We start from the raw sequence: 115,343 nt of genomic DNA on the forward strand, positions 1-115,343 counted from the left end.
GTCCGAAATCCCGGAACCTGCGCTTAAACGCCGCCGAGTTCGCACTTCGCGGCAGTGTTTCCGGGAAACATTGCTGTGAAGTGCGGACTCGGCGGCGTTTAAGCGCAGGTTCCGGGATTTCGGACAGCCCGACGGCGGCGCTGCTGGTTTTCCGGCCCCGGCTGGGGTGAGCTAGGACCATGGTTTCTCCTGCACCCTCCGTTGATGTCCCGCCGCAGCCCTGGACCGGGCGGTTCGACGGCGACGGCCCCGAGCACCGGCGCTGGTGGCAGGCCGTCGCCCCGTACACGCCGCCCCGTGGCCCGTCAGGATCCGCTGCCCGCCCGGCAGGCGCCCGCCCGGCCGTGATTCTCGGCTTCGGCAGCGACGCCGGGGTGCGCCGCAACAAGGGCCGCATCGGCGCCGCCGCAGCCCCCGCCGCGATCCGCGCCGCGATGGGCCCGCTCGCGTTCCATCTGGACCGGGACGTCCGCGACGCCGGTGACGTCACCGTGGCCGGCGACGCCCTGGAGGCAGGGCAGGCGCGGGCCGGGCTCGCCATTACCGGCCTGCTCGACGCCGGCCAGCTGCCCGTGGTGTTGGGCGGCGGCCACGAGACCGCGTTCGCGAGCTACCTGGGCGTGGCCGGTTCGGCCGCCGTCCGCGAGGGCCTGCGCGTGGGGGTGCTGAACCTGGACGCCCACTTCGACCTCCGGGACGAGGCGGTGCCAAGTTCCGGCACGCCGTTCCTGCAGATGGCCCGCGCGGAAGCCGCCGCGGGCAGGGAACTGCAGTACGCCGTCGTCGGCATCTCCGAGCCGAACAACACCCGGGCGCTGTTCCGGACCGCCGACGAGCTGGGGGTGGACTACCTGCTGGACGAGGACAGCTCGGCGGAAGCCGCGCGCGTGTTCGTGGCCGCGTTCCTGGCGCAGGTTGACGCGCTGTACCTGACCATCGACCTGGACGTCCTGCCGGCGTCCGTGGCGCCCGGCGTCAGCGCCCCGGCCGCGTACGGCGTGCCGCTGCCGGTCATCAGCGCCGTGTGCCGCCAGGTGGCTGAGAGCGGGAAGCTCCTGCACCTGGACATCGCCGAGCTGAACCCGGAGTTCGATATCGACGGCCGGACGGCCAGGGTCGCGGCCCGGCTGATCACCACGCTGCTGGGGTAGCCGGGGGCACCGAGGCCAGGTCAGATGGGTGTTTTCGGCGCCTTGCCCTCGTCGCCGTGCTGTTGCACGGCCTTGCGTTCGCGGAGCCGGTCCAGCCGGTTCATGACGGGAGCAGTGGTGGCCCCGTGCAGCACGATGGAGGTCGCGACCACCAGGCCGATGAACGCCCACAGTTCCTCGGCCTGGGCACCGAAGTCGCCCTTGCTGAGGGCGTACGCGAGGTAGTAGAGCGACCCAATGCCGCGGATGCCGAAGAAGGCAATGGCGATCCGTTCCCGCGGACCGGTTTTCCCTCTGGCCAGGCCGATCCAGCCGGCCAGCGGACGGACGAGCAGCAGGAACATGAGGGCGACCAGGACCTCCGCCCAGCCGATGCCGGCAAGCAGGCCCCGGGCAATCGCACCGCCCAGCAGCACCAGGATGACCACCGTCATGAGCCGTTCCAGCTGCTCGACATAGGAGTGCATCACGCGGTGGAACCCGTGCGTTCGTTCCGCCGCGCGGATGGTGACGGCGCAGACAAAGACGGCGATAAACCCATAGCCTTCCAGCATTTCCGTCACCCCGTAGGCCAGGAATGTCGCCGCCAGCGCTACGAAGCCCTCGGAGTGGCTGGACAGCCGGATGCTGTCACGGGCCGAAAAGAACAGCCGGCTCAGTGCCTTCCCCGCCAGCCAGCCGAGCAGTACGCCCATGCCGATCCGCCACAGGACATCGGTGAAGAACCAGGAAACGAACCACTCGGAGGGATCGGTGCCCACCAAGCTGATGGCGATGGCCAGATAGACGAACGGGAAGGCCAGCCCGTCGTTCAGGCCTGCTTCGGAGGTGAGGCCGAAACGGATTTCGTCTTCGCCGCGCTCGGTTTCTTCCTCATCGTCGGCGGGCTCGCCCACCTGGACTTCAGAGGCCAGCACGGGGTCGGTCGGCGCGAGCGCCGCCGCGACCAGCAGTGCGGCTCCGAGCCCGAGCCCCAGGATCCCGAGGCCCAGCAGGGTAAGGGCGACAATGCAGATCGGCATGGCCACACCCAGCATCCGCCAGGTGGTTGACCAAGCGCGCCTGCCCACGGGTCGGTCGAGCGCGAGGCCGGCGCCCATCAAAGAGATGATGACGCAGACTTCAGTCAGGTGGGTGGTGAACTCCCCGTACTGCAGCGGGTCCGGGTCCGGCAGTTCCGGGATAAACGTGAACGCCAGCATGCCGGCCGCCAGGAAGACCATCGGCATGGACAGCGGGGCCCTGCGAAGCAGCCTGGGCAAAAGGGCGGCAGCGAAGACCGCCAGGCCTGCCGCCGCGAAAATGATGCTGGGAGCCTCAAACACTGCGCATTCCTTCTGCCGGGGCCCGGAAGCCCGGGAAGGGGAAACTAAGGGGGCGCCGTTCCATTGGAACGGCGCCCCCTCTCCAAAGATACGCGCAGACGGCTCGAAACGCGGTGTGGGCTAGCTGCGGCGCACTTCCACGCCGTCGGATTTCAGGAAGAGCTCCGTCTCCGACGGCGCTGCCGGCACCAGCCAGAGCACGTTGCCGCTCAGTGAGACTTCCTCGACCTCGCCGGCAGCCAAAACCTGTGCATGCTTGAGGATCTCCACCCGGTCGCCGGCCTTGAGGCTGCGCCAGTCGGAAACCGCCGTGGCCGAGGCCAGGCGCCTGGACATAACTGTCCCGCGTGCTTTCATGAACTTCTACCCCTTTGTATATGTTCTGTATCACAACGTCTTTGGTGCGACGTTCCATTTGTACTACACTTCCGGCGCCCCCGAAGGCCGTGTTGCCCACTATTTCGGGGGCGCCGGAAATTGTTTATCCGAACTGCATTTTGTTTTCCCTCAGGCGAGATTTCCGACGGCGGATTCGGCCGCCGCCCGGACGGCACCTGATGCGACGAGCCGGTCCGCTGCCTCCAGCTCCGGGGACAGGAACCGGTCTGTGCCGGGACCCTCCACCACGTCGCGCAGCGCCGAGATCACGGCCGTGCCTGCGGGGCCCGGGGTGAGTTCCCCGCCGGAGAGCTGCGTGCGGATGTCGAGTGCCCGCGCGGAGGTCACCAGCTCCACCGCGAGGACGCGGCGCAGGTTCTCCACGGCGCGGCGGAGCTTGCGGGCCGCGTGCCAGCCCATGGAGACGTGGTCCTCCTGCATCGCGGAACTCGGAATCGAGTCCACCGACGCCGGGACGGCCAGCCGCTTGTTGTCCGAGACCAGCCCGGCCTGGGTGTACTGGGCGATCATCAGGCCGGAGTCGACGCCGGGGTCCGCGGCGAGGAAGGCCGGCAGCCCGTGCGAGCGGGCGGGGTCCAGCATCCGGTCGGTCCGCCGTTCCGCGATGGAGCTCAGGTCGGCGACGGCGATGGCCAGGAAGTCCAGCACGTAGGCCACGGGGGCGCCGTGGAAGTTGCCGTTCGAGCTGACCCGGCCGTCGGGCAGGACCACGGGGTTGTCGATCGCGGCGGCCAGTTCGCGGGACGCCACCAGGGCGGCGTGGTCCACGGTGTCGCGGACAGCGCCGGACACCTGCGGGGCGCAGCGCAGCGAGTAGGCGTCCTGGACCTTGGTGTCGTTGATCCGGTGCGAGGCCACGATCGGGGAATCGGACAGGACCCGGAGCATGTTGTCGGCGGAAGCGGCCTGGCCCGGGTGCGGGCGGAGTGCCGCGTGCAGCTCGGGCAGGAACACCTGGTCGGTGCCCAGCAGCGCCTCGACGCTGAGCGCGGCGGTGATGTCCGCCGTCGTGAGCAGCTGGCGGATGTCCGCGATGGCCATCAGCAGCATGCCCAGCATGCCCTCGGTGCCGTTGACCAGCGCCAGGCCCTCCTTTTCGGCGAGGGTGACGGGTTCGATTCCGTGGGCGGCGAGGAGCTCCGCGACGGGGCGTGTTCCGGCGGCGCCGTACAGTTCGCCGTCGGGGCCGGTAGCTTCGCCTTCGCCCATGAGGACAACGGCGCAGTGCGACAGCGGGGCGAGGTCGCCGGAGCAGCCGAGGGAGCCGAATTCGCGGACCACCGGGGTGATGCCGGCGTTGAGGACGTCCACCATGGTCTGCAGGACCACAGGGCGGACGCCGGTGCGGCCGGAGGCGAGGGTCTTGGCGCGCAGGAACATGATGCCGCGGACCACCTCGCGTTCCACGGCCGGGCCCATGCCGGCGGCGTGGCTGCGGATCAGGGACTTCTGCAGCTGGGTGCGCAGCTCCGTGGGGATGTGCCGGTTGGCCAGGGCGCCGAACCCGGTGGAGATGCCGTACGCGGGGGTCTCGCTGTGGGCCAGTCCGTCAATGTGGGCGCGGACCTTGGCGACGGTGTCGAGGGCGTCCTGGGCGATGGTCACCCGGGCGTCGTGGCGGGCGACGGCGACGACGTCCTCGGGGGTGACGCCGCTGGAGCCGAGGGTGACGGTGAGCGGTTCATGGGTTGGGGCCACGCGGCCGGGGTTCCCTGGCCGAGCTTGCGAGGTTAGGGAGGTTGTGGGGATGGTCATTGCGATCTTCCTAAATCTGAGGTTTGAGCCGGGCTCCCCCGTCGATTGCTCCGTAGCGGCCCTTTTCAAGGCTCAAAACGGCGGTTGCGGAGCAATCGACGGGGGTGGGGGCTGGGTTAGCGGGATTCCGTCATGGGGATGCGGACGCCGCGTTCCTTGGCGACCTCGAGGGCGCGGTCGTAGCCGGCGTCGGCGTGGCGGATGACGCCCATGCCGGGGTCGTTGGTGAGGAGGCGCTCGAGTTTCTGCGCCGCGAGGTCGGTGCCGTCCGCGACCGAGACCTGGCCGGCGTGGAGGGAGCGGCCGATCCCGACGCCGCCGCCGTGGTGGAGGGAGACCCACGTGGCGCCTGAGGCGGTGTTGAGCAGGGCGTTGAGCAGCGGCCAGTCGGCGATTGCGTCCGAGCCGTCGGCCATGGCCTCGGTTTCCCGGTAGGGGGACGCGACGGAGCCGGAGTCGAGGTGGTCGCGGCCGATCACGATGGGCGCTTTGACCTTGCCCTCCTTGACGAGCCGGTTGAACAGCAGCCCGGCCTTGGCTCGTTCGCCGTAGCCCAGCCAGCAGATGCGGGCGGGCAGGCCTTCGAACTCGACCCGTTCCTGCGCGGCATCGATCCAGCGGTGCAGGTGCTTGTTCTCCGGGAAGAGCTCCTTGATGGCCTCGTCGGTGACGCGGATGTCCTCGGGGTCGCCGGAGAGGGCAACCCAGCGGAACGGGCCGAGGCCCTCGCAGAAGAGCGGGCGGATGTAGGCCGGGACGAAACCGGGGAACTCGAAGGCCCGGGCATAGCCGCCCTTGCGGGCCTCGTCGCGGATGGAGTTGCCGTAGTCGAAGACCTCGGCGCCGGCGTCCTGGAACTCGACCATGGCCTGGACGTGCCGGGCCATCGAGGCCTGGGCCTTTTTGGTGAAACCGTCCGGGTCGGCGGCGGCCTCGCGGTGCCATTCCTCGACCGTGATGCCCTCGGGCAGGTAGCTCAGCGGATCGTGCGCGGACGTCTGGTCGGTGACGATGTCCACGGTGAGCTCGCCGGCGTTGTGGCGGCGCAGGATCTCGGGGAAGACCTCCGCGGCGTTGCCGACGTAGCCCACGGACCAGCCGCGGCGCTCTGCCTTGGCCGCCAGGACCTTGGCGATCGCGGCGTCGAGGTCCGTCTCAACCTCGTCGAGGTAGCGCTTGCCGGCGCGGCGGCGCAGGCGGGTCTCGTCGACGTCGACAATCAGGCAGGCGCCGTCGTTCAGGGTGACGGCGAGCGGCTGCGCGCCGCCCATGCCGCCGCAGCCGCCGGTGAGGGTCAGGGTGCCGGCGAGGGTGCCGTTCTCGTCGCCGGTGAGCTTCCGGGCGATCGCGGCGAAGGTCTCGAACGTGCCCTGCAGGATGCCCTGGGTGCCGATGTAGATCCACGACCCGGCGGTCATCTGGCCGTACATCATCAGGCCCTCGGCCTCCAGCCGGCGGAACTCGGGCCAGGTGGCCCAGTCGCCTACGAGGTTGGAGTTGGCCAGCAGCACCCGCGGGGCCCATTCGTTGGTGCGGAACACGCCCACCGGCTTGCCGGACTGGACCAGGAGGGTCTCGTCCTTGTCCATGGTTTCCAGGGTGCGGGTGATCGCATCGAACGCGGCCCAGGACCGGACGGCGCGCCCGGTGCCGCCGTAGACCACCAGGTCATCCGGGCGCTCGGCGACCTCCGGGTCCAGGTTGTTCATGAGCATGCGCAGCGGGGCTTCCGTCTGCCAGCTCTTGGCGGTGAGCTTGGTGCCGCGGGCTGCTTTGACCGGGCGGGCACCGGTGGTGAAATCGGCGGGTGCCATGGGGGCTCCTTTGTGTCGTGGTGGTTCGGAACGGCGGATCGGCGGGGATGGGGTTCTGTATCAACTAAAGCCTGTCCGGGGCGGCGGAAACAGGGCCCGCAGCCGGGTGCTGTCCGGTATTCCAGACAAGCCCGGCAGGCACGTCCGCCCGGCGTTGCCCTATCACTTTTGGGCCCCAAAACGCCCGGATGGCCCCTGTTGAGTCTCATGACTTAATGGACATTTCTGTCTCAAGACATCGTGGACAGTGTGTCTCAGGACATCGTGGACACTCTGGCCGGTTTTGCTCGGATCATGAGCAAAATGCACCCCGATATCAAGATCCGGCACTTGGTGGCGACATGGCCTGACCACGCCGAGAGGGGTGCGGTTACACAGTTCTGTCGCCGCCATAAGGTGTCCCGGGACACCTTATGGCGGCGACAGAACTGTGTAACCGCACCCCTCTCGGCGTGGTCAGGCCATGTCGCCACCAAGTGCCGGATCTTGATATCGGGGTGCATTTTGCTCATGATCCGAGCAAAACCGGCAAGAGTGTCCACGATGTCCTGAGACACACTGTCCACGATGTCTTGAGACAGAAATGTCCATTAAGTCATGAGACTCAACACCTGCTCCCAAGTGCTCAGAGGGACGTTATCTGATAGGTCAACCGCTGGTCAGCGGTGCCGGGCCCGCCGGAAGATCCAGTGCCGCAGCAGGGTGAAGCGCACGGCCGTGGCAGCGAAGCCGGAGAGTGTGGTGGTCCACAGCTCGTCGGCCACGGTGGCGGCGGGGTTGATCCAGTGCAGCACGCCCAGGCTGCCGCCGGTAATCAGGAGCGCCACCAGGATCACGATCAGCCCGTTGAGGTGGTCGCGCTTCATCCGGTGGCGTTCAGTGATTTTGAAGGTCAACCGCCGGTTCAGCGCGGTATTCATCAGCGAGGTCAGCACCAGGGCGGTCGCGTTGGCTGGCTGCGAGCCGACATACGGGCGGAGGAACGCGTACAGCGCCAGCGACGTGGCCGTGCAGACGGCGCCGACGGCGGTGAACCTCAGCAGCTGCCGGACCAGCGGGTAGCGCAGGACGCCGCGGTGCCGGCGGCGGGCCGGAACCCGCGCAGGCGCAGCGGAGGTCTGCTCGAGCTGGGCATCCATCCGTTCAGTACAGCTCGCCGGCAGGGATCTCCACGGCAAGGCGGTTGGACGGGCCCGCGAGGGGGCATGCCCACGCTTCGTTGTAGGCGCAGGACGGGTTGTAGGCGAAGTTGAAGTCCACCACGAACTCCTCCCGGGTGCCGGTGACGCCGTGATAGGCGCCCTTGATAGTGTCCAGCAGGTAGCGGCCCGCGCCGTAGCTGCCGCCCGGCTGCCCGGCCGTGGCATCCCGGAACGGCACAAAGATCCCGCCGCCGTAGCCGTGGAGCTTCCACACGGCAAGCTGACCCATCTCGGGCAGGTCGAAGGTGCCCAGCCGGACGAACCGCACCAGCCCGTCGGTCCCGGTCTCGACGTTCATCTCACGCCCCGCGCCTTCGCCCGTCAGGGGGATGTGGAAGCGGTAGATGGGATCGTAGTCCGCGGTCTTCAGCCCGCCGAAGCCGGACTTGGCCTCCGCCGTTAGCGGCGATGCGGGGTGCGTGCCGAACATGCGGTCGCGCTCCTGGCGCCAGTAGGCGTGCGCCTCGGCCGGATCGTCCGCCGCAATCTTCCGCACGTTGGCGTAGAGCGCAAAGGTCCGGAGCCGCCAGTCCGCGATGTCGACGGCGGAGATGTCCGCCACGCTGTCCTGGGCCCGGAAATCCGTGGAGCCAAAATCCTGATCCGCCATGTCCCCAGCGTATCCCGCTTTCCCCGCGGCGAATTTCGCTACGCTGGCACCATGACAGGGACGGACTCCTTCCGGCCGGCTTCGGCCCGCGGCCTCCGCGCCGCCGCTGCCCTGGCGCTCGCCGCCGCACTGGCCGGCGCGCTGGCCGGCTGCAGCAGCGGCGGCACCGGCACCCCGGCCTGGACGGCGGGCGGCAGCCCCGGGGCAACGGAATCATCGGCAGGAACAACCGCGCCGGCACCCACCGGCACCGCGGGTTCCGCCGCACCCGGTCCCACTGCCGGCACCGCGGACCCCGGCCCGACGGCGTCGGGCTGGAAGGTCTATTCGGACCCGGCCAAGACGGTCAGCTTCGAACTCCCGCAGGAATGGATTGCACAGTCGGTGGCACCGGGGGAGGGGACCCTGCCCGGCGCGCTCAAGATCGAGGTCAAGGACGCCGACGGCGGCTACCTCGCCACCCTGCAGACGGGGCTGCAGCCCCGGCCTGCCGCGGCCTGCGCCGAGGACGCCGCGAAACCCTACGTGGTGGTCAGCAGTGTCCCGGTGGAACTGCCGCACCGCGGCGGCGAGGGCACCATCGAGCCCAGGGTGGTCTTCCGGGTCATCCAGGGGTACAAGTTCTTCGGCTCCTATGGCATCACCAACGTGGTGGGCGGCACGGACGGAATGTCCTGCGCGCTGCAGAACCTGGTGCGGGGACCCGACGGCACAGGGGACTACGCTTTCGGCGACCTGACCGAGCTGAGGGCGTTCGCCACGGACCAGAAAGTCGCGCCGGCCAAGGCCTTTGACACCCTCGCGGAGGCGGCCGCCTACGTCAACGAGAGCCCGGAATTTGCCAACGTCCAGCGGATGCTAATGTCTCTGGAGATCAAAGGCCAGTAACGCCCCGCCCCACCATCCCGGGGCGGCGATGCCGGCACCACCCGCCGTACACCCACACCCCCGGAGATACATGCACCGCTCTGTAGCCGCCCGCCTGGCCTTCAAAACAGTGGCCGACACCAAGGTCGCCCTGGCGGTGTCCGTGGCACGCAATCCCGGCTACAGCAGCTTCGTGGAGTCCCTGTCGGTAACGTCAGGCGGCGAGGACGTGCCGCTGACCGAGCTCTCCGACCACCACGGCGGGCGCTTCCACTACATGGAATTCGCCGATCCCACCGAAGTGCTGGTGGAGTATTCGGCCGAGGTCTCCGGGTTCGCGGCGCCCGAGGAACCCGGGCTGATGGAACTCATCCGCTATGTCCGGCCCAGCCGCTACGCCGAGTCGGACCGGCTGCTGCCCACCGCCTACGCGGAGTTCGGCGGCCTGCAGGGCGGAGAGCTGGTGAACGCCGTGCGCAGCTGGGTCTTCAGCGAACTGCGCTACATCAGCGGATCCTCACGCGGGACCGACGGCGCCGTCGAGACGCTGCTGCACCGGCGCGGGGTCTGCCGCGACTTTGCCCATCTGGCCATCTCCCTGCTGCGCGCCAAGAACGTCCCGGCACGGCTGGCCGCTGTGTACGCCCCTGGCCTGAGCCCGATGGACTTCCACGCCGTGGCGGAGGCGCACCTCAACGGCGCTTGGCACGTCATCGATCCCACCGGCCTGGCGCCGCGGGAGGCCATGCTGCGCATCACGGCGGGCCGGGACTCCTCGGACACGGCCTTCCTGTCGACGGTGGGCGGCAGCCTGTCGCTGACCCAGCTGCAGGTCTCCGCCGTCGTCGACGGCGACCTGCCGGACGAGGACCCGGCGAAGCTCGTCACCATCCGTTAGGGAACTCCCGCCGCGCGGCGTCCGGCCCCCCTGAGGGCGACCGCGACGGCGGCTGCGCGCCTTAGACGGCGGCTGCGCGCCTCAGCGGGACGCCACGGAGGCGCGCAGCTTTTCCGTCAGGCGCAACAGCTCCTGCTGCTCGGCGGCCGTCAGTGCCGGTCCCACCAAGGCCGCAATGTCGCGGACATGCTCCCGGCCGATGTCCTTCTGCAGCTCCCGGCCGGCTTCGGTGAGCCGGACCAGGACGCCGCGGCCGTCGTCGGGCGCCGGCATCCGCTCCACGAGGCCGCGCTTTTCAAGCCGTTCCACAAGCCGGCTCAGGCTGGACTGGCTGAGCAGCACGTTGTCGTTGAGTTCGTTCTGGCGGAGCCAGCCGGACGGGCAGCGGGAGAGAGTAAACAGCACGTCGTATTCGTTGACGGCGAGGTTTTTGAACGCCGGGCCCGCGCCCAGGCGGCGCATCACCGCCACCTGGGCACGGAACAGGGACTCCCAGGCCTCCGCGGCCAGGCGCACCGGCGATTCGGTCCGGGCGGACATCACGCCCCCTTAAGGCCGGTGGGGCTGGCGGGCTGGCCGGCAGACTGCCCTGCTGCGGCGACCGACGCCGCGACGCGGCCGGCGTGGGTGGGCGGCTCGGGGATGTGGGCCGGAGTCTTCTCGGCGTATTCCTTGCGCAGGACGGGCAGCACCTCTTCGCCGAACAGGTCCAGCTGCTCCAGCACGGTCTTCAGCGGAAGTCCCGCGTGGTCGATCAGGAACAGCTGGCGCTGGTAGTCGCCGAAGTACTCCCGGAACGTCAGGGTCTTTTCGATGACTTCCTGCGGGCTGCCCACCGTGAGCGGGGTCTGCGCGGTGAAATCCTCCAGCGACGGGCCGTGGCCATAGACGGGGGCGTTGTCGAAGTACGGGCGGAACTCCTTCACGGCGTCCTGCGAGTTCTTCCGCATGAAGAACTGGCCGCCGAGGCCCACGATGGCCTGGTCCGCCGCGCCGTGGCCATAGTGCTCGTAGCGTTCGCGGTAGAGGCCGATCAGCTGCTGGTAGTGCTCCTTGGGCCAGAAGATGTTGTTCGCGAAGAACCCGTCACCGTAGTAGGCGGCCACTTCCGCGATCTGCGGGGTGCGGATGGAACCGTGCCACACAAAGGGGGCGACGCCGTCGAGCGGGCGCGGGGTGGACGTGAAGTTCTGCAGCGGCGTGCGGTGCTTGCCGGACCAGTTGACGGTGTCCTCGTCCCAGAGGCGGCGCAGCAGGGAGTAGTTCTCGATCGCGAGCTCGATCCCGTCCTGGATGTTCTTGCCGAACCAGGGGTACACGGGGGCGGTGTTGCCGCGGCCCAGCACCAGGTCCACGCGGCCGTCGGCCAGGTGCTGGAGCATCGCGAAGTCCTCGGCGATCTTCACCGGATCGTTGGTGGTGATCAGCGTGGTGGCCGTGGACAGGATGATGCGCTCGGTCTGGGCCGCGATGTACGCCAGGGTGGTGGTGGGGGAGGAGGAGAAGAACGGGCGGTTGTGGTGCTCGCCGAGGGCGTAGACGTCCATGCCGATCTCTTCGACTTTTTTGGCGATCGCCACGGACGCCTTGATCCGCTCGTGTTCGGTGGGGGTGCGGCCCGTGGTGGGGTCCGTGGTGATGTCGCTGACGCTGAATACGCCGATCTGCATGGTGTGCCTTTCCGTGGCCGGAGACTTCCGGGTGCCGTTTCTACTATAGCCGATTTACATGCATTTGCATCTATCGCCCTGTATAACGTGCGCCGTGTCCGGTTATTCCCGCCCCGAATGCGCCTCCCGCGAAGCATCTGCCGGTTGCCGTCGGTCGGGTCCACGCCCTTTCCCTTCCCCGGCGCGGACGTTATCTTCGAACCCTGGAGGGATACCCACATGATGAAAAGGCACGGACGGATCGCCGCCGCACTCTTGCTGGTCCTGTGTTTCCTGGTGTCCGGATGCACCGCCTCCCGCCTCGAACCGGCCTCCGGCGTGGACGCCCGGGCGGTGCTGGAATCCTTCAAGACCCGGAACCTGGTGGGCCATCTTGAGGCGCTGCAGCAGATCGCCGACGACAATGACGGCACCCGCGCCTCCGGGACTTCCGGGTATGAGGAGTCCGGCCGTTACGTTGAGGAGCAGCTGCGCGCGGCCGGGTACACGCCGGTCCGGCAGGCGTTTACGTTCCGGGCCGAAGGCAAGAACGGGAAAAGGGTGGAGAGCTTCAACATCCTCGCCGAGACCGGCGGCACCGCCGCCCGCACGGTGGTGGTGGGCGGCCACCTGGATTCGGTCCGTAAGGGCCCGGGCATCAACGACAACGCCAGCGGCGTCGCGGCCATCCTCGAGACGGCCAAATGGATGAAGGAAAACGGGATCACCCCGGCCAACCGGGTGGTGTTTGCGTTCTGGGGCGGCGAGGAGGACGGGCTCTACGGCTCCCAGCACTACGTCGACGAGCTCAGCAAAGCCGAGAAGAACCGCACCGCGGCGAACCTGAATGTCGACATGCTCGCCTCACCGAACGGTGTGCGGTCCATCCACGACGGCGACGGCTCGGACTTCGGCGATGCCGGCCCGTCGGGTTCGAAGGCCATCGAGCAACTGTTCTTCCGGTTCTTCGAGGAGAACTCGCTGGCCGCGGAGGCCACGGTCTTTGACGGCGGATCCGACTACGAGCCGTTCCTGCAGGCCGGCATTCCCGTCGGGGGGCTGTTCAGCGGCGACGTCGAAAAGAAGACCAAGGCCCAGGTGCAGTCCTTCGGCGGGACCAGCGGCAAGGTCCTGGATCCCTGCTACCACAAGGCCTGCGACACCATCGGCAACATCGACTCCGGGCTGTTGGTGGAAATGTCCGCCGCCCTGGCCTACGCCACCGCCTCGTACGCACTGGCTCCCGGAAACTGACCGGCGCTGCCGGGCCGGACAGCGCCCGCAGTTCCCGGTTCATGGACTACTTGACCCTGACAAGCACTTTTGTAAGTACAGCTAAGTAGAGCCTGCCGGATACGCGCCGAGATTTCGAGTACGGCCTACGGATCCGTTGGATACCGGCCTTCCATAGTTTGGAGTTATCACCGGTCACTCTTTTGAGGCGCTTTACAACGAGGTAATTCGCATGCAGTGGCCGTTTTCCGGATGTCTGAGCCGTTACTGGGCCGGGGAATAGAACGAAGGAAAGCTACTGATGGATATTTTTGAAACCCTGGAGTCAGAGGTCCGCACCTACTGCCGCAGCTGGGATACCGTTTTTGACCGCGCGGCCGGCAGCACGCTTTACAGCGAGGACGGCAAAGACTATCTGGATTTCTTCTCCGGGGCCGGGGCGCTGAACTACGGACACAACAATCCGGATCTTCTGCGGCCGCTCGTGGAATACCTTCTCTCCGGTGCGATCGTCCATTCCCTGGATATGAAAACAACCGCCAAACGGCGTTTCCTGGAAACATTCTCCGAGCTGATCCTGAAGCCCCGCAGGCTTGACTATAAAGTCATGTTCCCGGGTCCGACGGGGACCAACTCGGTGGAAGCCGCCCTGAAGCTGGCACGGAAAGTCACCGGCAGGACCCACGTCCTCGGCTTTACGAATGCATTCCACGGCATGACCCTCGGCTCACTCGCCGTGACGGGCAATTCCATGAAACGGCAGGGCGCCGGAGTTCCGCTGACCAACACCTCCAGCATTCCCTACGACGGCTTCTTCGACGGACAGACGCCGGATTTCCTCTGGCTCCGCCACGCCTTGGAGGACAGCGGTTCGGGAGTGGACCGGCCCGCCGCGGTCATTGTGGAAACGGTCCAGGGCGAGGGCGGGCTCAGGGCCGCCCGCGCATCCTGGCTCCAGGGCCTCGCCGACCTCTGCCGCCAGCACGGGATCCTGCTGATCGTGGATGACGTCCAGGCAGGCTGCGGACGCACCGGCACGTTCTTCAGTTTCGAGGAAGCCGGGATCACCCCCGATATCGTCTGCCTGTCCAAGTCCATTTCCGGATTCGGCCTGCCGTTGTCCCTGACGCTCTTCAAACCCGAACTGGATATCTGGAAGCCCGGTGAGCACAACGGGACCTTCCGCGGCCACAATCCCGCCTTCGTGACCGGTACTGCCGCCCTGGAGCACTACTGGCAGGACCGCAGCTTTGAATCGCAGGTCGCGGGGCTTGCGTCCCAGCTGCACGACGGCCTGGCCCAGATCGCAGCGCGGACCGAGGGTGCCCGCGTCCGCGGCCGGGGCCTGCTGACGGGTATCTACTACCCCGACCACGAGATGGCCGGCAGGATCGCCGCTGAATCGTTCGAGCGCGGCCTGCTGGTCGAGACCTCCGGGCCCGACGGCGAGGTCGTCAAGACCATGCCACCGCTGACCATCGAGGCGGGGGAACTGCAGAGGGGCCTCGACATATTGGCTGACGCCGCCGAGTCCGTCACCGGCGGGAAGATCGCGGAGAAGTCCATCGCCTAGGGGCCGGCGCAAAGGGAGACATCCGGCGACACGTGACCGATCAGGTATTGAGGTACGGCAAATGAGCACCCAACAGGCAACAGTGGCCCATCAGGATGGATCCGGTACAGCGTCAGCCGCAGCTTTGCGGGCTCTCGCCCGGCCCGGGACGGCGCCTGGATCTCCGGGCAGACCGCCGGAACCGCCGGCCGCGCAGCGGGGGAGCCCGTCGTGCTAGACGAGTGGGGCAGGGTGATGGCCCAGGGGAGCGTCATCGTGCAGAAGTTCGGAGGATCGTCCCTCGCGGACCCCTCCGGCATCCTGCGTGCAGCCGAACGTATCGCCACCACCCGCGAAAACGGGTTCCAGGTGGTGGCGGTGGTATCTGCCATGGGAGACACCACCGACGAGCTCTGCGACCTGGCCGCGGCCGTTTCGACCCGGCCGCGACCCAGCGACCTCGATGCCCTCCTGAGCACAGGCGAGCTGGTGTCCTCGGCGCTCCTGGCCATCGCCCTGTCGGACCGGAACCAGGCACCGGTCACCTTCACAGGCAGCATGGCGGGCCTCATTACCGACGACGTGCACGGCAAGGCGCAGATCACCGACGTCCGGCCGGACCGCATCCGCGCCGCGCTGGCCCGCGGCGAAGTCCCCATTGTCGCGGGGTTCCAGGGGAGGACGAAAAAGGGCAAGAAGGTCACCACCCTCGGGCGGGGCGGCTCCGACCTCACCGCCGTGGCGCTCGCGGCGGCACTCGGGGCGGGCATCTGCGAGATCTATACCGACGTCGACGGTGTCTATACCGCGGACCCGCGCATTGTCCCCAAGGCACGCAAAGTGGGTGTGCTCTCCAGCGAGGTCATGCTGGAGTTCGCGGCGTCCGGATGCAAGGTCCTGCACCTGCGCTGCGTGGAATATGCCCGGCGGTTCGGCATCCCGATCCATGTCCGGTCCTCGTTCGTGCCGGACCTGGGGACGCTGATCCTGCCCGGCCTTGACCGCCACCCCTTCCGCAAGCCTGTCCGGGAGCAGCCCGTGGTCACGGGCGTGGCAGGCGTCAACTCGGCCGCGAAAGTCACTGTGATCGGTGTTCCCGACCGGCCCGACAGCATCGCCCGCATGTTCCAGGTGCTCTCCCATTCGGGGGTGAGCGTCCAGACCATCGTCCAGAACGCTGCCGGCAAAGGATCGTCCCGGTACGACGTCGCCCTCATTGTCCCGGCCACGCAGGCGCCCCCGGCGCTCGCCGTGCTGGGCGACGCACAGCAAACCATCGGCTTCCAGAGCCTGCGGCACGGCGGCCAGGTGGGCAAGGTGTCCGTCACCGGCGTCGGCATGCGGTCCTCGCCGGAAGTTTTCTGCACGTTCCTGAAGACGCTGTACGAGGCCGGGATCGGCCTGGACCTGGTGGAAATTTCAGAGACCTGCGTCGCAGCCATCACCAGCGACGAGCGGCTGGCCGATGCCGAACGGGCGGTCAGGCAGGCGTTCGGCATGGCACCTGCAGCCGTCGATGAAGCACAGCAGCGCCCGGCCCCGCACCACGAGCGGGACCTGGACGGCGGCCCCCGCTGGGGGCACAAGCTCCCCGGTCTGGCCACGAGCCACGCCTCCCGCGGCGGCTGACAGCCGTGACCGCCCCAATTCCCGTGCAACAGCCGCAACGCCTGGTCCGCCACAAAAATGAGCAGCCTGGCTGCGGCGCCCCGCGTCACCCGAAGGAGACAGTATGAGCAAGAAGGTGAGGGTGCGCACCGGCGCCACCGCCCCGGCCGAACTGCGCGGCAGGATGACCTCGGACGGCGGCGCTGCCGAGGGGACAATCCTGACGTCGGAGGCTCCGGACCAGGCCGCACGCTGGCAGGAGGGCGAACGGCTGGACCAGCTCTTTGAGGACCGGTGCGACCTGCTGCGGGAACAAGGCCTGGGCGGGCAGCTTGCCGTGGACGCGGGGGACATAGCCCTGAGCTACCTGGAGCTGGATGCCCGGGCCAACCAGCTGGCGCGCCGCCTCCTGGAACGCGGCGCCCGGCCCGGGGACCGCATAGCCCTCCTGTTCGACGAGCCGTGGCGCGCGTACGTGGCGATGCTCGCGGTGCTGAAGATCCACGCCGCCTATGTGCCGCTGGACCCGGCGTTCCCCCCGGACCGCCTGAAGTACATCGTCGAGGACGCTGACGTCGCGATGGTGCTGTCACTGTCGCGGCTGACGGAACTCCTGCCCGAGGTGGCCGCCCAGACGGTCTGCCTTGACGTGGAGCAGCCGCACGTGGACGCCCAGGACCCCGGACGCGTGGACGGTGCGGACATCGGCGGGACCGTTGATGAGCTGGCCTACATCATCTATACCTCCGGTTCCACCGGCCGGCCCAAGGGTGTGGCAGTGGAGCACGCCAGCATCTGCAACTTCGTCCGGGTGGCGTCCGATATCTACGGCATCGAACAGACGGACAGGGTCTACCAGGGCATGACCATCGCCTTCGACTTCTCCGTCGAGGAAATCTGGGTCTCCTGGATGGCCGGCGCCACCCTGGTGCCCAAGCCCGGCGGCCCCAGCCTGCTCGGGGCCGACCTTGCGGAGTACCTGCAGGAAAAGAACATCTCCGCCCTGTGCTGCGTTCCGACGCTGCTGGCGACGATCGACGAGGACCTGCCGGGCCTGCGCTTCCTGCTGGTGTCCGGCGAAGCCTGCCCCCGGGACCTCGTGATGCGCTGGCACCGCCCCGGCCGGCGCTTCCTGAACGTCTACGGGCCCACGGAGGCCACAGTCACCGCGACGTGGGCACTCCTGGATCCGGACAGGCCGGTCTCGCTCGGCGTGCCCCTGCCCACCTACACGGCCGTCATCCTGGACCCCGACGGTAGCCGTGCCCTTCCCCCCGGGGAATCGGGGGAGATCGGACTGGCCGGCGTGGGGCTGGCACGCGGCTACGTGAACCGCCCCGATCTGACGGAGAAGGCCTTCATCCCGGATTTTCTCGGCATCGGCAACAACCCGTCCGGCCGGATCTACCGCACCGGCGACCTGGGCAGGTTCAACGCCGACGGTGAGATCGAGTACTTCGGCCGCATCGACACCCAGGTCAAAATCCGCGGCTACCGCATCGAACTGACCGAAATCGAATCCTTCCTTTTGCAGCTTCCCGGCATCGCCCAGGGCGTGGTGGAGAAGTTCTCGCAGGAGAACGGATCCGTGGAGCTGGCCGCGTACTACACCCTCCGCCAGGACGCGGAGAACGTGGACGCCCGCGACATCCGGGAAATGCTCCGCACCAGGCTCCCCGGGTACATGGTTCCGGCCTACTTCGAGCAGCTGGAGTCCATGCCCATGATGGCCAGCGGCAAGGTGGACCGTAAGCGGCTACCGCGGCCCACCCACCGGTTGGGCATAGCCGGCAACGGAGCCTTCACCGCCCCGGCCACTGCCACCGAGACGGCACTGGCCGAACAGCTCGGCACGGTGCTGGGCCTCGACAAGATCTCCACGGACGCGCACTTCTTCAACGACCTGGGCGCGGATTCCCTGCTGATGGCGCACTACTGCGCCCGGATCCGGAAGCAAACCGACCTGCCGCCGGCGGCCATGCAGGACATCTACAAGCACCCCACGGTCCGGCAGCTGGCCGAGTACCTCGACGCCGTCCGGCGGGACACCGTCCTGGAACCGGCAGTTCCGGCGGCAGGCCTGGCGCCCCCCGCCGAGCCGTACCGCGTCAGCTCCCTCCGGTACGCCCTCTGCGGCGCGGTCCAGCTGCTGTTTTTCCTGGGCTACACCATGTACGCCGCCTGGCTGCTGGTGTTCGGCTACGAATGGGCGGCCGGCGGGTCCAACTTCTTTGAGATGTGGCTGCGGTCGGTCGGGTTCGGCGCGGCCATGTTCCTGATCCTGTCCGTGACCCCGATCCTCTTCAAGTGGGCCGTCGCTGGACGCTGGAAGCCCGGCGACATCCGGATCTGGAGCTTTGACTACCTCCGGTTCTGGGCGGTCAAGACGCTCACACGGGCCAACCCCCTGGTGCTGTTCGCCGGCTCCCCGCTGTTCGTCCTGTACCTGAAGATGCTTGGCGCGAATATCGGCAAGGGAGTGGTGGTCTTCTCCCGGAAGGTCCCGGGATGCCCGGACCTGCTGACCATTGGGGACAACACCGTCGTCCACAAAAACGCCTCGATCCTGTGCTACCGGGCCCATTCCGGCATGATCCAGAAAGGCCCCGTGACGCTGGGCAGCAACGTGCTGGTCTCGGAGCGGACCACGCTCGACATCGGAGCATCCATGGGGGACAACAGCCAGCTCGGGCACGCCTCATCGCTCCAGTCCTGGCAGGCCGTGCCCGCCGGTGAAGTCTGGCACGGCTCCCCGGCGGTACGGGCCGCCACAAACTACCTCCGGGTGCCGGCGGCTGACTGCAGCACACGCCGTCGCGTCATCTTCAGCCTGCTCCAGCTCTTCAGCCGCCTGGTCCTGGTTCTCCCGGTCGGCATCCTCGGGCTCGCGGCGCTGCTGCCGTCCTACCTGGACACCGGACACCTGCAGCTGGACGCCGTTGCGTTCTTCCTCGACCTGATGGCCGTGACCTTTGTGCTGTTCGTCGCCGGGCTGTTCACCGGCCTCTTCTTCACCCTGTGCGTTCCGCGGGTGCTGAACCGCTTCCTCAAGCCCGATGTGGTGTATCCGCTGTACGGCTGGCACTACTCCGTGCACCGGACCATCATGCGGTTCTCGAGCCTCGGGGTGTACAAGAACCTCTTCGGCGACAGCTCGTACATCGTGCACTACCTTAAGGCCCTCGGATGGGACCTTGGCAAGGTGCAGCAGACCGGCTCGAACTTCGGCCCCACCCTGTCCCATGAGTCGCCGTTCCTCAGCGCCGTGGGAACCGGGACCATGGTGTCGGACGGCCTGAACATGATGAACGCCGACTACACCAACACCTCGTTCCGGCTCTCCAAGGTCCAGATCGCCGGGCACAACTTCCTGGGGAACAACATCACGTTCCCGATCGGGGCGCAGGCCGGAGAGAACTGCCTGCTGGCCACCAAGGTCATGATTCCCATCGATGGGCCGGTCCGCCGGGACGTGGGACTGCTGGGCTCACCGGCCTTCGAGATTCCACGGTCGGTCCAGCGCGACGCCCAGTTCGACGAGCTCAAGCAGGCCGAAGCCATGCAGCGGCTCCTCCCGTCCAAGAACCGGCACAACATTGTGAGCATGGCGCTTTACCTGGCCGTGCGCTGGTTCCTGCTGTTCGTCGCAGCGCTGGCGGGCGCGGTCGCCGTCACCGGCCACGATTTCGTTGGCGTCCTGGCCATCTCCGGCGCCATGCTGGGCTTGATGGTGTTCCGCATCCTGTTCATGGCGCTGGTGGAGCGCTCGGTCATGGGATTCCGGCGCCTGAAGCCCCAGTTCTGCTCCATCTACGATCCGTATTTCTGGCAGCACGAACGCCTCTGGAAGCTCCTGGGCGGTCCTGCCTTCAACGGCACCCCGTTTAAGCCCGTGCTCTGGCGGATCTTCGGCGTCCGGATGGGCAAGCGGGTCTACGACGGCGGGTTGAACATGCCGGAGAAAACCCTCGTGACCATCGGCGATGACTGCACGTTCAACGAGGGAGTGCACGTGCAGGGCCACTCCATGGAGGACGGCGCCTTCAAGTCGGACTACGTAGTGATCGGCAACGGCTGCACCCTTGCCGTGGATTCCTGGGTCAACTACGGGGTGGTGCTGCACGACGGCTCGTCCGTCGGAGCCGACGCCATGCTGATGAAGGGCGAGGACGTCCCCGAGGGGGCAACGTTCACCGGCAACCCGGCCCGGGAGATGACCGTCCCGGCAAACCGGGAGCAGGGTGTCCCCGCCATTGCAGGCGGTCCCCGCCACCGCAGCATCGAGGCCTCAGCCGCCGACCGGAAGCCGGCTGACGGCGGGCACCGGAAGCAGCGGGCCGTCCACCGCCAGCGCAAGTCGGCCCTGTCCGGGCGCTAGGCGGAGAGGGCTCCGCCGGCTAGCGGGATCCGGTCGGGACGCCGGCGTCCTCGGGGAGGTCGTCCGGGAAGTCGTCGGGGACGGCTCCCGGCGCCGCCCGGCGGCCGCGGGACCGCGCAGGGGCGGTGACCTGCCCGGCACCGGAGCCCTGATCGGCCTCCGCGCGTGCCAGCGCCTTCCGCTCGCGACGTCCCTCCACCAGCCGGTACAGGACCGGGACCAGCACCAGGGTCAGGGCCGTGGAGGAGATCAGGCCGCCGATCACCACGATGGCGAGCGGCTGGGAGATGAACCCGCCGCCGCCGGTCAGGCCCAGGGCCATCGGCGTCAGGGCGAACACGGTGGCCAGTGCGGTCATGAGGATTGGCCGGAGGCGCTGGCGGGCGCCGTGGGTGATGGCATCGGCCACATTCATGCCGGGCTCGCCGTTGCGCGGCTGGCGGTACTGGTTGATGAGGTCGATCAGCACAATGGCGTTGGTCACCACGATGCCCACCAGCATCAGCATGCCGATCAGGGCCGGCAGGCCCAGCGGCACACCGGTGATCAGCAGCAGCCCGATCGCGCCGGTGGCCGCGAACGGCACCGAGACCAGCAGGATCAGCGGCTGGATAAGGGATTTGAAGGTGGCCACCATGATCACGTAGACGATCGCGATGGCGGCCAGCAGGGCAAGGCCCAGCTGCCCGAAGGACTCTGCCTGCTGGGTGGTGGCGCCGCCGATCTCGGCCGTGACTCCCGCCGGCAGCTGGACGGTCTTGAGCCGGGCCTGCACCTCGGTGCTCACCGCGCCCAGGTTGGAGCCCGACGGCGTCACTGACACGCGTGCGGTCCGCTGGCCGTTGCTGGCGGTAATCGAGACCGGGACGTCCACCTGTTCGACGGCGGCGATGCTCACCAGCGGCACGGGCCCGGCCGCCGTCGGCAGCGGTGTCTGCCGGACGGCGTCGATGCTGCTGAAACGGGTTCCTTCGCCGATCCGCACGGGGTAGTCGTTGGTGTCGATGCGCACCGTCCCGGCCGGAACCGGGCTGATGGTGGAGGCAAGTACACCGGCCACCTGTTCCTCGCTCAGGCCGGCCGCGACGGCTTTCGCGCGGTCCACCTTGACCTGGACCACGGCCTGGCTGGCGGCGAGGTTGGTGGCCACCTCGGATGCGCCGGGGACGCCCTCCATGGCCTTGACCATGGTGTCGCTGGCCGTCCGGAGGTCAGCGGTGGTGGCTGCCTTCAGGGTGATGTCCACGGTGGACGAGGTGCCGAAGCCGCCCTGCTGGGAGCCCACGGTGATCTTTCCGGAACCGGGGATCCTGGCCAGTTCGTTGCGGACGGTGTCCTTGAGCTGGCCCTGGTCGGCCTTCTCCTCGGTCACCACGGTGAAGCTGGAGCTTGAGGCCCCGGACGACAGCAGCGCGGAGAACCCGGACTGGGCGTTGCCGGTGGTGACCTGGACGTCCTTGACGCCGTCGATCTCCCGCAGGACTTCCTCGACCTTGACCGCAGCGGCGCTGGTGTCGGCCAGGCTGGTGCCGGACGGGAGGGTCTGCCGCACGGTCATGCTGTTCTCACCGGAGTTGCCCAGCAGGTCGGTGGCCAGCAGCGGCGTCATGGCGGCGGTGCCGCCGAGGACCAGCAGGGCGGCGATGAGGGTCACGACCGGATGCTTCTGGGTCTTGGTCAGGACCGGCAGGTAGCCGCGCTGCAGGACGGTGCGCTGCTCGGCCTCATGGGCCTGCGCAGCAATCTCCCGGGCCGTGGCTGCCCGGCCTGCGGCATCGGTGTCTTCTCGGGCTGCCCCCGTCTCGGCGCCCGGGTTCCGCAGGAACCAGTACGCCAGGACCGGCACGATGGTGAGCGAGACAAGCAGGGACGACAGCAGGGCGATGGTGACCGTCAGGGCGAACGGCCGGAAGAGTTCGCCGGCCAGGCCGGCCACGAATGCGATCGGCAGGAAGACGGCCACGGTGGTCAGGGTGGAGGCCGTGATGGCGCCGGCGACTTCCCGGATGGACGTCTGGATGGCGGTGATCTTCGGCTCGCCGTAGCTGAGGTGGCGTTTGATGTTCTCGATCACCACGATCGAGTCGTCCACCACGCGTCCGATCGCGATGGTGAGCGCGCCGAGGGTCAGGATGTTCAGCGAGTAGCCCGTGGCCGACAGGCCGATGAAGGTGATCAGCAGGGACAGAGGGATGGAGACTGCCGTGACCAGGGTGGCCCGGACGGACATCAGGAACACCAGGATCACGCCGACGGCGAAGCCCAGGCCCAGCAGGCCCTCGGTGGTGAGGTCCTTGATGGACTTTTCAATGAACGGCGCCTGGTCGAAGATCGGGGTGAACTTCGCGTTGGAGCCGAGCTCGGCCTCAAGTTCCGGCAGGATGTCCTTCACGGCGTGGGAGATGCCCACGGTGTCGCCCTCGGGCTTTTTGGTAACGGACAGGGCCAGGGTTTCCTTGCCGTTGGTCCGTGTGATGGAGGTGCGGGCATCCTCGGCGATGCTGACGTCCGCGACGCTGCCGATGGTTGCGGCGTTCCGGGTGCCGCCCAGCGGAAGAGCCCGGATGGCGTCGAGGGAGTCCACAGGGCTGCCGATCTGCAGCGAGAGTGTTTTGCCCTGCTCTTCGATGGTGCCGGCGGGAACCAGGGCCCCGTTGTTCCGCAGGGCCTCGCTGATGGACTGGATGCCCGCGCCGGAGGCCGCCATGGCCTCGGGGCGGGGGAGGATCTTGATGTGCTGGGTGGCCCCGCCGGTCACTTCGGCGCCGCGGACGCCGTCGAGCTTCTGCAGCCGCGGAACGGTGAGCCGGGCCAGGTCGGCGTTCAGTTCGCTCAGGGGCTTGTCGGACGAGACCGCCAGGAACACGATGGGGAAATCGCTGATGCTGCCGGCGATGGCCTGGGGCTGGACGTCGTCCGGCAGCGACCGCTTGGCGTTGGAGATAGCGCGGTCGATCTGGTTCCGGGCACGGTCCAGGTTGGAGCCATAGGTGAAGACCATGCTGATCTGGGAGACGCCGTTGCGCGACGTGGAGGACGTCGATTCCAAACCCTCCACGCCGTTGAGCGCAGTCTCCAGCGGCCCGCTGACCTGCTTGTCCACCACTTCGGGGGAGGCCCCCGGCATGGACGTGATGACCGTGATCTGCGGGAACTCGATGGACGGGATGAGTTCCTGCTTGAGCGAGGACATCGTGATCACGCCGAAGACCGACGCGAAAACGGTGACCAGGGCGATCAGGGCCCGGTTGGCCAGCGACAGCTTTGCAAGCCGGAACATCTTATGGTCTCCTGACGGGTCGGCGGACGTAATTCAACGGGATCTAACCAGCGCAGGGACCAGGGTTCCGCGACCCGGGACCGGTGTCAGGGGCGGTTGGCGTTGACCGGTTCCAGCTGCAGCGCCTTGGCGGTGTCGGCCTCAAGCTGTGCGGCCAGGTCCGGGTTCTCGTTGAGCTTGACGCCATAACCGGGCATCATCTCCTTGAACTTGGACTGCCAGCCCTTGAACTGCTTCGGGAAGGACTTCTGCAGCAGTTCGATCATGATCGGCACCGCTGTGGACGCGCCCGGGGACGCCCCCAGCAGGGCGCCGATCGAGCCGTCGCGGCCGGCGATGACTTCGGTGCCGAACTGCAGCACGCCGCCCTTCCTGGGGTCCTTCTTGATGATCTGTACACGCTGGCCGGCGGTGATGAGTTCCCAGTCGCCGTCCTGCGCGGCGGGGTAGTACTCGCGCAGGGCCTCAACCTTGGCGCCGTGCCGCTTGGCGACTTCCTTGACCAGGTAGGCGGTGAGATCCATGTTGTCCTTGGCCACGGCCAGCATCGGAATGATGTTGGAGGGCCGGATGGACAGCGGCAGGTCCAGGTAGGAGCCGTTCTTCAGGAAGTTGGTGGAGAAGCCGGCGTACGGGCCGAACAGCAGGGACCGCTTGCCGTTGACATAGCGGGTGTCCAGGTGCGGAACCGACATGGGCGGGGCGCCGACGGAGGCCTGGCCGTAGACTTTGGCGCTGTGCTGGGCCGCGAGCGTCTCGTCCGTGCAGCGGAAGAACTGGCCGGAGACCGGGAAACCGCCGTAGCCCTTGCTTTCCGGGATGCCGGAGGCCTGCAGGAGGTGCAGTGCGCCGCCGCCGGCGCCGACAAAGACGAACTTGGCACGGATGGAGCCGTGCTCGCCGGACCGGGGGTGCTTGATGGCCAGATCCCAGCCGCCGCCGGGGGCGCGCTTGATGCCGGTGACGTCGTGGCCATAGTTGACCTCCACGCCGTTGTTCCCGAGGTAGGTGGTGAGCTCCCGGGTCAGGGCGCCGAAGTCGACGTCGGTCCCTTCCGCGGCGCGGGTGGCGGCGACGCGCTGCTTCGGGTCACGTCCCTTGACGATCAGCGGCGCCCACTTTGCGATCTGTGCGTGGTCCTCGGAGTATTCCATCGAGCGGAACAGCGGGTTCGGCTTGAGCGCCTCGTAGCGGGTGCGCAGGAACTTGGTGTTTTCCTCGCCGATCACAAAGCTCATGTGTGGCACGGTGTTGATGAAGCCCTTGGGGGAGCCGATCATGCCGTTCGTGACCAGGTGGGACCAGAACTGGCGGGACAGCTGGAACTGCTCGTTGATCAGGAGCGCCTTGGAGGGGTCCACGGAGCCGTCTTTGGCTGCGGGGGAGTAGTTGAGTTCGCACAGCGCGGCATGTCCGGTGCCGGCGTTGTTCCAGGGCCCGGAGCTTTCCAGGCCGGGCTCGTCCAGCTTCTCGAACAGGGAGATGGTCCAGTTCGGCTCGAGCTGCTTCAGGAAGGCTCCGAGAGTGGCGCTCATGATGCCGCCGCCAATCAGGACGACGTCGGCATGTTGGGTCTTGGAAATGAAAGTCACAATCAGTCTCCGATAGCAGCGGGTCTGGCTGTCACAGAATATCCTTCACGGGCCTCTTACTGAAATTGGCCCCGCCCGTCAAGGCTTTAGCTCCACCTTTGTGAAAACTTCGTTCAGGACGGGAGACGCCGGATACTTCAACACCCGGTCCGAGAGAGCCAGCGCCGAGATCGGGAAAGCGATGGGCACGGCCGGGACCGTGGCGGCGATCTGGGCGTTGATGGTCTGGTACTCCTCGGTCCGCTCCTTGCCGTCCGGCAGGCCGCGGGCGCGGGCGATTTTGGAAAAGACCTGCGGGTCCTGGTAGCCGAACTCGCCGGTGTTCTCGCCGAAGAGCGGGCCCACGAAGTTGTCCGGGTCGGCGTAGGAGCCGTTCCAGCCCAGCAGGTGGAGGGCGTGGTCGCCGGGGGATGTGACCTTCTGCAGGTAGCCCTCGGACCATTCGACGGGCACGGGCTTGATGTTGAGGCCGACAGCGGTCAGCTGCTTGCTGATTTCCGCGTAGACCTTTTCCGGTGTCGGCAGGTAGGGCCTGGTGACGTTCAGCGGGTAGTAGAACTTCAGCTCCTCGCCCTGGTAGCCGGCCTCGGCAAGGAGCTCCTTGGCCTTGTCCGGGTTGTGGCCAAGGGCGGGGGCGTTGTTGTTGAAGCCGCTGAGTTTGGCCGGGACGAACTGCGTGGCCTGCGCCGTGTTGTCAATGAAGAACCGGCGGATCAGGGTGTCCTTGTCCAGGGCCATTTCGATCGCCTGGCGGACCTTGAGGTCCTTCAGGATGGGCACTTCCTGGTTCATCCCCAGGTACATGACGGAGAACGGGTCGCGCTGGACAATCTGCTGCCCGCGCTTCACGAGCTGGTCGAAGTTGCCGACAGTGACGGCGTCGTAGGCGTCGATCTTGCCGTCCAGCAGGGCCTGCATCCGGGTCTGGGTGTGGTCGTACGTGACGAAGTTGATGGTGCCGATCTGGCCCTTGTCCCCCCAGTAGTCCTTGTTGCTGGAAAGGGTGATGGTGCCCGGGTCCCAGGAACTGAAGGTGTAGGGCCCGGTTCCCACCGGATGGAGCCCGTAGGCGGAGACGGCCTGGCCGTCGCGGGTCTGGTTGAGCTCGTCGGCGTTGCGGGCTGCGAGGGCCTGCGGCGAGGAAATGGCGAACGCGGGCAGCGTGAGGGCCTGCAGGAAGCCGGTGAAGGGCTGGGTCAGCTCGATGGTGACGTTGTCCGGCGCCGCGGCGGCGCATCCTTTGTAGATGGACAGGGAGGCCTGGTCGGCATGGGCCTTGAAAACGCCCTTGAAGGTGGTTCCGGGAGCCTGCTGCCGCAGCGCTTCGGAGAAGTTGAACCAGCGGTCAAAGTTGGTGCAGACCGCTGCGGCGTCGAACGCCGTCCCGTCTTGGAACGTCACGCCGTTCCGGAGTTTGAACGTGTAGGTGCGGCCGTCCTCGCTGGTGGTCCATTCGGTTGCCAGCAGCGGCGTGGGCTGTCCCGTGGTCTGGTCGACGCCGACCAGGCCCTCCAGGACCTGGCGCGTGATCCGGTAGGACTCGATGTCGGACACCACGGCCGGATCCAGCCCCAGCGGCTGGGAGGCGGTGCCGAAGTTAAAGACGGCGCTGGGGGCGGCGGAGGTGGGGCTGGCCGAGGCGGTTGCGGAGGCCGGGCCGGGTCCGGGGGTGCCGGTGCAGGCGGCGAGCGGAATCGTCAGGAGCGCGGCCAGGCCGGCCGCAATGCGGCGCACTGCGCCGGCCCGCTGGGGGCGGGGGCTCACGGCGCGGTGGGGCACTGTACTTCTGGGCACTCGGTAATCACCTCGGGGGAATGGATGGACCGCCGGCTGCGGAACAGCCCCATTCTAGATGACCGTCCCGGACGCAGGCTGTGAGCCGTGCGCGGCCTCCGGGCCGGGGTCCCCGGGGTCCCCGGGGCAAAACGAAGGCCCCCACCTGTGGTGGGGGCCTTCGCTTCTCCCTAATGGTCCAGTGAGTCAGGCTGGAGCCGGAACAGGAGGGCCGGTGGTGCCTACTTCGGCATCAGGACGGAATCGACCATGTAGACAGTGGCGTTGGCGGTCATAACGCCGCCGCAGACGACGTTGGCGTCGTCGACCTTGAGCGCATCCTTGGTGCCGGTGACCGTTACGGAACCGCCCTGGACGGTGGCGTGGGTGCCCACGATCTCGTCCGGGCTGATCTTGCCGGGGACTACGTGGTAGGTGAGGATCTTGCTGAGCAGGGCATCATCCGTCTTCAGCGTTTCGATCGTGGCGGGGTCGATCTTGGCGAACGCGTCATCCGTCGGTGCGAACACCGTGAACTCGCTGCCGTTGAGGGTGTCCACGAGGTCCACCTTCGGGTTGAGCTTGCCCGAGACCGCTGCGGTCAGGGTGGTGAGGATCGGGTTGTTGGAGGCAGCGACCGCTACCGGGTCGAGGGCCATGCCGGCGACGGAGCCGGCGCCGCTCGGGACCTGGGCGGCGTAGGCGGCGCAGCCTTCACCGACGAGGTTCGCGGCCGGATCCATGGCTGCTGCGGAGCTAGTGGACGGCGACGGTGCCATGCTCGATTCCATCGGCGTGGCGGCCGGAGCCGAGGAGGCGGGTGCCGTGGTGGTGGATCCTCCGCAGGCGGTGAGGCTGAGCATGGCTGCAGCAGCGATTCCTGCAACGGAAAGAGTCGTGCGCTTGATGGTCTGCATTTCGGTTTCTCCTTTGTTGTGCCGATCATTGCCAGCGGCGGACTATTTCCGCAGTGGCTCGTTTCCGACTTGTTGGCCACCAACCTCGGTTGGTGTCTCACTGGGTATTCGGGGGCTCAGGGGAAACGGATGGGTGGGAGATGAAAATTCTTTTTCGGCCCGTGATTTGAGCCTGCCTGTCGGCCTGCGCAGGCAGGGCACCCGCGGGTTAAACCCAAGAGTCCCGGTCCGAGGACCGGGACTCTTGGATGTGTGCGCAAGGGGGGACTTGAACCCCCACGCCCGAAGGCACAGGAACCTAAATCCTGCGTGTCTGCCAATTTCACCACTCGCGCGCGGCGCCCCGCCCAACAGTCCGTGGGACCGTAACGGGAGCATGCCAGGGTCCATTGTACAGTTCGCGGCACACGCCCTGGCGGAGGGGGATGCCGGCCACGGCGGGGCCAGAGACCGGCCGAGCGCAGTTCAAGCATGCCGCCCCCACCTGGCGCTCAACACGCGCAGGGGATGAACACGGACTGCGGGCCCCGCTGCCGGGGTTTATTGCCGGGCGTTTTTGTTGTCAGGCGTCGATTTTCAGGTCCCGGCGGAGTTTGGCGACATGCCCGGTGGCCCGGACGTTGTACTGGGCAAGGGCCACCTTCCCCTCGGGGTCGACCACTACGGTGGACCGGATCAGGCCTTCGTAAGTTTTGCCGTAGTTCTTCTTCTCGCCCCAGGCTGCGTAGGCCTCGGCGACAGTGTGGTCCGGGTCGGACAGCAGGGGGAACGTCAGTCCTTCCGCAGCTGCGAAATTGGCGAGCTTTTCCACGGGGTCGGGGGAGATACCCACCACCGCGTAGCCTGCACCCTCCAGCGATTCCAGGGAATCCCGGAAATCGCAGGCCTCCTTCGTGCAGCCCGGGGTTGAGGCCGCCGGGTAGAAGTAGACAACGGTGCTGCGACCCCGGAAGTCCGAGAGGGAGACCTCCCGCCCGTCAGAATTCTGCAGGGTGAAGGCTGGTGCCGCGTCGCCGGGGGTGAGTCGTTCGGGCATGGTGTGCTCCTTCTCAAGGCTGGTTCAGGGGGCGGAATTCCAGCCTAGTAAGGGTTGGGCCGCCCGCCGAATCGGACCATCGCTATACTCGTTGGTATGCCTGATATGGAACGTTGGCCCACTGGGCGCCTGTTGTCTACAGCAGCGCGCCTCGTCGAACACTCCTGGAACGAAAAACTGGGAGCTATTGGCCTCACGCATGCCGGGGTCATTGCGATGGAAGTGCTCTCCGCCAACGGCCCTATGACGCAGGCCCAGCTGGCCCAGCTGGTGCGTGTCCAGGCACAGACCATGGGTAAGACGCTGAGCCGGCTGGAAGCCCACGGACACATTTCCCGGCAGCGCAGTGCCTCTGACCGGCGCAGCCATGTGGTGTCGCTGACGGACCAGGGCCGCCGTGCCGTCGCCGAGGCCGCGGACATGGAACGGTCCGTGCTGGCCGCTGCCTCGATTGACCCCGATGTGCTCCGGCAGGAGCTGCAGGCGGTGGTCCTCGAACTGGCCAACAAGATCGCCTCCCCGGAGGCGAAGGCAATCGTCACCGCCAACGAACCGGGCGTGTCCGTCGAGGCCAACTAGGGCCCGAAAACCACCGGTGAGTGCGCCCTGTCGGGCTGTCCGGCGCCGCGCGGCCGCCTCGTGATCCTTGCCGTTCCGTGTCTTTCACCGGCCGGGGCACCGGCTGCGCATAGGCTCAGGGGATGGACACGGACCTGACTGCGGAGCTGGAAGGGCAGACCTCGATCAACGAGCTGCTTGACGAGCCCGTCGGCGCGTCCCCGGTCCAGCTGGCACTGCCCATCCACTTCCAGCTGGCGGTTGCCGTCCGGCGCGAAGCCTAGTCGCAGCCTCCACCTCCGCCGTCCCGGCCACCGCAGTCCCCGGAGCTGTCTCCGCCGGCGCTGTAGCCGCCGTCGCCGCCGTGACCGTGGCCGCGCTGCCCTGGATTCCTCCTGCGGGGCGTCAGGACGCCAAAGAGCAGTACGCCCGCGGCGTGCGGGTCACCTCCGGCCGCGGCAAAGGCTGCCCGCCGGTGACGCCCCAGCAGCCAGGTCACGGCCAGGAATAACGTGATGGAGAAAGCCAGGCCGTAGAGCAGGGCTGCCTCGGTGGCGGCATCCGCCGACTCCAGGCCGGAGGCTGTCGCCACCATGCCGCCCAGGAACAGCCCGGCCGGAACAGCCACCAGCAGCCGGCGCACCAGCGCCCAGCGCAGGCTCGCAACCGAGACGGGAAGCTTCCTCGGTGGCCGCCGCTTGCTGCCCTTGGTGCGGCGCACCACGATCTTCGATTTGGTCATGGCCGGCCGTCCGCCGCCAGGGACACGCGAGTGGTGTGTGAAGCCGTCAATGTTTCCCCCTCAGGCCGCTTGCTCGGTCATTGTCCAGCATCCTACGCGAGTCCGCCGGCCAGGTGGGGTTTCGGGTGAGGCACTGGAACCCTGGAAGGGGCGGGCCGCGGCTGTGTCGCTGCTGCCTGGTTTTTGGGCAAACCAAAAACCCCGCCCTGCCGGCTTGTGGCCGGTAGGACGGGGTTTTCGTTGGTGGTGCACCCCCCGGGACTCGAACCCGGAACCCATTGATTAAGAGTCAATTGCTCTGCCAGTTGAGCTAGAGGTGCATCTGTTGTTTTCGTTCTCCGCGGGGTTTTTGTTCCCGCGTTGTTCTCCGCAACGACATGAAACTCTACACGAGTTTTGACGGAGTGTGAAATCGGGTGCCCGGGCGGGGGCCGGGGCTACCCGGGCAGCTCCAAAACCAGCACAGAATCAGGGTTTTTGTTGTTGTTGAGCATCCACAACCGGCCGTCCGGAGCCAGCGCAACGTCCCGGATCCGCCCGTACTGGCGTGTGAAATAGCCCACAGGATCACCGGCGAATTCTCCGCTGAGGGGGACAACCCACAGGCGCTGCCCGCGGAGGGCGCCCAGGTAGGCCGTGTCCCCGGCGATCTCGAGACCGCTGGGGGAGGAGTCCGCCGTCGACGGCCACGTCAGCTTGGCGTCCAGGAACCCTGCCCGACGCGGCGCCCCCGTCACCTCCGGCCAGCCGTAATTTCCGCCCGGCACAATCAGGTTGAGCTCGTCGTTGACGTCGGGACCGAATTCGCTCGCCCACAGCCGGCCCGCGCTGTCCCAGGCAAGTCCCTGCACGTTGCGGTGGCCCAGGCTGTACACAGGATTCCCGCCAAAGGGATTGCCCGGTGCGGGGCTGCCGTCCGCGGTGATGCGCAGGATCTTGCCGCCCAGGGCCTCGCGGTCCTGGGACTGCTCCTGGCGCTGGGCGTCACCGGTGCCGACATAGAGATAGCCGTCGGGCCCGAACCGGATCCGGCCGCCGTTGTGCGTGCGGGCCTTGGGGATCCCCGTGAAGATGACCTCGGCGGGTCCGAGCTGGAGCTCCCCGCCCCGCTCCTCGAGGCGCAGCCGCGCGATCCGGTTGTCGCGGGCGGCGGTGAAATAGGCGTAGAGGTACCGGTCGGAGGCGAAGTCCGGCGAGAGCGCCAGTCCCAGCAGCCCGCCTTCGCCGCCGTGGACGACGTCGGGAACCGTCCCCAAGGTGCCGGTCCGCCCACCCGACCCCGGCGCGATGGTGCGGAGCCGGCCCCGGTCGCGTTCGGAGACCACGGCCGTGCCGTCCGGCAGGAAGACCGTGGCCCACGGCACCTGCAGCTCAGCGTCGATGGTCCCGGCCACCGCGGGTTCTGCCGGGGCCGGCCTGCCCGCGGCGCTTGACGCTCCGGGACCGGATGGCCCCGGACTGGATGCCCCGGACCCGGATTCCCCCGGGCCGGGCACTGCGGGGCTGGTGCCGGCCGGGGGAGCGGTGCCGCCGGACGCGTCAGGTCCGGCGGGCGTGCAGCCGCCCAACAGGATTCCGACGGCGGCTGCCCACGCCAAGCTGCGCCGCTTGCTCACAGCGCGGCCGGCCGGGCAGCGGACGACGGCGGCAGGGGTGCCCGGAGGGGCGGGCCGCACCACGGGTTACTGCCGCGTCCGCCGCGGCGGCCGGAAGCCGGCTGCTTCGGCGTGGGCTTCGGAGAGGAACCAGACCTCGGCACGGGTCTCCTCGTAGGCGGGGCTGGATTCGTCGTGGTAGATCATCGAGGACGCGTTGCCCTTGACCGTAAAGCCCTCCGGGCCGCTGCCGTCCGGGTTGGGCGCCGCGGACCCTTCGCCGTACGGCTGGTCGGCGGCCAGGTGCCCGGCGGGTTCAGCCTCGTGGCCCACGGCGGTTTCGGACGCTGCCGAGGACATTGCCGCCTGCCGGGTCTCGGCGCCGGCAAGGGGCGTTGCTGCGGTGCCGGCCGCCGGCGGAACGGCCGGGGCAGCGGTTGGCGCTTCCACTGCCTCTGCGTCGGGGCTGGTCTCCGCCGCTGCAGATTCGGCGCCCGGGAGGGTGGGCGCGTGCGGCTCCGTGTATTCGGGGTGGTGGACCGGGGCGCCGCCCGCTGCCGCGGTGGCTTCCGTGGCGCCGGCCGCGGCGGCGGCAGGTGCCCCCGGGGCGTGGCTGCCCGGGCCGGGTTCGTGGTGGGCGGCGCCGTGGGCTTCCGCCGGCGGGGTCTCGGACCACTGGGTCTCCCACTCGGGGCTCTCTCCAGCGGCCTGGGTTCCGGGGGCGTGGGTTCCAGGGGCTTGGGGCTCTTCAGGGGCTTGGGCCGTGGGGGCCGCAGTGGCTTCCGCGGCGGGGGCGGGCTGGGCCCCTGCCGCAGCGGCAGCCCGCGCTTTCGCGTGCGCGTCGGCCGCTGCTGCATCCTCGGCTGCCGCGGCCGCATCGGGCTCGGGCTCCGGTTCGGTTTCCGGTTCGGCCTGGTTGAAGCCGGCGGAGGTGGGCATCCAAGCCAGGCCTGCCGCCGACGCGGAGGCGGCGGAACCGCCGCCGGACAGGGCTCCGCGGTGGCTGGGGTCGTGGTCGGCGTCGTGGTGGTGCGGAGCCGTTTTCTCGGGGGCGGCAGCCGTCCCGGCGCCGGCTGAGCCGCGAGAGCTGTTCCGTTTCAGCAGCCACCAGACGATGGCGACAATCGCCACGATGACGACGAGCCAAATGATCCAATCCATAGCAGAGCCTTTCTGGTCCATGAGGCAAGGTTGCCGTTGCTTGACGGTACGTCCGCCCCGCGGGGGCTGTCCACCCTCCGGGCCGCCCGCCCTGTAGCCTCTGTTCATGGATTTCAAGCGACTGCGGATACTCCGGGAGCTGGCCGACCGGGGGACCGTTGGCGCCACGGCCGAGGCCATGCGGGTGACGCCCTCCGCCGTCTCGCAGCAGCTCAAGACCCTGCAGGAGGAACTGGGGGTCGCCCTGGTCGAGAAGTCCGGCAGGGGAGTGCGGCTCACCGAGGCCGGCCTCGCCATGGCGGGGGCGGCGGCCGAGGTGTCCACGGCGATGGCGCGTGCGGAGGCAACCATCGACACCTACCGCCGCGGATGGCAGACGCACGTCAAGGCGGCGTTCTTCCCGAGCGCAGCCGAGATGTTCCTGCCCGGCCTCCTGCACCGGGTCAAAGCCATCGACGGGCTCCGCTTCCAGGCGTATTTCGAGGATCCCAACGTGGCAGGCTTCGCGGGCCTGACGGCCGACTACGACATTGTGCTGGCGCACAGCGTCGACGGCCCCGATGTTTTTGCCCGCCTGGGCCTGACGGTTGTGCCGCTCCTGGACGAGCCGCTGGACGTCGCCATCCCCGAGGGGCATGCGCTCGCCGGCAAGGAGACGCTGCGGGCCGAGGACGTGACCGGCTTCCCGTGGATGGGCGTGCCCGAGGGATTCCCGTTCGACACAGTGCTCCGGCAGATTGAGGTGCAGGCCGATTCGCCCGCAGTCCGCGCCCAGATGTTCCCCGACCTGCGGGTCCTGGAGGCCCTCGTCAGCGCCGGGCACGGGCTGAGCCTGCTGCCGCGCTACACCGCCCTGAAAAACCAGGGTCGCGGCTTTGTGCTGCGTCCCCTGGCGGGAGTCAAGGCAAGCCGGAGCATCGTGGCGCTGGCCCGCCCCGACGTCGCGGCCCGGACCACCATCCAGCAGGTCCTCACCCTGCTGAAGGCCGAAGCACGCGCCGTAGCCGAGGCGCCGGAACTGCGTGACGCGGCTCACCTGAACTGAGCCTGCACGCCGCAGCAGTCCACCAGGTGAGACGAAGGTCCACCATTTGGTCGAAACATTCCCGGATTTCCGCTTAATGCTCCATTCCGGGTCGTTGGCCCCCGCGGGGGAGCCCTAGACTTTGACCCATGAGTGAGGACACCCAAACAGCGACAGCCACCACACCGGACATCAAGCCCCGCAGCCGGGTCGTCACCGACGGAATCCACGCCGCGCCCGCGCGCGGCATGTTCCGGGCGGTCGGCATGGGCGACGACGACTTCGCCAAGCCGCAGATCGGCGTCGCGAGTTCCTGGAACGAAATCACTCCCTGCAACCTCTCCCTGAACCGGCTCGCCCAGGGCGCCAAGGAAGGCGTCCACGCCGGCGGCGGGTTCCCCATGCAGTTCGGCACCATCTCGGTCTCCGACGGCATCTCCATGGGCCACGAGGGCATGCACTTCTCCCTGGTCTCCCGCGAAGTCATCGCCGACTCCGTGGAGACCGTCATGCAGGCCGAGCGGATCGACGGCTCCGTGCTCCTGGCCGGCTGCGACAAGTCCCTGCCGGGCATGCTGATGGCCGCCGCCCGCCTCGACCTTGCAAGCGTCTTCCTCTACGCCGGCTCGATCATGCCGGGCTGGGTCAAGCTTGAGGACGGCTCCGAAAAAGAGGTCACCCTCATCGACGCCTTCGAAGCCGTGGGTGCCTGCGCCGCCGGCAAGATGAGCATGGAGGACCTCACCCGCATCGAAAAGGCCATCTGCCCGGGCGAAGGCGCTTGCGGCGGCATGTACACCGCCAACACCATGGCCTGCATCGGGGAGGCCCTGGGCATGTCCCTCCCCGGCTCCGCCGCCCCGCCGTCGGCCGACCGCCGCCGTGATGACTTCGCGCGGAAGTCCGGCGAGGCCGTGGTGAACCTGCTCCGCCTCGGCATCACCGCCCGCGACATCATGACCAAGAAGGCCTTCGAGAACGCCATCGCCGTCACCATGGCGTTCGGCGGCTCCACCAATGCCGTACTGCACCTGCTGGCCATCGCCCGCGAGGCCGAGGTGGAACTGACCCTGGACGACTTCAACCGGATCGGCGACAAGATCCCGCACCTGGGCGACCTCAAGCCGTTCGGCCGCTACGTTATGACCGACGTCGACAAGATCGGCGGCGTGCCGGTGATCATGAAGGCCCTGCTCGACGCCGGCCTGCTGCACGGCGACTGCCTCACCGTGACCGGCAAGACCGTCGCGGAGAACCTGGACGCGATCAACCCGCCGGACGTCGACGGCAAGATCCTGCGCGCCCTGGACAACCCGATCCACAAGACCGGCGGCATCACCATCCTGCACGGCAGCATGGCCCCCGAGGGTGCCGTGGTGAAGAGCGCCGGCTTTGACGCCGACGTCTTCGAGGGCACCGCCCGCGTCTTCGAGCGCGAGCAGGGCGCCCTGGACGCGCTGGACAAGGGTGAAATCAAGGCCGGCGACGTCGTGGTTATCCGCTACGAGGGCCCCAAGGGCGGCCCGGGCATGCGCGAGATGCTGGCAATCACCGGTGCGATCAAGGGCGCGGGCCTGGGCAAGGACGTCCTGCTCCTCACCGACGGACGGTTCTCCGGCGGCACCACCGGCCTGTGCATCGGCCACGTCGCCCCCGAAGCGGTCGACGGCGGCCCCATCGCCTTCGTCAAGGACGGCGACCGGATCCGCGTGGACATCGCCGCCCGCTCCTTTGACCTGCTGGTCGACGAGGCCGAGCTCGACGCGCGGAAGGTCGGCTGGGAGCCCCTCCCGGCCAAATTCACCAAGGGTGTGCTCGCCAAGTACGCCAAGCTCGTCCACAGCGCCTCCACCGGCGCCTACTGCGGGTGATACCCGATCCGGGAGGCGGTCCGCGCCGCCTCCCGGATCCCAGCAGGCGGACAATGATGTCCAGATAGTGAGACACGCGCGGCCCTCGTTGACACGTGTCTCACTCAGAGGGAAAACTGAACGCATGATCGAGATCGTTACCGGCCCCGCTGCAGATGCAGTCGTCGTCGTACTTACCAAGCGCGTGGCTCCATAGCCGCTACTGGTAACGACCCGTCACGCGCAAACCCCTCGAAGAGCCGCCAGGCTGAGGGGTTTTTTTATTTCCGCAGCACCGCACCACCAGCACGCCGCAGTACCAGCAGTTCCCCGATCACTGAAGATCCCCCGTAGATCCACAAAGGAAGAGTCCGATGAGCAAAGGATCGCCGATCAGCCCCTCGCTGATGGCCACTAAGTCCGCAGGAGCCCACAAGGCTTCTGAACGCGTCGAACGTCCGGCAGACGCCGGCGTCGACACTGCTGCTGCCTCTCCTGTCCTTGGACCGAACAACGTCGTACCCCCGACGGTGATGACCGGTTCACAAGCTATCGTCCGCTCGCTCGAAGAACTCGGCGTGGAGGATATTTTTGGTTTGCCCGGTGGCGCGATCCTGCCCACCTATGACCCCTTGATGGCCTCCCGAATGAACCACGTTCTGGTCCGTCACGAACAGGGAGCCGGCCACGCCGCGCAAGGCTACGCCATGGTCACCGGACGGGTTGGCGTCTGCATCGCCACCTCGGGCCCCGGTGCCACCAACCTCGTTACCGCCATCATGGATGCCCACATGGACTCCGTGCCGATGGTGGCCATCACCGGCCAGGTCTCCAGCGGGGTCATCGGCACCGATGCGTTCCAGGAAGCGGACATCGTCGGCATCACCATGCCGATCACCAAGCACTCCTTCCTGGTGACGGACCCCGAGGACATCCCGCACGTCATGGCGGAGGCCTTCCACCTGGCCTCGACCGGCCGGCCGGGCCCCGTCCTGGTGGACGTCGCCAAGGACGCCCAGGTGGGGCAGATGACCTTCTCCTGGCCGCCGAAGATCGACCTGCCCGGGTACCACCCCGTGCTCCGCGGCCACAACAAGCAGGTCCGCGAGGCCGCCCGGCTCATCGCGGCCGCCAGCAAGCCCGTGCTCTACGTCGGCGGCGGCGTCGTCAAGGCACATGCCTCGGCGGAGCTGCTGGAACTCGCGGAACTCTCCGGCGCCCCCGTGGTCACCACCCTCATGGCACGCGGCGTCTTCCCGGACTCGCACCCGCAGCACCTCGGCATGCCCGGCATGCACGGCACGGTTTCGGCCGTGACCGCCCTGCAGCAGTCGGACCTCCTGATCACGCTGGGGGCCCGCTTCGATGACCGGGTGACGGGCGTGCTGAAGTCCTTCGCCCCGAACGCCAAGGTCATCCACGCGGATATCGACCCGGCCGAGATCTCCAAGAACCGCACCGCCGACGTCCCGATCGTGGGCTCGGTCAAGGAGATCATTCCGGAACTGACCGAGGCCCTGCGCACCCTGTTCGAGACCGCCGGCACCCCGGACTACACCAACTGGTGGGCATTCCTGAACAACCTCAAGGAAACCTACCCGCTGGGCTGGACCGAACCCGACGACGGCCTCACCGCGCCGCAGCGCGTGATCGAACGCATCGGTGCGCTCACCGGGCCCGAAGGCGTCTACGTCGCAGGCGTGGGGCAGCACCAGATGTGGGCCTCGCAGTTCATCAAGTACGAACGCCCGCACGCCTGGCTGAACTCCGGCGGGGCAGGCACCATGGGCTACGCCGTGCCGGCCGCCATGGGCGCCAAGGTGGGCAACCCGGACCGCGTGGTGTGGGCCATCGACGGCGACGGCTGCTTCCAGATGACCAACCAGGAACTGGCCACCTGCGCCATCAACAAGATCCCCATCAAGGTTGCCGTCATCAACAACTCCTCCCTGGGCATGGTGCGGCAGTGGCAGACCCTCTTCTACGAGGGCCGCTACTCCAACACCGACCTCAACACCGGCCACGACACCGTCCGCATTCCGGACTTCGTCAAGCTCGCGGACGCGTACGGCTGCGCCTCCTTACGCTGCGAACGCGACGAGGACATCGACGCCACCATCCAGAAGGCCCTGGAAATCAACGACCGCCCCGTGGTCATTGACTTCGTCGTGAGCCCCAACTCCATGGTGTGGCCGATGGTCCCCGCCGGAGTCAGCAACGACCAGATCCAGGTTGCCCGCAACATGACCCCCGAATGGGAAGAGGAGGACTGACCATGACCCGCCACACACTCTCCGTTCTGGTCGAAGACAAGCCCGGTGTGCTGACCCGCGTCGCCAGCCTCTTCGCCCGCCGGGCCTTCAACATCAACTCCCTGGCCGTCGGCCCGACGGAAGTTCCGGGCATGTCCCGGATGACCGTCGTCGTCGACGCCGACGGCGAGCTCATCGAACAGGTCACCAAGCAGCTGAACAAGCTGGTCAACGTGATCAAGATCGTGGAGCTCACCTCCGAATCTTCCGTACAGCGTGACCACATCCTGGTCAAAGTACGTGCGGATGCCGCAACACGGCTGCAGGTCACCCAGGCTGCAGACCTGTTCCGCGCATCAGTGGTCGACGTCTCCACAGAGTCGGTGGTCATTGAAGCAACAGGCCATCCGGAAAAGCTCACGGCACTGCTGTCGGTGCTGGAGCCTTTCGGCATCCGCGAAATCGTGCAGTCCGGCACCCTGGCCGTCGGGCGGGGATCCCGCTCCATGAGCGACCGGGCCCTGCGCAGCGCATAAGCAGGACCAGCGCAGCGCATCAGCACGGCCAGCGCAGCGTGACCGCAACACCCAAGACATCACCGAAAACCACTAATGAGGAGTTACGCAAAGTGACTGAAATGTTCTACGACGACGACGCAGACCTGTCGATCATCCAGGGTCGCAAGGTTGCCATTGTCGGCTACGGCTCCCAGGGCCACGCCCACGCGCTGAACCTGCGCGATTCCGGCGTCGAGGTTGCCATCGCGCTCAAGGAAGGCTCGAAGTCGATCGCCAAGGCCGAGGATGCCGGCTTCACCGTCAAGAACGTCGCCGACGCCGCCGAATGGGCCGACGTCATCATGATCCTGGCGCCGGACCAGCACCAGCGCGCGATCTACAACGACTCCATCAAGGACAAGCTGACCCCCGGCAAGGCCCTAGCCTTCGCCCACGGCTTCAACATCCGCTTCGGCTACATCAAGGCCCCGGAGGGCGTCGACGTCATCCTGATCGCCCCGAAGGCTCCCGGCCACACCGTGCGCCGCGAGTTCGAGGCCGGCCGCGGCATCCCGGACATCATCGCCGTGGAGCAGGACGCCTCCGGCGCCGCCTGGGACCTGGCCAAGTCCTACGCCAAGGCCATCGGCGGCACCCGCGCCGGCGTCATCAAGACCACCTTCACCGAAGAGACCGAGACGGACCTCTTCGGCGAGCAGGCAGTCCTCTGCGGCGGCGTCTCGCAGCTGGTCCAGTACGGCTTTGAAACCCTCACCGAGGCCGGCTACCAGCCGCAGATCGCCTACTTCGAGGTGCTCCACGAGCTCAAGCTGATCGTTGACCTCATGTGGGAGGGCGGCATCGCCAAGCAGCGCTGGAGCGTCTCCGACACCGCAGAGTACGGCGACTACGTCTCCGGCCCGCGCGTCATCACCCCCGAGGTGAAGGAAAACATGAAGGCAGTCCTGAAGGACATCCAGGACGGCGCCTTCGCGAAGCGCTTCATCGACGACCAGGACGCCGGCGCCCCGGAGTTCAAGGAACTGCGCGCCAAAGCCGAGGCACACCCGATCGAGGCCGTCGGCCGCGAGCTGCGGTCGCTCTTCGCCTGGCAGCAGCAGGACGCGGACTACGTCGAAGGCTCCGCAGCCCGCTAATTCCTGACCCGGCAAGGAAGCCGGACACCAGATCCTGGGGTCCGGCTTCCTTGCTGTAAAGCACCACCCCGCACCACATGTCGCACCAAAATCCCCACCTGAACACAAGAGAGCTAAAGAGGTCACCGGTGACAAGCACCAAACCTGTTGTACTCCTCGCTGAGGAACTTTCCCCCGCCACGATCGACGCCCTCGGCCCGGACTTTGAGATCCGGCAGACCGACGGCGCGGACCGTTCCCAGCTGCTCTCTGCGATCGCCGACGCCGACGCGATCCTGGTCCGCTCCGCCACCCAGGTGGACGCTGAAGCCATCGCCGCCGCGAAGAACCTCAAGGTGATCGCCCGCGCAGGCGTCGGCCTCGACAACGTTGACATCAAGGCCGCCACGCAGGCCGGTGTCATGGTGGTGAACGCCCCCACCTCGAACATCGTCTCCGCCGCCGAACTCACCGTGGGCCACATCCTGAGCCTCGCCCGCCATATCCCGCAGGCATCCGCCGCGCTCAAGGGCGGAGAGTGGAAGCGCTCCAAGTACACCGGCACCGAGCTCTTCGAAAAGAAGATCGGCATCATCGGCCTTGGCCGGATCGGCGCGCTCGTCGCCGCCCGCCTCAAGGGCTTCGACACCAAGATCCTCGCGTACGACCCCTACATCACGTCCGCCCGCGCCGCCCAGCTCGGCGTGCAGCTGGTGACGTTCGATGAGCTCCTGGCACAGTCTGACTTCATCAGCATCCACATGCCCAAGACCCCGGAAACCGTCGGCATGCTCGGCGCCGAGTCTTTCAAGAAGATGAAGAACACCGCCTACGTCGTCAACGTCGCCCGCGGAGGCCTCGTCGACGAAGAGGCGCTCCACGCGGCGCTCGAGGCCGGCGAGATCGCCGGAGCCGGAATCGACGTGTTCGTCAAGGAACCCAGCACCGACCTGCCCTTCTTCGGCATGGACAACGTGGTGGTCACCCCGCACCTGGGCGCGTCCACGGACGAAGCCCAGGAAAAAGCCGGCGTCTCGGTCGCCAAGTCCGTCCGCCTCGCCCTCGCCGGTGAACTCGTCCCGGATGCGGTCAACGTCGCCGGCGGCGTGATCGCCCCCGACGTCCGGCCCGGCATCGCGCTGATTGAAAAGCTGGGGCGCATCTTCACCGCCATGACCCACGCCTCGCTCACCCAGTTCGACGTCGAGGTGGCCGGCGAAATCTCCTCGCTGGACGTCAAGGTCCTCGAACTCGCGGCACTGAAGGGCATCTTCGCCGACGTCGTCACCGAGCAGGTCTCCTACGTCAACGCCCCGGTGATCGCCGAGCAGCGCGGCATCAACGTCCGACTGATCACGACGCCGGACACCGAGTCGTACCGCAACGTCCTGACCCTGCGCGGCGCCCTGAGCGACGGCTCGCAGATCTCCGTGGCCGGCACCCTGACGGGCCCCAAGCAGGTCCAGAAGCTGGTCGGGATCAACGGCTTCGAGGTGGAAATCCCCATCAGCGAACACCTCGTGGTGGTGGCCTACGCCGACCGCCCCGGCGTGATCGGCACCATCGGCCACATCCTCGGCATGAACAACATCAACATCGCCGGCATGCAGGTGGCGCGGCAGGACGAGGGCGGCCAGGTGCTCGCCCTCCTGACCATCGACAGCTCCGTCCCGCAGCAGGTCCTCGACGCCATCAAGGCCGGAATCGGGGCCGAAATGGTCCGCGAGGTCGACCTCGAGGACTGAGTTCCCCGGTAGGGGCACCGGCGGCGGCACAGGCCGCCGCCGGTGTCCCCGAAGGCATGGCCGGTCTGCGTACAATGGCTAGGTCCGAATTTCGGATCCGGCCGGCAGCCCCGGCCTTTACTTTTGCACACCCGGCAGGGGACGCCGTCATTTCCGCCTGGAATGACCACTGGTGTGCGCACGCAATCCAGCTTTCAGGAGCCCAATGAACGCCGTCCAGAGGTTCATCAGAAGCAGAGTGCTTTTGCTGACCGCGTCCATTTTGATCGCGGCAATGTGCCTGTCGGTCCTCGTCCAGGGGCAGTCGCAGGCTGCCCTGAACCGGACCGTCGACCAGAACTCGCGCGGGCTGTACGACATCCTGGTCCAGGCCAAGGCCGACGACAACGGCGGGCTCATGCAGCCGGAAATCGCCTCCGGCCAGGGCGGCATCAGCTTCGACCAGCTGGACTCCCTCCGGAAGCTCTCCGGCACCTCCGTGGCTGCCCCGATCAGCCTCGTCTCCCGCGTCACCCAGAACCTCGAGTCCCCGCGCCTGGACGCCACGGACTACCTCGGCTTCAACGCCGGACTGGCCGGCACCGCGGGGGACCCCACCGCCACCGACCCGAGCAAGTGGCCGGCCCCCGAATCCGTCCTGTCCGACACGCCCAAGCGCTACCGGCTGACGGCCAGCGCCGTCAGCTCCGACGGGCATTCCGACCAGACCCTCTTCAAGACCATGGCCGAAGGATCCCTCGGCAAGGCCCGGCTCATCGAGGAGACGGTGGCCGGCGGCAGCAACGTCCGCATCGCCGGGCCCGAGGGGGAGACCGGCATCAAGTTCCCGGCCCCCGCCGGCGGCTCCGAGCACAACCTCTTCAACCTGTCCGTCTCCCTGCCGCTCGCGCCGCAGGTGACCGAATCCGTCGTCGCCGTCGACCCCGTCTCCGAGCGTGCGCTGCTGGGGTCCGCCGGCGACTTCCTCGCCCCGCTCGAGAAGGCCCCGCCCGCCGACGCCCGCAACGCCGGCGCGATCGGCCGCCACTTCGAAAGCCTCTTCACCACCGGCATCGGCATGGACGAACTGAAGGAAGGCCCCGACTTCCTCGGCGTCAAGCTCAAGTACTGGGCACCGCTCATGAGCCAGTACCAGCAGGCCAAGCGCAACGGACAGCTGACGGAAAACTCGCAGGCGATCCCGCTGATCGTCCGCTCCGGCACGTCCCTCGACCTCAAATACTCGGTCAAGATCGAGGAGATCGACGCCTCCGGCAACGTCACCAAGGACGTCGGAACCGTCACCCGCTCACTGGACAAGGACTACCTCCCGTTCGTGTCCAAGTCCCCGTTCGCCCTGGCCTGGCCCGGGTCCAAGGACCTCAGCCAGCTGATCGGCGACACCGGCACCTTCAGCCAGGGCCTCTACAACCCCGCCACCTGGAGCACCGACTTCGCCTCCGCGCCGAAGTACACCGACGGCGAGACCGCCGGCAACGGCGCCGTCGACAAGAGCGCCGTCCCCGGCGACTGGGTCACGGTCAACCGCCTGCCCGAGAAGTCCGCCGCCGGCGCCCCCGTCGACCAGACCCAGCGCAAGCCCGTGGACGAACGGTCCTACCGCGAGAGCCTCGAGACCGGCGCCACCCCCGCCACGCCGCTGGCCATGGTGTACGGAACGTTCGACGCCGAGCAGGTCAAGGAGGCGGCCGGCGACGTCAACCGCCTGCCCCTGGGCGGCTACGACCCCACCCCGTTCACCCTCACCAAGGACGCCTCCGGCAAGGATGTCGAGAACACCGAGCTGAAGCCCTCGCTGAGCGCCACGGGCCTGGCCAGCCAGTCCGCCGGCGCCATCACCGACTACTACGGCCTCGCCGCTGCCCGCGGCTACGAGGACAACGCGGCCGTGATCGACGCCGTGCGCATCCGCGCCAAGGTGCCCGGCAGCTGGAAGGAAGCGCAGCCCGACGTCGAGAAGCTCGCCAACGAGATCCGCGACATGGGCCTGCAGGCCACCATCGTGGCCGGCTCGGCCCGCGAGGACGCGTCCATCTTCGTCCCCGGCTACTCCAAGGACGACGCCGGCAAGGAATCCCCGCTCGGCACCGTCCAGCAGTCCTGGGTCCGCCAGGACGCCGCGGACGCCGTCTCCGGTTCCCTCACCGGCACCAACCTGACCCTGCTTTTCCTCACCCTCTGCGGCGCCGCGCTGCTGACCGGCGCCTCGACCGTGAGCTACGTCCGGAAACGCCGCACCGAGGCCGGAATCCTGCGCGCCATGGGCTGGACGCAGGGCCGGATCCGGTCCTGGGTCCTGGCTGAATTCGGCGTCGGCGCGGCCCTGCTGGCCACCGCCGGAATCCTCCTCAGCCTGCTCAGCTGGAACCCCGCCACGGCGATCGTCTCGGCCTCCGTGCTGGTGCTCTATGCGGGCGCGGCCTTCTTCGCAGCCCAGCAGCTGCGCCACCGCGAGGTGGTGGACCAGGAGCCGCAGCACGACGAGCGCCTCATCACCGTCGATTCCCCGCTGACCTTCGCCAACCGCCAGCTGAGCACCAACAAGTTCAACACCATCTCCCTGGCCGTCGCCGTCGGCGTCTTCGCGGCAGCCGTCGGCGGCATGGTGGCCCTGCTGATCGACATTCCCCGCGCCGCCGGGGCGAGCGCCCTCAGCGGCCTGGCCGCCACGTCCATCGCACTGCCGAGCATCATCCTCGGCCTCTCCGGCGTCGCCGTCGGGCTGATCCTGACCATGGTGACCGGACGCTTCGAACTGCAGGCCAAACGCCAGTACCTCGGCACCCTGCAGGCCATGGGCTGGAACCCGGACATGCTGGGCCAGGTCCGCTTCTTCGAAAATGCCATGGTGGGGACGGTCGCGCTGCCCCTCGGTGTCCTGGGCGCCCTGGGCGTCGGACTCCTCCTCGCCCCCTATGCCGCGCTCTGGGCCGCTGTCGCCGGGCTCGTGGCCGTACTTTGCTGGATTCCAATTGCAACGAAAGTGGTCCGATGAACAACGACCTGAACCTTGACCGTGAGGCTCACGAGCGGATGACGGCGAGCACCCGCCGCGGTGCCCACCAGACGCGCGCCAACACGATCGTGAAGGCCACCGACCACGCCACGCCGCTGGAGCTCAGCAACATCACCATCCACTACGGCGGAGGCAAGGGTGGAGCCGAGGCCGTCAACGTCGTGGACGACTTCAACATGACGCTGCACGCCGGCGAGATGCACTGCGTCGCCGGCCGCAGCGGCTCCGGCAAGACCAGCATCCTGACCGTCGGCGCGGGCCTGACCCTGCCGACGTCGGGCCGGGTGTTCTGGGAAGGCGACTCCCTGGAGACCATGGGCGACGACGAAATCGCCGACCGCCGCCGCGCCCTGATCGGCTACGTGGACCAGGGCGGTGCACTGATCGACGGGATGAGCGCCCTGGAGAACGTTCTGCTGCCGGCCGTGCCCGACGGCGAAGTGGAGAAGCGCCGCGACATGGCCAAGGACCTCCTGGACCTGGTGGGCCTGGGCCGGCGCATGCGCCACCGCCCGGCCCAGCTCTCCGGCGGCGAACGCCAGCGCGTGGCGATCGCCCGCGCCCTGATCCTCGGCACCCGCGTGCTGGTGGTGGACGAACCCACCGCGAGCCTGGACCGGTCCGCGGCCAACCGCATCATCAGCATCCTCAAGGACACCACGTCGGACGGAATCGCCGTCCTGGTCGCTTCACATGACCACGAACTTGTCCGCCAGAGCGATACCCTCACCGAACTGATCTAGGTTAAAGCTGTGACCACTTCCGAAAAAACCCCGTTCTACATCACCACGGCCATCAGCTACCCCAACGGCGTGCCGCACATCGGCCACGCCTACGAGGTCATCGCCACCGATGCGATGGCACGCTTCAAGCGCCTGGACGGCTACGACGTGTTCTTTATGACCGGCACGGACGAGCACGGCCTCAAGATGCAGCAGACGGCGGAAAAGGAAGGCATCCCCGTCAAGGAGCTCGCGGACCGCAACTCGTCCGCGTTCCGGCAGATGAGCGATGACCTGGGCATCTCCCTGAGCCGCTTCATCCGCACCACGGACCCGGACCACTACGAGGCGGCCAAGGCCCTCTGGCAGCGGATGGAAGCCAACGGGGACATCTACCTCTCCAAGTACGCCGGCTGGTACTCGGTCCGCGACGAACGCTACTTCGTGGAGGACGAGACCGAAGTGCAGGCCGACGGCCTCCGCTACGCCTCCGAAACCGGCACCAAGGTGACCTGGACCGAGGAGGAGAGCTACTTCTTCAAGCTCTCGGCCTACCAGGACCGGCTGCTGGCGCTCTACGCCGACCACCCGTCCTTCGGCGCCCCGCACAACCGCTTCAACGAGGTCATCAGCTTCGTCAAGGGCGGCCTCGAGGACCTCTCGATCAGCCGCACCTCCTTCGACTGGGGCGTCCCGGTCCCCGGCAACCCGGAGCACGTCATGTACGTCTGGGTGGACGCGCTGACCAACTACCTGACCGGCGTCGGCTTCCCGGATACGGAATCCGAGCTGTTCACGAAGTACTGGCCCGCCGACGTGCACGTGATCGGCAAGGACATCTCCCGCTTCCACGCCGTGTACTGGCCCGCGTTCCTTATGTCCGCCGGCCTGGAACTGCCCAAGCGCGTCATGATCCACGGCTTCCTGCACAACCAGGGCGTCAAGATGTCCAAGTCGCTTGGCAACGTGGTGGCCCCGGCGGACTGGGTGGCCCAGTACGGCCTGGACCAGGTGCGCTTCTTCCTGCTCCGTGAAGTGCCGTTCGGCGCGGACGGCTCCTACAGCCACGACGCGATCGTGGGCCGGATGAACTCGGACCTGGCCAACAACTTCGGCAACCTGGCCCAGCGGTCGCTGTCCATGGTCGCGAAGAACTGCGGCGGCACCGTGCCCGTCCCCGGAGGCTTCACCGCCGAGGACGCGGCCCTGCTGGGCCAGGCTAACGGGCTGCTGGACATCTCCCGCGCCGCGTTCGAAAAGCAGGAGTTCAGCCGCGCCCTGGAGGCCATCTGGAACGTTCTGGGTGACACCAACGCCTACTTCGCCGAGCAGGCGCCGTGGGTGCTGCGGAAGACCGACGTCGAGCGCATGAACACGGTCCTGTACGTCACCCTCGAGGTGCTGCGGATTGTCGCCATCCTCGCCCAGCCGGTGATGCCGGCGGCGACGGCGGCCATCCTGGACACCCTGGGCCAGCCGGAGGGGGAGGCCCGGGAGTTCAGCGCCCTCGGCATCCCGATCGCCGCCGGCACGCTACTGCCGGCCCCGGCACCGGTGTTCCCCAAGTACGAGGAGCCCGCGGAGGCATAGCTTTCGCGTCGCCCGCCATCGAGGTGGCAGTTCACGGCAGTGTTTTCCGCAAACATTGCCGCGAACTGCCACCTCGACGCCCTTAACCCGCGCCGGTAGCCGACCTTGTTCGGATGGTGAGACGAATTGACCAGCATGTGGATGACTTGGCTACGCTGAAAACATGAGCGCATCCACAATTGATCTGGCCGTTATTCCCGGCGACGGCATTGGCCCCGAGGTGACGGCGGAGGCCGTGAAGGTCCTCGAGAAGGCTGCCGCGGCAGAGGGCATTGTGCTGCAGCAGACCTCCTACAAGCTCGGTGCCCAGCACTGGCTCGAGACGGGGGAGACGCTGCCGGACGAGACCCTCGCCGATCTCCGCACCCGCGACGCCATCCTCTTCGGCGCCGTCGGCGCCGCTCCGGGCGACACGCGGATCCCGTCCGGCATCATCGAGCGGGAACTGCTGCTCAAGCTGCGCGTCAGCCTGGACCACTTCGTCAACCTGCGGCCCTCCCGCCTCTACCCGGGAACCGCCAGCCCGCTCGCCAACCCCGGCGACGTCGACTTCATCGTGGTCCGCGAGGGCACCGAGGGCCCGTACGTGGGCAACGGCGGGACGCTGCGCGCCGGTACCCCGCACGAGGTGGCCACCGAAGTCTCGCTCAACACCGCCCACGGCGTGGAGCGCGTGGTCCGGGATGCCTTCCGCCGGGCCAACGACCGTCCGCGCAAGAAGCTCACGCTGGTGCACAAGCACAACGTGCTGGTGTTCGCCGGCCACCTGTGGAAGCGCACCGTCGAGGCCGTGGCCCAGGAGTTCCCCGAGGTCACCCACGACTACCTGCACATCGACGCCGCCACGATCTTTATGGTCACGGATCCGGCCCGTTTCGATGTGATCGTCACGGACAACCTCTTCGGCGACATCATCACCGACCTGGCTGCCGCCGTCACCGGCGGCATCGGCCTCGCGGCGTCCGGCAACATCAACATGGAGCGCACCGCGCCGTCCATGTTCGAACCCGTCCACGGCTCGGCGCCGGACATCGCCGGCCAGCAGAAGGCGGACCCGACGGCGGCCATCCTCTCCGCCGCGCTCCTGCTGGACCACCTGGGCTACGCCGCCGCCGCCCGTAAGATCGAGGCCGCAGTGGAGGCCGACGTCGCGGCCCGCGGCACCGCACCCCGCAGCACCAGCGCGATCGGCGACGCGATCGCCGCCGCCCTGTAGGCCTGCTCCCAGGCCCGCTCCGGCACGGGGCAGCCGGCCCCTTGCCGGAGCGGGCGTAAGCTTGTTTCGAATCACCAACATGCTGCCGTGGTCCGACGACGAACCAGGTTCACACCAAGGCAGCCGACCGTGGAGGAACCATGACTCAGACTGCCCATGGCGTCGAATTCACCCAGCATCCTTCGGCGACCCCGAAGTCCGCTGAAGAACGTGCTGCCATCCTGGCGAACCCGGGTTTCGGCAACCATTTCACCGACCACACCGCGATTGTCGACTACAGCGTCGACGCCGAGGGCAAGGGCGGCTGGCACGATGCCCGCGTTGAGGCCTACGGCCCCATCTCCCTGGACCCCTCCGCCGCGGTGCTCCACTACGGGCAGGAGATTTTCGAGGGCCTCAAGGCCTACCGGCACGCGGACGGCTCCATCTGGACGTTCCGCCCCGAAGCCAACGCCGCCCGCCTGAACAAGTCGGCCCGCCGCCTGGCGCTCCCCGAACTGCCGGAAGAGTACTTCCTCGGCGCCATCCGCGAACTGGTCTCCGTGGACAAGGAATGGGTCCCAGCCGGCGACGGCGAAGCCCTGTACCTGCGCCCGTTCATGATCGCCACGGAAGCGTTCCTCGGCGTCCGGGCCGCCCGCGAAGTGTCCTTCCGCGTCATCGCATCCCCGGCCGGCAACTACTTCGGCGGCGAGCTCAAGCCGGTCTCCATCTGGATCTCCCGCCACTACGCCCGCGCAGGCCGCGGCGGCACCGGCGACGCGAAGTGCGGCGGCAACTACGCCGCGTCGCTGATCGCGCAGCAGGAGGCCGAGGCGCACGGCTGCAAGCAGGTGCTCTTCCTGGACCAGTTCAACGACAACGCCGTGGAAGAGCTCGGCGGCATGAACGTGTTCTTCGTGATGAAGGACGGCTCCCTGGTCACCCCCGCCCTCAGCGGCACCATCCTGGAAGGCATCACCCGGATGTCCGTCATCCAGGTCGCCCGGGACATGGGCCGCGAGGTCACCGAGCGCAAGATCACCCTGGACGAATGGCGCGACGGCGTGGCCTCCGGCGAGATCGCCGAGGTCTTCGCCTGCGGCACGGCCGCGGTGATCACCCCGATCGGCGTGCTCAAGGACGAGACCGAGTTCATCGGCTCCGAGGATGCGGCGGCGGGGGAGACCACCATGGCCATCCGCGAACAGCTCCTGGGCATCCAGACCGGCACCGTCGAAGACACCCACGGCTGGCTGACCCGACTCGCCTGAGCGGCAGGGCACCCAACGCACGCAACGCCCGACGGCGGTCCGCACCTTCCGGTGCCGGCCGCCGTCGGACGTTAACCGCACCCGCGTCGGCCGGCAACCGCCAGGCGTGCAGGACGCCTCTGGCAGCTCGCACACCGCAGGGGCACAATAGGGCGCATGACTGGACTAATCCAGGTTCTGGGCATCATTGTCGGGACCCTGCTGATCCTCGTCGGAATCCTGGAGTCCTTCTTCTTCCGGAACCAGCGCTTTTACCGGCTGTTCCTCATCAAGCCGGAGGACACGGAGACCGTGCGGATGTGGGTCTTCAACCTCGGGTTCTACAACATGATCTGGGGCGTCGGGGCAATCATCGGCGCGGTGCTGCTGACGGGCCCGGAGCCTGCGGCCGGCAAAGCGCTGCTGCTGTTCACCAGCCTCGGCCATGTGCTCCTCGGCATCATTCTGGTGCTCTCGGAGCGGCGGCTGTGGGCCAGTGCCATCGCCGAGGCGCTGCTGCCGGCCGTGATCGCGGTGCTGCTGCTCGTGTGAGGCGGCCGATCGGTGGGAAGATGGACGTGTGATCCCGGACGACCCCCGCGCCATGGTGCGCAGCACAGAGCTGACCCGATTCAGGCTGGCCCCCAACCCCGGGCCGATGAGCCTGCACGGGACCAACTCCTACGTGATTTCCGGCCCGGGCGCGGCCGGCACAGTTGTGGTAGATCCCGGCCCGCTGGACGAACCGCACCTGCAGGAACTGGCCCAGGCCGGCGCCGTCGAGCTCATCCTCATCACCCACCGGCACGCGGACCACACCGCCGCCGCCGCGCGGTTCGCCGAACTGACCGGGGCGCCGGTCCGCGCCATGGATCCGGCCCACTGCCACGGCGGCAGCCCGCTGTCCGACGGCGAGGTCATCCACGCCGCCGGGGCGGAAATCCGGGTGCTGGCGACCCCCGGCCACACCTCGGACTCGGTCTGTTTCCACCTGCCCGCCGACGGTGCCCAGGGATCGGTCCTCACCGGCGACACCATCCTGGGCCTGGGAACCACGGTCCTGGACTATCCCGACGGCACCCTGGGGGACTACCTGGCGTCGCTGGACCGGCTGGAAAGCCTCGGCGCCGCCACCGTCCTGCCGGCGCACGGGCCCATGCTGCCGGCACTGGATGCGATCGTCCGCGCCTACCGGGACCACCGCGAGGACCGGCTCGCCCAGATCCGCTCCGCACTCGCCGACCTTGGCGCCGGCGCCGGGGTGTCCGCCGTGGCGGACGCCGTGTACGCCGCCGTCGACCCCGCCGTCCGTCCCGCGGCCGAACTCTCCGTCGCCGCCCAGCTCCAGTACCTGCGCCGGGACAGCGGCACGTCGTAATACGAGAGTGGTAGTACGAGAGTGGCAATACGGGCGTGGACCGCACGGGAGGAGGGCGCCGCCGGAGACGGTACGCTTGGAGCCATGCGTATCGCCCGGTTTGTAGTCGATTCTGATCCCCTCTACGGCATTGTGGAAGGTGAGCCCGGCAGTGAGGAAGTCACTGTCATCCACGGCGACCCCTTCTTCAACGGCGTGGAACGCACCAATGTGCGGCACAAACTCGAGGACGTGCGCCTCCTCGCCCCGATCATCCCGCGCAGCAAAGTCGTCGGCGTCGGCCGCAACTTCGTGGAACACGCCAAGGAACTCGGCAACGAGGTCCCGGCGCAGCCGCTGCTCTTCCTGAAGCCCAACACCTCCGTGGTGGGCCCGAACGATCCGGTCATCCTGCCGGAATTCTCCGAGGAAGTGTCCTTCGAGGCCGAACTCTGCGTTGTGATCGGCCGGATCTGCAAGGACGTCCCCGAGGAGCGCGTCGACGACGTCATCTTCGGCTACACCTGCGGCAACGACCTCACCGCCCGGGACGTCCAGAAGACCGACATGCAGTGGGCCCGGGCCAAAGGCTTCGACACCTCCGCGCCGCTGGGCCCGTGGATCGAAACCGAACTCGACACCGAGGACCTGCAGATCCAGGGCCGGCTCAACGGCGAACTGCGCCAGGACGGCAGCACCAGCCAGATGATCCGCGGTGTCCGCGAACTGGTCTCCATCGTCTCGCAGGCCTTCACCCTGCTGCCCGGCGACGTCATCATGACCGGCACCCCGGCAGGCGTCGGACTTGTTCAGGCCGGCGACCGGTTCGAAGTCGAGATCGAGGGCATCGGCCGGCTCTCCAACCCCATCGTCCGCCGCTAGGCCGGGCAGAGCCATGCTCATGCTTCTCCGCAGGGTGGCCGGCGCCGCTAAGGGCGACCGGCAGCGCCGTTCCTTCCTGCTCTTCGCGCTGGGGTCGGTCGGCACGTTCTCGGTCGCGGCGCGCGCCGTCCACGCGCTGGACGGCCCGCTCTGGCTGGCGCTGGCCTTCCTGGCGGCCGGGCTGGTGCTGGCCGGATACTACCTCGGCAAGGCGCTCTCCCGCCCCCGCCCCGCCCGCGGACCCCGGCGGTAGGACGCCCGGCCGCAGGCGGTAAAGTTGGAGTCACTATGACTACTCCCTCCGCGCCCGACGCCGTCTCCAGCTCCGCCTCCAGTGTGACCAGCGAAGTCACCGCCGACACCCCGGTACGTGTCCGGTTCTGCCCGTCGCCCACCGGCACCCCGCATGTCGGCCTGATCCGCACGGCCCTGTTCAACTGGGCCCACGCCCGCCACACCAAGGGCACCTTCGTGTTCCGCATCGAGGACACGGACGCGGCGCGCGACTCGGAGGAGAGCTACCAGCAGCTGCTCGAGGCCCTGAAGTGGCTCGGCATCACCTGGGAGGAAGGCGTGGAGGTCGGCGGACCGCATGAACCGTACCGCCAGTCCCAGCGCCTGGACCTCTACAAGGACGTCGTGGCCAAGCTCCTCGAGGCCGGCTACGCCTACGAGTGCTACTCCTCCCCGGAGGAAGTCGAGGCCCGCCACCGCGCGGCCGGCCGCGACCCGAAGCTGGGCTACGACAACTTCGACCGGAACCTCAGCGAGGAACAGCTCGCCGCGTTCAAAGCCGAGGGCCGCCAGCCCGTCCTCCGCGTGCGGATGCCCGACGAGGACGTCACGTTCACCGACATGGTCCGCGGCGACATCACCTTCAAGGCCGGGAGCATCCCGGACTACGTGATTGTCCGCGCCGACGGCTCCCCGCTGTACACGCTGGTCAACCCGGTGGACGACGCCCTGATGGGCATCACCCACGTCCTCCGCGGCGAAGACCTGCTGTCCTCCACGCCCCGCCAGGTGGTGCTGATCCGCGCGCTGATGGACATCGGCGTTGCCAGCTACCTCCCGGTCTTCGGCCACCTGCCCTACGTCATGGGCGAGGGCAATAAGAAGCTGTCCAAGCGCGATCCGCAGTCCAACCTCTTCCTGCTCCGCGACCGCGGCTTCATCCCGGAGGGCCTGCTCAACTACCTGTCGCTGCTGGGCTGGAGCCTCTCCGCCGATGAGGACATCTTCACGGTGGACCAGCTGATCGAGCACTTCGACGTCAACGACGTGCTGGCCAACCCGGCCCGCTTCGACATCAAGAAGGCCGAGGCCATCAACGGCACACACATCCGGATGCTCGACGCCGAGGACTTCCGCGGCCGCCTGGTCCCGTACCTGCAGTCCGCCGGGCTGGTGGGCGGGACCCTGACCGCCCGCGAGGAGGAGATCCTCGCCGAGGCGGCCCCGCTGATCCAGGAGCGCATCTCGCTGCTGGGCGAGGCTCCCGAGATGCTCGCCTTCCTCTTCAAGGCCGACGACGCCATCGACGTCGCCGACGACGCCCGCAAGGGCCTGCCGGAGAACCTCACCGAGGTGCTCGACGCCGCCCTGGCGGCGCTCGAACCACTGGCCGACTGGACCGCCGAAAGCATCCAGGCCGCCCTCAAGGAAGCCCTCGTGGAAGGTCTCGGCGTCAAGCCGCGCCTGGCCTTCGGGCCGGTCCGCACGGCCCTTTCCGGCCGCCGGATCTCCCCGCCGCTCTTCGAATCCATGGTGATCCTGGGCAAGGACTCGTCCGTGGCCCGGCTGCGCGCCTTCCGCGGCTGATGATGAGCGCACCCGGCGCTGCCGCCGGTCCACAGGCCGGCCCCGTGGCCAGTGCCCTCGCTGCCGGCCTCGGCGGAAGCGCCGTCAAAGGGGTGCTGTTCGACATCGACGACACCCTGGTGGACCTTGAGTTCTCCATGACGTCGGCCCTCCGCGATGTCAGCGAACACCTCCTGCCCGGGCTGGACCAGGCCGGGTGGGAGAAGTTCGGCCGGATCTTCACCCACGAGACCACCCACTTCTATGACCGGTACCTGGCCGGGGAGCTGACGTTCAATGAACAGCGCCTGCTCCGCGGCCGGGCCGCCCTGGGCCACTTCGGGGTGGAGCTGGAGGAGGGCGAGCAGGCCGAGCACTGGGTCAGTTCCTACGCCAGCCGGCAGCACGGCTACATCCGCGCCTTCGATGACGTCACCCCGGTGCTGGACGCCCTGGATGCCGCCGGGATCTCCTACGGCGCGGTGAGCAACAACGTCCACGACTACCAGCGGGTCAAGCTGGACGCCGCGGGCCTGGAGCGCATCAGCGTGCTGGTGGGCACGGACACGGTGGGTGCAGCGAAGCCTGATCCGGCCATCTACCTGGAGGGCGTCCGCCGCCTCGGCACGGGCGCCGGCGAAACCCTCTACGTGGGCGACAACCGCCTCCTCGACGCTGACGGCTCGACGGCGGCCGGCCTCTTGGGCGTCTGGCTGAACCGCGGCGGGGAACCGGCCCCGGGCTATGCCGGCCGCGAGATCGGTTCCCTGCTGGAGCTGCTGGCCTAGCCTTCCGCTGCGGCGCGTGTCCGGATGTTCCGGAGCCCCAGGTACGTGCCGATCGAGCCCAGGGCCAGGACGGCCACGATTCCCAGTGCCGCCGCAGCGTCCGGCACGCTCACCATGGTCGACGGCGAGACAGCCGCTGCGCTGGAGTAGAGGGTGCCGGTGCCCTCGGCAATGCGGGCGTTCCCGTCGGCGAGCCTGTCCGCACCGGTGGACAGCTGCGAGGAGCCCGAGGCCAGCTTGGTGTTGCCTGCCGAGAGCTCGGAGGCGCCGGACGCGAGGGCCAGCGATCCGCCGACCAGGCCGGGATTGGCCGGGTCCGCCGGGTCGCCCTTGATGCCGGCGTTCAGTGCCACGGTGCCGTCGGCCAGGCGGGAGGTGCCCTCCGTCATCTTGGCGGTGGCTTTGATGAGGCCCGGCCGTGCGGGGTCGCCCGGCACGCCGTCCATTCCGGTCCGGATCTTCGACGTTCCGTCAGCCAGCAGTTCGGTGCCCAGAACCACCCCGGGGTTGTTGGGGTCGCGGCTGTTGAGCTTGCCGGCCAGCGTCCCGAATCCGGCCTTGAGTTTCCCCGTTCCCGCCTGCAGCTGCCCCGCCCCTTCCTTCAGGCGGCCGGCGCCGGCCTGCAGCTGGGTTGCACCCGCATCGAGCTTCCGGGCGCCGGCCGTGATTTTGGCGATCTTGTCCTTGACCACGGACAAAGGCACCAGGCCCTGCACGGGGTCCGAGGCGGCAGCCTGCAGGAGTTCCAGCGCCTGCGCCAGCGCGGCTGTGCCGGTCCCGGCTTCGGGGTTGTTGTTGGCCCCGCGGTAGCCCTTGAGTTGGGCCGTTCCGGCCGCCAGGTCCCCGGACCCCGCCGCCAGCCTGGCCGCACCGGCGTCAAGCTGCGTGGCGCCGTCGGCCAGGTTGTTCTCGGCGTTGCCGGACGCCGTGGGGGTCAGCGCCGCGGAGAGCTGAACGGCTCCCGCTGCAAGTTTCTGCGCGCCGTCGTCCACTTTGTAGACCCCGGGGGCGAGCTTGGTGTTGACGTCGGCTTCAATCTTGGCGGCGCCCGCGGCCAGCTGGGCCGCGCCGGCCTGGAGCTTTTCGGCCCCCGGGGCCAGTTTCTGGCTGATCCCCGCATGCACCTTCTCCGCTCCGGCAGAGAGCTTCCCGGCGCCGTCGTCCGCCTGGCCGGCGCCCGTGGCGAGCTTCCCCGCACCGTCCTTCAGCTGTTCCGCGCCGGCGGAGGCCTGCCCGGCGCCTTCCTTGAGCCGGGCGGAACCATCCGTGATCCGTCCGGTGACGAGGGTGTAGAACCCCAGCAACGCCACCAGCAGCAGGGCGAGGATGGCAATGGCGATCTGTTGGGCCCGGGTGCGGGCGATACGGCTGACGGCACGGCGCTGTGTCACTGCTGGTTCCTCTCGACGGCGTTGCCGGCAGCAGCGTTACTGCCGGCCCCCTGTGATGCAGCTAACACTGGAAAAAGCCCGCGCTGCTGCCCGTAACGATGTGGGGGAGGGGTGGTTACTCATTGGTAACTTACCGAGCGTAAACTTGTCTGCCCCGGATTGGCAAGGGTTTTAGGCTCCCGGCCGGGCGGGCGGAGGCCCCGGAGGCTGTTCTGCCGGCGACCGTGGGGCCGATTTGTGCACGGCAAAACTCTCGGGTAAAGTAATTACTCGTGCTGAGGCGCCGGGAGCGAGGGTTTAGACCTTCGGAAGCGGCCCGAAAGTTCCATTGGGATATGGTGTAATTGGCAACACTACGGTTTCTGGTACCGTCATTCTAGGTTCGAGTCCTGGTATCCCAGCTCTGAAAAATCCGCGGAATTCAGCGGTTGATCAGGAGTTTTGAATCGGTCCGCCGATTTGAAACACCCGCCAAGTGTGTGAAATACTCACTTAGCGCGAACGGCAGGAATGCTGTTCTGGAAAGTACGCGGCCCCATCGTATAGCGGCCTAGTACGCTGCCCTCTCACGGCGGTAACGCGGGTTCGAATCCCGCTGGGGTCACAGATAAGACGGTCCCGGGCAACAGCCCGGGGCCGTTTCTGTTGTCCTTCTGTCCTTGGCGGTGAAGCAGGGTTATAAAACAAAAACGTGTGTAGATGCCGGGCGTGTCAGGGGCGTCCTGCCCATCCTGGGCGGGCCCAGAGGCCTTCCTCGGCAATGGTTGCTGTGCCGTATTTCTCGGGTCCGTTTGGTTGCTCGACGGGGCGTCTCTGGCAGCGACTTCACGGCATGCCTCGCGCGCCTACTCGTCCACAGGGGCCTCCCGATTCGCGGATCCTCGGTGCCTTCACCGCCCGGACGTAGTACTCGGATCGCGGGGTCCCCGGGCGCTCTACTTCGGCGGACTTCCGAACGCCGCCGCCTTTGCGACGATAATCCGCGTGATACCAAGCCGCGCCGCTGTCAATTCACCTCAGCGAGATGCATCCGACGAAACTGTTCCTGATCGTCCACAGCGATCACCCCTCCAATCGTTCGGAGCGGGTGGCCGGTGTTCAACCGTCATGATGGCTCATTTTCTAACCGTCACCCACCAATGCTCCCCTTACTGGCCGAACTTCCAGAGTCGGGGCAATCGGACCCGCCTACATGTTGTCGTAGAACGCAGCGAGGCCACCCAAGGTTTTCGCAAGTTGCTCGGCCTAGCGTCTGCTCTATTACTGGGGGCAATGCTGGGCGGGGGCAAAGATGGATATCAATGACGGACCGATCCACTACGGGCTTATTCCGAGAACGCGCAGAATGGCCCCGCGTCGTCACACCCGGCGACTTGGCCGCCGCCAATGGATCGCTCTCTTTATTGGGAGTTTCCTGATCGTGGGCTACGGGACCGTGGCCTTGCCCAAGTCCCTGGCGGCGACAACTGCGCACCGTCACGGTTCGGTCCAGGGGTTGACTCATCAGGGCGCCACTGGTGCGGCCGGACTTCACCTTCATAATGCGGCGCTGCCGGCCGCCGCGATGGAGGCCGCTGTCCTTCCCCTGTCCCGGACGGGTTGGACCGCTTCGGCCAGCGATGAAGAGGTCACGAGCCAAAACGGCAGGGCGAGCAACGTGCTGGACGGCAGTGCCGCGACTTTCTGGCACAGCCGGTGGTCCCCAGCGCCGGCGGCCCCCCTGCCGCACTTCATAACGATTGACACCAAGGCGACGCAAAGCATCGGGGGCCTGCGCTACCTGCCGCGGACAGACAACAGGAACGGGCGCGTCGGCAGCTTCGAGATCCGGGTGAGCACCGACGGCACCACCTGGAGCGCCCCGGTGGCCCGCGGAACCCTGCCGGACACCGTCACGGAGAAGACAGTTACCTTTATCGCAGTCAACGCCCGCTATGTCCGGCTGATTGCGACCTCCGAGGCGGGCAACCGAGGTCCGTGGAGCCACGCCGCAGAGATCAACCTGCTTGCTGGGCAGACGGCGCCCACAGCCGGTGTGCTGCCCCGGACCGGGTGGACCGCTGCGGCCAGCGATGAAGAGGTCACCAGCCAGAACGGCCGGGCCGCCAATGTGCTTGACGGCAGCGCCGCGACTTTCTGGCACAGCCGGTGGTCCCCGGCGCCGGCCGCGCCGCTGCCGCACTCCATCACGATCGACACCAAGGCGGCGCGAAGCATCGGGGGATTCCAATATCTCCCGCGCCCCGACAACAGGAACGGGCGGATCGGCAAATACTCGATCGCGGTCAGTTCCGACGGCACCGCCTGGAGCGTCGTCGCCACCGGAGCCTGGCCGGACACCGTCACACAAAAGACGGTGACCTTCGCCCCGGTCAGCGCCCGGTACGTCCGGCTGACCGCGACCACCGAGGCCGGCAACCGCGGTCCGTGGAGCAATGCCGCCGAAGTCAACCTCCTTGGCCCACCCCAGGGGTCATGGGGCCCGACCATCAACTTCCCGATCGTCCCAGTCGCGGCCGCGGTCCTGCCGGGCAACAAGCTGCTTACATGGTCGGCCTATTCCCCGATCGCCTACGGCGGCAGCAATGGCTACACCCAGACATCCATCCTGGACCTCAACACCGGTGCGGTGAGCCCGGCCACGGTGGTCAACACCGGTCACGACATGTTCTGCCCCGGAACGTCCGTACTGGCGGACGGAAAGATCATGATCAGCGGCGGCTCCAACAGCTCGAAGACCACCATTTACGACCCCAAGAAAAATATCTGGAGCTCGGGGCCGGACATGAAGATCGCCCGCGGCTACCAAAGCAACGTGACCACCTCCACCGGCGAAGTGTTCACGATCGGGGGATCCTGGTCGGGCGGTATCGGCGGCAAGAACGGGGAGGTTTGGTCAGCTGCCGGCGGCTGGAGGACCTTGAAGAATGTGCCCGTTGACAACATCCTGACGGCCGACGCCCGGGGCGGGTACCGTTCCGACAACCACGCTTGGCTGTTTGCCGCCTCCGGTGGCCGGGTGTTCCAGGCCGGGCCGAGCCGCCAGATGAACTGGATCACGACTGCCGGCGACGGCAGCATTACCTCGGCCGGTCTGCGTGCGGACAGCCCGGACGCGATGAACGCCGACGCCGTAATGTACGACGTCGGAAAGATCCTGACCGTGGGTGGGTCACCCGACTACGACAACTCCGTGGCTACGGCGCGGGCCTACACGATCGACATCAACAAAACTGTCACGGTGACGCGGACCGCGGACATGGCGTTCACCCGGTCGTTCGCCACCGGGGTCGCACTTCCCGACGGCCAGGTCCTCGTGCTCGGCGGCCAGCCCAACCCCGTTGTGTTCACGGACACAGGTGCCCGGATGTCTCCGGAGATATGGAATCCGGCGACCGGAAAGTGGACCACCCTGGCCCCGATGGCCATCCCCCGGACCTACCACAGCGTCGCCACGCTTCTTCCCGATGGCCGGGTATTCGTCGGCGGCGGGGGGCTGTGTAACACCTGCACCACCAATCACCTGGATGGGGAGATCTTCACACCGCCCTACTTGCTCAACGCCGACGGCAGCGCGCGGACCAGGCCGACGATTGCGGCCGCACCGGCCTCCGCCGCGGCCGGCAGCACGATTTCGGTCACCACCGGGGCGCCGGTCAGCAAATTCTCCCTGATGCGGATGAGTACCGTGACCCATAGCGTGAACACCGACCAGCGGCGAATCCCGCTGAGTGCCACGTCCGTGTCAGGCAACACCTCGACGCTAATTTTGCCGGCGGACCGCGGGGTACTGGTGCCGGGCAGCTACCTGCTGTTCGCAATGGACGGCAACGGGGTTCCCAGCGTTGCGTCCACGATTTTGATCAGCTGACCGCGACAGGCAAACGCAGAGGGTCGAAGATAGACCTTTCCCGTCGCTACAGTTGGGACCCCGTAGGCACAGCCTGCGGGGTCCGTCTGTGTCAACGCGGGGCGGCAGGACCCGGAACTGACATGATGTTCCGGTGAGCTCCGATGAAAACACCGGCGTGGCAGTTGAACTGCTGGAAGCCGTCCACCGAGACCTGGCTGCCACTGCCTTGACTCTGGCTCTGCCCGGCTCGGACGATGCCCGGCTGGACATCCGCAGCGCCCTCGCCCAGCTCGATGACTACATCCTGCCGCGGTACCGCAGCCTGGACGCGCCGCTGCTGGCCGTCGTCGGCGGCTCCACCGGCGCCGGCAAGTCCACGCTCGTCAACGGGTTCGTGGGCCACGCAGTCACCCGCGCCGGCGCCATCCGACCCACCACGCGTCAGCCCATCCTGCTGCACCACCCCGGCGACGGCCGCTGGTTCGAGGACCAGCGGGTCCTGCCCAGCCTGGCCCGGATCCGCGGCACGGTGACCGCGGACCCGGTGCCGGCCAGCCAGGCCGGGCCCACCCCGGACGCCGCCGCCATCACGTCGCTGGTGCTGGTGGCCGAGACGGCCGTCCCGCAGGGCATCGCGCTGCTGGATGCCCCCGACGTCGACTCGATCTCCGCGGACAACCGCAAGCTCGCCGGCCAGCTGCTGGCCGCCGCCGATTTGTGGGTGTTCGTCACCACCGCCAACCGCTATGCCGACGCCGTCCCCTGGCGCCTGCTGCTGGACGCGGCCTCCCGCGACATCATGGTGGCTGTTGTGCTGGACCGTGTCCCGCCGGCCGCCGAGGCCGAGGTCAGCGCCGACCTGCAGTCCATGCTCAACAGGGAGGGCCTGGGCGCGGCCCGGCTCTTTGTGGTCCCTGAGGCGCCGCTCGACGGGATGGGCATGCTCCCGCCCGCCGCCGTGGAGCCGCTGCGGACATGGCTCCAGGAGCTCGCCGCGGACGCCGCCAGCCGCGCAGACATTGCCCGGCGGACGCTCAACGGAACCGTCAAGGCACTGGGCGGCCGGGTGGAGGCCGTCGCGGTGGCCGCCGGAGCGCAGGAACGCGCCGCCGATGTCCTCGCCGGGGACGCGCGCGATGCCTACCGGGACGCCGTCGCCAGAATTCTGGCGGCCACCCGGGACGGCGCCCTCCTGCGGGGCGAGGTCCTGGCCCGCTGGCAGGACTTTGTGGGCACGGGTGAATTCTTCCGGGCCATGGAACAGAACATCGGGCGCTTCCGCGACCGGCTTGGCGCATTTTTCCGGGGCGAACCTGCGCCGGCTGTACGCGTGGAGACCGCGATTGAGACCGGCCTGCAGGCGGTTATTCTCGATGAGGCAGCGAACGCGGCCGAGGACGCCGATGCGCGCTGGCGCTCGGACCCGGCCGGCCGGCAGCTGCTGGGCGGCGACGACCTGTCCGGGACGTCCGACGGCTTCGCCGACAAGGCAGCCGCCGAGATCCGCGCCTGGCAGGGGAGCCTCATGGAACTGATCCGGACCGAGGGCCAGGGCAAGCGCACCCAGGCCCGCTGGCTGTCCTTTGGCATCAACGGCCTTGGGGCTGCCCTGATGATCGTGGTGTTCTCCATGACGGCTGGACTCACCGGCCTGGAAGTCGGCGTCGCTGGCGGAACCGCCATCGCCGGTCAGCGGCTGCTGGAGGCGGTGTTCGGTGAGGACGCCGTGCGCCGGCTCGCCCAAAAGGCCCGGGAGGATCTCCACGCCCGCTGCCAGAGCCTGCTGCAGGACGAACAAGAGCGCTTCCTGTCCCGGCTCGAGTTCCCGGGCGGCGTGGCCCCGGAAGTCCTGTCCGGCCATGCCGATGCCCTGCGCCGGCTGGCGGCCAGCGCGTGAGCCGCCATGGTGCCGCAGCCCAGGCCTCCCGGCTGGACCGCCGGCTGGAGGCCCTGAACGAGGCCCGCGAGCTGGCCGCCGGGGCGCTCCCGGAGGACGTCCTGGACGGAGTGCTGCAGGTGCTGGACCGGGCCAGCTCCCGGCGCTCCCTCTCTGCCGACCACACCGTCGTCGGGTTCTTCGGAGCCACCGGCAGCGGAAAGTCGTCCCTGTTCAACGCCGTCAGCGGCGAGGAAATCGCGACAGCTGCCGCCCGGCGGCCCACCACCTCGGAACCGCTGGCCGGTATCTGGGGTGCCGAGGGCAGCGACCAGCTGCTGGACTGGCTGGAGGTCCGCAACCGGCACCACGCCCGGCCGGTGTCCGGCTTTGCGGACGAGTCCACCGGCCTGATCCTCCTGGACCTCCCCGACTTCGACTCCACCCGCGCCGCCAACCGCGAGATCGTGGAGCGCATGGTGGGACTGGTGGACGACCTGGTCTGGGTGCTCGATCCGCAAAAATACGCCGACGCCGCGGTGCACAACGATTTCCTTACCCCGCTGGCATCCCACAACGCAGTCACCCTGGTGGTCCTGAACCAGATTGACCGGCTCCCGGAGCAGGACGTCCAGCCGGTGCTGGAATCCCTCAGGGGCATCCTGGCGCGCGACGGGCTGGGCAAGGTGCAGGTTCTGGGCGCCTCCGCGGTGGCCGGAACCGGCCTGGACAAGGTCCGTGCCGCCATCCGCCAAGTGGCGACGCAGCGCCAGGCCCAGTCGCAGCGCCTGGGGGCCGACGTCACCCGGGCCTCGGCGCAGCTGGCCGAGGCCTCCGGCCCGGGGGAGGCGGCCGGAGTCAGGGCCGCGTCCCGGGCGCGGCTGGCAGAGGAACTGGCGGTCGCGGCCAACGTCCCGGTGGTGGTGGACGCCGTGGTCCGGTCGTACCAGCTCGAATCGACCCGCCGCACCGGCTGGCCCGTCACCCGCTGGCTGGTCCGCTTCCGGCCTGACCCGCTCCGGCGGCTCAACCTGCGCCGCGAGGGGTCCCGGCCGGAGCTGAACCGCACGTCGCTGCCACCGGCCGGTGCCCCGGAGCGGGCCCGCACGGACGCCGCCGTCCGGGACTTTGCCGATGCGGCCTCCAACGGCGCACCCGGGCCGTGGCGCGCCGTCATCCGGGGCGCCGCCCGCGAAGGCCGGGAGCAGTTGCCGGACGCGCTGGACCAGGCCATTGCCTCGACCGAGCTGAAGGCCGGGAACAAGGCCTGGTGGTGGACGCCGTTCAACATTGTGCAGTGGCTGGCGCTGCTGACGGCACTCGGCGGTTTCGTCTGGCTGGGCGCGCTGGCCGTGCTGGGCTACATCAAGCTCCCCGTGCCGGAGGTGCCCCGGGTGGAGGGCTGGCCGGTGCCCACCGTCATGATCGCCGGCGGAGCGCTCTTGGGGATCGTCCTGGCCATCCTGGCGAAGTTCATCGCGGGAGCCGCCGCGCGGGCCCGGGGGGCCGCGGCCCGGAAGCGGCTCCAGACGGCCGTCGCCGCCGTCGCCGAGAAGCTGGTGGTGGAACCGGTGGAGCTGGAGGTGAGCCGGCTGGGGTCGTTCAACAAGGCTGTGCAGGCAGCGTCCCGCTGAGCATCTCGTAGAGGTGGCAGATCAGCTAAAGGAGTGCCGCGGCGTCCCGGACCTTGATCATGGTGCGCAGGTTGCGGGTGGTGGTTGAGGCCTTGTACTTCGGCTTTGCGGACAGTTTGCTGAACGGGCTTTCCAGTGTGCCGCCGGCGGGCGCCAGCCACGCCAGCGCCTCCGGACCCAGGCTGGTCAGCTCGACCCCGTCCAAGGCGGCGCCGGCCTCATACAACTCCGCCAGCACGCCGGCATCAGAGCCGAGCGTGAGGTACGTGTGGGTGGACGCGTCGTCCGCCGGGTAGGGGCAGGCAGCCACCAGTTCGCCCACCCGGTCCGCAGCCAGGACCACCACCCAGGCGTCATAGCCAAAGCGCTTCCGGAGGCAGGCCTCGAATTCTTCCTTCACTCCGGCGGGGGAGAGCCGGCTGGCCAGCACCACGTTGCCGCTGGCCAGAAGCGTCTTCACGCCCGAGAACGGGCAGGCCTTCAGGGCCTCCTTCAGGTCGGCCATTTTGATGGTGATGCCGCCGACGTTGACGCCGCGCAGGAATACCGCATAGCTACTCATGCGGCCAGCCTAAGCCGTCAGTCGCCGGTTTTGCGCAGCGCCTCGGTCAGCACGCGCGCCGCATTGCACACCACTTCGGCATGCAGCCGGCCGGGCTGGCGGGTCAGGCGCTCGATCGGGCCCGAGATGGACACCGCGGCAATCACCCGACCGGACGGCCCGCGTACCGGGGCAGAGACGGAGGCGACCCCGGGCTCACGCTCGCCGAGGCTCTGGCCCCAGCCCCGGCGTCGGACGCCGGCCAAAACGGTGGGCGTAAAGCGGGCGGACTGAAGGCCTTCGAGGAGCCGGTCGTGGTCCTCCCAGGCCAGCAGCACCTGGGCCGCGGAGCCGGCTTTCATGGACAGCTGCGTGCCGACCGGAATGGTGTCCCGCAGCCCGATGGGCCGTTCGGCGGACGCCACGCAGACGCGCCAGTCACCCTGCCGGCGGAAGATCTGGGCGCTCTCGCCGGTGGCATCGCGCAGCTGCATGAGGACAGGGCCGGCGGAGGCAATCAGGCGGTCCTCGCCGGCCGCCGATGCGAGCTCAACAAGGCGGCTGCCCAGCACGAAGCGGCCCTGGATGTCCCGGCTGACCAGCCGGTGGTGGACCAGCGCCAGTGCCAGCCGGTGCACGGTGGGCCGCGCCAGTCCCGTGGCTGCAACCAGCTGCGCCAGGGTGGTTGGGCCGGCCTCAAGTGCGTCAAGCACATGGGCCGCTTTATCGATGACACCGACTCCACTAGAATTGTCCATGGAATGATATTGCCGTCTCAATATCTGAGATGCAAGTCAGTGCACTGGCGCGTTACGCAGGCAGGCTGGTTCAGTGGTGAGAACAAACCCGCAAGGACCAAACCGCAGTGAAGGGAGAAGGCCGTGGCAAAGACACTGGCCGAGAAAGTCTGGGACGCGCACGTAGTGCGCAAAGGTGACGGCGAAGGAGTCAATGCCCAGCCCGACCTCCTCTTTATCGACCTGCATCTTGTCCACGAAGTGACGTCGCCGCAGGCCTTCGAGGGCCTCCGCCTGGCCGGGCGCCGGCTGCGCCGGCCCGACCTCACCATCGCCACCGAGGACCACAACACTCCCACGCTGGATATCGACAAGCCAATCGCCGACCTCACCAGCCGCACGCAGATCCAGACCCTGCGCAACAACTGCCAGGAGTTCGGGGTGCGGCTGCACTCCCTGGGCGACGCCGAGCAGGGGATTGTGCACGTCGTCGGCCCGCAGCTGGGCCTCACCCAGCCCGGCATGACAGTGGTCTGCGGCGACTCCCACACGTCCACGCACGGGGCGTTCGGCGCCCTGGCGATGGGCATCGGCACGTCCGAGGTGGAGCACGTCATGGCCACCCAGACCCTGTCCCTGAAGCCCTTCAAGACCATGGCCATCAACGTCGAGGGCACCCTGAAGCCGGGGGTGTCCGCCAAGGACATCATCCTGGCCGTCATCGCCAAGATCGGCACCGGCGGAGGCCAGGGCTACGTGCTGGAATACCGCGGCTCCGCGATCCGGGCGCTGTCCATGGAAGCCCGGATGACCATCTGCAACATGTCCATCGAGGCCGGCGCCCGCGCCGGCATGGTGGCCCCGGACCAGACCACCTACGACTACATGTACGGCCGTCCCCACGCTCCGCAGGGGGCCGAGTGGGACGCCGCCGTCGAGTACTGGAACACCCTCCGCTCCGAGGATGACGCGACGTTCGACGTCGAGGTGGACCTCGACGCCGACACCCTGGAACCCTTCGTGACCTGGGGGACCAACCCCGGCCAGGGCGTGTCCCTGTCCGCCAAGGTGCCGTCGCCCGAGGACTTCGCCGACGAGAACGCGAAGGCGGCCGCGGAGCGGGCCCTGCAGTACATGGGCCTGGAAGCCGGTACCCCCATGAAGGAGATCCGGGTGGACACCGTCTTCCTGGGCTCCTGCACCAACTCCCGGATGGAGGACCTGCGCGCCGCCGCGGACATCATCCGGGGCCGCACCAAGGACCCCAACATCCGCATGCTGGTGGTGCCGGGCTCCGCCCGCGTCCGGCTCGAGGCCGAGGCCGAGGGCCTGGACAAGGTCTTCAAGGACTTCGGCGCCGAATGGCGCTTTGCCGGCTGCTCCATGTGCCTGGGCATGAACCCGGACCAGCTGGAACCGGGGGAGCGGTGCGCCTCCACCTCGAACCGCAACTTCGAGGGCCGCCAGGGCAAGGGCGGCCGCACCCACCTGGTCTCCCCGGTGGTGGCTGCTGCCACGGCAATCCGCGGCACCCTGAGTTCGCCCTCGGACCTGGACCCCGCCCCGCAACCCGCCGTCCGCATCGACGCAGCCTAGGAGCCCGCCATGGAAAAGTTCACCACCCACACCGGCATCGGCGTCCCCCTGCGCCAGAGCAACGTCGACACGGACCAGATCATCCCCGCCGTCTACCTCAAGCGCATCACCCGCACCGGCTTCGAGGATGCGCTCTTCGCGGCCTGGCGCAAGGACCCGTCGTTCATCCTCAACCAGGAACCGTTCAACGCCGGCTCCGTCCTGGTGGCCGGGCCCGACTTCGGCACCGGGTCCTCCCGCGAACACGCCGTATGGGCGCTCAAGGACTACGGCTTCAAAACCGTGCTGTCCTCCCGCTTTGCCGACATCTTCCGGGGCAACTCCGGCAAGCAGGGCCTGCTCGCCGCCGAGGTGGCCCAAGACGACATCGAGCTCATCTGGAAAGAGCTGGAAAACGCCCCGGGCACCCAGGTCACCGTGGACCTCGTCTCCAAGACCGTGCAGTGCGGCACCATCGTTGCGCCGTTTGAGATCGACGACTACACCCGGTGGCGCCTGCTCGAGGGCCTGGACGACATCGGCCTGACCCTCCAGCACGAGGAAGACATCACCGCCTACGAGGCCACCCGGCCCGCTTTCAAGCCGAAGACGCTACCGGCCAAGCTCTCCTGACTGCCCTATAACGCAACCCGGCACCTTCGCCTGAGCGCGGGGTCATCTACCGCCCGTCCCGCCCACCGGGACTGGCCCTAGGTGACCCCGCGCCGCGTTGGTCTCGGGGCCGGAAAGAGCAGTCGGAACGAACGTGCGTACCGTGCCGTATTTCAGATCGGTAACGCAAGCTCCTATGCTTAGCAGGTGCCTTTGTAAGGAATTGGGGGCGAGTAATCGTGAGGAAACCGGTATATGAGTAGTGTTCTGACAATCCGCGGAGGCGTCCCGCTGACTGGCCGCGTCACCGTGCGGGGGGCCAAGAACCTCGTCCCCAAAGCCATGGTGGCCGCCCTGCTGGGCAATGAGCCGTCCGTGCTGCGCAACGTCCCTGAAATCAAGGACGTCGAGGTTGTCACCAGCCTGCTCCAGCTCCACGGCGTCACGGTCGAGAAGGACCCCCACACCGGGGACCTCACCCTCGACCCCACCAACGCCAAGACCGCCTCCCACACGGCCATCGACGCGCACGCCGGCGATTCCCGCATCCCGATCCTGCTGTGCGGCCCGTTGATCCACGCGATCGGCGAAGCCTTCATCCCGGACCTCGGCGGCTGCAAGATCGGCGACCGTCCCATCGACTACCACCTGGACGTGCTGCGGCAGTTCGGCGCCGTAGTGGAGAAGCGTCCCGGCGGCATCCATATCTCCGCCCCGGGCGGACTCAAGGGCGCCAAGATCTCCCTGCCCTACCCTTCCGTCGGCGCCACCGAACAGGTGCTGCTGAGCGCCACGCGGGCTGAGGGCATTACCGAGCTCTCCGGTGCAGCCACGGAGCCGGAAATCGTCGACCTGATCGCCGTGCTGCAGAAGATGGGCGCGATCATCAGCGTCCAGACGGACCGCACCATCCGGATCGAGGGTGTGCCGGACCTCGGCGGCTACAACCACCGTGCCCTCTCGGACCGCAACGAGTCCGCATCCTGGGCCTCCGCGGCCCTGGTTACCCGCGGCGACATCTTCGTTGAAGGGGCCACCCAGCGGGACATGATGACCTTCCTCAACACCTACCGCAAGGTGGGCGGCGGCATGGAAATCGGCGACGACGGCATCCGGTTCTACCACAAGGGCGGCAAGCTCAACCCGCTGGTCCTGGAGACGGACGTTCACCCCGGGTTCATGACCGACTGGCAGCAGCCCCTCATTGTGGCCCTCACCCAGGCCGAGGGCGTCTCGATCGTGCACGAAACGGTTTACGAGAACCGATTCGGCTTCACCGATGCGCTGATCCGGATGGGCGCCAACATCCAGGTCCACCGCGAATGCCTCGGCAGCGTGCCGTGCCGCTTCGGCCAGCGCAACTTCCTGCACTCGGCCGTCATCTCCGGGCCCGCCCAGCTGACCGGCACCGACATTGACGTCCCGGATCTCCGCGGCGGGTTCAGTCACCTGATCGCCGCCCTGGCCGCCTACGGCACCTCCCGCGTCACCGGAATCGACATCATCAACCGCGGCTACGAGCGCTTCACCGAGAAGCTCGCCGGCCTGGGTGCCGATTTCGACATCACCTCGGCCGAATAGCGGGGCACAAGTGAAGGAAACGGCCAAGAGCCACGCCACCTTTGTCACCGTCGCCGGGATCGTCCGGCCGGTCATGAACCTCCTGATGCGCAAGCAATGGATCGGACTGGAGAAACTGCCCGCGGGCGGCTTCATCGCGGCGCCCAACCACTGCACCGAAATCGATCCGCTGGTGGTGGGGCACATGCTCTACAACCAGAAGCGGATGCCGCACTTCCTGGCGAAGGCCGGGCTGTTCAAGGTTCCCGTGCTGGGCTTTGTGCTGCGCGCCACCAAGCAGATCCCGGTGGAACGCTCGACGGCGGGTGCCAACCGTTCCCTGCAGGTTGCCAAGGAAGTGGTGGACGAGGGCGGCGCGATCATCATCTACCCCGAAGGTACGCTGACGCGGGATCCCGACCTGTGGCCGATGAAAGGCCACACCGGCGCCGCACGCATGGCGCTGGAAAGCGGAATCCCGGTTGTCCCGATGGCGCACTGGGGAGCCCATGAGGTCCTTCCGCGCTATGCCAAGCGGCTCCATGTCTTCCCTCGGAAGACCTCGCGCCTGGCGGTGGGTGATCCGGTGGACCTCAGCGCGTTCGCCGGACGCCCGCTGGACAAGGCCACGCTCACGGAGGCCACCAACGTCATCATGGAGGCCATCACCGAGCTGCTGGCCACGCTGCGCAACGGACAGCCGCCGCTGGTCCGCTGGGACCCCGCTGCTCACAACCAGTCCACCCACGGGCGTTTCATAGAGGGCGGTGCGGGCGGCCGTGCTGACAGATCAAACGAGAATATTGGGGACAGCACGGAATGACATTTGATCAAATGCGGGGACGGTCGGCCACCAGGGTAGCGGTACTCGGCGCCGGTTCCTGGGGGACCACCTTCGCGAAAATCCTCGCTGACGCTGCTGCAGCGTCCGGCGTCGACCGCAACATCCGGCTGTGGGGCCGCCGCAGCGAGGTGGTGGAGCAGGTCAACCTGAAGCACCGGAACGAGCAATACCTCAAGGACATCGCGCTTCCGCCGAGTATCACGGCCTCCTCCGACGCCTCCGAGGTCCTGTCGGGTGCCGAGCTGGTGGTCCTCGCCGTACCTGCGCAGACCCTGCGCCCCCAATTGCGCCAGTGGAAGGACCTGATTGCGCCCGGCGCCATGGTGGTGTCCCTGATGAAGGGCCTCGAGCTGCACTCCGATGCCCGGATGAGCGAGGTCATCTCCGAAGAGCTGGGAATTCCAGCCAACAGGATTGCCGTGGTCTCCGGCCCCAACCTGGCGATGGAAATTGCCCGGGAAGAGCCCACGGCCTCGGTTGTGGCCTGCTCTGACCCGATTGCGGCCGGCTGGATCGCCCGCAGCTGCACGGCCCCGTACTTCCGCCCCTACACCACAGGCGATGTGGTCGGCGTGGAAATCGGCGGGATTGTCAAGAACATCATCGCGCTGGCAGTCGGCATCTGCGAGGGTAAGCAGATGGGGGACAACACCAAGGCGTCGGTCATCACCAGGGGGCTGGCGGAAACGTCGCGCCTCACGCTTGCCCTCGGCGGCCAGGCCCAGACAATGGCCGGGCTCGCTGGCCTGGGTGACCTTGTGGCTACCTGTTCCTCACCGCTCTCCCGGAACCACACGGCCGGCCGGCTGCTGGGCAAGGGCCTGAGCCTGGACGAGGTCACCGCGGAAATGACGCAGACCGCCGAGGGGATCAAGTCCGCCCAGGCCGTTCATGAGCTGGCCGGCAAGCTGGGCGTTGAAATGCCCATCACCGCCGCGGTGGTTGCCGTGCTGGCCGGAAAACTGTCCGTTGACGAACTGGGGCCGCTCCTGCTGTCCCGGGACCTGAAACCCGAAGGCGATTACTGAGCGTGTCGGAAGAAAATTTGACCACAGAAGGCCAGGCCGTCCGGCCCCGTGTGGCGGTGCTGTTCGGCGGCCGTTCCAGCGAACACGCGGTCAGCTGCGTGACGGCGGCCGGAGTGCTCGGCGCCATTGACCAGACCAAATACGAGGTGATCCCGATCGGGATCGCCAAGACCGGCCAGTGGGTCCTCGCCTCCGGCGACACCCGGGACTGGTCGTTGTCGGCGTCGTCCCTGCCCGAGGTCGCATCGTCGGCCCGGACTGTGGCGCTGACCGAAATCGGCGGCGAACACCAGCTGATTGTCGCTTCGCCGAACGAGGTGCCGCAGGAACTGGGCGCCGTTGACGTGGTGTTCCCGCTGCTGCACGGCCCGTTCGGCGAGGACGGCACCATCCAAGGGTTCCTGGAGCTGTCCGACACCCGCTACGTGGGTGCCGGCGTGCTGGCATCCGCCGTCAGCATGGACAAGCACTTCATGAAGGTGGTGTTTGAATCCGCCGGGCTCCGGGTGGGGCCGTACATCGCCGTCACGGACCGGCAGTGGCGCAACGTTCCGGAGACTGTTCGCAAACGTGTGGACCAGCTGGGCTTTCCGGTCTTCGTCAAGCCCGCCCGCGCGGGATCGTCCATGGGCATCTCCAAAGTGGATTCCCTCGAGGACCTGGACGCCGCGATTGAGGCTGCCCGCGAGCACGACCCGAAGCTGGTCATCGAAGCGGGCATTGTGGGCCGGGAAATCGAGTGCGCCGTGCTGGAGGGCCGCGGGACGGACGCTCCCCGGACGTCCATGCCCGGCGAGATCTCCGTGGCCGGCGGCGGGCACGACTTCTATGACTTCAACGCCAAGTACGTGGACGACGCCGCCGCGCTCAGCTGCCCGGCCGACCTGCCGGACGAGGCCACGGCCCGGGTCCGCGAACTGGCCGCCGTCGCGTTTGACGCGGTGGGCGCCGAGGGTCTGAGCAGGGTTGATTTCTTCTACACCCCTGAGGGCGAGCTGATCATCAACGAGATCAACACGATGCCCGGCTTCACCCCGAAGAGCATGTACCCGCAGATGTGGAAGGCGTCCGGCCTGGTTTACGCGGAGCTGATCGACGAACTGATCTACCTCGCCCTGCACCGCAAGACCGGCCTGCGCTGACGCCTACTGGCTGGGCGGCAGGTTCCGCAGGTCCGCCTGGCCCACGCAGTTCCGCACCGCCGGCACTTTAGCGGCGGCGGCGGAGAGGTCCGCCAGCACGGTGGCGGAACTGATCTTGTCCGGGTCCATCAGGATCTCCGTCGCCGGTTCGCGCCCGAACGTGGTCAGTGTCCACACCGGGTTGCCTTCCTTGATGACCCAGTCGACGCCGTTCACGCTGACGCAGCGGTCCGTCGTCGGGCCTGGAACGTTCACACCGCAGCGCAGGATCACCAGCGACGGGTCGCCCCATGCGGCGGTGGCCTGGCTGTTGGTCTTGCGCAGCTTGGCCTCCCCGATCGCATCCGGCAGCGCCACCATCATGGGGGCGCAGGCGGCGTTCGCGGCGTCCTTGGCGGGCTCGACGTCGACCACCGGGGAGCAGGCGCTCAGCAGAACCCCTGCTGCCGCCACCGCGGCGAGAACGCGGAACGGGCGTGCGGAGGCCGGGAAACGGTAGAGGCGCATGTTTCAACCCTATCCCGCCCCGGCGGCACCGAGGCGAATCCCGGGCGCCGTACTGTCGAGTAGACTAATCAGGATCGTGCAATGCTGAGGATCTGCCGACGACGACGTTACTGCCAGCCACATCGACGCACATTATATTTATTTTCGTATTCGGGGGAGGTACTGTCTGTGACGTCGCGCATCCAGTGGGTGATAGCTGCTAGGACCGGATTGGCCGCCGTGTTGGTCGCCCTTTCTGTCGTGGCTCTGGGCTCTGCAGCCCAAGCGGACGATGTAATCCTGCCTGAACCGCCGGCGGTCACTCCCGTCGTTACGCTACCCCCTGCAGAGCCGGATCCATCACCCACCGTGGCTCCGGAGGTGCCTGCCGCCGAAGCCCCCGTTGATCCGCCTCAAAGCGAGACGCCGTTTGCAACTGCACCCGCGGAGCCGGCACCCGCCGCGGTTTACCGACCAGCCCCGGCTTATCAGGGGCCGGCCCCTGCTGACGTAGCGGCACCCGCTGCCCCCCAGCTAGTACTGCCCTCTGAAGAGGAAGCCGTCGACGCCAGCCAGGCGCCCTCTGAGCCAACGACGCCGCCCACTCCTGCCCCCGAGGCCACGCCGCCGTCGGCAGCAGTCGCTGTCGCTCCGGTTGAGCCACCTGCTATGGGGCAGACACAAATCCAGTCGGCGGTGGCTGTCGCCACCGGAAGTTCCGTGGCCGTCCAGGCACTCACGGTGCTGGTGCTGCTGGCCGCGGGTTATGCCTACTTCCGCTTCCTCGGCGGCCGGGCACCGGGCGTCGCCTCCAGGACGAGGAAGTAAACATCCTGAAGCAGTTAAGCAAGAGGTGGCTCAATGCTGCCCACCCCCAGACTGACACAGCTCCGGTTCGCATTACCCTGCTGACGCATTCCTACTGGCCGGAGCACAGCCCGCCCCAGCGGCGCTGGACCGCCATGATCAAAGAGTTTTCCCGGACCGGTTGGGACGTCGACGTGATCGCCCCTGTTGCGCACTACCCGTTCGGCCGGCGCGCGCTGGCCCGGAAGTTGGCTGGCAGGCCTTTCCGGCTGCAGCCTGGGCAATTTACCGAGAAGGTGCTTCGGGTGCCCTATCTCAGGCACGGCAATTCCCGCGTGGGGCGCCTGGTAGACCAATGCTTCTCGGCAATGGTCTCCGTACCTGCCGGAATGCTTCTTCCCATGCCAGATGTTGTGATTGTCACCGCTCCTGCGCTGCCCTCCCTCCTGGCCGGCTACGCCTTGGCGAAGCTGCGCGGCGTGCCCCTGCTGGTCGAAATGCGGGATGCCTGGCCCGACCTTGCCCGTGACGCACGTCTGGTTCAAGGCAGCGTCAAAAGCTTGGTTGAACGCGTGGTCGATTTCGTCCAGCACCGGGCTGACTTGGTGGTCACGGTCACCGAAGGCTTCGCCGAGACACTTCGTTCGCGCGGGGTCCGCAACGTCGCCACTATCAGCAATGGGCTGCACCTGGACGCCATCCCGGTCCTCGACCCGCCGGCGGTGGAGCGGCCGGTCTTCGAGGCTCTGTACCTGGGCAACCACGGCGAGAGCCAGCGCCTTGAGGTGGCCATCCGCGCCAGCGCACTGGTTGGCGACTCGATGCACCTGCATATGGTGGGCCACGGAACCCGCCGTCGGGCACTCGAGAAGCTGGCCCGCGAGCTTAAGGCGCCGGTGACCTTCCACGCGCCGCTTCACGGCGAGGCCATGATGGAGCGTTACGCCTCCGCGGACACGTGCCTGGTGTCGCTCCGGGACGATTGGAAATCCTTCGAAACCACGGTTCCGTCCAAAACTTACGAAGTCCTGGCCGTTGGCCGCCACGTGACGGCCATGGTGCGCGGCGAGGCGGCACGTGTCATCGCCGACGCGGAAGCTGGGGACATTGTGGCCAGCGACCCCGAAGCGCTGGCGGCTCTATGGCGTGAGTTGGCCGCGGACCGAGGACGCCTTGTCCGCAACGGCGACAGCCGGCAGTGGGTAAAGACCCATGCCGAGTACGGGCTGCTGGCCGGCCGCTACGTGGACCTCATTGCGGGGCTCCTGGGCAAGGCGCCCGCAAGCATCCCATGATCCAGTCACTGAGAAACCTTCGCCTCGCGGCCCTGACCGCCGGGCAGCACTTGACAGACGACCCGATGCTGCTCTTCCTCCAGCTGTCCAGGAGAGTTCCTGCGTCGGCGGCCCGGAATCTCGCGCGCGTCACATCGGCGATGGCTCCGCACGGCTCCGTGAGTGTCCCTGCGGTGCTCGCATCCCTCATCCGCGGCGACGGCGACGACATATCCCGCCGCCTGCGGCTTGCCGCGGACCGGAACATCTCGGGGGAGCGGACGCGGCGCCTGGCCGACATCGCCCTCGTCGCCAACCGTCCGGACCTCACGGACGTGCTGCTGGCCGCTGCGGGAACAGCGGCCAGGCTGCGGCCAGCGCAGGCGCGGCGGCTCTGGTACGCGGGCGACCTCAGCGGAGCAGTCGCCGCCCTCGACGGCGCCGGCCGGGCCGGGCGGCGCCAGCGGGCGCGGCTGGCCGGCGAGGCAGCCCTCTACCAGGGTGCGTCGCCCACGCTGCCCCGCCAACCGTTCACACCGGTGCCCGGCCGCGTCCTGCACGTGCTGACCAACTCCCTCCCGCACACCGCCAGCGGCTACGCGCAGCGGTCCCACTCGGTTATGGCAGCCCAGCGGACGGCCGGCTGGGAGGTCCTCGCCGTCACGCGCCTGGCCTACCCGGTGCAGGTGGGGAAGCTCCTGGCCCGCGCCGAGGACACGGTGGACGGGGTCACCTACCGGCGCCTGCTCCCGTCGCATCTGGCGCCCACCATGGAGGCGCGCCTACAGCAGCAGGCCGAGGAAATGCTGAAGGTCGCGCTGGACTTCAAGCCTGCCGTCCTGCACACCACAACGCATTTTGTGAACGGGCTGGCGGTCCGGGCCGTGGCCGACGCTCTGGGAATCCCCTGGGTGTACGAGGTCCGCGGGCAGCTCGCCGACACCTGGGCGGCAACACGCGGCCCCGGGGCGCGGGACAGCGAGAAATACCGGCTCTTCCAGGAACGGGAGCGCGAAGTGATGCGGGACGCCGACCTGGTGGTGACGCTGGGCCAGGCCATGAAGGCCAACATCGCGGCCGCAGGAATACCGGAGGAGAAAATCCTCATCGCCCCCAACGCCGTGGGCGGGGCCTTCCTAGACAAGCCCCTGGAAGCGGCTGCCGCACGCCGCGCAGTGGACCTGCCGGAGGACGGACTCTATATCGGGACCGTCAGCAGCCTGGTCGACTATGAAGGCCTCGATGACCTGGTGGGCGCCTTTGCCGCCCTCGCACCGGACTTCCCGCAGCTGCGCCTGCTGGTTGTCGGCGACGGCGTTTCCCGGCCTGCCCTCGAAGAGCAGGTCGCGGCTGCAGGACTGTCCCACCGGGCTATCTTTACGGGGCGGGTGCCGCGCGGCGCAGCCCACCTTTATCACCAGGCCCTGGACGTTTTTGTGATCCCGCGCAAGGACCTTGACGTCACCCGGGCGGTGACTCCGCTCAAGCCGGTTGAGGCCCTGGCGAGTGCCCGGCCGGTGGTGGGGAGCAACCTGCCGGCACTTCGGGAGATAATAGACGACGGCGGCAACGGCCTTCTCGCCGCTGCCGAAGAGCCCCGTGAGCTTGCACAGGCGATATCAGCCCTGCTCTCGGACCCCGGCCGCAGGATGCGCCTGGGGCAGGCCGGCCGCACTGCGGTGCTGGCCGAAAGGACCTGGGCGGCGAATGCCCAGGCGCTGGCCACGCGTTACGCTGGGCTGCACCATGACCATGAGGAGAACGAGTAGTGTCCGCAGATAGTGCCATAGACCCGGAGCCGGTGGCCGTACAGCCGCTCTCCGTGGACATGCGGCGGCTGACCCGCGTCGGTTCGCGGCCATCGTTCCTTGACTACCTCGTCCGGCTCTGGGACTTCCGCCAGTTCATGTTTTACGACGCCCGGGCGCGCATCCAGAGCGGGACCCGCCGGGACCGCCTGGGCAGCGCCTGGCTGCTCCTCAACCCGGTGTTCAACGGCCTGACCTACTTCCTGATCTTCGGGCTGCTGCTCAACACCAGCCGGGGCATCGAGAACTTCGTGGGCTACTTGGTGGTGGGCATCTTTGTCTTCCAGTACAGTTCGGGTGCCATTACGTCCGGCGCGCGTTCGATCCGGAACAACAAATCCGTGGTCCAAGCCTTCAACTTCCCGCGGGCGGCGCTTCCCATCGGCGCCAACCTGCGGGAACTGCTCCGGGCGGTCCCGCTCATCCTTGCGATGCTGCTGATTGTGGTCCTGCTGCCTCCGGGTGAGGAAATCACCTGGCTTTGGATCCTGGTGGTGCCGGCGATTCTGCTGCAGGCGCTCTTCAATCTGGGGGTGGGCCTGATCCTGGCCCGCATCATCGCGCGCGTCCACGACGTGACGCACCTGCTGCCCTTCGCGCTCCGGGCGTGGATGTACGGCTCCGCCATCTTCTTCTCCTATGACCGATTTGTCACCCATCCCCAGATCCTGGCCATCATCAAGCTCAACCCCTTGTTTAACGTGATCGACATCGTCCGGAACTGCGTCCTCTACGCGACGGTTCCGCAGTGGCAGTCGTGGGCCATCCTTGCGGCCTGGGCCCTCGGGGCGCTGGGCTTGGGCCTGGTTTACTTCTGGAAGGGGGAGGAATCCTATGGACGCGGATGACCAGGAGCTCTTCATCGAAGGCCACCCCTGCGTGGTGGTGGACAGCGTCGAAATGCGTTACCGGGTGGCCTCCAGCGCCGCTTCCGACGCCGGCCCCCAGGACACGGCGCCGCGCTTCTTCCGCCGCGCCGTCAATAAATCCAACATGGTGACCGTGCACGCCCTGAACAAACTGTCCCTGGTGGTCGAACGCGGCGAGTCCGTGGGCATCATCGGCAGGAACGGCTCGGGAAAGAGCACACTGATGAAGATCATCAGCGGCCAGTCCAAGCCTTCCAAGGGTGCGGTGTACGCCTCCAGCACCCCCATCATGCTCGGCGTCAACGCCGCTTTGGTGCAGGACCTTTCCGGCGACCAGAACGTGATCCTTGGATGCCTCGCCATGGGGATGAGCCGGGCGGAGGTGGACAGGAAATTCAGCAGCATCGTGGAGCTGTCCGGACTGGAAAAGTCCATCCACCTGCCCATGAAGTCCTATTCGTCCGGCATGGCGTCCCGGCTCCGATTCGCCATCGCGGCCAGCGTCGACCCAGAGATCCTGCTCGTGGACGAGGCACTCAACACCGGCGATGCCCAGTTTGCGGACCGGAGCAAGCTGCGGATGGACGAACTCCGCGAACAGGCAGGCTGCGTGTTCCTGGTCAGCCACAGCCTGGACACCATCAAGGACATGTGCACCCGGGTGGTCTGGCTCGACAAAGGCGACCTGATCATGGACGGCGAACCGGAGACCGCCATCAAGGCCTACCAGGATTTCACCCGCCACCTCTCCAAAGGGAACAACATTTCAGCCGCCAGGATCCTCGACGAGGCCAAAGCGAACCTCGTGGCCACCGAGGTCCGCGGGCGGTCCTCGCGCCGGAGCCGGGGCTGATGGCGAACGTGCGGACCCTCCGGACCGGGCTCTGGCATCTGCGCCGGGGCGGGCCGGCGCAGTTCAGGTTATGGCGGTCCCGCCAGCGCGTTGAACGCGGCTTCGCCGCGCCCCGCAATGTCCAGGGCGTTGAGGCGGCCTGGACCGGAATGGGACACAGACGGCGGCTCTCCCTCCTGCCGGCCATCCAGCCACAGCAGGCACCGTCCCGCCCGGAGGTGCGCGCCGCCGTCATCCTGGATGATTTTTCCGCGCTGGCCTTCGGCTACGAATGGACCACCATTCCCGTCCATCCGCACACCTGGCGCAGCGACCTGGCACCCGGAGCGATCGACATCCTGTTCGTCGAATCGGCGTGGGCGGGCAACGATGGGCTGTGGCGCGGCAAACTTGCCGGCCCCGGCGGCCCCAGCACGGAGTTCCGCCAACTGGTGGCATGGTGCCGGGAGCAGGGCATTCCCACCGTGTTCTGGAATAAGGAAGACCCGCCTCACTACCTCGACTTCCTTCCCGCCGCCCGGCTCTTCGACCAGGTGTTCACCTCCGACTCCGGCAAGATTGCCCAGTACCGGGCGGACCTGGGCCACGACCGGATCAGCGCCCTTCCCTTTGCCGCCCAGCCGGCCATCCACAACCCCGTCCGGCCGGCCCACGGACGGCACGGCAGGGACGTGGCCTTCGCAGGCATGTACTTTGCGCACAAGTACCCGGAGCGCCGGGCCCAGATGGACTTCCTCCTCGGCGGCGCCCTGGACGCGTCCGCCAGGATGCGGACGGGCCTGGAGATCTTTTCGCGCCAACTGGGCGGGAACGCCGAATACCAGTTCCCGGCGCCGCTTGACTCCCGGGTGGTCGGGTCGCTGTCGTACGCCCAGACGCTCTCCGCCTACAAGGCGTACAAGGTCTTCCTCAACGTCAATTCCGTCGTCGATTCGCCCAGCATGTGCGCCCGGCGCATCTTTGAGATCACGGCCTCCGGGACGCCGGTGGTGACCGCGCCCAGCCTCGCCATGGAGCAGTTTTTCCCTCCCGCGGCGGTGCCGGTGGCTGCCACCCGCAAGCAGGCCGAGCATCTCACCCGGGCGCTGGTGGCCAACCCTGAGCTCAACGACCGCACCGCGCACCTGGCCCAGCGCATCATCTGGTCCGGCCACACCTACGCCCACCGCGCCGACACCGTGCTGCAGCACGCGCTTCCGGGGGTCGGCACCGGGGTGCGGCGGCCCACGGTCTCCGTGCTGATGCCCACCATCAGGCCCCAGAACCTGGAGCACGTCTTCCGGACCCTCGCGGTCCAAAAGGGTGTGGACCCGGAACTCGTGCTCCTCACCCACGGTTTCCAGCTCGCGGCGGAACGGCTCGCGGAACTGTCCGACATGTCCGGTCTCCGTAACGTTGTGGTGCTGGACGCGCCCCGGGAGGTGCCGCTGGGGGAGTGCCTGAACAGGTGCGTCGCAGCGTCCGGGGGCGATGTCCTCACCAAAATGGACGACGACGATCACTACGGGCCCCACTACCTCAGCGACCAGCTCCATGCTCTGGCATACTCCGGCGCGGACGTTGTGGGCAAACAGGCCCACTACATGCACCTGGCGGCGTCCAATGCCTCTATCCTGCGGTTTGCCGAGAGGGAGCACCGGTTCACCGACTTCGTGATGGGACCGACCATCATGGCCAGCCGCGGGGTCTTCCTGGACCACCCGTTCCTGCAGGTTACCGTCGGCGAGGACACAGGATTTCTCCGGGCCACACATGCTGCCGGTAAAATCATCTATTCGGCGGACCGGTTCAACTACTACCAGGTCCGCACCGGCCACGCGCACACCTGGCAGGTCGAGGACGCCGAGCTGATCGCCTCGGGCGACCTGAAATTCTACGGAAAGCTTCACGAACATGTTGACATCTAAGGCTGACACCGGCACGGCGATCGGAACGGTCGCCGTCGTCGGACTCGGCTACATCGGGCTGCCGACGGCAGCCATCCTGGCCACCAACGGCCTCGACGTCGTCGGCGTCGATGTCAACCCGGAGACGGTGGACGCCATCAACAACGGCAACGTGCCATTCGTGGAGCCGGATCTGGGCATCCACGTGGCAGGTGCGGTCAGCCGGGGGAGGCTCCGGGCCCAGCTCGAGACCCCCAGGGCTGATGCGTACATCGTGGCCGTTCCGACGCCGTTCAAAGCCGACAAATCGGCGGACATGTCCTACATAGCAGCCGCCGCCCGGGCCATCGCGCCCCAGCTGGAGGGCGGGGAACTGGTGATCCTGGAGTCGACCTCGCCGCCAGGGAGCACCCGCCGGCTCGCCGAACTCATCCTGGGCCTGCGTCCCGAGCTCAGCCTCGACGGCCGGGACGGCAGGCCCGCCGTGCTGATGGCACATTGCCCCGAACGGGTGCTGCCGGGCCGGATCATGATCGAGCTGGTCACCAACGACCGTGTGGTGGGCGGACTCACACCAGAGGCCGCTGACGCCGCGGCTGCGCTCTACGGGGTGTTCTGTAAGGGCGAGATCCACCTGACGGACGCCACCACCGCGGAGATGTCCAAACTGGTGGAAAACGCCTACCGAGACGTCAACATCGCGTTCGCCAACGAGCTCTCTGTCATCAGCGACAATCTGGACATTGATGTCTGGGAACTCATCCGATTGGCCAACCACCACCCCCGCGTCAATATTCTGCAGCCCGGACCCGGTGTCGGAGGACACTGCATTGCTGTGGATCCGTGGTTCATCGTCGCAGCCGATCCCGAAAACTCAGCGCTTATTCGGACCGCGCGGGAAGTCAATGACGGAAAGCCCGGCTACATTGTGGATCAGGTCAGGAAGGCTATCAGTGACATCGACCGACCGGTGATCGCGTGTCTGGGACTGGCCTTCAAAGCCAACATCGACGACGTCCGCGAGTCGCCCGCAATGGAGATCGTCCGGCGTGTGGCGCTGCTGCAGCCGGAGGCCGAGATACTTGTCGCGGCCCCGCACAAGAACAGCCTGCCTCACGTACTGGCTGCGCTGCCTAACATTCGTCTCGTGGAAACGGATGCAGCGATCGCGGCTGCCCACGCAGTAGTGCTACTGGTCGACCACGACAAATTCCGTGACATCGAACCCTCCAGTCTGGATGGCAAACGGCTCATTGATACCCGAGGATTCTGGCGCTGAGCGATGAAGGCAGGCGAGCGGCTGCGATGAGATCCATTCGTGTGGGAGGGCCCCACCAGCCCGGGATAGCTCCCCGGCTACGACGGGTGGCGTCCCGACTCAGCGGCGCCTTGCATCCTGCGGACAAGGGACGACTCCGACGCCTCATACGGGGCCGCCAGGCGCACCTGGGACAGCTGTCAGTGGTCGTGCCCGTGTTCAATGTCGAGCCCTATCTTGCCGACTGCCTTGCGAGCATAGTCTCGCAAAGCTACCCGTACTTGGAGATCATCGTCGTCAATGACGGGTCCACAGATGGTTCATTGGCAATTGTCGAGGATTTTGCCCGACGTGACCGAAGGATTCACATTCTTGACGTCGCCCACGCAGGTAACGGCCGTGCACGAAACGTGGGACTTGGACGGGCCACAGGAGAATTCATCACCTTCGCGGATTCTGACGATGTCGTGGCCCCTCACGCCTACAGCATCATGATCGCGAAGCTGCGGGAGACCTCATCCCAGTTCGTCGTAGGCTCGTCTGACCGGCTGCTGGGACGAAGCCGATCTAGTGTGAAGATGATGGACAAGCTTCACGCAGGCACGAAACACTCAATTCAGTTGGGGGATGCCCCCGAAATCTTGTCGGACGTCTTCCTGTGGAACAAGATGTTCCGCAGGGACTTCTGGGATTCTGCTGTCGGGACCATTCCGGAGAATGTCCTCTATGAAGATCAGGAAACGACTGCCCGGGCGTATGTAAGGGCGACGGCGTTCGACGTTATTCAGGACACTGTGTACCACTGGCGGATTCGTTCGGATGGATCTTCCATTACGCAAAACAAGAACTCGATCCGTGATTTGGCGGACCGCCTGCGCGTGGTGGATTCCGTCAGCGCGCTCCTAATGTCCGAGGCCGGATCTGACGTCCTCCTAGCGTGGTTCACGCGAGTTCTCGGATCGGACCTCGTTCCCTACTACGAGGTGGTGCCTCACGCTGGCCCGGACTACTGGGATGCACTTCACTCCGGCTTGGCTAGAATAATTTCCTCAATGCAATGTCTGGACAGCGAATTTTTGGCAACAGTGCTGAAGAATATCGGACCTCACGAGCAAACCCTCTGCACCCTCGCTGCGCAAGGAGCCCGTGGAGACTTCGAATCCGTGCTCTGCTACCGGACCGAGAATGGGACCGGGTTTGAGGTCCAAATCCGCGATAACACGTTTTTTGCCCGGCTCGATTACTTGGATGCGTTGACGACGAGCCATCCTCAAAGGATGCTGGAAATTCATTCAGCCGCTTTGATGCCGGCTTCGCACGTGCGATGCGACGGGTGGTCGAATGACGGGTCGCTCCTGCTTAGCGGGCACTTGTATGTGTTGGGTCTCGATTCGGAAGCCTTCCCCGGAGACCTCAGTGTCCGAGTAACGGGCCCCACCCGGGATCTCCCCGGCATAGAGGTCAGCCGGGTACAGGATCCGCATCTGGACATGCTTGGCAACGATGCTTATGCCAGCCATGCAGCGGCGGGCTTTACTTGCCGCGTCTGCCTAGATCATGTCGGCGAAACCACCCCAGGTTCAATCGAAGTGGTTGTCACTCTGGCTATCGCCCACGAGGTAGTTGAACGACGGCACGTTCTGAATCTGCCTCCCCGGAGTTTAGACCACAACCCCGCCGACCGCACATTGCGGCAACCGATCGTTACGGATATCACTTTCGACGCAGAGCGGGAAGAATTCAGCGTGGGCGTGCGCGTCCCGCGAACGCTGGTGAAGGACCTAGCGACTTTCGACGTCGCACTGGCAACAGCCCGGAATACCGTTCGGCCGACGTCGGCCATTACAACCGGCCAGGATGGCCGAAGATTCACTTTCGCGCTGAAACAGACCGTGTGGGGGAGGCAAGCTGCAGCTCCCCTTTCAGGCACTTACACGCTTCGTTATGGGACAGGGCTAAAACTCCCAGATCAGCTTTCGAAGCCGGTAATGACCATGTGGGGATTGTCCGCAATCCTTCCACTTGAACACGGGTTTCAACACGCCGTGGTCAGCGCAGTCCAAGCTCCGTCCGGAGCTCTTGCCGTGAGGATCATGCCCCCGCTCCAACCAGAGGAGCGCGGAACGTACAATCAACGCAGGCTTCGCGATGAGTATGCCGGAAAAGCCGCTTATCGCGCACTGACGGACGCCGTCCTCTTTGAAAGCTTCGCGGGCAAAAGCTGCACTGACAGCCCACGCGCCCTCTCGGACGCCCTGCATGCTAGGTCACCTGCGGTGCCCATTTTCTGGTCGATTTCCGATTTCTCTGTAGAGTACCCCGATTACGCTGTGCCCGTCCTGCGCGGCTCCCGTGAGTGGTTCACACGGCTGAAAACCTCGGGAACGGTGGTCAATAACAACAGTTTCCCTGCCTATTTCCAGAAATCCGAAGGTCAACGCTATGTGCAAACGTGGCACGGCACACCGCTGAAAAAACTGGCCCGGCACGCCCCCACCCGGTACCTCTCCGCGTCTTACCGAAGGCGGATGGAACGTGAAGCGCTGATGTGGGACGTCATGATTGCACAAAACGGCTTTGCCGCGGATGTACTGGCGGACGCCTTTGGCTACGGTGGTGACGTCCTGACTTTGGGCTATCCCCGCAACGACACGTTAGCAACAGAGGACCGGGTAAGCCGGGCCCAGCAAATCCGCCGGGATTTGGGCATATCACCAAATAAAATTGTCGTCCTCTATGCGCCAACTTGGCGAGACAATGTCAAGGATGCATCTCGGCGCCACGCTTTGGTGGCCCACCTGGATTTTGGCAGGGCAAGGGAGTCGCTCGGCTCGGAACACGTCTTCCTGCTTCGTGGGCATCACAACGTTGCCGGTGGCTCGGCCACCCGCGTTGGGGCCAACCTTATCGACGTGTCAATGTATCCGGAGGTCAACGATCTGATCCTTGCCTCGGATCTGTTGGTGACAGATTACTCATCGATAGCCTTCGACTACTGCGTAACCGACAAGCCAATGTACTTCCTGGTACCCGACCTCAGTGAGTATCGCGACGAGATTCGGGGCTTTTACCTCAACTGGGAGGCCGAAGCTCCCGGGCCCTTGTGCGTGGATACGGACGAGCTTTGCGACGCCATCAGGTCAGCAAGCGGGTCTCGGGCCAAAACGTATGGCCACTTCAAATCAACGTATGCAGCACTTGATGACGGTGCTGCTGCGCTCAGGGTCACAGAAGCGATCTGGCCCGCGGAACAGGTGTCGCGCTGAACCGTCATGGAACCGCGTGTTCGCCTTAGCGATCGGGCTGGCTGTGGCTGTATCGTCGGGCCCACACGGACGGCAACGTAAACTCTTGTAGTGGCCCTGCTCGGCCGCGTGTCTGCTTGGCCGTAATTCAGCATGGAGGAAATTAATGATTGGTTGGCAATTTGGCTACTGGTGTGGCCGCGAACTTGAAAAACGGGGCAACTGGAAGTCAGCCGCATCTGTCTACCAAATGCTCTGGGATCATGGGGGATCCAGGAACGCGAAAATTGCCTACAAACTCGGCCATGCCCACTTCAGTCTCGAGGACCTGGTACTTGCACAGAAGTACATCTCCGCTGCGGTAGAACTGGACCCGAAGGCCGCGAACTGGCATTACCGCCTTGGATTCATTCATGAACGTCAGAAGTCCTGGGCCGACGCCCTTCAGTCCTACGCACTTGCCACGGAGTTGGATCCCAGGCGGGCTGAGTGGTTTTACCGGAAAGCACAATGCGAACAGGCCTTGGGCGAAAAGGTGGCGGCTCAGGAGTCGCTGCGTTCTGCAGTGCATGTGGATCCCAGCAACGTTAAGTTCCACAAGGCCTTGGGCAAACAACTCGCCCAAGGTGCCGCTCGGTGGCAGGAAGTCGAGGCGTTGGAATCCGGACTATCTGTCCAACAGGACGACGCAGCATGGCTTCTTAAACTGGCTCGGGCCTATTTCGAAATGGAACGTTTCGCGGAAGCTGCGGATCTCTTCGATCGAGTGACGCAGTTGCAGCCCAAGGATGCCAGGCTGTTGTTCGAAACGGGCTTGGCGCACGCCGGCAAACGAGACCACGCCTCTGCCCAAGTATGGTTTGCGCGTGCCGTGGCCGCCGACGAAGAGCTTAACGCCGCCCAGCTCGGTCCCGGGGCCTTCTTGGAGGACCTGAGGGACTGGAACAGTGCCGCCGGAGCCTATTTGGAACAACTCAAGCACAAACCGTTGGATGCTGAGTTGCACTTTCGCCATGGATTTACCAGCGACCGAGGCTACAAGTGGTCCAATGCTGTCTCTTCGTATCGTGCTGCGGTAGCCCTGAGGCCGGAGGAAGCGTATTGGCACTATCGGTTGGCATTTGCTCAGGAGCGGCTAAGGAATCTTCAGGGGGCTGCCGAGTCTTACGCTGCAGCTATACGGGTCAGCGAAACACGAAAACCATATTGGCATTTCCGCCTAGCCTATGTTCTTCAGGAGATGGGTCGCTTCGAGGAAGCCAGTGAATCCTACATCGCGGCTGCGCGGCTGACCCCGCTGGATCAAATATTCGACGAACCGGAGTCAGCGCCAACCGAGGTCAGGGGCAGGCTTCTCGGTTTGGTGCGGCAACTCGCCGGATCCGTCAAGTGCAGCCTGGACGCAAAGTCCTTCTTCGACGTCGGCATGGATTTCGAGAGGCTTGGGGACTGGTCGGGTGCAGCTCAGCTTTACCACCAAGCGGTCTTGCGCAGCAACGACCACAGGCCTGTTTGGTACAACAGGCTCGGGCACGCACTCGCGCGGTCCGGTCAAGCCGAGAAAGCATGCGATGCTTTCCGCACGAGCCGGATTTTCGCGCGGCCATATGGTGTCAGTGAACAGGGTTACTCGAAGAGCGCAGCCGTCAAGACTGTCATTGAATACGTTGAATACTACGAAACTTTGCCCATCACGAAGAACACAGTTCTCTATGAAAGCAACCTCGGCGGATCCATCGACTGCAACCCGCTGTCCATCTACGAAAACATCGTGGATGATCCAAAATACTCGGATTACGTCCACGTCTGGACTGTTGCAGACGGCAACGTTCCGTTGCCGGATAGCCTCCTGCGACGTGAGAACGTCCGCATCGTAGTAAAGCAGTCAGATTTATATAGGCGCTATCTAGCCACCGCCCAGTACCTCATCAACAATTCAACCTTTCCCTCCTACTTCATTCGTAAAGACGGTCAGTCATATCTAAACACTTGGCACGGCACGCCCTTGAAGAAGATGGGCACCGACGTTGAAGGGGCCGCGCTTGAGCACGCGAATGTCACCCGAAATCTGCTTCAGGCCACGCATCTTCTGAGTTCGAATGCGCACACAACGGATGTGCTCACACGAGCCTTTGGCGTCGACCATCTCTTTACCGGCCGCGTTGGGCTTACGGGGTACCCCCGGATCGATAAGACGATAAATTCTTCGGCGGAGAGCAGGGAAGCAGTTTTAGACCTTCTAGGCCTTGATCCCGCGGACCACAAGCCCGTCGTATTGTATGCACCCACTTGGCGGGGCAGCATGAACGCCAAGGTACTCGACGCGGAGGCCATGGCTCGGGACATTGAAGCTCTTGCCGTTGCTCCAGACTTTCATTTGGTGGTGCGTGCACACCATTACACCGAGGACCTCCTGGTCGGAAGCGACAAATCGATCACCGTAGTGCCCCGGACGCTGACCACAAATGACCTGCTAGCTGTCGTCGACGTACTGATCACGGACTACTCAAGCGTGGTCTTCGACTACATGTCCACCGGACGCCCGATGGTGTTCTTCGTGCCGGATCTCGAAGAATACGCCGAGGAGCGGGGGCTATATTTCGATCTGGATAGCCTCCCGGGGCCCGTATGCCGCACTGTCAACGAGGTCATCGGTGGAATTAGAAGCGCTCTGACGGCAAATCACGCGCATCCGGCCTATGCTGCAAATCAGGAACGGTTCACTCCGGCGGAAGATGGACGCGCTGCCCGGCGAGCTGTGGATTTCTACTTTGAGGGTGACGCTAGCCATGAGGTCCCGCTTCCCAAGAAGCAAAGCTCCTTGCTTTTCAGGCACGGCATGAACCCGAACGGCATGACCGCTTCCCTGCTCAACCTGCTTCAGGCGCTGGATCCAGGCCGCCACGCCATGACGCTACTCATCGATGCAGCGGGCGTCTCCAACGACTCCCAAAGGCATGCCGCTTTCAAGTCTCTTCCGGAGAACGTGCGTACCGTCGGCCGGGTGGGCCGACACGTCGCCTCAGTGGAGGAGCGATGGATAATTTCGACCTTCAACAGGTTACACAGCTTTTCAACGGAAGAGCAGAAGCAGATTTACTTCAATTCTTACAGTAGAGAATTCCGGCGGCTTTTTGGCACTGCTGCTTTTGATGTGCTCGTGGAATTTGACGGTTATTCACCCTTTATGGCTTCGATCCTTCTCGGAGGCCGCGACGGTACGAGTAGGAGTGAAGTATTCCTGCACAACGACATGCTGGCGGAGTCCAGTTCCAAGTATCCTTACTTGCGCGAAATGTTTTCCCTATACCGTGAGTTTGACGGAGTGATATCGGTATCGGAGACTCTCAGCGAGGTTAATTCCTCAAAGCTGTCGGATCGATTCGGTATCCGGAATGAAAAATTCGGTTTTACGCCAAATGTCGTGCTCCCGGATCGCATTATTGCACGGGCTTCCGAGCCCGTCGACCCTGCATTGGCGGAGTGGATGTCCGGCAAGGGCGCGGTCTTCACCATGAGTGCACGCCTCTCTCCGGAAAAGGACCACGCCAAATTGCTGCGTGCGTTCAGACAAATTGTAGATGAAGCACCGGACACGCGACTTGTGCTGATTGGCGATGGGGTGCTTGCCGGGGATCTGCGGAGGCTGTCACGCGAGCTCGACCTGGAGCGGTCTGTCCTGTTTGCCGGACTGCAAGACAACCCATTCGCGATTTTGAAGGCAAGCGACTGCTTCATCCTCTCGTCGAACCATGAAGGCCAGCCAATGGTTCTGCTGGAAGCTATGGTCCTAGGAATGCCGATTGTTGCGACGGACATCGACGGTTCGAGGGGAGTCCTTGCGCATCAGGGCGAAGAACATGGACTGCTCGTGGCGAATTCTGTTGAAGGCCTTGCAGGGGGTATGCGCGCATATCTGACCGGCAATGTGCAACCTGCCCGGTTTGATGCGGATCAATATGTGGCGAGCGCTATTGCCAAGTTCGAAAGCGTCGTTGGAACGCATGGTGAACTGGTCCGATAGAGCAAATAAGGTGGCGGATGATCATCTCTTTCCCGGGCACGGCAGGCGTCGACAGGGGATTGTGTCAAGTTTTTCTTGCCCCGTAGGGGCAGTTTAAACCGGCCCCACCCTGCGAGAATGGTGACCGAATCGGGTCGCGCTGGCTGTGGGCGGTCTTCCGTCTTGGAGCTGGGTTGTGGGACTAAGGCGCCGCAACGGAGTCCGCAGATTCGAGGATGTCTCGTGAGTGGACGTCGGGCGACTCGGGAAATTCGGTCCAGGACCGAATCGGTGAGGGAACGATGGGGAGGGTGGATGCAGCGGCAACCAGCGCCCGCCCCAAGCGCGGGACTGACGCCGGGTGCCATTGCCAGGACTCCGCCGCTGATATCGGCCCCAGGCATTACACCCAGGGTGAAGATCCGGTACGTGGACATGACGCGTCCCATGAGGTCAAGCGGAACGAGCCTGGGAACGATGCCGGCCCCCGACGGACCGGACAGAATGACGACGAAGAACCAACCAAATCCCGGGAGACCAATCCATACGACCGGACCCAACCCCAGGAACGGCGCCACAGGAACGAAGGTGACGGGTCCGACGCTAGGCAGGCTCGCGGCGATCTTGGTGCCGGTGCCGGTCGACAACTGAGCCACCTGTTCCAAACGATTGGGTGGGTGATCACAGTGGAGGATTGGGCGCTTACTCGGCGGTTGCATCTTGCCGAGGGTGAATCGATGAGGTCGATATCGGCACGGCTGGGTATTTCCCGGAACACCGTTGCGAAAGCGGTCAGGGCTGACGGGCCGCCCACATATGTCCGGGCGCCGCAGGACTGCGGGATCAAGGCCGTGGAACCAGCCATTCGGACGTTTCTGATGGAGAACCCGCGGATGCCGGCGACGGTTCTGGCGGAGCGTGTGGGCTGGGCCGGATCTCCGGCCTGGTTCAGGGAGAACGTGGCCAGGTTCCGGCCGGAGTATGCCCCGGCGGATCCTGCTGATCGGAGCAGTTACGAACCCGGCGACCAGGCACAGTGCGACCTGTGGTTCCCCGAGGTGCGGATACCTATCGGTGGTGGCAAGCCCCGGCTCCTGCCGGTGTGGGTGATGGTTTCCCCGCATTCGCGATTCATCATGGCTCGGATGATCCCGTCCCGGATGACCGGGGACCTGCTGGCCGGGATGTGGGAGCTGCTCGGATCCCTCGGCGCGGTTCCGCGGCGGCTGATCTGGGACAACGAGACCGGCATCTGACGGCGGAACAGCGACACCGCCGGCGTCGCGGCGTTCGCCGGGGTCCTCGCCACCGGGATCGTGCAGGTCAAACCCTACGACCCGGAGAGCAAGGGAATGGTGGAGCGAACCAACCAGTTCCTGGAAATCTCCTTCCTGCCCGGCCGGACCTTCACCTCACCGTAGGACTTCAACGCCCAGCTCGGCCAGTGGCTGCCCAAAGCTAACTCCCGGCTGGTCCGGCCGACCGGCGCCCGACCCACCGAGCTGCCCGCTCAGGACAAACAAGCCACGCTGGCGCTCCCGCCTGTTCCGCCCGTAACCGGATTCGCCACGCGGGTCCGGCTCCCGCGGGACTACTACGTCCGGATGGGATCCAACGACTACTCCGTGCACCCGCAGGCGATTGGAAGGTTCGTCAATGTCACCGCTGTCCTGGAAACCGTCACCATCAGCCTCGAAGGGCGGTGCGTCAGAAGGCACTCCCGGTCCTGGGGCACGGGCCATACGATCACCGACCCGGACCACGTCGAGGCCACCCGGACCCTGAGGAAAGCCTTCCAGAACCCGTCACCTGCCGGGGACAATGCCGGCTGCGGGACCTGGCGGACTACGACCGGGCGTTCGGGGTCGTTCTTGATGACGGGCAGGTCGCCTGATGACCGAAGCGAAGGAAACCGCCGGCCAGATCTAGTACTACTCCCGGGCGATGAAGGCACCACGGATCCGCGAAGCCGCGGCCAGGCTTGCAGACCAGGCCCGCGACGGGGGCTGGTCCCATCAGAAATACCTCGCTGCGGTCCTCTCCCGGGAAGTCCCCGCAAGGGAACCCTCCGGAGCTGAATCCTGTGCCCGGGCCGCCGGCCTCCCCGCCCGAAAATCACTCGATGACTTCAGCGTCGACCACCAGCCCGGCCTCAAACGCGACACGATCGCGCACCTGGCCACCGGCGCGTTCCTCACCGAAGCATCCAACATCGTCCTGCTCGGCCCGACCGGTACCGGCAAAACCCACCTCGCGACCGGGCTGGTGTTAATAGCTGGGGCTGCACGCCGCCCAACTGGGCCACCGGGTCCTGTTCGCGACAGCCATCGACTGGGTCGCCCGGCTTCAAGCCGCTCACCAAAGCGGACGGCTGCCACAGGAACTGGTCCGGCTGCGCCGCAACGGGCTGATCATTTTCGACGAAGTCGGTTACATCCCGTTCGAACAAGACGCAGCGAACCTGTTCTCCCAGCTCGTCTCATCGCGCTACGAACACGCCTCGCTGATCCTGACCTCGAACCTGCCGTTCGCCCGCTGGGGAGATGTGTTCGGAGACCAAGTCGTCGCCTCGGCCATGATCGACCGCATCGTCCACCACGCCGAAGTCGTCACCCTCAAGGGCAGTAGCTACCGTCTCAAACACACCCGCACGGACTCCCTGCCCTCGACACGACCGGAAAATCAGGCAGAATGACTAACGTCAACATGGCTCACTTTTCAACCCACGAAAAGGCTCAATTTTCGACCATCGCTGACACTTGGTTAGGCCGACGCCGAAACGCAGTGTGATGCGGGTGGCTCTCATTAATGTGACCAGACCCCCTGCTGCTGACAGTGCGCCAAAGATTACGAATTAAGCCATGGGGATGTTGAGGATTTGCTGGGCGAAAAATGACTTTGCCGGCGCCGCCGAACATGCTTGCGGCTTCGACCAACGCAGCCGAGATCATCAAGAGCGAATCAAGGGATGGCTCAAGGTGTAGCTAAGGCCACGGCGTGCCTCGGTCCAGAACCTGTCCGAGGATTCTGCTCGGGGAGGGTCGATCTTGTGGGAGTCTACCGGTCGTTGCAACACTTGAGTGATTGGAGTTGCGAATGGTAGATAGGAAAAGCGCGAGGAAGAGCCGGGGCGCCCTGCGAAGAGCGTTGCATGACCTCACAATGATCAGTTGATGAAACAGGGAATGGGCCATTCTGAGGCCTATCGGATCATGGCTACCAGCCGCAGTTCCGGTATCCGATGGCGGCACGGCTACACGGTGGTTCTGAAGTCCGTGGAGATCAAGAAGTACGCTCCCATTTCCATCAAACGCTGGCCGTGATCTCCGCCCGACTTCTTTCGCAGGCGGAACGGATTACGTTCGCGGATCTGTTGCATGCCCGGCGCAGCATCCGCGGGATCGCAATTCAGCGGACCGCAACGATCGCCGGCAATCTGGAGCTGCGGGAGTTCGTTCGCGAACACTTGTAACAACGCTGGAGCCCCAGGAAGATCAGGAATCGTCTACGCGCTACGGTCTCGGGCCAACCGGAAATGCACATCTTGCCTGAGACCGCCTATCAGGCCCTGTATAGGCGCGGAAGCCAGCGAGTCACTTCGAGTGCGATACCCAACTGGCCTCTGATGCTGTGTCGACGCCAGGAAGTCGACGGCACGGTAAATAGACTTCCGGCTTGTCCGGCGTCGTGCCTCTTACTTGGTACCATGACCCAGGTGTGTTGTGCGGGTGCTCATCGTCGCGATGAGCATTGGCTGCTTTTCCATTCGGGAGGGAGGTAGAACACAACTGTCGATTGGCTGTTAAAATGGAGTTCGGAGTAAAAATGCAGACAGTTAGTTTGACTATGGTCAAGAACGAAGAAGACATCATTGAAACTTTTGTTCGATACAACCTCAAGTCAATCGACCACATGTTCATTGCTGACAACTTATCCACCGACGGTACCCTTGATATTCTGAAGGCACTAAAGGGCGAGGGGCTGCCGATCACGATTACGACCGACGATGATCCGGCGTATAAACAAAACTCAAAAATAACCGCTATGTACAGGAAATCGTTTCAGCAGAACGACTTTGAGTACGTGTTCCTGCTGGATGCCGATGAGTTCCTTGAACTTGATCGCGAAGTGATGATCTCGCTCGAGGAGTCCCACGGCAGTGGAGCAGCTTATTACGTGCCACGCATCGGGTACATGTATGCCGGTGAAGTTGAGGACAGTCCTAGAGCGTCTTTCTTTGACGTCATGTCCACAACCGACCGTGAGCCGGAGAGCGACAAAGCAATGATCTTCCATGATGCGGTGAAGTGCCGGCGATTCCGCATTGGCATCGGCAGCCACCATATTACAGACTGGTCCCAAAAAGATGGCCCCCGCGTATCAATCAAACCGGAGAAAGAGTTTGCCCTGATACGTCACTTTCCTATCCGTTCTGTCGACCAATATATGCGTAAAAGTCTGCTCGGTTGGTTTGCATTACAACTCAGAATGGCAGGGGTCAACGAGCCGAAACGTACAATAGGCTCCCACTGGAGAACGCAGTACCGTCTAATTTTGGAACAAGACTGCAAGGTGGGTCCGGCAGACGTCATCTCCAACCTGTACGGCGATCGATATGCGGAAAGGTGCGGTAAAAGGGACGCCCTCAACGTTGACTTTGAACTCAAGTATTCGCATATGATGCGCAAGCAATCGCTTGCTACTCAAATCGCACGCATGTACGAAAATTCTATTGACAAAATGTGGTCCCAGGTTCCATCATGATGTTGGATTCCTCGAACTATTAGTTCACTATGCGTCCGGTCGACACGATAGTGCTGGTCGGGCACAGTATGAATCGTTTCCCAGATGTGCGTGAATCGAATGGATATTTTTTATTGAGATGAGTCGCTTTCTCGGATGGGCTCCATCGACTGTAAAGTTGACCCTATCCAGCTCTCCAATGTCTGGAGGATTTGGATTCCCTGATGAGCGTCTTGGCGGCTTCCGGACGGCACTGGTGATGGGGATAATCGAATTTTCGAGTGATCCTGGTGCTGTTAATCGCCCTCCTCCATCTCTGAGGCTGCCCTGTGGTTATTTTCATTTTGCCGGGGCCTTGGGCTTGAAAGCGCAGAATAATAGTTCAGGGCAACGTCGTTGAATGATGCCTGGCGCGCGGTCTGATCGGTGCCCGGCGGGACTCACGCAGCCGGCAGCGGATCCGCAGCACTCCTGTAATCGGACCGATGGACGTCATCAGTTCGGGCATCGGTATTTCTGCGATGAACTATGTTGCCCGGGGAGATTATTCGGTATCACCGTCGAGGCCCTAATGGATACTGGCCCGCTCCACGCGGCGGTTGCGAGCCCGCGATCCGACCACCATCGGTCAGCCCTGCCGTGCTCCGTCTGCAGCTGACAGCGTGGAAAGCCAGCCCCGCCGCCAAGCATCTTTGTCAAAGCTGGCTGCCGTGGACGCAACCCCTTCGCGAAGGGACGATTTCAGACCGGAATCCTGCAGATACTCGATCATAGAGTTAGCGAGGCCGTCGATGTCGCCCTGGGTGATAAGCAGACCGTTGTGGCGATGCCGGACGACATCACGGGGGCCATAGATCACATCATAGGAGATGACAGGTGTTCCGCACGCGAAGCTCTCGGTGAGTACGAGCCCGAAGCCCTCATAACGGGACGTCAGTACGGAACATTCAGCAGCGGCGAACTGTCGCAGGGGTTCACGTGTCTGGCCTTCAAGTGTGACTATGTTCTCTAACTTGCAGTCGGCTATAACGCGTCGCAGTGTAGACTCGGCAGATCCGATCCCGAAAATCTTGTACCTCGCCCCTGGAAATTCCCGGTGCACTTTCTCAAAGGCCTTGATGGCTTGGTCGATTTGCTTGTCGTCGTCGAGTCGCGCCACGGTCACAAACTGTTGCTCCACGCGCTTCACTATTCGTTGCATAGCGGCCCCGGCTTCCAATGGAGCGGCGTGCGGGACGACCATCGTACGTTCAGGCCTGCAGCCCGTGTCCTTGAGAAAGTCCAGCCGCTGGGCTTCGGTAAAGAATATGAACAGGCCAACGTTGTTCATAAACTCTAGGTGATGTTTCATCCATTGTTTTAACCCGTCAGAGTTGTCCATGTTATTTTTGTAATGCGTAGTGTGGATCGAATTCACGTGAAACACATTCGGGGACGAAATAGACAATGCGAAGCTTGTGCGGGGCTGGTCTGTGAAAAGCACTGTGGGCCCGTATGTCTCAAGCTTTGACGCTAGCCAAACGCTGTTGGCGTGGCGCATGTCCGTGTGTAGCACTGGCTCAGCGGCCGTGTTCTCGACCGTGCGGTACTCGTAGCCAGCTTTGTTCACCCACGTCGAAGCGTACGGACGCTCGTCGATTCCTATGTAGACCCTATAACGGACGTGTCCTTCGTCATCATAGTAGTCTCGTCGACAAATGGATCCACCAGGCCCAGCGGTGTCCCGGTAAATGCGAAGCCACGGCCGATCTTTATCGTGCGTGTCAACGTACTCCAGTTGACCGCTGGCCCCCCTGGCCGCTAATCCTACGAAAGCTCCGGAACGGAAATATCGTTGGACACGCCGGATATCAGAACCTTCCTGCACGGACTGAAACGACGGGCTGGATTCCCAACTTAAGTGATCAAACGATACTTTCTCGTTTGGTGAACGATTTATGCTGCCCAGATCCTGGTGAAAGTTCACCAGTTCCGTGTGCGCTGGCAGTACGCCTGCTTGTTTGAGGTCGGAGAAGAGCAGTTCCACATTGGGTTCAAATGCGACTGTAACTAGAATCGCTTTTCTTTCCGCTGCGACCTCACGGAACCTGTCAAACACTGAGCGAGTGAGGCCGCCGCCGTCTTCACCCAGGCTATCGATGACTTGCACTATCGCTCGGCGGCCACCTGGCTCGCAATCCGTTGAATCTGTCATGGTGGCAATCCTATTCTCATGGGGCTCGATGTGCGGCCGGCGGCGAATGGCGACAGAGCTCTCGTGCACCAGAGCGCGAAGTCCGATCCACGATAGGATCTAGATCGAAGATTGAGGAACCGACCAAAGGCGAATTTTCCCACGATGAAAAACGAAGCAGCCCTGGCCCTTCCCGTGAGGGCAGAGCTCCGCGCAGCCAAATGGACGGGGGCTCGGACGTTCACCATAAAGTTGTGGGCGTACTTCTTGCCTGAGGCCTCTAAGTCAGCAACGACGCAACTCGAAGTCTGGCTGCAGGACGACGAAGGGCGCCGATCTCATGCGCTGGTTCGCAAGTATGCGGAGCCGTTGTCCAACGAGCGGAGCCTTAACCCCGTGCTTGACACCTCAACATGTGCCTTCGAAGCAGTGTTTGATTTTGAAGGCCATCTGCCAGATGCTACTGCTCAGGGCACCGTCGTAACCGCGTACGTCGCCATTTCGGACGGCAGCCAGAGGCAAGAGTCGACATTGACTCATCGCTACAGATGGGGTTCAGCCGGTGCATTGGATGCATGTGGACACAGCAACGGCGTGCAGGTGGTGCCAAGTTGGACCGAGAATGGGTTGGAGTTCAAGATTGCCCGCCGCATTGCTCTGGCTCATGCCGCCTCGTTCGCCGGGGACGAACTGAGGCTTTGGATCAAGAGCAACGGACGCTTCGCTCCGGACGTGGCGATCCTTAAGGATGACGCCGAGCGCGAGGTTCGCGCCTCTTTCTTTAACCGCGAGGGAACCTGGGTTGAAATCGCTTTCAATGTCGCAGACCTTCCGGACCTCGGACCAAACACTCGAGAAAGTTGGCGGGTTTATCTATTTTCCGGCGAAACCAGCAGGCTCGTCCACTGGTCAAATGTATCCATGGAGCACAGCCAACGTGAAGACGGGCTGCGCCTGACGAGCGGCCCGAGTGGTGTGATGCGTTTGGACCGCCTGCAGCACAATCTTGAGGCAAATGTCGTCGATTTCTACGCCCTTCCCATTCCTCATTTGACCATCTCGGGATCGTATTGGGGCGAAAAGTCGAGACCGACGGCTCTTTGCCTCGAGGGCGCACGAAGCTCCGTTTCCGCTGAGTTGGTTACCAGTGCGGGCGGGCAGTTTGTATTTTCAATTCCTCTCACGTCGCACTCGGGGACCGGTCCGATTTCTGTTGCGTCGGGTGGCTATCGGGTGGGCGTTTATTTCGGCGACGAGTCTTACGACCGTCTGCGGCCCGCGAAGGCTTTGGTAGGCGAACTGTACAAGGCCCATTATTCAGAAGACCTGAACATTCGTTTGGAACGCTCACCTGGTAATGAACTGTACATAAATGTTAGTCCGCCGATGGCCCCTTCTGAACTTGGTGAATACAATCAGCGCAAACTTCGGGCGTCGATTCGTAAAGCAGCCGAACCACTGAATGACTGCTTTTACTTTGAAAGCTGGTTTGGTAAGAATTTCTCCGACAGTCCGTTGGCACTCTTCCATGCGGCCAAGCGCCGGCTCCCTGCCGCCCAGCTTTTCGTGAGCGTAGCGGACCTTTCAGTCCCACTTCCGGAAGGGGCTACCCCGGTCGTCCGCAACAGCGCCAAGTCGTGGAAGGCGCTGGCTAAATCCAAGTATGTCATTACCAACTGCTGGGCGCCGAGCGAGTTCGAGCGCCACCCGGATCAGGTCTTCGTGCAAACTTGGCACGGAACCCCCTTGAAGTTGCTTGGATTGGACCGGCCGGGCTCAAGAGACAAGCCAAGTCGAGTGGCAAAGATCGAACGCGAAGCCAATGACTGGAGCCTACTGATTTCGCAAAACCCTCACAGTACTGAGGTTTTTCGGCGTGCTTATGGTTACGCCGGAGAAATCCTCGAATCAGGGTATCCGCGTAACGACGCCCTATTCGACGCTGACGTCCTCGGGGGGCAAGTCCGTGAAGCTCTCAAAATAGCCCCCGGGAAGACGGTCGTCCTCTATGCACCGACGTGGAGGGAGGATAAGACAGCAACTCCGGACCTTATCCAAGCAGGTGAAATGGCCAAGGAATTGGGCCCGGACTTCGTAGTCCTCCTTCGAGGGCACTCCGTTAGCCTGCGGCGCGGCCAGAATGTTGAGGCGGTCGGCGTCATAGACGTTACGTCGTTTAACGATACGTCTGGTCTTATGGCCGCGGCCGACGTTTTGGTTACGGACTATTCGTCTATCATGTTCGACTTTAGCGTCACCGAAAAACCAGTCATCTTTTTCGTTCCAGACTGGGATGTCTACACCGGATCCGGCCGGGGCGTGTATTTCGACTTATCGGTTAAGGCGCCCGGCCCCCTGTGTCATACACGCGATACAGTGATCGAAGCCCTCAGGGACCTCTCGGGGTGCCGCCGCCTGCACAAAGAGGCCTACGTAGCCTGGCGCAAGGAGTTCAATCCTTGGGACAATCCAAACTCCAGTGAAACGGTATTCTCGCGCCTCCTTGAACTCGGTCACAATCATGCCAAGAGCTAGCGTGTTCGCCGCCGAGGAGAAGCCCTTGCTGCAACCGTTGCCAGCGGTGACCTTCGAGATCAGCAGCTGGACCTACAGACGCAAATTAGGCCAGAACCGACACGTGATCTGGACAAGCACCGCTGCGGATTTGCGGCCGGCGGCCAGCGCTCCCGGGCGTTGGCCTCGTCCGTGAACGTCTGACAGGCCGCTAAGATCTCCGCGCAGGAAGCGTATTCGGTACGCAGGTTGGTGTGCTTGTGCACGATTTCTTCTTTGGCGAGCTTCACCGATGACTCTACGCCGCCCTTGGCCGCCGGATCGGCAGGCTGGCAGGTCAACACGGTCACCCTGTAATGGCGGGCGAAGTCCACCGTCTGTTTGTTGCGCACCGGGACCCGGCAACATGGGACACCCTCACGGTCTTCTCGTCATCGGTTAGAACGTAGGTCGGACGCCGTCCAGAATCCTGAAGCTGCGGTCCAGCGCGGAGAACACGCTCGGCGCCGTCCGGTCCCGCAACGCGACCACGGTCCTGAACCGGGACCACGCCAGCCAGGCGTCGCCATCCCCTCGATCACGGGTTCGTCTCCGAAATCGTACTGCAGCCACATGCCCCGTCCCCTGATCCACGGCCGGTGCGCCCGGACAAGGCCAAGACGCCAGCACGGACCTGGGCGACGGCCCGGCGGGTCGAAGCCCTCGAATCCGAGGCCCGGAGTTTGTAGTGGGCTCTTTTAGCCCGGATCTTTCCCCTTGAAGCCACGATCCATTCCTCGATTTGGGCAGGAACGCATCGGTGACCGACGCCGGAAGACCGGTTCGGGGATCGGCCGTCCTGCATCGCGGGCAGCGACGTGTCTAGCAACCATGTGGCGCGAGAAGCCAGTGAGTTCCGCGGCGGCGCGCATCGATCCGGTCAGGTCATACGCAGCGAATATTTCCCTGATTTCTCCGCCAAGCTCCACTAGGGCGTCTTTTCGGGCGACTTTGGTGCGAGCAGACACTGTCACCAAACCCCGAGGAGATGCTCCTGCCGCTCGAGCGGCAGGGTTCAGTAAGGAAGTGAGCAGATCTCGCGGCCACCGACAGGCAGTATTTATGGCCGCCAGTGGGCAGATTCTTGGCCGCCTACGGGCAGTTTTCCATGGCCGCTAAGTGAAGAGCCACTTCTGGTTTATTCGGGACCCTGGGTCGAGAACGTGGATCGGGTATGAGCAATTGAAGTCGACCACCGTTGATCTGCACACCGGCCAGGTTCACGGCGTCGTGATGGGCGGGACCAGAGGGGCGTCGGGCCATCGGCTGCGTTCCGCAAATCATTTGAGGATGTAGCTCCCGCCTACTGCTGTCGCGGTCGCTCACTTCTATACGGCCTCCCTAGGCCACCAGGCCATATCCGAGGCCCGCTGTTGACGCCAACCGAAAATAGGGCCAAGAATGCCAACTGAAAATGAGGCCACTGACCATTATGGAAGGTGATCACATTGGATGTTTGGGCGCAGATACGCCACCGATACGCGACGGAGAAGATCTCCAAGAGGGAGCTGGCTAAACAGCTGGGGGTGTCCCGGGGGACGGTGGATCGGGCGTTGGAGTCGGAGCGGCCGCCGAAGTATGAGCGGAAGTCGGCCGGTTCGAGTTTCGATGCTTACGCGCCGCAGGTGCGGGCCTTGTTGGCGGTGACGCCGACGATGCCAGCCTCAGTACTGGCCGAACGCGTCGGCTGGACGGGCTCCGCATCGTTGTTCCGGGACAAGGTCCGTGGACTCTGGCCCGAGTACGTGCCGGCGGATCCCGTGGACCGGCTGGTCCATGAACCGGGCCAGGCGATGCAGTGCGATTTGTGGTTCCCGCATGAGCCGCTGGCGTTGGGTCACGGGCAGGAGGGCAAGCCTCCGGTGCTGCTGATGACGAGCGCGTTCTCCGGATACATCCAGGCCAGGATGCTGCCGACCCGCACGACCTTTGATCTGCTGGGCGGGATGTGGTCGCTGCTGCAGGAGGCCGGTGCAGTCCCCAAGCAGCTGGTCTGGGACAACGAATCGGGGATCGGGCAGGGCCGGCTGACCGAGCCGGCGGCGGCGTTCGCCGGCGTGCTGGGCTGTGAGATCCGGCAGTTGCCGCCACGGGATCCGGAATCCAAGGGCATCGTGGAGCGGATGAACCGGTACTTCCGCCAGGGTTTCATGCCCGGCCGGACGTTCGCGTCCCCGCTGGATTTCAACGATCAGCTCGCGGACTGGCTGCCGCGGGCGAACGCCCGCTACTCCCGGAACCGGCACGGCCGCCCGGCCGAGCTCTTCGTCCAGGACCGGGAAGCGATGCGGCCGTTGACGCCGGTGGCGCCCGAGTTCGCCTTCCGCAGCAGCGTCCGGCTGCCACGGGACTACTACGTGCGGGTCTTCTCCAACGACTACTCGGTCGACCCGGGAGCGATCGGTCGGATCGTGGACGTCGAAGCGGACCTGGAAAAGGTCACGGTGAGTGCTGACGGCCGGCTGCTGGCCAGCCACGACCGCAGGTGGGCCCGGCACCAGATCTTCACCGACCCCGTTCACGTGGTCAAGGCCGCCTCCCTCCGGCGGATCCACCGCAGCGTCAAGGCCGGGCGGTCCACGGTCGTGGAGGAACGGGACCTGTCGATCTATGACGACCTGTTCGGCGTCGCCATCCCCGACGATGCCCGCGAGCTCTCCGGGGCCGGCCGGTGAACGGGGCCGTGAAGGACATCGATTACTACGCCCGCGCGCTGCGCGCCCCACGGATCGCCGACGGCTACCGGACCCTCGGAGACCGGGCACGGGAAGCAGGCTGGTCACACGAGGAATACCTCGCCGCTGTCCTCTCCCGCGAGGTCGCCGAACGCGAAGCCTCCGGGGCCGCACTTCGGATCAGGGCCGCGAGGTTCCCCGGACACAAGCTGCTGGAAGAGTTCAACTTCGACCACCAGCCCGCCGCGGACCGGAACCTCGTCGCGCATCTGGGCACCGGGGTCTTCCTGGAGGAAGCCAAGAACGTGGTCCTGCTCGGGCCGCCCGGCACCGGGAAAACCCACCTGGCGGTCGGGATCGGGATCCGGGCCGCACGCGCCGGGCACCGCGTCTTGTTCGACACCGCGACCGGGTGGGTATCGAGGCTGGCCGAAGCCCATGATCGCGGACGCCTGCCCCAGGAACTGGCCAAGCTCCGCCGCCACAAGCTGCTCATCGTTGACGAAGTCGGCTACATCCCGTTCGATCAGGACTCGGCCAACCTGTTCTTCCAGCTGGTCTCGTCCCGCTATGAACACGCCTCCCTGGTCCTTACCAGCAACCTGGCCTTCAGTAGGTGGGGCGAGGTCTTCAGCGACGCGACGGTGGCCTCGGCGATGATCGACAGGATCGTTCACCACGCGGAAGTCCTGAACCTCACCGGCAGCAGCTACCGGCTCCGGAACAAGACAAGAACCCAGCTTCAGGCACAATAGAACAACAACCCGTGGCCCTGTTTTCAGTCGGCAAAACTGGCCCTATTTTCGGTTGGCGTTAACACCCGCCAGCCAGGACTTGTCACGCGGCAGCTGCGGTGTGGACAAGGCCTGGCCTTGCCCACCGGAAGCTGCTCCTACGCGCACGCGACTCGGCCTCAAACCAGTCGGCCCACAGGCTGCAGGAGGTCTTAGCCGCCAAGGATGCGACCGGCAACGCACCAAGCTGCGTGGATGGTCAAAGAGGAGCTCAGGGCACTGGTAAGCACTGGGTGCCGACGCAGCAGCAGCGAGAGAGGATCTCAAGGACCGCACTGGGCCTATGCTTTCTGACTCACGATTCCGACGCTCTGCGCCGCTGGGCAATCTCAGCCTTGCGCCTAGCGATTGCCTGCTATCAGCTGAATCGTCAATAGCTATGGGAGGCTCACTCTAGCGAACTGCATATTGTGGTCCGATGGTATTGTGCCGATGTAGTTCCCGAGTGCGTCGATTTTTGCCACATTCTCGTAGTAGGGAATCCGCATTTTGGTCGTAAAGATATAGTCGATGTACGTTCCGCTGGCTCCCTCGACGCCCTGGCGAGCTAGGCGTTCGAAGCCATTCCAGCTGTTGACCCGTCGGTTCACAACCGTTTCCGCCGTCGCCTCGCCGCTGGGGTACCAGCTCCTAAATGTGTTGCCTAAGGGATCGACTAGCCCTTGGCTAGTGAACACGTCGTAGGGTCCGTTGGCGGGGTCCGTCCACTTACTGGAGTTCATATCACCAACTAGTACTACGGGCAGGTTGCTGGTGTTTTTGCTCTTGATGGTGTCCATAACCGCTTGAGCCTGCTGCTTCCGGATGTCGTTCGCCACGACGTCTTTGCCGACCGCCAAGTGAGCGTTGGCAAAGAACACGTTCTTTCCGGTGGAAAGCTGCGTCACCTCCGCCCAAGCCACGAAACGAGAGACGTCCGACACGGAAGCTGAAGGGAGAGCCTTCGATCCAGACCGGATCAACTTCATGGTACTCGCGTTGTAGAAGATCTTCGTCCCTGCCGAGGCGCCTTGATCTGCGTAGACGCAGTTCGCGGGGAGCCTTGAATCAACACAGTTGTTCCTGTCCGTATCGGTGAGCTTGTAGTTGGCACCCACGGATGCGAGTCGATCCCGGAGGTCTTCGAATTGTGTGTAGCCTCCTGGCCGGGGATCGTCAAGCCATGTCTGGGAGGCCTCCTGGACGCCGAGTATGTCCGGAACCTTCGATAGGATTGTCTGAACCACAGCGTCCCGTCGTTCCGTCCAGGGCTTTTCATCCGGCAATCCATCCATGCAGCTGAAGCATCGAACATTGAAAGAGCCAACGGACAACGGGTTCACGACTGTTGGTAGCACTGGTACAGGAGCAGTCGTTGCTTTGACAACCGGGGAATACGCAGTGATGCCCTCACCGGTGGCTGAAATGACACGGACTTGGGCGTAGTACGGCGTCGCCGGCGACAGGCCCCGCACCTCACCCGTAGTGGTCAAGGTGGTGATATAAGTAGCCGAACTCATGTCGGGTGTATTACTCAGGGCGAGCCGGTACTGAGGGGCGCTGGGAGCAGCGTCCCACGTGAATGTCAAGGTTGTCGGGCTCTGGATAATAGTTTTCAGTCCTGGTGGGGGAGGGGGCGGTGCCGTCAGGGTTTTCGCCGTCACTGCCGCCGAGTAGGCGGTGAGGTCCGTTCCGGTGGAGGTCAGGGCCTTTATCTTGACGTAGTAGGTGGTCGCGGCCGGCAGCCCGCCGTAGCCGCCGGTGGTGCCGGATGCAATATTTCGGTAGAAGGGCGCGCTCATGTCTGGTTTGGTCGAGTACATGAGTCGGTATCCGACGGCTGCCGTGACAGGGTTCCAGGTCATGTGCAGGTAGGTCGATGTGGTCTGGGCGGTCGCTTTCAGACCCGTGGGCGGTGCGGGCTGTGAGGTCAGGGTTTTCGCCGTCACTGCCGCCGAGTAGGCGGTGAGGTCCGTTCCGGTGGAGGTCAGGGCCTTTATCTTGACGTAGTAGGTGGTCGCGGCCGGCAGCCCGCCGTAGCCGCCGGTGGTGCCGGATGCAATATTTCGGTAGAAGGGCGCGCTCATGTCTGGTTTGGTCGAGTACATGAGTCGGTATCCGACGGCTGCCGTGACAGGGTTCCAGGTCATGTGCAGGTAGGTCGACGTGGTCTGGGCGGTCGCTTTCAGGCCCGTGGGCGGTGCGGATGCGGCGACCGCGCCCTGCGCGCCCATACCTAGTACAAGCACCAGTGCTAGGAGGATCGCTGAGGCACCCAATTCTGGGCGCCGAATTGTCCGCAACCACTTCAACATGTGAGACCTTCCATCGAAACAACAATGCTGCCGTGAGACGCCCATCATCCTTGCAGGGGGTTGATTTAGATTTCTCAGTGCATCAAGTAGTAGATCACATGGATGAGCGGCGTTAAGCTGCTTCAGGCGAAGGTTTTACGCAGTTTTGGGACCCTTCGTAGATGAAGTGGTCAGGGCCGTCTAAGTCTGCTGCCGTGGGGCCTCGAACTTTTCCGGCGCGGAGGGGTATGGAGGAAAGATGTCAAGCCCGCTCTAGACTGAGCGATCAACCAGCCAAAATCCAGGATCTACTGCGACTTGACTCGCTCTGCTGAGGTGCCTTACGGAACGCTGATAGCGGAATTAGTGTCGATTTTTCGAGCTGCAAGTCTGGCCCTTTGATGACCGTAGTAGACCTCGTTGCGCCGGTCCGGCCTTGACGCTGCGGTGGATCCGCCGGAGGGAGGCGGCCTTGTCCACGTGGACGGGGTCGGTGAAGATCTGGTGGCTTGCCCACCGGCCTTCGCATCGCTCTTCGGTCCCGGACGATGAGCTCGGCCGGGCGGCCCTGCCGGGTCCGGGAATAGCGGGCGTTCGCCCGCGGCAGCCAGTCCGCGAGTTGGGCGTGGAAATCCAGTGGGGACGCGAACGCCCGGCCCGGCATAAAGTGCTGCCGGAAGTACCGGTTCATCCGTTCGACCATGCCCGGGGCTTGCGGGTCCCGCGGCGGCAGCTGCCGGATTTCACAGCCCAGCACCCCTGCGAATGCAGCCGCCGGCTCGGTCAGCAGACCCTGCCCGATCCCGGACTCGTTGTCCCAAACCAGCTGGTTCGGGACCGCGCCGGCTTCCTGCAGCAGAGACCAAATGCCGCCCAGCAGATCAAAGGTCGTGCGGGTCGGAAGAATCCTGTCCTGGATGTAGCCGGAGAACGCGCTCATCATCACCGGCACCGGAGGCTTGCCCTCCTGCCCATGCCCCAGCGGCAGCGGCTCGAGCAGGAACCACAAATCGCACTGCATCGCCTGGCCCGGTTCATGGACCAGCCGGTCCACCGGATCAGCCGGCAAATACTCGGGCCGGATCGCCCGGATTACATCCCGGAAGTACGACGCGGACCCTGCCCAACCGGTCCGCTCGGCCAGCACCGAGGCCGGCATCGTCGGCGTCTGCACCAACAAGGCCCGCACCCGCGGCGTGTAAGCATCAAAACTCGACCCGGTCGGCTTCCGCTCGTACTTCGGCGGCCGGTCTGCCTCGAACGGCCGGTCAACCGTGCCCCGGGACCCCCGAGCTGTTTCGCCAGCGCCCTCTTGGAGATTTTCTCCGTCGCGTATCGGTGGCGTATCTGCGCCAAACATCCAATGTGATCACCTTCCATAATGGTCAGTGGCCCCATTTTCAGCTGGCCTTTCTGGCCCTATTTTCGGTTGGCGCCAACATTTTACGATTGACGTGCCCCCGGCTCGTGATTTTCCCGCGTTGGTGGTGTATAGATGCGCTAGCAATTCGTGCGGAGGGCGAGAACCCTTCGGCTGCGCTGTACTCCCAGCATACGTCGGCGCGTCTTGACGAGGGGGCATGTCCGTGTTGGCCGCCAGGGCACTGAAACCGATCGAGGTTTGTGTGTTCCCCGATCCGACTGCCAGATCGCCGACGGCTCTACTTGGGCTTCGCAGCCGGGTCCTTGAACCCGTTGGCGACGTGTTCGGTGCGCATGTGGCCCGCGGTCGACCAGCCGCCGCCCCTCCTAAACCGGCCGTCCATATCGGTCCGGCCAGGCCCGGCGTGATCGATGGTCGGGGGCAGGCGGCATCGGGGGCCTGCGACGTCCGCAGCAACCGGAAAGCCGGGAACTGCAAGTCGATTAACTACAGGAGAAGTGCCGTCAGGATAGCGGCCTGGTACTCATCCGGATATCCAAGTCTTCACTGACATTTAAGAACCACTAAAACACTTATATTTTGTTAAGCACCCGCCAGAACGGTGGCTTGAACCTTGTCCGTGGGGCTCGCCCCGAACTGCGATGAGCCACAATCGGAATGCCCGGACAACAAGATACTAGATCGATAGTTAGGCACGAAGCTCGCCGATCGACGTGGGGCTAATCGATCTGGTTCATTCCAGAGCGCAGCGGAACGCCATAAAGATGCATGTTCATGAGCATAGTTGCCGTATTGACTGTTCGCGGGCCCACATCGGGGTGGTCCTTGATCTGAGAATGTCGGGAATTGAAAAACGAAATGCGGTCCGTCAGCGAACTCACGAGAATGTCCGAGATGTACGGGAACTGCGGTGAGAAATCAGAGCAAATAACTGACCATCGACTGTACTCGCCTGCGTTGGGAAGGGTACCGTCAAAGACCTCGTGGATCAGACGTCGGAAAACGGTTTGCTTTGTTGAAGGAAATATGCCATTCGCTGTGAAATGAGAATCCCCATAGCGTTCCTCATAATAGACGTCGGAAACAATAGGGTCTACGGCCACGCAACGGTATCCGCCCCTGAGTGCATGGTATAAAGCGCCTGTACCACCTTTAGAAACTCCATATAGCACTACCGAATCGTGGCCTATTCTGTGTAATTTTGTCACCGACGACAGAAGTCGTTGGATTGCCATGACGTTGTCTCGCAAATAAGTAGTGTTGAGATAAAAGGAACCCGCTACGCCGCCAAGGTCCGCGATTCGGAGAACAGCAGCATCACTCGGTAAGTATTTTTGTATAGTCGGAAAGTTTTGCATGAAATGCCGCGTAAGACTGGTTGTGTACATATCTTCATGAATAGAAGAAAATACAACAATCAGACGCTTCGGCAGCGCTCCGGCCAAGGGCGGGGTATATGTGTAGACAACCCCCTCTTCAGTAACGCTGTATTCACCGTCTTTCACTTTCAACCACAAATCAGGGATAGAATCGTACCTTACGAGTCGTGTGACATTCTCCCTGGTGAGGTAAGCGTGAAATCCAGAGTTCGTGAGCCCTACTAAAGTAGACCTAGCCGCGGGGATTTTTCTCGCCAGGCGGATAAGGTTCATGTCTTCCGACGAACCTTCCGCGAGGGTCACGTGGACATACTTCGTAGTGCTACTCAGCTGGCTCGCAGTGTCTTCCCACGGATTGTTGTAGGGGATTTGGATGACGGCGTCGCTCATGATGGTTCCAATTCCTTAAGTTCAGGCTATCCCGTAGGAGTCGCCAGGGTCGACGGAGCGCTGTAGGCCGCTGATAGGCTGCGTTCGTCGCCGCTGGGAAGCGCGGACGCCAGGAACTGTGCGTGCGCTTCTTGCTGGTAGACCGATGTATGGAAGCTGCGTTGAGGGATCGAGCCGGTAAGAAACCGATGCAGCCCTGACACAAGGCCGGATACGGAATTCTCGACAAGAAGTCCGTATCCGTCCTGGAGGACATACTTTGCCCCAATAATTTCCGTGGAAATAATGGGCTTTCCGAGCGTCAGAGCTTCCAAGAGGACCATCGGTTGTCCTTCGTGGTTGGATGACAACACAAAGCAATCGGCGCGAGATAGAGCCGGAAATGGGTTGCTGCGTAAGCCAGCAAGGAAGATATGCCCCGTCAAATCGAGGTCAGCTATTAGCCGGCTCAGTGCTGGCCTGAGCGGTCCGTCTCCCAGAATCAACAGGCGACTTGTAGGGCTGTAATTGAGGAACTCGTGGAAGGCGCGTATCAGTTTCTCATGATCCTTTTCCGGAGACATCCGGCCCATGGTAATGAAGGTCTTGAAATCTGGCGAGAACCAATCCAGCAAATCTGGATCCAGGTCTTCCCCTGCCAGCTCTAAAGTTGCCTTCGGGTCTATTTGGTTCACGGCGTGCCTGAACCTTTCGTCAGGCAGAGACAGCAATGATCCTAGGTGATCGCGGTTCTCTTCGCTGATGACTTCGGAGACCGAAACAAGAGCATCGAAGGAAGGATAGGTGCGGAATATCGCCTCAAGGTGCGGAAATCTTCCCAGCCACTCACTGCGCATGTCGTTATGCAAGAACGCTACCTTGCGGGACGATTTGGGTGCGGCCGCTAGAAGCGCGGTCCAGAAAGTAGAGTAACCTTCGAATTCTATCGACGAGGTAAATTCGTGTGCCCCGAAAATCCTGACAAACTCCCTCCTAAATGCACGCCTGTAGACATTCATTTGGGCTTCGTTTGTCAGAGCCCTATGCCTGTTCATGCGGTCGACGATCCACTTTTCTTCGGGAGTGAACAGCTGCCTTCCCACTCTGCCTATGACTCGAACGCTAGCGGGCATTTCACGGAATTTTTCAAGCCTTCCGCTATTAGCAGCCGTTTCATCGACGGGAACAACGACTGTGACGTCGTATTCATCTGGATCAATGGATTTTAAGAGGTTAAGAAGTGAGGACGTGATGCCGTTGGGAATAAAGCTGTGGTGGAAAAGAAGTGACTTCTTCACTGACCTACACGGCAGTTGATGGGAGTCATCGTTGAAAAAGAAGAAATCGACAGCGCGTTTCGATGCCTGGCCGTCTTCATAGGGGCAATACTCCTCTACAAGACGAGTGTGAAGGGCGCCCTGGTGGCGGCTGGATATTTCCTGAGAAATGATCGCGATGAGCTCATCGATTGTCTTGGCGGTCGGCAGGCCCATCGAACTCGGATCTACGTAGAGGCCGCGCTCGTTTCTGTACTCCTCGAGGTCGTATGTATACATTGCCACTGGCTTTCCAGTGGGAAGAAAATCGAAGACAATGCTCGAATAGTCCGTGATAAGAACATCCACGACCGCCAGAAGCTCGTTTGTCTCTATGGAGTCCGGAGCGATCGTTACTCCAAGGTCCATTCCCGCCAAGAGCTCTTGTGTCCTGTGGTGGGCGCGGAAGACTATGTTGCAGCTGAGTTCACCCAGCCTGGCCAGATCGGATGTCAGGCGTTCCAAATCGAAATGTGTGCTAGTCAATCCGCCACGCCATGTGGGGGCATAAAGGACTACGGGCCGCGTGTCAGACTCTTTAATGCCCAACAATGTCAGCACGTTAGCTCGGGATGAAGTAGTGGCATTGAGCGTCCGGTCGACTCTTGGGTACCCGGTGAGCGCAATCTTGCCAGTCATCATCGAATCCACATCATAGCGCTGCGTAAGCACATCTGCGGTGAACCGATTCGGCGCGAGCACATGCGTTGTATGCAGCAAGTTGCGCGCCACGTTCTTGTGTTCTAAGAACCCAGTTCCAATGTCTTTGCCGAGAGTTTTTAGGGGCGTGCCATGCCAGGTGTTTAGGTAGTGTTGCCCCGGTCGAGCTGCAAAATAATCCGGGAATGTGACGTTATTGACGAGGTACTTTACAGTTGCCAGATGCCGTCGGTATGCGGCGCTATTGCGTCTAATGATTGCAACGTTTCGGTGTGTCCTGACCGCGACTGGGATGTGGGCGTCGTCATTTGCGACCCAAACGTGAAGAAAATGATCGAACTCCCGGCGCCGGCCGACCTCTTCGAAGATCGCTAACGGATTGCAGCTGATGGAATCGCCGTGGAAGCTTTCGTAGAGAATAGCATCATCTCTGAGTGGCAGGTTCTCACGCCATGACGTGTAATACATTACGTCGCGGAGCCCTTTGTCCTTTCTGTATGCAGTTGTATCGATCCCGTGTGCATCATCAAAAACTCTGCTCATGCGAAAACTTGACGCACCAAGTGCGTACTCGTTAGCGAGCGTTAGGGCCCTGCCAAGCCGGTAGTACCAATCTGCCTTCACTTCATTGCTCCGGTCGATCGCTGCCTGATAGGCGGCTGACGCTTGCCTGTAAAGGCCCAATGACTCGGCCGTCTCGGCTACGTTGAAGCTAGCGTGCGGGGAGGGATTGCGAAAGGCAGATTCCAACGCCTGGTTGATGTGTCTCTCTGCATATGCCGAATGTTCATGATGAGCACCTTGGCGCGTGCCGGCGATGGGGAGATCAGGCTGTGCCTTCAGGTGCGCTCGGCACGCTTCCTCGTAGTGTTCGGCACGCTCAAGCACGAAGCCGCAACGGTAGGCCCAGTATGGTGAAGGTTTTGCGCTGGCGTCCATGCCATATGAATAAGCCTCGGCGGCATCATGCCACCGTTCCAAACGTTCGAGAACGAAGCCGTAACGGTAGTGCCACGTAGCCTCCGTCGGGTCCATTGCCGTGGCCTGCTGGTACATTTCTGCTGACAACTCCCACTCGTAGCACCGTTCGAGCGCGAGAGCCGTTCGGTACGCCAGAGCCGCATTGTGTGGCTGTCGACTAAGTTCCTCTCGATAGGCGCTGGATGCTCCAGCCCAGTCTCCGCGTTGTTGGTAGAAGACTCCGACTCCGTGGACGGCGGCCTGGAGCTTCGTGTCCAGCTTTACGGCTGAAGCGAAAAGCTGGGATGCGGCGGCGACGTCACCAGCCTGCAACCTGCAGGCGCCTTCCCTGAAGTGAATCTCAGCGCTGGCCTGGTCAATGCGGTTAGCAGCGCAGAATGCATCCGCAGCCTTGTCGAAACGGTTCATGGCTTCAAGAGCGTCGCCCAAGCGAACGTGCCACGAGGCACTCGCGCCGTGGAGGGGGAGTCCCGCTTCCAGGACTTCGATTTCTTGCCAGCGCTGACCGGCGCGCTTGTGCTCGGCAGCAAGAGCGGAGTGATCTACCGTCGGAGTCAAGTTAAGGCCGGGCATAGGAGCGGAGATTGCAGACCCCTCAGCTATGCCGCTCGGGGTGGCGCTTATCCTCGCGGCGGCTTGACCAAAGGTTTCAGATTCAGCCCGTTGTAGCGTGGCGTTGACAAATGGGGTCCGCAGATCGGAAGGTAAGAACTCGCTGCCAGCCGGGACCGTCCCGCCGCTCCGTAATTCCGTCAGGCAGTCCTTCCAACCAATATTGTCAGGCTCAATTGTAAGGGCCTGCTCGATCAGCAGTTCAGCTTCGCGCAGCGCTCCGAGGTGAAACTGGGCAAGACCGTAGTGAAAAACGACAGCCCCGTCGTCGTCATGCCCGTTGTGATACAGGTTTCGGTAGCCTTCGAGGGCAGCTGGCCAATCGCCAACACTTTCGAAATGGCGCGCGGCAACAAACGCAGCTTCCCAAGTGCTCATTAGATACAAATCTCCGTAGCGGTTTCAGCGGTGTCAGTGGGCTGTGGATAGGTCAGGCCCGGCCCGTCCGTGTGGCCGGCTTCGCCAGCCACACGGATTTGTTCAGCTTCGCGGCAGCGTCGACGCGTTGTGTTAGTAGTGAGTCCCTCAAATGCTGGCGTTGGCCCGAATCAGATCATCAGGGAAGTCGACCTCGACCGCATAAAACTCGCTGATGTCGACCGGAGTCCACTTGACGTCATCCTGCTTGATAGTCAGTTCGATAGCAGCCTCGAAGTAGTCTTGGTCGTTGACTTCGATGAGCCGCTTGAGGAACTTCTTCTTGTCCTTCGAGCTGATGTAGTTGATGCCGACAGCCTCGCCCTGGGCCACCTCTGCGGCGATCGTCTTGGAGAGTTCGTGGATCTTCCCGTCCGTGTCAGTAGTGTATTTTACTTCCTCGTCGGAGACCGAAGATACATCAACGGTGATGAAGGACTCGTCGCGCTTGATGTAGGGGTCCAGCATAGCCAGAATATCCGGGTCGAACACCACGTCGCCGTTCATCCAAAGCACGCCGCCCTTAGCCGAATTCCTTATTGCCTTCAGGAGGCTCTTCGACGTGTTCGTTTGGTCAAAGTTCTCGTTGTATACAAACGATGCGTTGGGGACGTGCTCCAAGATCATCTCGAGTTTGAATCCTACAGCGATGGTGAGCCGCAATTTCTTGCCAAAAACCTTCTGGAGGTTCTGGACTTGCTGGTGCATAATGGTCCGGCCATCACCGAGCTCGGTCATGGGTTTCGGGTGCGGGCGCGCCAGTCGGGTTCCCATTCCGGCAGCGAGAATTACGACTTGGATTTTCATATGTGTATTTCCTCTTCGACGAGTGATCCTGGTGGCGGGAGCGGCGAGCCGTGGCATCACTCAAGTACGCCCTGGAACCGAGAGTTCGGCAAGGGGCGCTTCCCCCGCGTCCAAGCATAACGGTCCAGCAAGGAGACGCCCAACGTAGCCGGCCGGTTGCCGCAGGCCAATCCCGGGTGGCTCTGCGGTAATCGCGAACCGATCAGTGAACCAGAAAGGTCTCCGCACAACCAAATCGACATTTTGGTCCACGGCGCGTCCCAGCATCTCGTCGCGGTCAAGACCCGGCCGATTGCCCGTAAGTTCGAGGCCCAATGCAGCCAATGACCGGGCGGTCTGGGAGCCTTCAGACATCACGCTCTCCGGGACGGAATGGTCCACCAGCGTGGCAACGAGTGACAGGTGCCCGTCTCAGCTCTCGAGGAGGTCAATGATTTGAGACTGTTGCGGGTAGTCGACGAGCGATGCCGTTGTGATTTCCCAAAATCCGCTCTGGTCATGCTTCCCTTTGTATGGGGTTAGCCTGTGCCTGTAGATATGGCCATTGATCCATGCAATCACGTTGGGAAACGGCATACCAGCTCCAGTGCCGCAGAACGATTCGGCGGGGGTGGTCCGCCGTCCGGTGAAAAAGCCTCCTCGTCAAAAGAGGACAACGGGTGGTGGCTGAAAAGGAGCACTAAACGCTCCTTGACTTCTGATCTGGTGGGCCTGCCCTTCGCGTCGTAGGCCTTCCGGGAAACACGTCCCAGCTGGTCCTCCAGCCACTCCGCCTGGGCGGCGTCCAGAACAGCCTTCGTGCCTCCGCCCGCCGCCGCCCGGGTGGGTGCTCGCCCTGACGCCCTCAAGCACGCTGAGAGCCGGCGCCAACTCAGTGAACGCCTGTGCGTTTCTAAGGTCACCCGTAATCACCAAGCAGTCCGGTGCCCGTTGACTAACAGGACCACGTTTTACGGAGTTGAGTTTCCGGATCGTGGAGTCCAGCACATGGACGGTCAAGAGTTCTTGGGGCCGGAATCGCGTGGAGCTGGGAAACTCATCCGAGAAGTCTGAGTACTGCCAAGGAAAAGGCAGCCGATCCGGATTGGCTGCGTCGAACACACGGCTGTCAGTCAGGTGGCCAATAGAGGCCAACGCTGTCCGCTGGCTGTCCGGATTCCGGTTAGGGGTCCACCGTTCTTAAGAGCGTGACAGCCGCCGAACCTTCGGCGAGGCCGCGGTAGGGCAGTCTTTGAACACGCCGGGAGCCGAAAGTGACCGTTGCGTCCAGAGTTGTCAGATGCGGGCCCAGACCTGGGTTGGCTCTTGACGGTCCCGGAATCTCGGGTGGTCCCGCTCCGGTCGATCCGGACAGCCCGAGCGCGGAGAACCCTATAGCGGCAGTGCATGCCCATCGAAGAGCGTCCCGCCGTGAAACTTGCATTTCTTCTTGCTGTCGCACTTCGTGGTATGGCATGAGCTGTCGGGATGCCGGAGGGGGCGGAGGGCCGGGAAAAGTAGTCCTGAGGCGCGTCTAACCGCTAACCGCGAGTGAACTCGTCGATCCGTGCCCCGACGCCGAACAATTCCTCAACCGCTGCTACCGTCCTCGCGGCTGCATTTCCGTCTCCGTAGGGATTGACGGCGTTCGCCATGGTGGCGAAGTGATCCTGGTCCTTCAAGAGCAGGGTCACTTCGGTCACAATTCTGTCTTCATCCGTTCCGATTAGTAACACAGTGCCGGCGTCGACTGCTTCCGGACGCTCGGTGTTGTCCCGCATTACGAGAACGGGCTTGCCCAGGCTGGGCGCCTCTTCCTGCACCCCGCCAGAGTCGGTGAGTACGATGTGCGACAGGGAGAGCATCCTGGTGAACTCGCCGTACGCCAAAGGCTCTGTGACGACAACGTTCGGTTTGCCTTCGAGAGCCGGCAGCACCGCTTCGCGTACAACCGGGTTCTTGTGTGCCGGCAGCACAATCACCATGTCAGGTTCAGCGTCCGCAATCCGGGCCAGGGCGCGGCCCACGCCCCGCATGGCGTCCCCTTGGTTCTCCCGGCGGTGTGTGGTGACGAGAAGGATCCTCCTGCCACTCGCCGCGAGTTCCTCCAGCTGGGGGTCTGTAAACGGGATCTGCTTGCCGACAGTGGTCAGCAAGGCATCGATGACCGAGTTGCCGGTGACAACGATGTCCTCGGGCCTGATGCCCTCGGCCAGGAGGTTGGCGCGGCTGACGCTTGTGGGCGCAAGGTGGAGGCTGGCGATCTGGCTGGTGATCTTCCGGTTGGCCTCCTCGGGGAACGGAGAGAAGAGGTCACCGCTGCGAAGTCCCGCCTCTACGTGCACAACCGGGATCCCGTGATACAACGCCGCGATGGCGCCGGCGGTGGACGTCGTCGTGTCGCCCTGCACAATCACGGCATCCGGCTTTTTTTCGGAGAAAAGCTTGTCCAGACCGTCAATGGTCCGGGTCATGATGGCCGACAGGGACTGTCCCGGCTGCAGGATGTTGAGGTCGTGGTCCGGAACAATGCCGAAAAGCTCGTTGACCTGGTCTAGCATCTCGCGGTGCTGGCCGGTGACGGTAACAACACAGTCGAACAGCTCAGACTGGTGGAGCGCGGCAACGATCGGGGCCATCTTGATGGCCTCGGGTCGGGTTCCGAAGACCGGCATGATGCTATGCAAAGGTTTCCCCCCAAGGACGCAGACGAAAATTGATACGACAGGCCGGCTGTCTCAGCCGGCAACCAGGAGCGCAATGACGAGCGCCGGAACACTGATGACCACTACAAGCACTGAGACTAGCGCCACCAGGCGCTTGCGGCGGTAAGCGACCTCGCGGGCATCGAGGCTTGCCGCGGCCGCCCGCTTGGCTCCGCGACCGTGAAGTGCACTCGACGGGAACGGCTCCACACCCGGAACCAGCAGCTCGTCCGGAATCTCCTCGTGGAACATGCGGCGCCGCAGGTGACGCGGTGCCGCGACCAGACGGGGAGCGTCGTCAGCAGAGTTGTCCACCAGCCGGTCCTCCTCGCCGTAAAACTTTGGTACTAGGCTGAAGGTCTCAGCCAGATCACGGTCAATTCTTACATTCCGGACCCCTGAACCGTGCATTCCGGCCGCAGCGAGGCATCAATCAGGCCACCCGTTTCGATCACAAACCGGCGCAGCCACTGCGCCGGGCTGAGCACAGGATGCGAGGCAACCATCTGGACGTCCGCCGTCGTGCACTGTCCGATCAGCCGTCCGGCCCGGGTGACGTGGTAGCTGGAGGTGACCACCGTGACTGAACGCCACCCGTTGGCCGCGGCGAGGTCCGCGATGACGTCCGCCTCGCTGCGGGTATCCATGCCGCCGGGACGGAAGCAGATGAGGTCGGGGCTGGGGAAGGCAGCCGCGTTGCAGAGCTCATCCGCCGCCGCGTTGCCCGGGGTGTCGGTGTGGGACAGCGCCAGGACCGGAGCGTTTAACTCCCGCTGCAGCCGTAGCGCCACCGGCAAGCGCTCCGCGGCGGCCCCTCCCAGCATCACCACCGCGTCCGTGCGGTGCACACTCAGGGGATCCACGTTCACGAACAGCTGGGTTGCGACCACCAGCCACAGCAGCACAGCGGCCAGGACAGCGGCCAGTGCCCGGCGCGCACGCCGGGGGACGGCTGTCAGCGCGGGCAGTGGCGGGGGCATGCCTATGAGTTTCCCACGCCCGGGGCTCCACCCGGTGTCGGCGCGGGCCTGTAGCGTAGGGCTGTGCCTGAACGCTTGAACATAACGCCGCCCCTGACCGTCGCGGACCTCTCGGAATCGCAGCTTCTGGAACGCATTTTCCCGCGCCTGCACTACGGCCAGGAACACAACCCGTCCCTGATTCTGGGCCCGGGCGACGACGCCGCCATTGTGGCGGCACGCGACGGCCGCACGGTCCTCAGCATCGACACGCAGGTGGCGGACCAGGATTTCCGGCTCGAATGGAACAACGGCTACCGGACCACCGGCTACGACGTCGGCTGGAAGGCCGCCGCGCAGAACCTCAGCGACATCAATGCCATGGGTGCCCGCGCCACCTCCATGGTGGTGAGCCTCACCATGCCGCCGGAAACCCGGGTGGCCTGGGTGGAGGACTTCGCCGACGGCCTGAGCGCCGGAATCCGGGAACTCGGCGCCCATGACTGTGCCGTGGCCGGCGGCGACCTGGGTCGCGGCCGCGAACTGGCCGTCAGCGTGGCGATACTGGGCACCCTCGACGGCCGCGCCGCCGTGCTCCGCTCCGGCGCCCGGCCCGGGGACACCGTGGCGCTCGCCGGCACCGTGGGACATGCTGCGGCAGGCCTGGCCCTGCTCGAATCGGCCACTCCCGTCGATTCCCTCACCCGGGAGCAGCGCGCGCTGCTGGACCTCCAGTGCCGGCCCCGGCCGCCCATGGCGGCCGGCCCGCGGGCCCGGGACTCCGGCGCCACGGCCATGATGGACATTTCCGATGGACTGGTCCGGGACGGCGCGCGGATGGCGTCCGCCAGCCGCGCTGTCCTGAACCTGGATCCGGCCGCGCTGAAGGAACTGGCGGCACCGCTCCTGCCAGCGGCGGAGCTGCTAGGTACGGACCCCATGACCTGGGTGCTGGGCGGCGGGGAGGACCACGGCCTGCTGGCCACATTCCCTCCGGACCTTCAGCTGCCTCCCGGTTTCACTGCGATAGGCTCGGTAGAAGCCCCTGCACCAACGGACAGCACGGGCGTCAAGATCGCG

79 protein-coding genes, 4 tRNA genes and 3 pseudogenes (1 of these 86 running past the window's edge) are annotated in these 115,343 nt (G+C 65.2%); 53 read left to right on the forward strand and 33 right to left on the reverse strand.

What is annotated here, in order from left to right; genetic code table 11:
• Nucleotides 1–179 precede the first annotated feature (179 nt).
• Complete coding sequence (gene hutG / locus AR539_RS00005; protein ID WP_066430982.1) at nucleotides 180–1,151, forward strand: formimidoylglutamase; 972 nt, start codon at nucleotides 180–182, stop codon at nucleotides 1,149–1,151.
• A 20-nt stretch (nucleotides 1,152–1,171) separates the two neighbouring features.
• Here hutG and AR539_RS00010 read toward each other — a convergent pair whose 3' ends face one another.
• The 6 genes from AR539_RS00010 to AR539_RS00035 form a co-directional block, all read right to left on the reverse strand.
• Nucleotides 1,172–2,476 carry a cation:proton antiporter gene (locus tag AR539_RS00010; protein ID WP_066430987.1) on the reverse strand — a complete coding sequence of 435 codons (1,305 nt, stop codon included), beginning with the start codon at nucleotides 2,474–2,476 and terminating at the stop codon, nucleotides 1,172–1,174.
• Between the two features lie 120 nt (nucleotides 2,477–2,596).
• Complete coding sequence (locus AR539_RS00015; protein ID WP_066430990.1) at nucleotides 2,597–2,833, reverse strand: hypothetical protein; 237 nt, start codon at nucleotides 2,831–2,833, stop codon at nucleotides 2,597–2,599.
• A gap of 150 nt (nucleotides 2,834–2,983) precedes the next feature.
• Nucleotides 2,984–4,630, reverse strand: a complete 1,647-nt coding sequence (gene hutH, locus AR539_RS00020; protein WP_442854383.1) for a histidine ammonia-lyase — start codon at nucleotides 4,628–4,630, stop codon at nucleotides 2,984–2,986.
• Between the two features lie 116 nt (nucleotides 4,631–4,746).
• Nucleotides 4,747–6,444: a urocanate hydratase gene (gene hutU, locus AR539_RS00025; protein ID WP_066430998.1), complete on the reverse strand. Its 1,698-nt coding sequence runs from the start codon at nucleotides 6,442–6,444 to the stop codon at nucleotides 4,747–4,749.
• Nucleotides 6,445–7,103: 659 nt separating this feature from the next.
• Nucleotides 7,104–7,583 carry a GtrA family protein gene (locus tag AR539_RS00030; protein WP_066431002.1) on the reverse strand — a complete coding sequence of 160 codons (480 nt, stop codon included), beginning with the start codon at nucleotides 7,581–7,583 and terminating at the stop codon, nucleotides 7,104–7,106.
• Between the two features lie 4 nt (nucleotides 7,584–7,587).
• Nucleotides 7,588–8,256 (reverse strand): DUF1684 domain-containing protein, encoded by a 669-nt coding sequence (locus AR539_RS00035; protein WP_066431004.1) that lies wholly within the window; start codon nucleotides 8,254–8,256, stop codon nucleotides 7,588–7,590.
• Nucleotides 8,257–8,307: 51 nt separating this feature from the next.
• Here AR539_RS00035 and AR539_RS00040 point away from each other — a divergent pair, with 51 nt between their 5' ends.
• The gene (locus AR539_RS00040) at nucleotides 8,308–9,144 is read left to right on the forward strand and encodes a hypothetical protein (RefSeq protein WP_066431008.1); all 837 of its coding nucleotides are present in this window, start codon (nucleotides 8,308–8,310) and stop codon (nucleotides 9,142–9,144) included.
• A gap of 70 nt (nucleotides 9,145–9,214) precedes the next feature.
• Nucleotides 9,215–10,021, forward strand: a complete 807-nt coding sequence (locus tag AR539_RS00045) for a transglutaminase-like domain-containing protein (RefSeq protein WP_066431011.1) — start codon at nucleotides 9,215–9,217, stop codon at nucleotides 10,019–10,021.
• Between the two features lie 81 nt (nucleotides 10,022–10,102).
• On the opposite strand, the gene AR539_RS00050 is transcribed toward AR539_RS00045, so the two are convergent.
• Entirely contained in the window at nucleotides 10,103–10,561 is a 459-nt protein-coding gene (locus AR539_RS00050) for a MarR family winged helix-turn-helix transcriptional regulator (RefSeq protein WP_066431018.1), read from the reverse strand.
• Nucleotides 10,561–11,691 carry an LLM class flavin-dependent oxidoreductase gene (locus tag AR539_RS00055; protein ID WP_066431021.1) on the reverse strand — a complete coding sequence of 377 codons (1,131 nt, stop codon included), beginning with the start codon at nucleotides 11,689–11,691 and terminating at the stop codon, nucleotides 10,561–10,563. The genes AR539_RS00050 and AR539_RS00055 overlap by 1 nt, the downstream gene beginning before the upstream one ends.
• Before the next feature lie 219 nt (nucleotides 11,692–11,910).
• On the opposite strand from AR539_RS00055, the gene AR539_RS00060 reads away from it, so the two are divergent.
• The 4 genes from AR539_RS00060 to AR539_RS00075 all read left to right on the forward strand — a co-directional run bounded on the left by AR539_RS00060 (nucleotide 11,911) and on the right by AR539_RS00075 (nucleotide 20,441).
• Nucleotides 11,911–12,924, forward strand: a complete 1,014-nt coding sequence (locus AR539_RS00060; protein WP_157360875.1) for a M20/M25/M40 family metallo-hydrolase — start codon at nucleotides 11,911–11,913, stop codon at nucleotides 12,922–12,924.
• Nucleotides 12,925–13,204: 280 nt separating this feature from the next.
• Nucleotides 13,205–14,476, forward strand: coding sequence for a diaminobutyrate--2-oxoglutarate transaminase (gene ectB, locus AR539_RS00065; protein WP_066431022.1), 1,272 nt, complete (start codon nucleotides 13,205–13,207; stop codon nucleotides 14,474–14,476).
• Between the two features lie 210 nt (nucleotides 14,477–14,686).
• Complete coding sequence (locus AR539_RS00070; protein ID WP_331457455.1) at nucleotides 14,687–16,084, forward strand: aspartate kinase; 1,398 nt, start codon at nucleotides 14,687–14,689, stop codon at nucleotides 16,082–16,084.
• A 103-nt stretch (nucleotides 16,085–16,187) separates the two neighbouring features.
• The gene (locus AR539_RS00075; protein WP_082699112.1) at nucleotides 16,188–20,441 is read left to right on the forward strand and encodes a Pls/PosA family non-ribosomal peptide synthetase; all 4,254 of its coding nucleotides are present in this window, start codon (nucleotides 16,188–16,190) and stop codon (nucleotides 20,439–20,441) included.
• 19 nt (nucleotides 20,442–20,460) lie between these two features.
• Here the strand turns inward: AR539_RS00075 and AR539_RS00080 are convergent, their stop codons facing one another.
• The 6 genes from AR539_RS00080 to bcp form a co-directional block, all read right to left on the reverse strand.
• Nucleotides 20,461–23,721, reverse strand: coding sequence for an efflux RND transporter permease subunit (locus AR539_RS00080; RefSeq protein WP_066431024.1), 3,261 nt, complete (start codon nucleotides 23,719–23,721; stop codon nucleotides 20,461–20,463).
• Nucleotides 23,722–23,807: 86 nt separating this feature from the next.
• A complete protein-coding gene (locus AR539_RS00085) occupies nucleotides 23,808–25,313 on the reverse strand; it encodes a malate:quinone oxidoreductase (RefSeq protein ID WP_066431026.1) in 1,506 nt (501 codons plus the stop codon).
• Nucleotides 25,314–25,391: 78 nt separating this feature from the next.
• Nucleotides 25,392–27,047: an ABC transporter substrate-binding protein gene (locus tag AR539_RS00090; RefSeq protein ID WP_082699130.1), complete on the reverse strand. Its 1,656-nt coding sequence runs from the start codon at nucleotides 27,045–27,047 to the stop codon at nucleotides 25,392–25,394.
• A gap of 281 nt (nucleotides 27,048–27,328) precedes the next feature.
• A complete protein-coding gene (locus AR539_RS00095) occupies nucleotides 27,329–28,003 on the reverse strand; it encodes a fasciclin domain-containing protein (protein WP_066431029.1) in 675 nt (224 codons plus the stop codon).
• Between the two features lie 253 nt (nucleotides 28,004–28,256).
• Nucleotides 28,257–28,338 (reverse strand) — tRNA-Leu (locus AR539_RS00100).
• A 227-nt stretch (nucleotides 28,339–28,565) separates the two neighbouring features.
• On the reverse strand, nucleotides 28,566–29,039 hold the full coding sequence (gene bcp, locus AR539_RS00105; RefSeq protein WP_066431032.1) for a thioredoxin-dependent thiol peroxidase: 474 nt from the start codon (nucleotides 29,037–29,039) through the stop codon (nucleotides 28,566–28,568).
• 105 nt (nucleotides 29,040–29,144) lie between these two features.
• Between bcp and AR539_RS00110 the strand changes: the two genes are divergently transcribed.
• Together AR539_RS00110 and AR539_RS19220 are read left to right on the forward strand one after the other, a co-directional pair.
• On the forward strand, nucleotides 29,145–29,618 hold the full coding sequence (locus tag AR539_RS00110; protein WP_066431034.1) for a MarR family winged helix-turn-helix transcriptional regulator: 474 nt from the start codon (nucleotides 29,145–29,147) through the stop codon (nucleotides 29,616–29,618).
• A 122-nt stretch (nucleotides 29,619–29,740) separates the two neighbouring features.
• Entirely contained in the window at nucleotides 29,741–29,881 is a 141-nt protein-coding gene (locus tag AR539_RS19220; protein ID WP_157360876.1) for a hypothetical protein, read from the forward strand.
• Here AR539_RS19220 and AR539_RS19575 read toward each other — a convergent pair.
• The 4 genes from AR539_RS19575 to AR539_RS00130 all read right to left on the reverse strand — a co-directional run bounded on the left by AR539_RS19575 (nucleotide 29,878) and on the right by AR539_RS00130 (nucleotide 33,095).
• Nucleotides 29,878–30,339 carry a hypothetical protein gene (locus AR539_RS19575; RefSeq protein WP_066431036.1) on the reverse strand — a complete coding sequence of 154 codons (462 nt, stop codon included), beginning with the start codon at nucleotides 30,337–30,339 and terminating at the stop codon, nucleotides 29,878–29,880. The genes AR539_RS19220 and AR539_RS19575 overlap by 4 nt on opposite strands.
• A 244-nt stretch (nucleotides 30,340–30,583) precedes the next feature.
• Nucleotides 30,584–30,659: transfer RNA gene (locus AR539_RS00120), tRNA-Lys, on the reverse strand.
• Nucleotides 30,660–30,776: 117 nt separating this feature from the next.
• Nucleotides 30,777–31,955: a PQQ-dependent sugar dehydrogenase gene (locus AR539_RS00125; protein WP_157360890.1), complete on the reverse strand. Its 1,179-nt coding sequence runs from the start codon at nucleotides 31,953–31,955 to the stop codon at nucleotides 30,777–30,779.
• Nucleotides 31,956–32,021: 66 nt separating this feature from the next.
• Nucleotides 32,022–33,095: a sunset domain-containing protein gene (locus AR539_RS00130; protein WP_066431037.1), complete on the reverse strand. Its 1,074-nt coding sequence runs from the start codon at nucleotides 33,093–33,095 to the stop codon at nucleotides 32,022–32,024.
• Nucleotides 33,096–33,201: 106 nt separating this feature from the next.
• Here AR539_RS00130 and AR539_RS00135 point away from each other — a divergent pair, with 106 nt between their 5' ends.
• The 17 genes from AR539_RS00135 to AR539_RS00215 all read left to right on the forward strand — a co-directional run bounded on the left by AR539_RS00135 (nucleotide 33,202) and on the right by AR539_RS00215 (nucleotide 54,202).
• Entirely contained in the window at nucleotides 33,202–34,140 is a 939-nt protein-coding gene (locus AR539_RS00135) for a LysR family transcriptional regulator (protein WP_066431038.1), read from the forward strand.
• 128 nt (nucleotides 34,141–34,268) lie between these two features.
• Nucleotides 34,269–35,990: a dihydroxy-acid dehydratase gene (ilvD, locus tag AR539_RS00140; RefSeq protein ID WP_066431040.1), complete on the forward strand. Its 1,722-nt coding sequence runs from the start codon at nucleotides 34,269–34,271 to the stop codon at nucleotides 35,988–35,990.
• A gap of 353 nt (nucleotides 35,991–36,343) precedes the next feature.
• On the forward strand, nucleotides 36,344–38,242 hold the full coding sequence (locus AR539_RS00145) for an acetolactate synthase large subunit (protein WP_066431041.1): 1,899 nt from the start codon (nucleotides 36,344–36,346) through the stop codon (nucleotides 38,240–38,242).
• 2 nt (nucleotides 38,243–38,244) lie between these two features.
• Nucleotides 38,245–38,757: an acetolactate synthase small subunit gene (gene ilvN, locus AR539_RS00150; RefSeq protein WP_018773531.1), complete on the forward strand. Its 513-nt coding sequence runs from the start codon at nucleotides 38,245–38,247 to the stop codon at nucleotides 38,755–38,757.
• Nucleotides 38,758–38,849: 92 nt separating this feature from the next.
• Complete coding sequence (ilvC, locus tag AR539_RS00155) at nucleotides 38,850–39,875, forward strand: ketol-acid reductoisomerase (RefSeq protein ID WP_066431043.1); 1,026 nt, start codon at nucleotides 38,850–38,852, stop codon at nucleotides 39,873–39,875.
• Nucleotides 39,876–39,952: 77 nt separating this feature from the next.
• Nucleotides 39,953–41,599, forward strand: a complete 1,647-nt coding sequence (serA, locus tag AR539_RS00160; RefSeq protein WP_066431045.1) for a phosphoglycerate dehydrogenase — start codon at nucleotides 39,953–39,955, stop codon at nucleotides 41,597–41,599.
• 205 nt (nucleotides 41,600–41,804) lie between these two features.
• A complete protein-coding gene (locus AR539_RS00165; protein ID WP_066431053.1) occupies nucleotides 41,805–44,594 on the forward strand; it encodes an ABC transporter permease in 2,790 nt (929 codons plus the stop codon).
• Entirely contained in the window at nucleotides 44,591–45,358 is a 768-nt protein-coding gene (locus AR539_RS00170; protein WP_066431056.1) for an ABC transporter ATP-binding protein, read from the forward strand. The genes AR539_RS00165 and AR539_RS00170 overlap by 4 nt, the downstream gene beginning before the upstream one ends.
• A gap of 9 nt (nucleotides 45,359–45,367) precedes the next feature.
• Nucleotides 45,368–46,927: a methionine--tRNA ligase gene (gene metG / locus AR539_RS00175; protein ID WP_066431059.1), complete on the forward strand. Its 1,560-nt coding sequence runs from the start codon at nucleotides 45,368–45,370 to the stop codon at nucleotides 46,925–46,927.
• 163 nt (nucleotides 46,928–47,090) lie between these two features.
• Entirely contained in the window at nucleotides 47,091–48,143 is a 1,053-nt protein-coding gene (locus tag AR539_RS00180; protein WP_066431062.1) for a 3-isopropylmalate dehydrogenase, read from the forward strand.
• Nucleotides 48,144–48,283: 140 nt separating this feature from the next.
• Complete coding sequence (locus AR539_RS00185; protein WP_066431065.1) at nucleotides 48,284–49,396, forward strand: branched-chain amino acid aminotransferase; 1,113 nt, start codon at nucleotides 48,284–48,286, stop codon at nucleotides 49,394–49,396.
• Between the two features lie 156 nt (nucleotides 49,397–49,552).
• Nucleotides 49,553–49,927: a DUF1304 family protein gene (locus tag AR539_RS00190; RefSeq protein WP_066431067.1), complete on the forward strand. Its 375-nt coding sequence runs from the start codon at nucleotides 49,553–49,555 to the stop codon at nucleotides 49,925–49,927.
• A gap of 52 nt (nucleotides 49,928–49,979) precedes the next feature.
• On the forward strand, nucleotides 49,980–50,753 hold the full coding sequence (locus tag AR539_RS00195; protein ID WP_066431588.1) for an MBL fold metallo-hydrolase: 774 nt from the start codon (nucleotides 49,980–49,982) through the stop codon (nucleotides 50,751–50,753).
• 84 nt (nucleotides 50,754–50,837) lie between these two features.
• Nucleotides 50,838–51,614: a fumarylacetoacetate hydrolase family protein gene (locus tag AR539_RS00200; protein WP_066431069.1), complete on the forward strand. Its 777-nt coding sequence runs from the start codon at nucleotides 50,838–50,840 to the stop codon at nucleotides 51,612–51,614.
• A 13-nt stretch (nucleotides 51,615–51,627) separates the two neighbouring features.
• Complete coding sequence (locus AR539_RS00205) at nucleotides 51,628–51,867, forward strand: hypothetical protein (RefSeq protein ID WP_066431071.1); 240 nt, start codon at nucleotides 51,628–51,630, stop codon at nucleotides 51,865–51,867.
• 35 nt (nucleotides 51,868–51,902) lie between these two features.
• Nucleotides 51,903–53,435 (forward strand): glutamate--tRNA ligase, encoded by a 1,533-nt coding sequence (gene gltX, locus AR539_RS00210; RefSeq protein WP_066431074.1) that lies wholly within the window; start codon nucleotides 51,903–51,905, stop codon nucleotides 53,433–53,435.
• 2 nt (nucleotides 53,436–53,437) lie between these two features.
• Entirely contained in the window at nucleotides 53,438–54,202 is a 765-nt protein-coding gene (locus AR539_RS00215) for an HAD family hydrolase (RefSeq protein WP_066431592.1), read from the forward strand.
• Here the strand turns inward: AR539_RS00215 and AR539_RS00220 are convergent.
• Nucleotides 54,199–55,593: a hypothetical protein gene (locus AR539_RS00220; RefSeq protein ID WP_066431077.1), complete on the reverse strand. Its 1,395-nt coding sequence runs from the start codon at nucleotides 55,591–55,593 to the stop codon at nucleotides 54,199–54,201. The genes AR539_RS00215 and AR539_RS00220 overlap by 4 nt on opposite strands.
• Nucleotides 55,594–55,922: 329 nt before the next feature.
• Here AR539_RS00220 and AR539_RS00225 point away from each other — a divergent pair.
• From AR539_RS00225 to AR539_RS00245, 5 genes are all read left to right on the forward strand, one after another.
• A tRNA-Gln gene (locus tag AR539_RS00225) sits at nucleotides 55,923–55,994 on the forward strand.
• Between the two features lie 130 nt (nucleotides 55,995–56,124).
• Nucleotides 56,125–56,197: transfer RNA gene (locus AR539_RS00230), tRNA-Glu, on the forward strand.
• Nucleotides 56,198–57,157: 960 nt separating this feature from the next.
• Nucleotides 57,158–59,464, forward strand: coding sequence for a discoidin domain-containing protein (locus tag AR539_RS00235; protein ID WP_066431080.1), 2,307 nt, complete (start codon nucleotides 57,158–57,160; stop codon nucleotides 59,462–59,464).
• Nucleotides 59,465–59,597: 133 nt separating this feature from the next.
• Nucleotides 59,598–61,343: a dynamin family protein gene (locus AR539_RS00240; RefSeq protein WP_066431082.1), complete on the forward strand. Its 1,746-nt coding sequence runs from the start codon at nucleotides 59,598–59,600 to the stop codon at nucleotides 61,341–61,343.
• A complete protein-coding gene (locus tag AR539_RS00245; RefSeq protein WP_066431085.1) occupies nucleotides 61,340–62,956 on the forward strand; it encodes a GTPase in 1,617 nt (538 codons plus the stop codon). Before AR539_RS00240 ends, AR539_RS00245 begins: the two co-directional genes overlap by 4 nt.
• A gap of 25 nt (nucleotides 62,957–62,981) precedes the next feature.
• Here AR539_RS00245 and AR539_RS00250 read toward each other — a convergent pair whose 3' ends face one another.
• Both AR539_RS00250 and AR539_RS00255 read right to left on the reverse strand, forming a co-directional pair.
• Nucleotides 62,982–63,518 (reverse strand): DUF1697 domain-containing protein, encoded by a 537-nt coding sequence (locus AR539_RS00250; protein WP_066431087.1) that lies wholly within the window; start codon nucleotides 63,516–63,518, stop codon nucleotides 62,982–62,984.
• Between the two features lie 17 nt (nucleotides 63,519–63,535).
• Entirely contained in the window at nucleotides 63,536–64,255 is a 720-nt protein-coding gene (locus AR539_RS00255) for an IclR family transcriptional regulator (protein ID WP_066431089.1), read from the reverse strand.
• 123 nt (nucleotides 64,256–64,378) lie between these two features.
• On the opposite strand from AR539_RS00255, the gene leuC reads away from it, so the two are divergent.
• The 6 genes from leuC to AR539_RS00285 all read left to right on the forward strand — a co-directional run bounded on the left by leuC (nucleotide 64,379) and on the right by AR539_RS00285 (nucleotide 70,995).
• Nucleotides 64,379–65,830, forward strand: a complete 1,452-nt coding sequence (leuC, locus tag AR539_RS00260; protein ID WP_066431090.1) for a 3-isopropylmalate dehydratase large subunit — start codon at nucleotides 64,379–64,381, stop codon at nucleotides 65,828–65,830.
• 9 nt (nucleotides 65,831–65,839) lie between these two features.
• On the forward strand, nucleotides 65,840–66,442 hold the full coding sequence (leuD, locus tag AR539_RS00265; RefSeq protein ID WP_066431092.1) for a 3-isopropylmalate dehydratase small subunit: 603 nt from the start codon (nucleotides 65,840–65,842) through the stop codon (nucleotides 66,440–66,442).
• Between the two features lie 234 nt (nucleotides 66,443–66,676).
• Nucleotides 66,677–68,002: a UDP-N-acetylglucosamine 1-carboxyvinyltransferase gene (gene murA, locus AR539_RS00270; protein ID WP_066431094.1), complete on the forward strand. Its 1,326-nt coding sequence runs from the start codon at nucleotides 66,677–66,679 to the stop codon at nucleotides 68,000–68,002.
• A 10-nt stretch (nucleotides 68,003–68,012) separates the two neighbouring features.
• Nucleotides 68,013–68,804 carry a lysophospholipid acyltransferase family protein gene (locus tag AR539_RS00275; RefSeq protein WP_066431096.1) on the forward strand — a complete coding sequence of 264 codons (792 nt, stop codon included), beginning with the start codon at nucleotides 68,013–68,015 and terminating at the stop codon, nucleotides 68,802–68,804.
• The gene (locus AR539_RS00280; protein ID WP_066431099.1) at nucleotides 68,801–69,853 is read left to right on the forward strand and encodes an NAD(P)H-dependent glycerol-3-phosphate dehydrogenase; all 1,053 of its coding nucleotides are present in this window, start codon (nucleotides 68,801–68,803) and stop codon (nucleotides 69,851–69,853) included. Before AR539_RS00275 ends, AR539_RS00280 begins: the two co-directional genes overlap by 4 nt.
• Nucleotides 69,854–69,855: 2 nt before the next feature.
• The gene (locus AR539_RS00285; RefSeq protein WP_066431100.1) at nucleotides 69,856–70,995 is read left to right on the forward strand and encodes a D-alanine--D-alanine ligase family protein; all 1,140 of its coding nucleotides are present in this window, start codon (nucleotides 69,856–69,858) and stop codon (nucleotides 70,993–70,995) included.
• A gap of 3 nt (nucleotides 70,996–70,998) precedes the next feature.
• Here the strand turns inward: AR539_RS00285 and AR539_RS00290 are convergent, their stop codons facing one another.
• Complete coding sequence (locus AR539_RS00290; protein ID WP_066431101.1) at nucleotides 70,999–71,502, reverse strand: DUF3515 family protein; 504 nt, start codon at nucleotides 71,500–71,502, stop codon at nucleotides 70,999–71,001.
• Nucleotides 71,503–72,150: 648 nt separating this feature from the next.
• Between AR539_RS00290 and AR539_RS19225 the strand changes: the two genes are divergently transcribed.
• The 11 genes and pseudogenes from AR539_RS19225 (at nucleotide 72,151) to istB (AR539_RS19875) (ending at nucleotide 90,179) form a co-directional block, all read left to right on the forward strand.
• Nucleotides 72,151–72,309 carry a hypothetical protein gene (locus AR539_RS19225; protein ID WP_157360877.1) on the forward strand — a complete coding sequence of 53 codons (159 nt, stop codon included), beginning with the start codon at nucleotides 72,151–72,153 and terminating at the stop codon, nucleotides 72,307–72,309.
• A gap of 80 nt (nucleotides 72,310–72,389) precedes the next feature.
• Nucleotides 72,390–73,583 carry a glycosyltransferase family 4 protein gene (locus AR539_RS00295; protein WP_269433661.1) on the forward strand — a complete coding sequence of 398 codons (1,194 nt, stop codon included), beginning with the start codon at nucleotides 72,390–72,392 and terminating at the stop codon, nucleotides 73,581–73,583.
• Nucleotides 73,580–75,331: a glycosyltransferase family 4 protein gene (locus AR539_RS00300; protein ID WP_066431109.1), complete on the forward strand. Its 1,752-nt coding sequence runs from the start codon at nucleotides 73,580–73,582 to the stop codon at nucleotides 75,329–75,331. The genes AR539_RS00295 and AR539_RS00300 overlap by 4 nt, the downstream gene beginning before the upstream one ends.
• Complete coding sequence (locus tag AR539_RS00305) at nucleotides 75,331–76,218, forward strand: ABC transporter permease (RefSeq protein ID WP_231728435.1); 888 nt, start codon at nucleotides 75,331–75,333, stop codon at nucleotides 76,216–76,218. The genes AR539_RS00300 and AR539_RS00305 overlap by 1 nt, the downstream gene beginning before the upstream one ends.
• The gene (locus tag AR539_RS00310; protein WP_066431111.1) at nucleotides 76,205–77,092 is read left to right on the forward strand and encodes an ABC transporter ATP-binding protein; all 888 of its coding nucleotides are present in this window, start codon (nucleotides 76,205–76,207) and stop codon (nucleotides 77,090–77,092) included. The genes AR539_RS00305 and AR539_RS00310 overlap by 14 nt, the downstream gene beginning before the upstream one ends.
• Nucleotides 77,092–78,999, forward strand: a complete 1,908-nt coding sequence (locus tag AR539_RS00315) for a glycosyltransferase family protein (protein ID WP_066431113.1) — start codon at nucleotides 77,092–77,094, stop codon at nucleotides 78,997–78,999. Before AR539_RS00310 ends, AR539_RS00315 begins: the two co-directional genes overlap by 1 nt.
• Nucleotides 78,986–80,257: a UDP-N-acetyl-D-mannosamine dehydrogenase gene (wecC, locus tag AR539_RS00320; protein ID WP_066431116.1), complete on the forward strand. Its 1,272-nt coding sequence runs from the start codon at nucleotides 78,986–78,988 to the stop codon at nucleotides 80,255–80,257. The genes AR539_RS00315 and wecC overlap by 14 nt, the downstream gene beginning before the upstream one ends.
• A gap of 26 nt (nucleotides 80,258–80,283) precedes the next feature.
• Complete coding sequence (locus AR539_RS00325; protein ID WP_082699114.1) at nucleotides 80,284–83,502, forward strand: bifunctional glycosyltransferase/CDP-glycerol:glycerophosphate glycerophosphotransferase; 3,219 nt, start codon at nucleotides 80,284–80,286, stop codon at nucleotides 83,500–83,502.
• A 145-nt stretch (nucleotides 83,503–83,647) separates the two neighbouring features.
• Nucleotides 83,648–87,505, forward strand: a complete 3,858-nt coding sequence (locus AR539_RS00330) for a CDP-glycerol glycerophosphotransferase family protein (protein ID WP_082699115.1) — start codon at nucleotides 83,648–83,650, stop codon at nucleotides 87,503–87,505.
• A gap of 665 nt (nucleotides 87,506–88,170) precedes the next feature.
• Nucleotides 88,171–89,378: pseudogene (gene istA / locus AR539_RS00335) on the forward strand (IS21 family transposase).
• 50 nt (nucleotides 89,379–89,428) lie between these two features.
• Nucleotides 89,429–90,179: pseudogene (gene istB / locus AR539_RS19875) on the forward strand (IS21-like element helper ATPase IstB).
• A 558-nt stretch (nucleotides 90,180–90,737) separates the two neighbouring features.
• On the opposite strand, the gene AR539_RS19230 reads toward istB (AR539_RS19875), so the two are convergent.
• Complete coding sequence (locus AR539_RS19230; protein WP_157360878.1) at nucleotides 90,738–90,950, reverse strand: hypothetical protein; 213 nt, start codon at nucleotides 90,948–90,950, stop codon at nucleotides 90,738–90,740.
• A gap of 341 nt (nucleotides 90,951–91,291) precedes the next feature.
• Between AR539_RS19230 and AR539_RS00340 the strand changes: the two genes are divergently transcribed.
• Complete coding sequence (locus AR539_RS00340; protein ID WP_082699116.1) at nucleotides 91,292–92,248, forward strand: glycosyltransferase family 2 protein; 957 nt, start codon at nucleotides 91,292–91,294, stop codon at nucleotides 92,246–92,248.
• Nucleotides 92,249–92,855: 607 nt separating this feature from the next.
• Here AR539_RS00340 and AR539_RS18815 read toward each other — a convergent pair.
• The gene (locus tag AR539_RS18815) at nucleotides 92,856–94,421 is read right to left on the reverse strand and encodes a glycosyltransferase (protein ID WP_082699117.1); all 1,566 of its coding nucleotides are present in this window, start codon (nucleotides 94,419–94,421) and stop codon (nucleotides 92,856–92,858) included.
• Nucleotides 94,422–94,565: 144 nt separating this feature from the next.
• Here AR539_RS18815 and AR539_RS18820 point away from each other — a divergent pair, with 144 nt between their 5' ends.
• Entirely contained in the window at nucleotides 94,566–96,935 is a 2,370-nt protein-coding gene (locus tag AR539_RS18820; RefSeq protein WP_082699118.1) for a CDP-glycerol glycerophosphotransferase family protein, read from the forward strand.
• A 110-nt stretch (nucleotides 96,936–97,045) separates the two neighbouring features.
• On the opposite strand, the pseudogene AR539_RS19840 reads toward AR539_RS18820, so the two are convergent.
• Nucleotides 97,046–97,882 (reverse strand): annotated as a pseudogene (locus tag AR539_RS19840) (IS21 family transposase); the annotation flags it as partial.
• A gap of 510 nt (nucleotides 97,883–98,392) precedes the next feature.
• Here AR539_RS19840 and istA (AR539_RS00355) point away from each other — a divergent pair.
• Together istA (AR539_RS00355) and istB (AR539_RS00360) are read left to right on the forward strand one after the other, a co-directional pair.
• A complete protein-coding gene (gene istA, locus AR539_RS00355; protein WP_066431139.1) occupies nucleotides 98,393–99,628 on the forward strand; it encodes an IS21 family transposase in 1,236 nt (411 codons plus the stop codon).
• A complete protein-coding gene (gene istB, locus AR539_RS00360) occupies nucleotides 99,625–100,383 on the forward strand; it encodes an IS21-like element helper ATPase IstB (RefSeq protein WP_066431142.1) in 759 nt (252 codons plus the stop codon). Before istA (AR539_RS00355) ends, istB (AR539_RS00360) begins: the two co-directional genes overlap by 4 nt.
• A 416-nt stretch (nucleotides 100,384–100,799) precedes the next feature.
• Here istB (AR539_RS00360) and AR539_RS00365 read toward each other — a convergent pair whose 3' ends face one another.
• The 8 genes from AR539_RS00365 to AR539_RS00395 form a co-directional block, all read right to left on the reverse strand.
• The gene (locus tag AR539_RS00365) at nucleotides 100,800–102,716 is read right to left on the reverse strand and encodes an endonuclease/exonuclease/phosphatase family protein (protein ID WP_066431144.1); all 1,917 of its coding nucleotides are present in this window, start codon (nucleotides 102,714–102,716) and stop codon (nucleotides 100,800–100,802) included.
• A gap of 265 nt (nucleotides 102,717–102,981) precedes the next feature.
• Entirely contained in the window at nucleotides 102,982–104,055 is a 1,074-nt protein-coding gene (locus AR539_RS00370) for a DDE-type integrase/transposase/recombinase (RefSeq protein ID WP_066431150.1), read from the reverse strand.
• A gap of 743 nt (nucleotides 104,056–104,798) precedes the next feature.
• Complete coding sequence (locus AR539_RS19235) at nucleotides 104,799–105,848, reverse strand: XcbB/CpsF family capsular polysaccharide biosynthesis protein (RefSeq protein ID WP_157360879.1); 1,050 nt, start codon at nucleotides 105,846–105,848, stop codon at nucleotides 104,799–104,801.
• Between the two features lie 26 nt (nucleotides 105,849–105,874).
• The gene (locus AR539_RS18830) at nucleotides 105,875–109,774 is read right to left on the reverse strand and encodes a CDP-glycerol glycerophosphotransferase family protein (RefSeq protein WP_082699120.1); all 3,900 of its coding nucleotides are present in this window, start codon (nucleotides 109,772–109,774) and stop codon (nucleotides 105,875–105,877) included.
• A 147-nt stretch (nucleotides 109,775–109,921) separates the two neighbouring features.
• On the reverse strand, nucleotides 109,922–110,620 hold the full coding sequence (locus tag AR539_RS00380; protein ID WP_066431158.1) for a phosphocholine cytidylyltransferase family protein: 699 nt from the start codon (nucleotides 110,618–110,620) through the stop codon (nucleotides 109,922–109,924).
• Nucleotides 110,621–112,140: 1,520 nt separating this feature from the next.
• The gene (wecB, locus tag AR539_RS00385; RefSeq protein WP_066431161.1) at nucleotides 112,141–113,274 is read right to left on the reverse strand and encodes a non-hydrolyzing UDP-N-acetylglucosamine 2-epimerase; all 1,134 of its coding nucleotides are present in this window, start codon (nucleotides 113,272–113,274) and stop codon (nucleotides 112,141–112,143) included.
• Nucleotides 113,275–113,337: 63 nt separating this feature from the next.
• Complete coding sequence (locus AR539_RS00390; protein ID WP_066431164.1) at nucleotides 113,338–113,619, reverse strand: hypothetical protein; 282 nt, start codon at nucleotides 113,617–113,619, stop codon at nucleotides 113,338–113,340.
• 68 nt (nucleotides 113,620–113,687) lie between these two features.
• A complete protein-coding gene (locus tag AR539_RS00395; protein ID WP_066431169.1) occupies nucleotides 113,688–114,284 on the reverse strand; it encodes a YdcF family protein in 597 nt (198 codons plus the stop codon).
• A gap of 63 nt (nucleotides 114,285–114,347) precedes the next feature.
• Between AR539_RS00395 and AR539_RS00400 the strand changes: the two genes are divergently transcribed.
• Nucleotides 114,348–115,343, forward strand: partial view of a thiamine-phosphate kinase gene (locus tag AR539_RS00400; protein WP_066431171.1) — the 5' portion only. The gene runs 45 nt beyond the window's last position; the window shows 996 of its 1,041 coding nt (coding positions 1–996); its start codon is at nucleotides 114,348–114,350; its stop codon lies off the right edge, out of view.

The sequence above is a fragment of the Arthrobacter sp. EPSL27 genome (assembly GCF_001512305.1).
Lineage (GTDB): Bacteria > Actinomycetota > Actinomycetes > Actinomycetales > Micrococcaceae > Arthrobacter.

What these genes read in the sequence shown, in the direction of transcription:
- AR539_RS19575 (WP_066431036.1), bottom strand. Translation starts at nt 30,339, where the DNA reads ATGACCAAATCGAAGATCGTGGTGCGCCGCACCAAGGGCAGCAAGCGG.
- AR539_RS00060 (WP_157360875.1), top strand. Translation starts at nt 11,911, where the DNA reads ATGATGAAAAGGCACGGACGGATCGCCGCCGCACTCTTGCTGGTCCTG.
- AR539_RS00095 (WP_066431029.1), bottom strand. Translation starts at nt 28,003, where the DNA reads ATGCAGACCATCAAGCGCACGACTCTTTCCGTTGCAGGAATCGCTGCT.
- AR539_RS00080 (WP_066431024.1), bottom strand. Translation starts at nt 23,721, where the DNA reads ATGTTCCGGCTTGCAAAGCTGTCGCTGGCCAACCGGGCCCTGATCGCC.
- AR539_RS00040 (WP_066431008.1), top strand. Translation starts at nt 8,308, where the DNA reads ATGACAGGGACGGACTCCTTCCGGCCGGCTTCGGCCCGCGGCCTCCGC.
- AR539_RS18820 (WP_082699118.1), top strand. Translation starts at nt 94,566, where the DNA reads ATGAAAAACGAAGCAGCCCTGGCCCTTCCCGTGAGGGCAGAGCTCCGC.
- AR539_RS00380 (WP_066431158.1), bottom strand. Translation starts at nt 110,620, where the DNA reads ATGAAAATCCAAGTCGTAATTCTCGCTGCCGGAATGGGAACCCGACTG.
- AR539_RS00130 (WP_066431037.1), bottom strand. Translation starts at nt 33,095, where the DNA reads ATGGATTGGATCATTTGGCTCGTCGTCATCGTGGCGATTGTCGCCATC.
- AR539_RS00370 (WP_066431150.1), bottom strand. Translation starts at nt 104,055, where the DNA reads ATGTTTGGCGCAGATACGCCACCGATACGCGACGGAGAAAATCTCCAA.
- AR539_RS00310 (WP_066431111.1), top strand. Translation starts at nt 76,205, where the DNA reads ATGGACGCGGATGACCAGGAGCTCTTCATCGAAGGCCACCCCTGCGTG.
- AR539_RS00215 (WP_066431592.1), top strand. Translation starts at nt 53,438, where the DNA reads ATGAGCGCACCCGGCGCTGCCGCCGGTCCACAGGCCGGCCCCGTGGCC.
- AR539_RS00280 (WP_066431099.1), top strand. Translation starts at nt 68,801, where the DNA reads ATGACATTTGATCAAATGCGGGGACGGTCGGCCACCAGGGTAGCGGTA.
- AR539_RS00300 (WP_066431109.1), top strand. Translation starts at nt 73,580, where the DNA reads ATGATCCAGTCACTGAGAAACCTTCGCCTCGCGGCCCTGACCGCCGGG.
- ectB (WP_066431022.1), top strand. Translation starts at nt 13,205, where the DNA reads ATGGATATTTTTGAAACCCTGGAGTCAGAGGTCCGCACCTACTGCCGC.
- AR539_RS00015 (WP_066430990.1), bottom strand. Translation starts at nt 2,833, where the DNA reads ATGAAAGCACGCGGGACAGTTATGTCCAGGCGCCTGGCCTCGGCCACG.
- leuD (WP_066431092.1), top strand. Translation starts at nt 65,840, where the DNA reads ATGGAAAAGTTCACCACCCACACCGGCATCGGCGTCCCCCTGCGCCAG.
- ilvN (WP_018773531.1), top strand. Translation starts at nt 38,245, where the DNA reads ATGACCCGCCACACACTCTCCGTTCTGGTCGAAGACAAGCCCGGTGTG.
- hutG (WP_066430982.1), top strand. Translation starts at nt 180, where the DNA reads ATGGTTTCTCCTGCACCCTCCGTTGATGTCCCGCCGCAGCCCTGGACC.
- AR539_RS00050 (WP_066431018.1), bottom strand. Translation starts at nt 10,561, where the DNA reads ATGTCCGCCCGGACCGAATCGCCGGTGCGCCTGGCCGCGGAGGCCTGG.
- AR539_RS00180 (WP_066431062.1), top strand. Translation starts at nt 47,091, where the DNA reads ATGAGCGCATCCACAATTGATCTGGCCGTTATTCCCGGCGACGGCATT.
- AR539_RS00195 (WP_066431588.1), top strand. Translation starts at nt 49,980, where the DNA reads ATGGTGCGCAGCACAGAGCTGACCCGATTCAGGCTGGCCCCCAACCCC.
- ilvD (WP_066431040.1), top strand. Translation starts at nt 34,269, where the DNA reads ATGAGTGAGGACACCCAAACAGCGACAGCCACCACACCGGACATCAAG.
- AR539_RS00365 (WP_066431144.1), bottom strand. Translation starts at nt 102,716, where the DNA reads ATGTTGAAGTGGTTGCGGACAATTCGGCGCCCAGAATTGGGTGCCTCA.
- AR539_RS00165 (WP_066431053.1), top strand. Translation starts at nt 41,805, where the DNA reads ATGAACGCCGTCCAGAGGTTCATCAGAAGCAGAGTGCTTTTGCTGACC.
- AR539_RS00035 (WP_066431004.1), bottom strand. Translation starts at nt 8,256, where the DNA reads ATGGCGGATCAGGATTTTGGCTCCACGGATTTCCGGGCCCAGGACAGC.
- hutH (WP_442854383.1), bottom strand. Translation starts at nt 4,630, where the DNA reads ATGACCATCCCCACAACCTCCCTAACCTCGCAAGCTCGGCCAGGGAAC.
- AR539_RS00235 (WP_066431080.1), top strand. Translation starts at nt 57,158, where the DNA reads ATGGAGGCCGCTGTCCTTCCCCTGTCCCGGACGGGTTGGACCGCTTCG.
- gltX (WP_066431074.1), top strand. Translation starts at nt 51,903, where the DNA reads ATGACTACTCCCTCCGCGCCCGACGCCGTCTCCAGCTCCGCCTCCAGT.
- AR539_RS00170 (WP_066431056.1), top strand. Translation starts at nt 44,591, where the DNA reads ATGAACAACGACCTGAACCTTGACCGTGAGGCTCACGAGCGGATGACG.
- serA (WP_066431045.1), top strand. Translation starts at nt 39,953, where the DNA reads ATGTCGCACCAAAATCCCCACCTGAACACAAGAGAGCTAAAGAGGTCA.
- murA (WP_066431094.1), top strand. Translation starts at nt 66,677, where the DNA reads ATGAGTAGTGTTCTGACAATCCGCGGAGGCGTCCCGCTGACTGGCCGC.
- AR539_RS00315 (WP_066431113.1), top strand. Translation starts at nt 77,092, where the DNA reads ATGGCGAACGTGCGGACCCTCCGGACCGGGCTCTGGCATCTGCGCCGG.
- wecC (WP_066431116.1), top strand. Translation starts at nt 78,986, where the DNA reads ATGTTGACATCTAAGGCTGACACCGGCACGGCGATCGGAACGGTCGCC.
- AR539_RS00205 (WP_066431071.1), top strand. Translation starts at nt 51,628, where the DNA reads ATGCTCATGCTTCTCCGCAGGGTGGCCGGCGCCGCTAAGGGCGACCGG.
- bcp (WP_066431032.1), bottom strand. Translation starts at nt 29,039, where the DNA reads ATGCCCGAACGACTCACCCCCGGCGACGCGGCACCAGCCTTCACCCTG.
- wecB (WP_066431161.1), bottom strand. Translation starts at nt 113,274, where the DNA reads ATGCCGGTCTTCGGAACCCGACCCGAGGCCATCAAGATGGCCCCGATC.
- AR539_RS00250 (WP_066431087.1), bottom strand. Translation starts at nt 63,518, where the DNA reads ATGAGTAGCTATGCGGTATTCCTGCGCGGCGTCAACGTCGGCGGCATC.
- AR539_RS00290 (WP_066431101.1), bottom strand. Translation starts at nt 71,502, where the DNA reads ATGCGCCTCTACCGTTTCCCGGCCTCCGCACGCCCGTTCCGCGTTCTC.
- AR539_RS19225 (WP_157360877.1), top strand. Translation starts at nt 72,151, where the DNA reads ATGGGGCAGACACAAATCCAGTCGGCGGTGGCTGTCGCCACCGGAAGT.
- AR539_RS00185 (WP_066431065.1), top strand. Translation starts at nt 48,284, where the DNA reads ATGACTCAGACTGCCCATGGCGTCGAATTCACCCAGCATCCTTCGGCG.
- AR539_RS19220 (WP_157360876.1), top strand. Translation starts at nt 29,741, where the DNA reads ATGGACACGGACCTGACTGCGGAGCTGGAAGGGCAGACCTCGATCAAC.
- AR539_RS00395 (WP_066431169.1), bottom strand. Translation starts at nt 114,284, where the DNA reads ATGCCCCCGCCACTGCCCGCGCTGACAGCCGTCCCCCGGCGTGCGCGC.
- AR539_RS00045 (WP_066431011.1), top strand. Translation starts at nt 9,215, where the DNA reads ATGCACCGCTCTGTAGCCGCCCGCCTGGCCTTCAAAACAGTGGCCGAC.
- AR539_RS00325 (WP_082699114.1), top strand. Translation starts at nt 80,284, where the DNA reads ATGAGATCCATTCGTGTGGGAGGGCCCCACCAGCCCGGGATAGCTCCC.
- AR539_RS00055 (WP_066431021.1), bottom strand. Translation starts at nt 11,691, where the DNA reads ATGCAGATCGGCGTATTCAGCGTCAGCGACATCACCACGGACCCCACC.
- AR539_RS00200 (WP_066431069.1), top strand. Translation starts at nt 50,838, where the DNA reads ATGCGTATCGCCCGGTTTGTAGTCGATTCTGATCCCCTCTACGGCATT.
- AR539_RS00255 (WP_066431089.1), bottom strand. Translation starts at nt 64,255, where the DNA reads ATGGACAATTCTAGTGGAGTCGGTGTCATCGATAAAGCGGCCCATGTG.
- AR539_RS00110 (WP_066431034.1), top strand. Translation starts at nt 29,145, where the DNA reads ATGGAACGTTGGCCCACTGGGCGCCTGTTGTCTACAGCAGCGCGCCTC.
- AR539_RS18830 (WP_082699120.1), bottom strand. Translation starts at nt 109,774, where the DNA reads ATGAGCACTTGGGAAGCTGCGTTTGTTGCCGCGCGCCATTTCGAAAGT.
- AR539_RS19235 (WP_157360879.1), bottom strand. Translation starts at nt 105,848, where the DNA reads ATGAGCGACGCCGTCATCCAAATCCCCTACAACAATCCGTGGGAAGAC.
- AR539_RS00145 (WP_066431041.1), top strand. Translation starts at nt 36,344, where the DNA reads ATGAGCAAAGGATCGCCGATCAGCCCCTCGCTGATGGCCACTAAGTCC.
- AR539_RS18815 (WP_082699117.1), bottom strand. Translation starts at nt 94,421, where the DNA reads ATGACAGATTCAACGGATTGCGAGCCAGGTGGCCGCCGAGCGATAGTG.
- AR539_RS00330 (WP_082699115.1), top strand. Translation starts at nt 83,648, where the DNA reads ATGATTGGTTGGCAATTTGGCTACTGGTGTGGCCGCGAACTTGAAAAA.
- AR539_RS00190 (WP_066431067.1), top strand. Translation starts at nt 49,553, where the DNA reads ATGACTGGACTAATCCAGGTTCTGGGCATCATTGTCGGGACCCTGCTG.
- AR539_RS00135 (WP_066431038.1), top strand. Translation starts at nt 33,202, where the DNA reads ATGGATTTCAAGCGACTGCGGATACTCCGGGAGCTGGCCGACCGGGGG.
- AR539_RS00075 (WP_082699112.1), top strand. Translation starts at nt 16,188, where the DNA reads ATGAGCAAGAAGGTGAGGGTGCGCACCGGCGCCACCGCCCCGGCCGAA.
- AR539_RS00340 (WP_082699116.1), top strand. Translation starts at nt 91,292, where the DNA reads ATGGAGTTCGGAGTAAAAATGCAGACAGTTAGTTTGACTATGGTCAAG.
- hutU (WP_066430998.1), bottom strand. Translation starts at nt 6,444, where the DNA reads ATGGCACCCGCCGATTTCACCACCGGTGCCCGCCCGGTCAAAGCAGCC.
- AR539_RS00030 (WP_066431002.1), bottom strand. Translation starts at nt 7,583, where the DNA reads ATGGATGCCCAGCTCGAGCAGACCTCCGCTGCGCCTGCGCGGGTTCCG.